Origin of the sequence: Azospirillum brasilense (assembly GCF_022023855.1) — a bacterium.
Classification (GTDB): domain Bacteria; phylum Pseudomonadota; class Alphaproteobacteria; order Azospirillales; family Azospirillaceae; genus Azospirillum; species Azospirillum brasilense_F.
The window spans coordinates 1-114,498 of the sequence record NZ_CP059453.1 but is presented as its reverse complement, the minus strand read 5'-3'; the positions used below and the strand labels follow the sequence as shown (position 1 = coordinate 114,498).

At 69.0% G+C, this 114,498-nt stretch carries 95 protein-coding genes, 2 tRNA genes, 2 pseudogenes and 1 riboswitch (1 of these 100 only partly in view); of the genes and pseudogenes, 42 read left to right on the top strand and 57 right to left on the bottom strand.

What is annotated here, in order from left to right; all coding sequences use genetic code 11:
• Window positions 1–446, top strand: partial view of a hypothetical protein gene (locus tag H1Q64_RS30260; RefSeq protein WP_237908039.1) — the final stretch only. 1,483 nt of this gene lie to the left of the window's left edge; only the last 446 of its 1,929 coding nucleotides appear in the window; its start codon lies beyond the left edge, outside the window; it ends in the stop codon at window positions 444–446.
• 267 nt (window positions 447–713) lie between these two features.
• On the top strand, window positions 714–1,805 hold the full coding sequence (locus tag H1Q64_RS30255) for a glutathionylspermidine synthase family protein (RefSeq protein ID WP_237908038.1): 1,092 nt from the start codon (window positions 714–716) through the stop codon (window positions 1,803–1,805).
• Between the two features lie 86 nt (window positions 1,806–1,891).
• Here H1Q64_RS30255 and H1Q64_RS30250 read toward each other — a convergent pair whose 3' ends face one another.
• Window positions 1,892–2,116, bottom strand: a complete 225-nt coding sequence (locus tag H1Q64_RS30250; protein WP_237908037.1) for a hypothetical protein — start codon at window positions 2,114–2,116, stop codon at window positions 1,892–1,894.
• Window positions 2,117–2,265: 149 nt separating this feature from the next.
• Window positions 2,266–2,931 (bottom strand): polyhydroxyalkanoate synthesis repressor PhaR, encoded by a 666-nt coding sequence (gene phaR / locus H1Q64_RS30245; protein WP_109139309.1) that lies wholly within the window; start codon window positions 2,929–2,931, stop codon window positions 2,266–2,268.
• Between the two features lie 485 nt (window positions 2,932–3,416).
• On the opposite strand from phaR, the gene H1Q64_RS30240 reads away from it, so the two are divergent.
• From H1Q64_RS30240 to H1Q64_RS30215, 6 genes are all read left to right on the top strand, one after another.
• Window positions 3,417–4,676, top strand: a complete 1,260-nt coding sequence (locus H1Q64_RS30240) for an alpha/beta fold hydrolase (RefSeq protein WP_237908036.1) — start codon at window positions 3,417–3,419, stop codon at window positions 4,674–4,676.
• Between the two features lie 112 nt (window positions 4,677–4,788).
• Window positions 4,789–5,964 (top strand): acetyl-CoA C-acetyltransferase, encoded by a 1,176-nt coding sequence (locus tag H1Q64_RS30235; protein WP_237908035.1) that lies wholly within the window; start codon window positions 4,789–4,791, stop codon window positions 5,962–5,964.
• 98 nt (window positions 5,965–6,062) lie between these two features.
• Window positions 6,063–6,785 (top strand): acetoacetyl-CoA reductase, encoded by a 723-nt coding sequence (gene phbB / locus H1Q64_RS30230; protein ID WP_119510469.1) that lies wholly within the window; start codon window positions 6,063–6,065, stop codon window positions 6,783–6,785.
• 376 nt (window positions 6,786–7,161) lie between these two features.
• Window positions 7,162–7,533, top strand: coding sequence for a hypothetical protein (locus H1Q64_RS30225; RefSeq protein ID WP_237908034.1), 372 nt, complete (start codon window positions 7,162–7,164; stop codon window positions 7,531–7,533).
• A gap of 14 nt (window positions 7,534–7,547) precedes the next feature.
• Entirely contained in the window at window positions 7,548–8,075 is a 528-nt protein-coding gene (locus H1Q64_RS30220) for a hypothetical protein (protein WP_237908033.1), read from the top strand.
• Window positions 8,076–8,080: 5 nt separating this feature from the next.
• On the top strand, window positions 8,081–8,506 hold the full coding sequence (locus H1Q64_RS30215; RefSeq protein ID WP_237908032.1) for a hypothetical protein: 426 nt from the start codon (window positions 8,081–8,083) through the stop codon (window positions 8,504–8,506).
• A gap of 392 nt (window positions 8,507–8,898) precedes the next feature.
• On the opposite strand, the gene H1Q64_RS30210 is transcribed toward H1Q64_RS30215, so the two are convergent.
• The 3 genes from H1Q64_RS30210 to H1Q64_RS30200 form a co-directional block, all read right to left on the bottom strand.
• A complete protein-coding gene (locus tag H1Q64_RS30210; protein WP_237908031.1) occupies window positions 8,899–9,306 on the bottom strand; it encodes a hypothetical protein in 408 nt (135 codons plus the stop codon).
• A 4-nt stretch (window positions 9,307–9,310) separates the two neighbouring features.
• Window positions 9,311–10,564 (bottom strand): MFS transporter, encoded by a 1,254-nt coding sequence (locus H1Q64_RS30205; protein WP_237908030.1) that lies wholly within the window; start codon window positions 10,562–10,564, stop codon window positions 9,311–9,313.
• Window positions 10,565–10,679: 115 nt separating this feature from the next.
• A complete protein-coding gene (locus H1Q64_RS30200; RefSeq protein ID WP_237908029.1) occupies window positions 10,680–11,615 on the bottom strand; it encodes a LysR family transcriptional regulator in 936 nt (311 codons plus the stop codon).
• A gap of 98 nt (window positions 11,616–11,713) precedes the next feature.
• Between H1Q64_RS30200 and H1Q64_RS30195 the strand changes: the two genes are divergently transcribed.
• Window positions 11,714–12,190 carry an NUDIX hydrolase gene (locus H1Q64_RS30195; RefSeq protein WP_237908028.1) on the top strand — a complete coding sequence of 159 codons (477 nt, stop codon included), beginning with the start codon at window positions 11,714–11,716 and terminating at the stop codon, window positions 12,188–12,190.
• Here the strand turns inward: H1Q64_RS30195 and H1Q64_RS30190 are convergent.
• The 6 genes from H1Q64_RS30190 to H1Q64_RS30165 all read right to left on the bottom strand — a co-directional run bounded on the left by H1Q64_RS30190 (window position 12,153) and on the right by H1Q64_RS30165 (window position 20,093).
• Window positions 12,153–12,974: a putative bifunctional diguanylate cyclase/phosphodiesterase gene (locus H1Q64_RS30190; RefSeq protein WP_237908027.1), complete on the bottom strand. Its 822-nt coding sequence runs from the start codon at window positions 12,972–12,974 to the stop codon at window positions 12,153–12,155. The genes H1Q64_RS30195 and H1Q64_RS30190 overlap by 38 nt on opposite strands.
• A 196-nt stretch (window positions 12,975–13,170) precedes the next feature.
• Entirely contained in the window at window positions 13,171–14,271 is a 1,101-nt protein-coding gene (gene ychF / locus H1Q64_RS30185; protein ID WP_014199815.1) for a redox-regulated ATPase YchF, read from the bottom strand.
• A gap of 118 nt (window positions 14,272–14,389) precedes the next feature.
• The gene (locus H1Q64_RS30180) at window positions 14,390–15,202 is read right to left on the bottom strand and encodes an energy transducer TonB family protein (protein ID WP_237908026.1); all 813 of its coding nucleotides are present in this window, start codon (window positions 15,200–15,202) and stop codon (window positions 14,390–14,392) included.
• 27 nt (window positions 15,203–15,229) lie between these two features.
• Window positions 15,230–17,473, bottom strand: coding sequence for a TonB-dependent receptor (locus H1Q64_RS30175; RefSeq protein WP_237908025.1), 2,244 nt, complete (start codon window positions 17,471–17,473; stop codon window positions 15,230–15,232).
• Between the two features lie 214 nt (window positions 17,474–17,687).
• Window positions 17,688–18,101 carry a DUF2946 family protein gene (locus tag H1Q64_RS30170; RefSeq protein ID WP_237908024.1) on the bottom strand — a complete coding sequence of 138 codons (414 nt, stop codon included), beginning with the start codon at window positions 18,099–18,101 and terminating at the stop codon, window positions 17,688–17,690.
• A gap of 114 nt (window positions 18,102–18,215) precedes the next feature.
• Window positions 18,216–20,093, bottom strand: a complete 1,878-nt coding sequence (locus H1Q64_RS30165; protein ID WP_237908023.1) for a hybrid sensor histidine kinase/response regulator — start codon at window positions 20,091–20,093, stop codon at window positions 18,216–18,218.
• 197 nt (window positions 20,094–20,290) lie between these two features.
• Between H1Q64_RS30165 and H1Q64_RS30160 the strand changes: the two genes are divergently transcribed.
• Window positions 20,291–21,310, top strand: a complete 1,020-nt coding sequence (locus tag H1Q64_RS30160) for a chemotaxis protein CheB (RefSeq protein ID WP_237908022.1) — start codon at window positions 20,291–20,293, stop codon at window positions 21,308–21,310.
• Window positions 21,311–21,356: 46 nt separating this feature from the next.
• Entirely contained in the window at window positions 21,357–22,367 is a 1,011-nt protein-coding gene (locus H1Q64_RS30155) for a chemotaxis protein CheB (RefSeq protein WP_237908021.1), read from the top strand.
• Between the two features lie 7 nt (window positions 22,368–22,374).
• Here H1Q64_RS30155 and H1Q64_RS30150 read toward each other — a convergent pair whose 3' ends face one another.
• The 3 genes and pseudogenes from H1Q64_RS30150 to H1Q64_RS30140 all read right to left on the bottom strand — a co-directional run bounded on the left by H1Q64_RS30150 (window position 22,375) and on the right by H1Q64_RS30140 (window position 28,324).
• Entirely contained in the window at window positions 22,375–24,651 is a 2,277-nt protein-coding gene (locus tag H1Q64_RS30150) for a CheR family methyltransferase (protein WP_237908020.1), read from the bottom strand.
• Between the two features lies 1 nt (window position 24,652).
• Entirely contained in the window at window positions 24,653–27,559 is a 2,907-nt protein-coding gene (gene polA / locus H1Q64_RS30145) for a DNA polymerase I (protein ID WP_237908019.1), read from the bottom strand.
• A 102-nt stretch (window positions 27,560–27,661) separates the two neighbouring features.
• Window positions 27,662–28,324, bottom strand: a pseudogene (locus tag H1Q64_RS30140) (DUF6766 family protein).
• A gap of 152 nt (window positions 28,325–28,476) precedes the next feature.
• Here H1Q64_RS30140 and H1Q64_RS30135 point away from each other — a divergent pair.
• Window positions 28,477–29,010, top strand: coding sequence for a DUF1440 domain-containing protein (locus tag H1Q64_RS30135; RefSeq protein ID WP_237908018.1), 534 nt, complete (start codon window positions 28,477–28,479; stop codon window positions 29,008–29,010).
• Between the two features lie 84 nt (window positions 29,011–29,094).
• On the opposite strand, the gene H1Q64_RS30130 is transcribed toward H1Q64_RS30135, so the two are convergent.
• The 3 genes from H1Q64_RS30130 to H1Q64_RS30120 form a co-directional block, all read right to left on the bottom strand.
• Window positions 29,095–29,171, bottom strand: a tRNA-Arg gene (locus tag H1Q64_RS30130).
• 96 nt (window positions 29,172–29,267) lie between these two features.
• Window positions 29,268–30,245: an alpha/beta hydrolase gene (locus tag H1Q64_RS30125; protein ID WP_237908017.1), complete on the bottom strand. Its 978-nt coding sequence runs from the start codon at window positions 30,243–30,245 to the stop codon at window positions 29,268–29,270.
• Window positions 30,246–30,258: 13 nt separating this feature from the next.
• Window positions 30,259–31,272, bottom strand: a complete 1,014-nt coding sequence (locus tag H1Q64_RS30120; protein WP_237908016.1) for an ABC transporter ATP-binding protein — start codon at window positions 31,270–31,272, stop codon at window positions 30,259–30,261.
• Window positions 31,273–31,453: 181 nt separating this feature from the next.
• Here H1Q64_RS30120 and H1Q64_RS30115 point away from each other — a divergent pair, with 181 nt between their 5' ends.
• Both H1Q64_RS30115 and H1Q64_RS30110 read left to right on the top strand, forming a co-directional pair.
• Window positions 31,454–31,636: a zinc-finger domain-containing protein gene (locus tag H1Q64_RS30115; RefSeq protein ID WP_014199832.1), complete on the top strand. Its 183-nt coding sequence runs from the start codon at window positions 31,454–31,456 to the stop codon at window positions 31,634–31,636.
• A gap of 339 nt (window positions 31,637–31,975) precedes the next feature.
• Window positions 31,976–34,039: a putative bifunctional diguanylate cyclase/phosphodiesterase gene (locus H1Q64_RS30110; protein ID WP_237908015.1), complete on the top strand. Its 2,064-nt coding sequence runs from the start codon at window positions 31,976–31,978 to the stop codon at window positions 34,037–34,039.
• Window positions 34,040–34,104: 65 nt separating this feature from the next.
• On the opposite strand, the gene H1Q64_RS30105 is transcribed toward H1Q64_RS30110, so the two are convergent.
• Together H1Q64_RS30105 and H1Q64_RS30100 are read right to left on the bottom strand one after the other, a co-directional pair.
• Window positions 34,105–34,701: a PDC sensor domain-containing protein gene (locus H1Q64_RS30105; protein WP_237908014.1), complete on the bottom strand. Its 597-nt coding sequence runs from the start codon at window positions 34,699–34,701 to the stop codon at window positions 34,105–34,107.
• Window positions 34,702–34,886: 185 nt separating this feature from the next.
• Entirely contained in the window at window positions 34,887–36,029 is a 1,143-nt protein-coding gene (locus H1Q64_RS30100) for a c-type cytochrome (RefSeq protein ID WP_237908013.1), read from the bottom strand.
• A gap of 150 nt (window positions 36,030–36,179) precedes the next feature.
• Between H1Q64_RS30100 and coxB the strand changes: the two genes are divergently transcribed.
• From coxB to H1Q64_RS30085, 3 genes and pseudogenes are all read left to right on the top strand, one after another.
• Window positions 36,180–37,202, top strand: coding sequence for a cytochrome c oxidase subunit II (gene coxB, locus H1Q64_RS30095; protein ID WP_237908012.1), 1,023 nt, complete (start codon window positions 36,180–36,182; stop codon window positions 37,200–37,202).
• A pseudogene (gene ctaD / locus H1Q64_RS30090) lies at window positions 37,199–39,732 on the top strand (cytochrome c oxidase subunit I). The gene coxB and the pseudogene ctaD overlap by 4 nt, the downstream one beginning before the upstream one ends.
• 9 nt (window positions 39,733–39,741) lie before the next feature.
• Window positions 39,742–40,101, top strand: coding sequence for a hypothetical protein (locus H1Q64_RS30085; protein WP_237908011.1), 360 nt, complete (start codon window positions 39,742–39,744; stop codon window positions 40,099–40,101).
• A 10-nt stretch (window positions 40,102–40,111) separates the two neighbouring features.
• On the opposite strand, the gene H1Q64_RS30080 is transcribed toward H1Q64_RS30085, so the two are convergent.
• Window positions 40,112–40,975 (bottom strand): DUF2189 domain-containing protein, encoded by an 864-nt coding sequence (locus tag H1Q64_RS30080; protein ID WP_237908010.1) that lies wholly within the window; start codon window positions 40,973–40,975, stop codon window positions 40,112–40,114.
• Between the two features lie 244 nt (window positions 40,976–41,219).
• Here H1Q64_RS30080 and H1Q64_RS30075 point away from each other — a divergent pair, with 244 nt between their 5' ends.
• A complete protein-coding gene (locus H1Q64_RS30075; protein ID WP_119510317.1) occupies window positions 41,220–41,513 on the top strand; it encodes an acylphosphatase in 294 nt (97 codons plus the stop codon).
• 62 nt (window positions 41,514–41,575) lie between these two features.
• Here H1Q64_RS30075 and H1Q64_RS30070 read toward each other — a convergent pair whose 3' ends face one another.
• The 8 genes from H1Q64_RS30070 to H1Q64_RS30035 form a co-directional block, all read right to left on the bottom strand.
• Entirely contained in the window at window positions 41,576–42,937 is a 1,362-nt protein-coding gene (locus H1Q64_RS30070; protein WP_237908009.1) for a nucleobase:cation symporter-2 family protein, read from the bottom strand.
• A gap of 295 nt (window positions 42,938–43,232) precedes the next feature.
• The gene (locus tag H1Q64_RS30065) at window positions 43,233–44,477 is read right to left on the bottom strand and encodes a threonine ammonia-lyase (RefSeq protein WP_237908008.1); all 1,245 of its coding nucleotides are present in this window, start codon (window positions 44,475–44,477) and stop codon (window positions 43,233–43,235) included.
• A 14-nt stretch (window positions 44,478–44,491) separates the two neighbouring features.
• The gene (locus tag H1Q64_RS30060; RefSeq protein ID WP_237908007.1) at window positions 44,492–45,298 is read right to left on the bottom strand and encodes a carbon-nitrogen hydrolase family protein; all 807 of its coding nucleotides are present in this window, start codon (window positions 45,296–45,298) and stop codon (window positions 44,492–44,494) included.
• A gap of 4 nt (window positions 45,299–45,302) precedes the next feature.
• Window positions 45,303–46,358, bottom strand: coding sequence for an agmatinase (gene speB, locus H1Q64_RS30055; protein WP_237908006.1), 1,056 nt, complete (start codon window positions 46,356–46,358; stop codon window positions 45,303–45,305).
• A gap of 31 nt (window positions 46,359–46,389) precedes the next feature.
• The gene (locus H1Q64_RS30050; RefSeq protein ID WP_237908005.1) at window positions 46,390–47,190 is read right to left on the bottom strand and encodes an ABC transporter permease; all 801 of its coding nucleotides are present in this window, start codon (window positions 47,188–47,190) and stop codon (window positions 46,390–46,392) included.
• Complete coding sequence (locus tag H1Q64_RS30045) at window positions 47,190–48,044, bottom strand: ABC transporter permease (protein WP_137107183.1); 855 nt, start codon at window positions 48,042–48,044, stop codon at window positions 47,190–47,192. The genes H1Q64_RS30050 and H1Q64_RS30045 overlap by 1 nt, the downstream gene beginning before the upstream one ends.
• On the bottom strand, window positions 48,041–49,102 hold the full coding sequence (locus tag H1Q64_RS30040; RefSeq protein WP_237908004.1) for an ABC transporter ATP-binding protein: 1,062 nt from the start codon (window positions 49,100–49,102) through the stop codon (window positions 48,041–48,043). Before H1Q64_RS30040 ends, H1Q64_RS30045 begins: the two co-directional genes overlap by 4 nt.
• Before the next feature lie 177 nt (window positions 49,103–49,279).
• Window positions 49,280–50,401, bottom strand: coding sequence for an ABC transporter substrate-binding protein (locus tag H1Q64_RS30035; protein WP_145677861.1), 1,122 nt, complete (start codon window positions 50,399–50,401; stop codon window positions 49,280–49,282).
• Window positions 50,402–50,585: 184 nt separating this feature from the next.
• On the opposite strand from H1Q64_RS30035, the gene H1Q64_RS30030 reads away from it, so the two are divergent.
• Complete coding sequence (locus tag H1Q64_RS30030; protein ID WP_237908173.1) at window positions 50,586–51,530, top strand: LysR family transcriptional regulator; 945 nt, start codon at window positions 50,586–50,588, stop codon at window positions 51,528–51,530.
• Here the strand turns inward: H1Q64_RS30030 and cysE are convergent.
• Window positions 51,521–52,405 carry a serine O-acetyltransferase gene (gene cysE / locus H1Q64_RS30025; RefSeq protein WP_237908003.1) on the bottom strand — a complete coding sequence of 295 codons (885 nt, stop codon included), beginning with the start codon at window positions 52,403–52,405 and terminating at the stop codon, window positions 51,521–51,523. The genes H1Q64_RS30030 and cysE overlap by 10 nt on opposite strands.
• A gap of 456 nt (window positions 52,406–52,861) precedes the next feature.
• Between cysE and H1Q64_RS30020 the strand changes: the two genes are divergently transcribed.
• Window positions 52,862–53,533: a transglycosylase domain-containing protein gene (locus H1Q64_RS30020; protein ID WP_237908002.1), complete on the top strand. Its 672-nt coding sequence runs from the start codon at window positions 52,862–52,864 to the stop codon at window positions 53,531–53,533.
• A gap of 190 nt (window positions 53,534–53,723) precedes the next feature.
• Here H1Q64_RS30020 and H1Q64_RS30015 read toward each other — a convergent pair whose 3' ends face one another.
• Entirely contained in the window at window positions 53,724–54,272 is a 549-nt protein-coding gene (locus tag H1Q64_RS30015; RefSeq protein ID WP_237908001.1) for an RNA polymerase sigma factor, read from the bottom strand.
• A 237-nt stretch (window positions 54,273–54,509) separates the two neighbouring features.
• On the opposite strand from H1Q64_RS30015, the gene H1Q64_RS30010 reads away from it, so the two are divergent.
• Both H1Q64_RS30010 and H1Q64_RS30005 read left to right on the top strand, forming a co-directional pair.
• A complete protein-coding gene (locus H1Q64_RS30010) occupies window positions 54,510–55,523 on the top strand; it encodes a FecR family protein (protein WP_237908000.1) in 1,014 nt (337 codons plus the stop codon).
• A 128-nt stretch (window positions 55,524–55,651) separates the two neighbouring features.
• Window positions 55,652–57,952: a TonB-dependent receptor gene (locus tag H1Q64_RS30005; RefSeq protein WP_237907999.1), complete on the top strand. Its 2,301-nt coding sequence runs from the start codon at window positions 55,652–55,654 to the stop codon at window positions 57,950–57,952.
• Here H1Q64_RS30005 and H1Q64_RS30000 read toward each other — a convergent pair.
• The 8 genes from H1Q64_RS30000 to H1Q64_RS29965 form a co-directional block, all read right to left on the bottom strand.
• The gene (locus H1Q64_RS30000) at window positions 57,904–59,454 is read right to left on the bottom strand and encodes a tetratricopeptide repeat protein (RefSeq protein ID WP_237907998.1); all 1,551 of its coding nucleotides are present in this window, start codon (window positions 59,452–59,454) and stop codon (window positions 57,904–57,906) included. The genes H1Q64_RS30005 and H1Q64_RS30000 overlap by 49 nt on opposite strands.
• Before the next feature lie 100 nt (window positions 59,455–59,554).
• Window positions 59,555–61,897, bottom strand: a complete 2,343-nt coding sequence (locus tag H1Q64_RS29995) for a sensor histidine kinase (RefSeq protein ID WP_237907997.1) — start codon at window positions 61,895–61,897, stop codon at window positions 59,555–59,557.
• A 169-nt stretch (window positions 61,898–62,066) separates the two neighbouring features.
• The gene (locus H1Q64_RS29990) at window positions 62,067–63,905 is read right to left on the bottom strand and encodes a PTS fructose-like transporter subunit IIB (protein WP_237907996.1); all 1,839 of its coding nucleotides are present in this window, start codon (window positions 63,903–63,905) and stop codon (window positions 62,067–62,069) included.
• A gap of 26 nt (window positions 63,906–63,931) precedes the next feature.
• Entirely contained in the window at window positions 63,932–64,903 is a 972-nt protein-coding gene (pfkB, locus tag H1Q64_RS29985) for a 1-phosphofructokinase (RefSeq protein ID WP_237907995.1), read from the bottom strand.
• On the bottom strand, window positions 64,900–67,407 hold the full coding sequence (gene ptsP / locus H1Q64_RS29980) for a phosphoenolpyruvate--protein phosphotransferase (RefSeq protein ID WP_237907994.1): 2,508 nt from the start codon (window positions 67,405–67,407) through the stop codon (window positions 64,900–64,902). The genes pfkB and ptsP overlap by 4 nt, the downstream gene beginning before the upstream one ends.
• A 66-nt stretch (window positions 67,408–67,473) precedes the next feature.
• Window positions 67,474–70,356, bottom strand: coding sequence for a PAS domain S-box protein (locus H1Q64_RS29975; protein WP_237907993.1), 2,883 nt, complete (start codon window positions 70,354–70,356; stop codon window positions 67,474–67,476).
• A 16-nt stretch (window positions 70,357–70,372) separates the two neighbouring features.
• Window positions 70,373–70,855, bottom strand: a complete 483-nt coding sequence (locus H1Q64_RS29970) for a response regulator (protein ID WP_237907992.1) — start codon at window positions 70,853–70,855, stop codon at window positions 70,373–70,375.
• Complete coding sequence (locus H1Q64_RS29965) at window positions 70,848–73,127, bottom strand: ATP-binding protein (RefSeq protein WP_237907991.1); 2,280 nt, start codon at window positions 73,125–73,127, stop codon at window positions 70,848–70,850. The genes H1Q64_RS29970 and H1Q64_RS29965 overlap by 8 nt, the downstream gene beginning before the upstream one ends.
• A gap of 371 nt (window positions 73,128–73,498) precedes the next feature.
• On the opposite strand from H1Q64_RS29965, the gene H1Q64_RS29960 reads away from it, so the two are divergent.
• From H1Q64_RS29960 to H1Q64_RS29945, 4 genes are all read left to right on the top strand, one after another.
• Entirely contained in the window at window positions 73,499–74,206 is a 708-nt protein-coding gene (locus H1Q64_RS29960) for a Crp/Fnr family transcriptional regulator (RefSeq protein WP_237907990.1), read from the top strand.
• Window positions 74,207–74,375: 169 nt separating this feature from the next.
• Entirely contained in the window at window positions 74,376–75,854 is a 1,479-nt protein-coding gene (gene ccoG / locus H1Q64_RS29955; protein ID WP_237907989.1) for a cytochrome c oxidase accessory protein CcoG, read from the top strand.
• A 281-nt stretch (window positions 75,855–76,135) separates the two neighbouring features.
• Entirely contained in the window at window positions 76,136–76,990 is an 855-nt protein-coding gene (locus H1Q64_RS29950) for a glycosyltransferase (RefSeq protein WP_237907988.1), read from the top strand.
• A gap of 77 nt (window positions 76,991–77,067) precedes the next feature.
• Entirely contained in the window at window positions 77,068–77,910 is an 843-nt protein-coding gene (locus H1Q64_RS29945; RefSeq protein ID WP_237907987.1) for a GH12 family glycosyl hydrolase domain-containing protein, read from the top strand.
• A 44-nt stretch (window positions 77,911–77,954) separates the two neighbouring features.
• On the opposite strand, the gene fbaA is transcribed toward H1Q64_RS29945, so the two are convergent.
• Window positions 77,955–79,034, bottom strand: a complete 1,080-nt coding sequence (gene fbaA, locus H1Q64_RS29940; RefSeq protein ID WP_035682507.1) for a class II fructose-bisphosphate aldolase — start codon at window positions 79,032–79,034, stop codon at window positions 77,955–77,957.
• Window positions 79,035–79,274: 240 nt separating this feature from the next.
• Here fbaA and H1Q64_RS29935 point away from each other — a divergent pair, with 240 nt between their 5' ends.
• From H1Q64_RS29935 to ccoG (H1Q64_RS29920), 4 genes are all read left to right on the top strand, one after another.
• On the top strand, window positions 79,275–80,147 hold the full coding sequence (locus H1Q64_RS29935; protein WP_237907986.1) for an SMP-30/gluconolactonase/LRE family protein: 873 nt from the start codon (window positions 79,275–79,277) through the stop codon (window positions 80,145–80,147).
• Between the two features lie 310 nt (window positions 80,148–80,457).
• Window positions 80,458–83,277 carry a phosphoenolpyruvate carboxylase gene (ppc, locus tag H1Q64_RS29930; RefSeq protein ID WP_237907985.1) on the top strand — a complete coding sequence of 940 codons (2,820 nt, stop codon included), beginning with the start codon at window positions 80,458–80,460 and terminating at the stop codon, window positions 83,275–83,277.
• A 411-nt stretch (window positions 83,278–83,688) separates the two neighbouring features.
• Window positions 83,689–85,149: a PLP-dependent aminotransferase family protein gene (locus H1Q64_RS29925; protein WP_237907984.1), complete on the top strand. Its 1,461-nt coding sequence runs from the start codon at window positions 83,689–83,691 to the stop codon at window positions 85,147–85,149.
• Window positions 85,150–85,338: 189 nt separating this feature from the next.
• Window positions 85,339–86,838, top strand: coding sequence for a cytochrome c oxidase accessory protein CcoG (gene ccoG, locus H1Q64_RS29920; RefSeq protein ID WP_237907983.1), 1,500 nt, complete (start codon window positions 85,339–85,341; stop codon window positions 86,836–86,838).
• 6 nt (window positions 86,839–86,844) lie between these two features.
• Here ccoG (H1Q64_RS29920) and H1Q64_RS29915 read toward each other — a convergent pair whose 3' ends face one another.
• The 3 genes from H1Q64_RS29915 to H1Q64_RS29905 all read right to left on the bottom strand — a co-directional run bounded on the left by H1Q64_RS29915 (window position 86,845) and on the right by H1Q64_RS29905 (window position 89,330).
• Window positions 86,845–87,831, bottom strand: coding sequence for a potassium channel family protein (locus H1Q64_RS29915; RefSeq protein WP_237907982.1), 987 nt, complete (start codon window positions 87,829–87,831; stop codon window positions 86,845–86,847).
• Window positions 87,832–87,930: 99 nt separating this feature from the next.
• A complete protein-coding gene (locus H1Q64_RS29910; protein ID WP_237907981.1) occupies window positions 87,931–88,533 on the bottom strand; it encodes a 2-hydroxychromene-2-carboxylate isomerase in 603 nt (200 codons plus the stop codon).
• Window positions 88,534–88,616: 83 nt separating this feature from the next.
• Complete coding sequence (locus H1Q64_RS29905) at window positions 88,617–89,330, bottom strand: response regulator (RefSeq protein ID WP_237907980.1); 714 nt, start codon at window positions 89,328–89,330, stop codon at window positions 88,617–88,619.
• A gap of 230 nt (window positions 89,331–89,560) precedes the next feature.
• Here H1Q64_RS29905 and H1Q64_RS29900 point away from each other — a divergent pair, with 230 nt between their 5' ends.
• On the top strand, window positions 89,561–89,746 hold the full coding sequence (locus H1Q64_RS29900) for a hypothetical protein (RefSeq protein WP_145705490.1): 186 nt from the start codon (window positions 89,561–89,563) through the stop codon (window positions 89,744–89,746).
• An 18-nt stretch (window positions 89,747–89,764) separates the two neighbouring features.
• Here the strand turns inward: H1Q64_RS29900 and H1Q64_RS29895 are convergent, their stop codons facing one another.
• A complete protein-coding gene (locus tag H1Q64_RS29895; RefSeq protein ID WP_269145441.1) occupies window positions 89,765–90,178 on the bottom strand; it encodes a Rid family hydrolase in 414 nt (137 codons plus the stop codon).
• Between the two features lie 257 nt (window positions 90,179–90,435).
• On the opposite strand from H1Q64_RS29895, the gene H1Q64_RS29890 reads away from it, so the two are divergent.
• Window positions 90,436–92,553, top strand: coding sequence for a hypothetical protein (locus H1Q64_RS29890; protein WP_237907978.1), 2,118 nt, complete (start codon window positions 90,436–90,438; stop codon window positions 92,551–92,553).
• Between the two features lie 30 nt (window positions 92,554–92,583).
• Here the strand turns inward: H1Q64_RS29890 and H1Q64_RS29885 are convergent, their stop codons facing one another.
• The 7 genes from H1Q64_RS29885 to mgtE form a co-directional block, all read right to left on the bottom strand.
• A complete protein-coding gene (locus H1Q64_RS29885) occupies window positions 92,584–93,282 on the bottom strand; it encodes an NnrU family protein (RefSeq protein WP_237907977.1) in 699 nt (232 codons plus the stop codon).
• Between the two features lie 33 nt (window positions 93,283–93,315).
• The gene (locus H1Q64_RS29880; protein ID WP_237907976.1) at window positions 93,316–93,789 is read right to left on the bottom strand and encodes a hypothetical protein; all 474 of its coding nucleotides are present in this window, start codon (window positions 93,787–93,789) and stop codon (window positions 93,316–93,318) included.
• Window positions 93,790–93,827: 38 nt separating this feature from the next.
• Complete coding sequence (locus tag H1Q64_RS29875) at window positions 93,828–94,271, bottom strand: PaaI family thioesterase (protein ID WP_237907975.1); 444 nt, start codon at window positions 94,269–94,271, stop codon at window positions 93,828–93,830.
• Window positions 94,272–94,321: 50 nt separating this feature from the next.
• Entirely contained in the window at window positions 94,322–95,092 is a 771-nt protein-coding gene (locus H1Q64_RS29870) for a thiazole synthase (RefSeq protein ID WP_237907974.1), read from the bottom strand.
• A gap of 60 nt (window positions 95,093–95,152) precedes the next feature.
• On the bottom strand, window positions 95,153–95,362 hold the full coding sequence (thiS, locus tag H1Q64_RS29865; protein ID WP_014199889.1) for a sulfur carrier protein ThiS: 210 nt from the start codon (window positions 95,360–95,362) through the stop codon (window positions 95,153–95,155).
• Entirely contained in the window at window positions 95,359–96,528 is a 1,170-nt protein-coding gene (gene thiO / locus H1Q64_RS29860) for a glycine oxidase ThiO (protein ID WP_237907973.1), read from the bottom strand. Before thiO ends, thiS begins: the two co-directional genes overlap by 4 nt.
• A riboswitch (TPP riboswitch) is annotated at window positions 96,520–96,623 on the bottom strand. (Overlaps the previous gene by 9 nt.)
• Window positions 96,624–96,669: 46 nt before the next feature.
• Window positions 96,670–98,109 carry a magnesium transporter gene (mgtE, locus tag H1Q64_RS29855; protein WP_237907972.1) on the bottom strand — a complete coding sequence of 480 codons (1,440 nt, stop codon included), beginning with the start codon at window positions 98,107–98,109 and terminating at the stop codon, window positions 96,670–96,672.
• Window positions 98,110–98,405: 296 nt separating this feature from the next.
• Here mgtE and H1Q64_RS29850 point away from each other — a divergent pair, with 296 nt between their 5' ends.
• A complete protein-coding gene (locus tag H1Q64_RS29850; RefSeq protein WP_237907971.1) occupies window positions 98,406–98,708 on the top strand; it encodes an STAS domain-containing protein in 303 nt (100 codons plus the stop codon).
• Window positions 98,709–98,842: 134 nt separating this feature from the next.
• Here H1Q64_RS29850 and H1Q64_RS29845 read toward each other — a convergent pair.
• Window positions 98,843–98,929: transfer RNA gene (locus tag H1Q64_RS29845), tRNA-Leu, on the bottom strand.
• 125 nt (window positions 98,930–99,054) lie between these two features.
• Here H1Q64_RS29845 and lipB point away from each other — a divergent pair.
• Entirely contained in the window at window positions 99,055–99,783 is a 729-nt protein-coding gene (gene lipB / locus H1Q64_RS29840; RefSeq protein WP_237907970.1) for a lipoyl(octanoyl) transferase LipB, read from the top strand.
• Window positions 99,784–99,786: 3 nt separating this feature from the next.
• Here the strand turns inward: lipB and H1Q64_RS29835 are convergent, their stop codons facing one another.
• On the bottom strand, window positions 99,787–100,233 hold the full coding sequence (locus H1Q64_RS29835; RefSeq protein WP_237907969.1) for a hypothetical protein: 447 nt from the start codon (window positions 100,231–100,233) through the stop codon (window positions 99,787–99,789).
• 146 nt (window positions 100,234–100,379) lie between these two features.
• Complete coding sequence (locus H1Q64_RS29830; protein ID WP_237907968.1) at window positions 100,380–101,819, bottom strand: aldehyde dehydrogenase family protein; 1,440 nt, start codon at window positions 101,817–101,819, stop codon at window positions 100,380–100,382.
• A 346-nt stretch (window positions 101,820–102,165) separates the two neighbouring features.
• Here H1Q64_RS29830 and H1Q64_RS29825 point away from each other — a divergent pair, with 346 nt between their 5' ends.
• The 6 genes from H1Q64_RS29825 to argE all read left to right on the top strand — a co-directional run bounded on the left by H1Q64_RS29825 (window position 102,166) and on the right by argE (window position 109,001).
• Window positions 102,166–103,764 (top strand): ABC transporter substrate-binding protein, encoded by a 1,599-nt coding sequence (locus H1Q64_RS29825; RefSeq protein ID WP_237907967.1) that lies wholly within the window; start codon window positions 102,166–102,168, stop codon window positions 103,762–103,764.
• A 160-nt stretch (window positions 103,765–103,924) separates the two neighbouring features.
• Entirely contained in the window at window positions 103,925–104,902 is a 978-nt protein-coding gene (locus H1Q64_RS29820) for an ABC transporter permease (protein ID WP_237907966.1), read from the top strand.
• Window positions 104,899–105,801 (top strand): ABC transporter permease, encoded by a 903-nt coding sequence (locus H1Q64_RS29815; RefSeq protein ID WP_237907965.1) that lies wholly within the window; start codon window positions 104,899–104,901, stop codon window positions 105,799–105,801. The genes H1Q64_RS29820 and H1Q64_RS29815 overlap by 4 nt, the downstream gene beginning before the upstream one ends.
• 13 nt (window positions 105,802–105,814) lie before the next feature.
• Entirely contained in the window at window positions 105,815–106,804 is a 990-nt protein-coding gene (locus H1Q64_RS29810) for an ABC transporter ATP-binding protein (protein ID WP_237907964.1), read from the top strand.
• A complete protein-coding gene (locus H1Q64_RS29805; protein WP_237907963.1) occupies window positions 106,801–107,808 on the top strand; it encodes an ABC transporter ATP-binding protein in 1,008 nt (335 codons plus the stop codon). Before H1Q64_RS29810 ends, H1Q64_RS29805 begins: the two co-directional genes overlap by 4 nt.
• Complete coding sequence (gene argE / locus H1Q64_RS29800; RefSeq protein ID WP_237907962.1) at window positions 107,805–109,001, top strand: acetylornithine deacetylase; 1,197 nt, start codon at window positions 107,805–107,807, stop codon at window positions 108,999–109,001. Before H1Q64_RS29805 ends, argE begins: the two co-directional genes overlap by 4 nt.
• Window positions 109,002–109,086: 85 nt before the next feature.
• Here argE and H1Q64_RS29795 read toward each other — a convergent pair whose 3' ends face one another.
• Window positions 109,087–109,344 (bottom strand): hypothetical protein, encoded by a 258-nt coding sequence (locus tag H1Q64_RS29795; RefSeq protein ID WP_109072703.1) that lies wholly within the window; start codon window positions 109,342–109,344, stop codon window positions 109,087–109,089.
• Window positions 109,345–109,692: 348 nt separating this feature from the next.
• On the bottom strand, window positions 109,693–110,520 hold the full coding sequence (locus H1Q64_RS29790) for an SDR family oxidoreductase (protein WP_237907961.1): 828 nt from the start codon (window positions 110,518–110,520) through the stop codon (window positions 109,693–109,695).
• Window positions 110,521–110,688: 168 nt separating this feature from the next.
• Between H1Q64_RS29790 and H1Q64_RS29785 the strand changes: the two genes are divergently transcribed.
• Window positions 110,689–111,435 (top strand): hypothetical protein, encoded by a 747-nt coding sequence (locus H1Q64_RS29785; RefSeq protein WP_237907960.1) that lies wholly within the window; start codon window positions 110,689–110,691, stop codon window positions 111,433–111,435.
• On the top strand, window positions 111,432–112,424 hold the full coding sequence (locus tag H1Q64_RS29780) for a BMP family lipoprotein (RefSeq protein ID WP_237907959.1): 993 nt from the start codon (window positions 111,432–111,434) through the stop codon (window positions 112,422–112,424). Before H1Q64_RS29785 ends, H1Q64_RS29780 begins: the two co-directional genes overlap by 4 nt.
• 7 nt (window positions 112,425–112,431) lie before the next feature.
• On the opposite strand, the gene H1Q64_RS29775 is transcribed toward H1Q64_RS29780, so the two are convergent.
• Window positions 112,432–113,616, bottom strand: a complete 1,185-nt coding sequence (locus tag H1Q64_RS29775) for a pentapeptide repeat-containing protein (RefSeq protein WP_014199906.1) — start codon at window positions 113,614–113,616, stop codon at window positions 112,432–112,434.
• A 129-nt stretch (window positions 113,617–113,745) separates the two neighbouring features.
• Window positions 113,746–114,498, bottom strand: coding sequence for an isochorismatase family protein (locus tag H1Q64_RS29770; RefSeq protein ID WP_237907958.1), 753 nt, complete (start codon window positions 114,496–114,498; stop codon window positions 113,746–113,748).

The following is a 114,498-nucleotide window of genomic DNA, read 5'->3' as shown; positions in this document are numbered from 1 at the left end:
CCGCCACGGAGGTCTGGACCTCCCCTGCCGGCGAGCGGACCGCCGTCGCGCTTCTGGCCGAGGGCGTTCCGGTGCGCTGGCGCTGCGCGGTCGGCCTGTCCGCGTCCGTCGGCACCGGTGGCCTGTCGGAGCTGTGCCGCCGCCTTGCCGCGCGCGGGGACACCGCCATGATCCTGGTCGGCGAGGAGGCCGCCCGGGGAGCCGCTGCGCGCATCGCCGGGGAGGCGGGGGGCGCCTGCGTGAACGCGGTCGGGCGGCTGGGTTTCGACGGGCTGTGCGCCCTGCTGCGGCGCTGCGACCTGTTCGTCGGGACCGCCGCCCCGGCGGAGGACATCGCCGTCGCGGCCGGGCTTCCCATGGTGGGAAGCGGCCCGGAGCACGGCGATCCGACCGCCGGGGCGATGGAGAGCGCCATTACGGCTTGGCTGGCCAGCCGCACGTACTGACAAGCGTTCCCACCCGGCCTGTGAGATCCGAGAGGGGAAGCGTGGAAAAACGGAGGGACGGGCGCGCAAGGCGCTTGTGTTGGCGCGTTTGCGCCGCAATGATCCGCCCCCACCGAATCCCGGACGGCCGCAAGCGGCGCGCCGCAGCGGGGCAAAACCATGGATTGAATCCGGCGGCCCGGTAAGCACACGATGCGCAGAGCAGTCATGAAACCCCGTGCGGATTGGCGTCCGGGGCTCCGTAAATACCCCTACGGTGTCCGCGCCATGAGCGCCGGCGCCTTCTGGCGCGAGGATGTGCGGTACGAGTTCTCCGCCCATCAGATCGACCTGATCGAAAGCGTCGCCGACGAGCTGCACACCATGCTGCGCGAGGCGCTGCGCGCGACGGTGGACGGGCGGGCGCTGGCCCGGCTGGGGGTCCGCGGCGGCGTGGCGCGGCTGCTCGAAGCCTCTTGGAACGACTATTGGGCCGCGGGGCGCCTGAACGAGCGGGCCGGCGCGCTGATCGGGCGGCTGACGCTGGCCTATGACGGGCGCGATTCGGTCAAGCTGCTGGCCTGCAACTACGACACGCCGGAGGGGCTGTTCGCCGCCTCGATCATCCAGCGCAACTGGCGCGAGGCCCTGATGGGCGATGCCAACCAGTTCAACGGCCTGCACGAGGGGCTGGTGGAGCGCTGGGAGGAGCTGGCGGCGGGCATGCCGGGCCGTGGGCTCGTCCATCTGGCCTGCGCCACCCCCGACCCGATGCGCGAGAGCGAGCTGGTCTATCTGGCCGCCACCGCGGCGGAGGCCGGGATCGCCACGCATCTGCTGCCGCTGCAAAGCCTGGGCTGGGACGGCCAGCGCTTCATCGACGACGAGGGGCAGACGGCCTCCTGGCTGGCGAAGATCTATCCCTGGCAGGGGCTGGCCGACGACGCCTTCCTGCAGAAGCTGCGGATGGGCGGCATGAGCATGCTGTCGCCGCTGTGGTGCTGGCCGATGTCGAACCACGGGCTGCTGGCGACGCTGTGGTCGCTCTACCCGCGCCACCCGAACCTGTGCCGCGCTGCGCTCGACCCTGAGGAGCTGGCCGGCTGTGACGCGGTGACCGAGCGCAGCCTGTTCGGGCTGGACGACGCGGCCCAGCGCATGACGGCGCACGGCCGCACCATCTCGGACACCGGCAGCGCCGAGCATCCGGGAGGGCGGGTCTGGCTGGAAACCCCGCCGATCTTCGAGGAGGAGGGCGTCCACGCGCTCCTGCACTGTTGGATCATCGGGGACAAGTGTCTGGGCATGTCGGTCCGTGAATCGACGGACCCGCGGGTCGGCTCCGACGCGGCGATGGTGCCGCACATCTTCCGCGGCTGACGCGCTTTCACGGGGTGGAAGGAACCCGCCCTGTTCCAACGGGGCGCAGGGCGGGCGCTTCGGCGGCGGCGATCAAGCGGCGGGGCTCAGCGGCTGCGGCCCGGCGCGAAGGGATTGGGCAGCGGCGAGCCGAACGTCGCCCGGCGGGCGTCCCGCCACGCGACATCGTTGCCGACGCCGCTGTGGGTGGCGGACACCGACACGACCTGACTCTGGTGGCGCAGCCAGCCGCGCAGCTTTTCCTCGAATCGGTGGGCGTCCTGGGCGTCCGCAACCTCCAGTTCCATCGACATCTGCAGCTCGGTCTTCATGGCGTTCCTCCTCTGGACCGTTCCGTTGGACAAACAGCCGGGCAGGCCACTGGTGCCGAAAAAAACAGAAAAGGGCGGGGAACTTTCCCCACCCTGCGCTGCAACGCCGTGAACGCGATGGCCGTCGATGCGATTGGCGGCGGCGCCGCTCACTTGCCTTCGGGCTTCGCCGGGCGGGCCGGCTTGGCGATGCTGGCGATCTGCTTCTGCAGGTCGTCGATCTGCTTCTGAAGCTCTTCATAGGTGTGGCTGGCCGCTGCGGCCGCGCCGTTGGGCGGAACGGCGGACGGACCGGGGGCCGCCGGGCGGGGCGGGGCGGCGGGGTGTTCGCCGGGCTGCCCGTCCTCGGCGCCGCCGAAGGGCGAGAACATGCGCATGGCCCGTTCGAACATCGCCATGTTCTGCTTGCCGACCTCTTCCAGCCGGCCGAAGGGGAACATGCCCCCCAGCGTGTTCTGGAAATAGTCGCGCATCTGCTCCTGGTTGCGCGAGAAGGACTGCATCGAATATTCGAGGTAGCGCGGCACCATCCACTGCATGTTGTCGCCGTAGAAGCCGATGAGCTGGCGCAGGAAGCTGATCGGCAGCAGGTTCTGGCCCTTGCTCTCCTCCTCCACGATGATCTGCGTCAGGACGGAGCGGGTAATGTCCTCCCCGGTCTTCGCGTCATAGACCACAAAGTCGAGCCCGTCCTTGACCATCTGACAGAGATGGTCGAGCGTCACGTAGCTGCTGGTCGCCGTGTTGTAGAGCCGCCGGTTGGCGTACTTCTTGATCGTGATCGTCGCGGACTTCTGGTCTTCCTTGTCGGCCATCGCTGTTTCTTTCAAGAAGGGTCGTGCGGCGAGAATGTTCCAGATATAAGGACTACTCGAAGGAATGCACCCTGTCCAGTGCTGTGCCGCAGCGCTGCGACCCCAGATGGGCGTCCCCCCGATAATTCGGGATTTGCGGCATTTTCGATCGGTCCTTCGCGGCTCTGGTCAAGGGCACCGCCTCCCTCATATACTCCCCGCCATGGCCGAATCGTCCGAATCCGACATCCCGTCCCTGGAAACGCTCGCGCAACGGTACCTCGACCTGTGGCAGGAACAATGGGCGGCCTGCGCCGCCGATCCCGAGATGGCCGATGCCGCCGCCCGCCTGTTCCAGATGATGGCGCAGGGCGCCGCGGCGATGGCGCCCTTCGTCCTGGGGCCGGGCGGTTTCGCCTACACCAGCCCGCCGGGCACCGGCTGGAATCCGACGCCGGCCCCATCCCAGCCTGCCGGGTCCCAGCCGTCCTGCGAGGGAGAGCCGCGTGACCGGGGACAACGCCACGATCCCCCCGCAACCCGCTCTGCGGCCCACCCCAAGGCTGGGGCCGCGGCCGCTGGCGCTGCATCTGGCGACGGCGGCGGCGACACTGCTCAGCTCCTCCGCCGCATTGCCACACTTGAAGAACGGCTCGCTGCCATGGAAGCCGCATCTGCGGGAGCGGGCGGAGGACCTGCGCCGGCGGATCGCCGCAACCGACGCGGACGCGTTCGCCCAGGCGGTTGACCGGGAGGTCCGCTGCCAGCTCGACCTCGCCTTGACGGGGATCGAGCGCTACCGCCGCCACCCCTACCGCCGCGACCTTCCCGACCCGCCCGTGCTGTGGACGGAAGGGGCGTCCCGCCTGCTCGACTACGGCGCCCTCGGCCCGGCGACGGGCGCGCCGGTCCTGTTCGTGCCGTCGCTGGTCAATCGCCATTACATCCTCGACCTGTCGGCGCGCAAAAGCCTGATGCGCTGGCTGGCCGCGCAGGGGCTGCGCCCCTTCCTGATCGACTGGGGCACGCCCGGCCCGCTGGAGCGGCGCTACAGCCTGACCGACTACATCGCCGGGCGGCTGGAGCGGGCGCTCGCCGTGGTGGTGGAGGCGGTGGGCCGGCCGGTTCCGGTGGTCGGCTATTGCATGGGCGGGCTGCTCGCCACCGCGCTGGCGCAGCGCCGCCCCAAGGAGGTCGCGGCGCTCGGCCTGCTCGCCACGCCCTGGGACTTCCACGCCGAGGACGCGGGCATGGCCCGCCGCGCCGCGAGCTTTTTCCAGCCCTTCGGCCCGCTGCTCGACGCCTGGGGGGAACTGCCGGTGGACATGCTGCAGGCGCTGTTCGCCCAACTCGACCCGCTGTTGGCGCTGAAGAAGTTCGCGCAGTTCGCCCGCATGGAGCCGGACAGCCGCGCCGCGCTCGCCTTCGTGTCGCTGGAGGACTGGCTGAACGACGGGGTGCCGCTGGTCGCCGGGGTGGCGCGCGACACACTGGCCGGCTGGTACGGGCGCAACGACACGGCGCGCGGCGAGTGGCTGGTCGCCGGCCAGCCGGTGGAGCCGGCGCGGTTGCGCATGCCGGTCCTGGCGCTGATCCCGGAGCGCGACCGCATCGTTCCGCCGTCTTCCGCGGTGGCATTGGCAAGATCAATCGACCGCGCGCAAATGATCAGGCCGCCGCTCGGTCATATTGGCATGGTGGTCAGCGCCGGAGCTGAAACAGGCGTTTGGCGCCCCCTGGCCGAATGGCTTAGTGCGGCAGGATAACCGCAGCCAGTCAGGTGTCTTGCATTGCGGGAAATCCGCGCATAAGGTTTTTCCCACTCCGTGCGGCCCACTGACACGATAATAAAACTGACAAAATCTGAGGAGCGTCAACATGACCGAGGTTGTGATCGCCAGCGCAGCGCGTACTCCCATCGGCAGCTTCAACGGGGCGCTCAGCGCCGTACCGGCCCATTATCTGGGTGAGATCGCCATCCGCGAAGCGCTGAGCCGCGCCAAGACCGACGCCGCGGAGGTGACCGAGGTCATCCTGGGCCAGATCCTGACCGCCGGTCAGGGCCAGAACCCGGCCCGCCAGGCCGCCGTCAACGCCGGCATCCCGGCTTCCGCCACCGCCTTCGGCATCAACCAGCTCTGCGGCTCGGGCCTGCGCTCGGTGGCGCTCGGCTACCAGGCGATCCGCAACGGCGACGCCGAGGTCATGGTCGTCGGCGGCCAGGAGAGCATGAGCCAGGCCCCGCACGTCATGCATCTGCGCAACGGCGTGAAGATGGGCGCCGCCGAGATGCTCGACACCATGCTGAAGGACGGCCTGATGGACGCCTTCAAGGGCTACCACATGGGCACGACGGCCGAGAACGTCGCCCAGAAGTGGCAGCTGACCCGCGACGAGCAGGACGCCTTCGCCGCCGCCTCGCAGCAGAAGGCCGAGGCCGCCCAGAAGTCGGGCCGCTTCAAGGACGAGATCATCCCGGTCACCATCAAGGGCCGCAAGGGCGACATCATCGTCGCCGACGACGAGTATCCGAAGCACGGCACCACCGCGGAATCGCTGGCGAAGCTGCGCCCGGCCTTCTCCAAGGACGGCACGGTGACCGCCGGCAACGCCTCGGGCATCAACGACGGCGCCGCCGCGCTGGTCCTGATGACCGCCGAGAACGCGGCCAAGCGCGGCCTGACCCCGCTGGCCCGCATCGTCTCCTGGGCGACCGCCGGCGTCGATCCGGCGATCATGGGCACCGGCCCGATCCCGGCTTCCCGCCTCGCGCTGGAGAAGGCCGGCTGGAAGCACGAGGACCTGGACCTGATCGAGGCGAACGAGGCCTTCGCCGCGCAGGCCCTGGCCGTCAACAAGGACCTTGGCTGGGACACCTCCAAGGTCAACGTCAACGGCGGCGCCATCGCGCTCGGCCACCCGGTCGGCGCTTCCGGCGCCCGCGTCCTGACCACCCTGCTCTATGAGATGCAGAAGCGCGACGCCAAGAAGGGCCTCGCCACCTTGTGCATCGGTGGCGGCATGGGCATCGCCCTCACCGTCGAGCGGGGCTGATGAAAAGCGGGCCGTTCCCTCCGGGGTGCGGCCCGCTTCGTATGTGTGCCTACAGAAACCGATAAAGAATCCAACATCAAGCTTTGGGGGAGGAGCCAATGGCTCGAGTTGCAGTCGTCACGGGCGGAACGCGCGGTATCGGCGAAGCCATCTCCGTCGCGTTGAAGAACGCCGGCTATGTCGTTGCCGCCAACTACGCCGGCAACGATGAGAAGGCGAAGGAATTCTCGGCCCGCACGGGCATCGCGGTCTACAAGTTCGACGTGTCGGACTTCGACGCCGTGAAGGATGGCATCGCGAAGATCACCGCCGAACTCGGGCCGGTGGATGTGGTGGTGAACAACGCGGGTATCACCCGCGACGGCGTGATCCACCGCATGACCCCGCAGCAGTGGAACGACGTCATCGCGACGAACCTCACCTCCTGCTTCAACCTCTGCCGCAACGTCATCGACGGCATGCGCGAGCGCGGCTTCGGCCGCATCGTCAACATCGGCTCGGTGAACGGCCAAGCCGGCCAGTACGGTCAGGTGAACTACGCCGCCGCCAAGTCGGGCATCCACGGCTTCACCAAGGCGCTGGCCCAGGAGGGCGCGGCCAAGGGCGTCACCGTCAACGCCATCGCGCCGGGCTACATCGACACCGACATGGTGCGCGCGGTGCCGCCCAACGTGCTGGAGAAGATCGTCGCCCGCATCCCGGTCGGCCGTCTCGGCAAGGCCGAGGAGATCGCCCGCGGCGTGCTGTTCCTGGTCGGCGACGACGCCGGCTTCATCACCGGCTCGACCCTGTCGATCAACGGCGGTCAGCACATGTACTGATCGGCTGATGCCTTGACTCCCAGGCCCTCGGGCCTGTTTGAAGCGACACGAAGCCTTCGCCCCTCTCCCGCCACCGCGGGGGAGGGGTTTTTCTTTTCCTCACGCCCAAACGGCCGGCTGGCCCGGCACCGCTATTCATTTTGAGTTGCATCGAAAAAATAGAGAACTCTTATAAACTATATACATACTCCTATATGCACGCTTTAGGTGTGGACTCAAGCGACCGAAAAAATTAAAACTGAATTCGAGAAATCTTCGAGTTCATACAGGCCAAGAAATGAAAAAACGAACTGCGGGAATTGCGACCCTTCGTGTTGCCGTCTTGACGCTGGCGTTGGCTGGTTGCGCGACGGCGGACCAGCACAGGGCGGCTGTGATGAACAATTCAAATGATCGGGTGACGGTCGGTACGGTCCAGCGCGAAATTCGCGTCGGCATGTCTTCCGCGGACGTCGTTCAGGTTCTGGGTTCGCCGAACATGGTGACCACGGACGAGCAGCGGCGTGAAAGCTGGGTCTACGACAAAATCTCGACGGAAACGGCCTACTCCACGTCCCAGGGAGGCGTTTCCGCTCTGGTCCTTGGCGGCGTTCTGGGGCCGGCCGGACTCCTGGGGGCGGGGGTTTCGCCGGGCTATGGTGAGGCCAGCGGTGCGAAGTCCGTAACGCAGCGCACCCTGACGATCATCATAAAGTTCGACAACGCTCAGCGCGTTCGGGACTTTGCCTATCGCACGTCGAGCTTCTGAGCGGGGTCCTTGTGATGAAGAAGACGATTGCGGCAACTTTGGCTGCCGCCTTTCTTATGTCCGGTTGCCAGCAGACCATTCCCAAGGAAGCCCTTCAGCTTTCCCATGAGAGCCTGCAGCAGCGGCAAATGCAGACGCGTCGCTTCGACACCAGTGAAGAAGCCAAATTGCTTCAGGCGAGCGCTGCGGTCATCCAGGACCTTGGCTTCACCATTGACGAGAGCACGGTTCCCGCCGGTCTGATCGTCGGTTCCAAAGACCGCGACGCGACCGAGGCCGGGCAGGTTGCCGGCGCGGTCGTCATGGCCGTCCTGTTCGGTACAAACGCGATGCAGTTCGACACCAAGCAGAAAATCCGTGTCAGCCTCGTGACTCGACCGATTGACGACCAGAAGACGGCGGTCCGCGTTACCTTCCAGCGAATTGTCTGGAACAACCACAATGTCGTGTCGAAGATCGAAGGGTTGACGGACCCGACGATGTACCAGCAGTTCTTCGACAAGCTTTCCCAATCCGTGTTCCTGACGGCCAACGAGATTTGATGATCATGAAGAAGTTTCTCGCTTTTCCAATGATCGCCCTTGCGATGACCGTCAGCGCTTGTCAGACGGACTCGCGCAGCCAAGTCCTCGAGACGTCCAAATCGCAGGTTCAGGTGCGGTCCTATCAGACGCGGGCCTACGACACCACCGACCAGCAGAAGATGCTGCGCACCATCATCGCGACGCTTCAGGACTTGGGCTTCGTGGTGGACAAGGCGGACGCGACGCTCGGTACGGTCAGCGCCACGAAGCTGGACGGCTATCTCCTGCGGATCACAGTAACCACCCGGGCCCGCGGCACCACCCAGACGCTCGTCCGGGCCAACGCCCAGTACAACATCACGCCCGTCGAAGATCCGGCGCCCTACCAGAGCTTTTTTGACGCTCTGTCCAAGGCGATGTTCCTGGAGGGTCATCAGGTCGACGCCTGAATGCCTTCCACGGCAGCCTTCATCACAGTGGAGGCTGCCGCTCCAGAGAACGATTGCCCAAAAGCGAAACCCCCGCGCGGGGGGCGGGGGTTTCAGCGGTTGTGCCAGGACATCCGCAATGGTTGAGCCGTCTCAACGGCAATGTTCAGAAATGTGTGGCCGAACAGGTCGGCTTCCTCAAGTAAGCGCAGGTGGACTCATGACAATCACACCCTCCTGGCTACGGGAACATTTGCTGTGATGAGAAGCTGGCTTTTTTGCCAACTTGATGCGGTGTCCACCGCGTCTTCACCTCAACCAGTGTTGCTCTGAGGGATAGCCTGCTCTTCCTTGCGGGGGTTGTCAATACCCGAACTGCGGTCCCGTTACCGCTTGATGACGGGTTTGTGACGTCACTTGAACTGGAAGCTGACCGGACGCTTGTCGTCCAGCGAGACCACCGCGCAGCCGCCCAGCGCCGGGCCGACCGACAGCTCGCCGTAGGCGGTGACCGCCCCCTCCTCCTTCAGGCGCCCGACGAAGCCGCTGCCGTCGCTGCGGGCGACCCAGGCGAAGGGGATCCAGGTCTGGCGCACCGGCTGGCCGCCGGCGCGGACCACCGCGGTGAAGGCCTCGGCGGTCGGGGTGCCCGGCGGGAAGACGGCGAGCACCGTGCCGCCGTCCTCCTCGTTCAGCGCCGCCTGGGTCAGCGCCACCCCCGTCACCACCGCCCAGACGACCAGCGCCAGCGCGCCGAGCGCCAGCGCGAAGCCGTGACCGAAGCCGGGGCTAGAAGAGGAGGAGGTCGCCGGTTCCGTCATGGCCTCAGGCCTTCGCTTCCGCGGCCAGGGCAGGGGCGGGCTTCTCGGCGATCGGCCAGTTGACCACCGCAGCGGCCAGCGCCAGGGCCACGCTGGCCCACCACACCACGTCGTAGGAGCCGACGCGCTCATACAGCACGCCGCCCAGCCACACGCCGAGGAAGCCGCCCACCTGATGGCTGAGGAAGGCGAAGCCGTAGAGCATGCCGAGATAGCGCGTGCCGAACATCAGAACGACGAGGCCGGAGGTCGGCGGCACTGTGGACAGCCAGAGCAGGCCCATCGCCGCGGCGTAGAGGATCACCGAAACCGGGGTGACCGGCAGCAGGATGAAGATTGCCGTGCACAGGCCGCGCAGCGTGTAGTTGGCGCAGAGCAGCAGGCGCTTGCTCATCTTGCCGCCCAGCACGCCCGACATGTAGGAGCCGACCACGTTGAACAGCCCGATCAGCGCCATCGCCCAGGAGGCGAGGCCGGGGCTGATCCCGGCGGCGGTCAGATAGGGCGGCAGGTGCGTGGTTATGAAGGCGAGCTGGAAGCCGCAGACGAAGAAGCCGGTGACCAGCAGCACGTAGCTGCGGTGCTTGAAGGCCTGCCGGATCGTCGCGGCGAAGCCGATGTCGGCCCCGGTGACGGCCTGCGCGCTCTTCGACCCGCCCGCCCCGGCGAAGGAGGAGGCGAGCACCGGGATCATCAGCATCGACGCGCCGAACAGGATCAGCGCCGTCTGCCAGCCATAGGCGGCGATGAAGGCCTGGCCGGTGGGGGCGAACAGGAACTGGCCCATCGAACCGGCGGCGGTGGCCACGCCCATCGACCAGCTCCGCTTCTCCGGCGGGACGATGCGGCTGAAGCCGGCGATGACGATGCCGAAGGACGCCCCGGCCAGACCCAGCCCGATCAGCAGGCCGGAGCTGAGATGCAGCATCAGCGGCGTGTCGGCGTAGGGCATCAGCGCCAGCCCCAGCGCGTAGAGAACGCCACTGATCCCCAGCACCAGCGCCGGGCCGTAGCGGTCGCACAGCGCCCCGGCGAAGGGGGTGCCGATGCCCCAGACCAGATTCTGGATGGCGATCGACAGGGCGAAGACGTCGCGGCCCCAGCCGTGCGCCTCCGATAGGGGTGCGGTGAACAGGCCCATGCTGGACCGCGGGCCGAACGCCAGCATGGCGATCAGGCAGCCGCAGGCGATGACGAATCCCGGCGTCCGCCAGGAGCGGGGCGAAGGCGCCCCGCCCGCCCGGTTGCTGGTGTCCAAGTTATCCTCCCTCGGCGCGGGCTGTGGCCGGTGCGGCAACGCTGGCCCGCGTCTCATCAGGGTCACACGATAAGCGTGCGCCGGGCGTGCATCAAATTCACAATGGGAAAGAAGGTTATTCGGCTGCGGAATGGCAGGGCAGGGACAGGGGCGACTCTGCCGCCGGGGGCAGCAGGTCCAGCAGGCTGTCCTCCAGCACGTCGAAGACGGGGCCGATGCGCCCGGTGAAGCGGCCGCGCAGCAGCCACACCGCGACGGTCAGCGCGAAGTCGGGGGTCTCCAGCGGCCGCACCTGGGCGGCGTGCAGGGTCGGGGCGATCAGCCGCAGCGGGGCCAACCCGAATCCGACGCCGCGGGCGACCAGCGACAGCAGAAGCGACTGGTCGAATCCCTCCACCGTGACGTTCAGCGCCGGGCCGTGCTGCGCCATCGCCCGGCCCATGGCGGTCCGGTACTGGCAGCCGTCGGGCTGAAGCACCCAGCCCACGGCGTTCATCGCCGGCAGCGTCCAGTCCCGCTGCCCGGCCAGCTCGGCCGACGCGACGACCCGCACGGGCTCGCGCGAGATGCAGACGGCGTCCAGGTCGTCCGGTGGCGTCTGGGCGTCGTGGGTCAGCACCAGCGCGCCGTCCAGAGTGCCGTTGCGGACCTGCTCGACCAGCGGCGTGCTCCAGTCCGAATGCAGGCGGACGGTCAGGCCGGGGAAGGCGGCGCGCAGCCGGTCCAGCGGATGGTGCGCGGCGATGGCGGTCAGCACATGGGCCACCCCCAGCCGCAGCAACCCCTGGGGCTGGGCGGCCCCGGCGAAGGCGTCCGACAGCTCGTCCGTCGCCGTCAGCACCCGGTGCGCGTGGGCCAGCGCCATCTCGCCGTCGCGGGTCAGGGCCAGCGGCTTGGTCTGACGGTCGAACAGGGACACGCCAAGCTCCGCCTCCAGCCGCTGGATCAGGCGCGAGACGGCGGACTGGGTCAGCCCCAGACGGTGCGCGGCCTCCTGCACGGACTGGGCTTCGGCCACGGCGACGAAGGTACGGATCTCGTTGAGCTTCATGGCGGCGTCCGGAGCGGCGGTTCGTTCGGCCTCTTGGCCACTGGTATCCGACTGTCCGCCTGGGTTAGCGTCGGGTCAAGCGCAACGAGGGAGTTTCCATGTCCGCCTCGCCCGAGTCCACCACGCCCCCCGCCGACCGTTCCGGCCGTGAATACCCCGACCGTCCCTGGGTGGGGGTGGGCGCCGTGGTGTGGCGCGGCGACCGGGTCCTGCTGATCCGCCGGGGCCGCCCGCCGCGGATGGGGCAGTGGAGCCTGCCCGGCGGCGCCCAGTCGGTGGGCGAGACGGTGTTCGAGACGGCGGTCCGCGAGGTGTTGGAGGAAACCGGTCTGCACGTCGTGCCGACGGAGGTGGTCACGGTGGTGGACGCCATGACGCTCGACGACGCTGGGGCCGTCCAGTACCACTACACCATCGTCGAGGTGGCGGCGGAGAGCCCGGAGGGCGAGGCGGTCTGCGCCGACGACGCGCTGGAAGCGCGCTGGGCCACCGTCGACGAGGCCGCGGAACTGACCGAATGGGACGAGACGGAGCGGGTCATCCGCCTGTCGGCGTCGCGGCGAGCCGTCGGATGAAGTCCGGAACCTGCTCCGTGTCCAGGGGCTTGGCCAGCAGATAGCCCTGGATGCGGTCGCAGCGGTAGGCGCGCAGGTACAGAAGCTCGTCCTTGGTCTCCACCCCCTCGGCGATCGCCTGCATCCCCAGAGCGTGGGCGAGGTCGATGATGGCGCGCACGATGGCGGCGGCGTCGCGGTCCTGCACCATCGCCTGGGTGAAGTGCTTGTCGATCTTCAGCGCCTCGACCGGCACGCGGCGCAGCAGGGACAACGAGGAATAGCCCGTCCCGAAATCGTCCAGCACCAGCCGTACCCCGGCGCCGCGCAGCTGGGTCAGCACCTCGCGCGAGGACTCGCTGTGCTCGAACAGGGCGGTTTCGGTCAGCTCCAGTTTCAGATTGGCGGCGGGCAGGCCGGTTTCGGCGAGGATGCCCAGAACGGTGCGGGCGAAGCCGGGGTCCTGCAACTGCCGCGCCGACAGGTTCACCGCCACCGGCACGTCGGCGATGCCGTCCTGCATCCAGCCCGCGGCGGTCTCGCAGGCGCGGCGCACCGTCCATTCGCCGAGGATGTGGATGGCGTCGCTGGTCTCCGCCATTGGGATGAAGACGTCGGGCGGGATTACCGTGCCGTCGTCGAGGCGCCAGCGCGACAGCGCCTCGAACCCGGTCAGCCGCCCGCTCTGGGCGTCGGCCTGCGGCTGGAAGGCGAGGCGCAGTTCGCCGTGCCGGATGGCGTCGCGCACGCGGTCGGAGAAGGTGCCGGCGCCTGGCGCGATGGTCGCGTTCTGGTTCACCGCCATATCCCCTCCGGTCCAGCCCTCGGTTGTCGCCCATAGGGGCTTAACAGTCGACGCGAGGCTTGTTAACCATATCTCAGGGGTATTTAAGCGGTTTTTCCAGTTTTACGAAAGGGTTAACGGATTTCTCAACGGTGATAAGATTGGGAGGCGTTAACCCTTCTCCCCAGAAGAGGAGAAGGGTTGCGCAGTCGTCCAATCAAACGTTGAAGCGGAAATGGAAGATATCGCCGTCGTTGACGACGTACTCCTTGCCTTCCTGGCGCATCTTGCCGTTGTCCTTGGCGCCCTGCTCGCCGCCCAGCGTGACGTAGCTGTCGAAGTCGATCGTCTCGGCCCGGATGAAGCCGCGCTCGAAATCGGTGTGGATGACGCCCGCCGCTTCCGGGGCCTTGGCGCCGCGGCGCACGGTCCAGGCGCGGGCTTCCTTCGGGCCGACGGTGAAGAAGGTGATGAGGTCGAGAAGCTGGAAGCCGGCGCGGATCAGCTTGTTGAGGCCGGTTTCCTCAAGGCCGAGGGATTCCAGGAACTCCTGCTTCTCCGCGGCGTCGGAGAGCTGGGCGACCTCCGCCTCGATGGCGGCGGAGATGACGACCATGCCGGCGTTCTCGGCCTTGGCCTTCTCGGCGACCTTGGCGGTCAGGCTGTTGCCGGTGGCCGCTGAGGCCTCCTCGACGTTGCAGACGTAGAGGACGGGCTTGGCGGTCAGCAGCATGAACTGCTTGAAGACCGGCTTCTCCTCCTCGCTGACCTCGACGACGCGGGCCGGCTTGCCGTCCTGGAGGACCTTCAGCGCGCGCTCCATCAGATCGGCCTTGATCTTGGAGTCCTTGTCGCCGCCCTTGGCCTTCTTCTGGAGGCTGGTGAGCTGGCGCTCCAGGCTCTCCATGTCGGCGAGCATCAGCTCCGTCTCGACCACCTCGGCGTCGCGCAGGGGATCGACGTTGCCTTCCACATGGGTGACGTCGTCGTCTTCGAAGCAGCGCAGGACGTGGACGATGGCGTCCACCTCGCGGATGTTGGCGAGGAACTGGTTGCCCAGCCCTTCACCCTTCGAGGCGCCGCGGATCAGGCCGGCGATGTCGACGAATTCGAGCTGGGTTGGGATGATCTTCTGCGACTTGGCGATGGCCGCCAGCTTGTCCAGCCGCGGGTCGGGCACGCCGACGCGGCCGACGTTCGGCTCCTTGGTGCAGAAGGGGAAGTTCGCCGCCTCGGCCGCCTGGGTGGCGGTCAGCGCGTTGAACAGGGTCGACTTGCCGACGTTCGGCAGGCCGACGATGCCGCAATTGAAGCCCATGGGGGTGCTCGCCGTCGGAAATCTCGGGAATTGGGGCGCTTTATCCTACGTGGAGCCGCAAAGCGCAAACGGGAAGTGGGGGTGGGCAGGGTTGAGCGCTGCTTCCGGCGCGCCGGATTCACCGCGGGCGGAACAGGAAGGGCACGGAGAAGACGCGGTCTTCCGCCGCCAGGCCGGGCGGCGGGAGGGGGAAGGGGGACGCCTTGCGCACCGCGGCCAGGGCTGCCCGGTCCAACGCCTCGTCGCCGCTCGACGTCAGGATGGAGGCGTCGAGCACCTCGCCCGCCGTGCCGAGGGTCAGCTTGACGGTGGCCTGCCCGCCGCCGACCACCTTTTCCGGCTTGTGCCGTCCGATCCAGGCCCAGACCCGCGCCCCGTAATCCACCATTGCGCCCCGGCTCGCCGAGACCGCCTCGACCGCCGCCGCCGCGTCGCGCCCCGTACCGGTTCCGGCGATCGGAGACGGGGAGGGCGGCGCGGTTGGGGCCGCCTGCGGTTTCGGCGCCGCCTTGACGGGCGGCTTCGATGCCGGCTTCGGCAGCGGCTTGGGTGGCGGGGGAGGGGGCGGTTCCGGTGTGGGTTCGGGGATCGGCTCCACCACCGGGGGCACCGGTTCCGGCGCCACCTCCGGTTCGGGTTCCGTGTCCGGTTCCGGCACGGGGTCCTGCTGCGGTTCGCTTTCGGGTTCGGCGGCCGCTGCCGGCGGCGGGCCGCTGTCCGCCTCGGAGGCCACCAGCATCACCTCGATCACTGGGGTGATGGCTTCGTTCAGGCTGACGGCGCCGGTCTCTTCCGTGACCGTGCCGGGGGCCGCTCCGGCGGCGGACAGGAGGACGGCCAGGACGCCGGCGTGCAGTGTCCCGGACAGGGCGAGCGCCCCCAGCGGCCGGCGGGCCGGCTGGGGGCGTTCATGCAGGCGGATCGCGCGCAAGGCGGGGGCCTCGTCAGCCGGCCTCCATCAGAAGGCTATGGTCAGGCCGAGGTTGAAGGAACGCCCCATGCCGGCCAGCGCGCCGATCGGCTGGCGGTTGCCGCTGGCGCGGAAATCGCCGTAATCGACGCCGCCCAGCGGCAGGTCATACTGGGCGTCGAACAGGTTCTCGATCCCGACGTCGGCGCGCAGGTTGCCCCAGACGTAGCTGGTGCGCAGGTTGACCAGGGCGTAGCTGGAGGTTTCCGGCTCGTTCCGCCCGGAATCGATCAGGAACTTGTGCCCGACCATCTGGAACTCCAGGACGCTGCTCCAGTCGCCCAGCCGGTGGCCGAGGTCGATCGTCCCGTTCAGCGGCATGATGTGATAGAGGGCGCGCCCGGTGTCGAGGTTGCGGCCGCGGACGTAGCTGACCACGGCGCCCACCGTGAACTCGCCCAGCCGCTCGTCCTGGTGGACGATGCTGCGGCCTTCGGCGTTGATGCCGTACAGCTCGGCGGTGTGGTTGGCGAAGCGCAGCTGGACGAAGCCGTTCGACAGGGTGCCGATGCGGTCGGCGTCGATGAAGTTCTCGACGTGCGAATAATAGGGCGTGACCTTGACCGACCAGCGCTTGGCCTCGGCGCCCTGCCAAGCGGCGGTGGCGCCGACCGTGTAGGCGGTTTCCGGCTTCAGGTCCGGGTTGCCGACATAGCCGTTGGCGTCGCCGTACCAGCCGATCATGGTGGAGGACATGCCCCCGGTGCCCCAGGCGAACCGTTCGTACAGGTTGGGCGAGCGGGTCTTGCGGGCGAAGCCCAGCTCGTAGCGTTCTGACGCGGACGGCGCGAAACGGAGCAGTACCGTGGCGTCGACGTTCACGTCCGTCTTGGAGCGGTCACCCCGGTTGAAGGCCGTGGCTGCCGCGGCGTCCGGGTTCGCCATGCCCATACCCATCATGCCCATGCTGATCGGGTTGGCCCAGGAATAGGGCTGGACCGGCCCGTTCTCCATCCACACCACGTCGTTGCGCACGCCGAGCAGCGAGGTCCAGGCCGGGGTCCAGCGCTTCTCCCACTCGGCAAAGGTGCCCAGCCGGTCGCGCCGCGCGTCGTTCAGGTTCACGAAGGTCAGCGGCGACATCATCGCCGCCCCGGCGACCGGCGGCCACCAGTCGTCGATGCGGTAGCGGACCAGCTCGTTGCCGACGCGCAGCGTGTCCTGCGCCGACAGCGGCACCTCCGCCGAGACGGCGTAGCCCATCTCGTGCGAGTCCGTGTTCATCGGCATGCCGCCGCGGTCGGCGCCGCCCTTGTCGTGCAGGAAGTTCATGGCGTGGGCGGTGCGCTGCCAGAAGGCCCGGACGTCCAGCGTGCCCCAGTCGAATTCACCTTTGTAATGGCCGTTCAGGGTGGTGCCGCGGTTCAGCGTCATGTCCATGCGCTGGTTCGCGAAGCCGGAATAGGGCGAATACTGGTAGCCGCCGGACAGGGTGATCTCGTGCCCGTCCTTGCGCGCGCTGGCCGACAGCGCGTGGTTCTGCACGTTGTAGAGGGTGGAGCGGACCTTGTCCCCGTTGCCGTCCTCGTAGTCGTCCGCCCGGCTCCAGGCGCCGGTGTAGCGCAGGCTGAACCGCTCGGTCGCCGCGGTGGCGTTGCCGGACAGGGTGGTGCCGTTGCCGTTCGACCGGTAGACGGTGGACAGGCTGCCCTCGCCGTGGATCGGCTCGCCGGGTTGGGCGTAGACGGGGGGCTTGCTGGTCACCGAGACCGTGCCGGCGATGCTGTCGCCGCCCTTGCTGACCGGGGTGACGCCGGCGATGGCCTCGATCGCGCCGATGACGGCAGGGTCGGCGTAGGAGAGCGGCGCGTTCATGTGGTTGGCGCAGGCGGCGGTCATCGGCATGCCGTCGACCTGGACGCGCACGCGGTCGTCGGCCAGACCGTTCAGCGCCGGCAGGCTGGAGAAGCCGCCCGCGCTGTAGAGCGACACGCCCGGCAGGCTGCGCAGCATCGCCGCGGCGTCCGCGCTGGCGATGTGGCGGCTGGCGATCTCGGCAGCGTCGAGCGTGCCGGCGTCGAGCGGTTGCGACAGACCTCTGTACGGCGCCATCGCGGCGGGTGCCGTCTCCGTCTCGACCGGGACGGCGGGCAGGGCCTGCGGGGTCTGCGCCTGGGCCGGCACTGCGCTCAGCCCGGCGAGGACCGCCGTCAGAAGGGTGGTGGAGGCGAGCAGGCGGTTGGACAAGCGGGGGGCGTTCGCCGCGGAGGCGGCGGTGGACAGGCGAATCATCGGGCGCTCGTTCTCGAATCGGACGAGTGGAGATCGGCGCAGCCTTGCCGTCCCGCCCGGTCATCGATCCGCGCGACAATCGGCGCAAGGGATCGGGACCGGCGGGTCGCGGTGCGAAGGCTGGCGTGAGGGATGAGGTGGGCATGGCCGGAAGGGCCGCGCCGCCGGGCTCAACAGCCGGGCGCGGCGATCACAGGGCGCGTGCCGAGGGTGGTCAGACGAGGGCCGGGGGCGCTCGGGCCTTCAGCCGCGACAGGAACCAGCCGGCGGCGATGTGCTGGCCGGGCAGCCCGATGGAGCTGTGGGCGACGACGGAGACCGGCAGCACCAGGGTCAGAAGCGGCGGCGGCGCGGTGAGGCCGGCAACCAGCCCGCAGACCGGGCAGTCCTCGCCCATGGACAGCGTGGGCTTGCCGTCCGGAAGCAGGGACTCAGGAGGAGGGCCGTCGGGGAGAGTGATGGAGGCCATGCCCTGCGGCGTGCAGATCATGACCGTTTCGCCGGTCGCGGCGTTGACCATCGGAACCAGGAAGGCCCAGCCGAGAAGCTGCAGAAGCAAAGCCACCCCGCCCGCCATCACGGCGGCGCGGCCCAGCCTGCGTCCGATGCTTCCAGACAAAGCCGCCATGTTCCGGGCGAACCCCTTATCCGAGTAAGGGGATAGGCTAATCGGGCTAAGCCGAAGGAACAAGGGACTATTGGTCGCACCCTCGCGTCGGCACGCAACCTCAGGAGGGCAGAGTCACGAAGGCAGAACCTCGCCCAGCGCTCCGGCCAGATCCGCGGGCAGCACCGGCTTGTGCAGCAGGCGGCAGCCGAGCGACATGGCCTCGCGCAACCGCTCCGGGGCGGTGTCGCCGGTGATGATGATGCCCGGCACCGGCCAGCGCTGGCGCACCAGCTCGACCACCGAGCGTCCGGAGTCGCCGCCCGGCAGACGGTAGTCGGTCAGCACCACATGGGGGCGCCGCAGGCCGGGCAGCGCCGCGGCCAGCTCCCCCGCCGAGGACACGGCGACCACGCGCAGGCCCCAGCGTTTCAGCATCATGGTCATGCTGCGGCGAACCTGCTCGTCGTCCTCCACCAGCAGCACCGTGCGCCCTTTCAGCCGCGGTTCCCGGTTGGCGACCGGAACCACCTCGGCGTTGGCCTCCGGCTTGCGGGCGTAGGGCACCGTCACCGAAAAGACCGAACCCGAGCCGACCCGCGAGCGCAGGGCCACCTCCGTCCCCAGCAGGCGGGCGAGGCGCGACACGATGGACAGGCCTAGCCCGAAGCCCTGGGTGGCGTTGCGCTCCGGGTTGTTGAGCTGGCGGAACTCCTCGAAGATGGCCTCGCGGGCGTCCTCGGGAATGCCCGGCCCGTTGTCCCACACCTGGAACTCCACCCCGTCCGCCCGGCGGCGGCAGCCCACCAGCACGCGCCCCTTGGCGCCCGTTTCCTTGGAGTGGCCGTGCGCGATGGCGTTGGACAGCAGGTTGCGCAGCAGCCGTTCCAGCAGATGGGGATCGGTGGACACCGCCAAGCGGCTGGGCCGGCAGCGCAGTTCGATGGACGACGCCTCCGCCACGCCACGGAACTCCTCGGCCAGGCGGGTCATCAGCGCCGCGGGCGAGAAGTCGGTTACCGACACCTCGATGACACCGGCCTCCAGCCGCGACAGGTCGAGCAGCCCGCTCAGCATGCCGTTCAGGCTGTCGATGGACGCCTTCAGCCGGGTGAGCGATTCCTGGGCGATCGGGTCGGCGCCGACCGACCCGAGCAGGACATGGGCGTAGAGAGCCGCCGCCTGGATCGGCTGGCGCAGGTCGTGGCTGGCCGCGGCGAGGAACTTGGTCTTGGCCCGGTTCGCCGCCTCCGCCGTTTCCTTCGCTTGCTTGAGCTGCTCCTGCGTCCGCTTCCGCTCGGTCACGTCGCGGAAGATCACGGCGATGCGGCGCTGTTCGGGGGCGCCGACCTTGAAGACGTAGAAGCTGATCCATTTGTCGAGCGGTGCGGCGTAAAGCTCCGTCCGCGTCGGTTCCCCGTCCCTCGCCGCGCGGCCGAACACCTCGTACCAGTAATCCTCGAAGGCCGGGCTGATCTCGCGCAGCCGCCGCCCAACGTAATCCTCCCCGGCCATGCGCCGCGCCGCAGGATTCATCTCCAGATAGAGGACATCCACCGGCCGGTCGCCGTCGAACAGGACGTCGGCGAGCAGGAACCCCTCGTCCATCGCCTCGAACAGGGTGCGGAACCGCCGCTCGCTCTCGGTGAGCTGGGCCGTGCGCTCCTCGACCCGCTGCTCCAGATCGGCGTTGGCCTCCTCCAACTCCTCGGTGAGGACCTGAAGCTCCTCGTAGGAGGTCTGGAGTTCTTCCGACAAATGGTTTTCGTCCCGGCGGAGCGTGTTCAAGCGCTGGTCGGAATCCGCCAGGGCGTCGAGCAGTTCCGCCCGGCGCGTTTCCGACGCGGTGAGGCGTTCGCGCAACGCGGCGATCTCATGCCGCTGCGCGGTCATCTCCTCTTCGAGCTGAATCCGGTCGACCGCGAGAAGGCGGGCTTCCTCCTGCGCGTCCTCCGCCGTCACCAGGGCCTGTTCCAGGCTCCGGTCCAGCTCTGCGACGCGCTGGAGCAACACTTCACGCTCGGACTCGCGAGTCTCGTTCCCCGCACGGATGGATGCCGATCTTCCCAAGCCCTCCCCCCTCGCTGGGAACGAATGATTGCACAGACCGCACAACACTGCGCGCGTGGAAAAGTTATAGGACCAAAGCCGGAATTTCCTGGTCAACGCGCTGTTGTCACAACGCATGCTAAAACTGTTGTTCCCTAATCATGGATAAGAGGGACATCCTGGCCATCGGGGCCTCTGCCGGCGGTATCACCGCCTTGCGGAGGCTGTTCGCGGCGATGCCGCGCGACGTGACGGCCACGGTCTTCGTCGTTCAGCACATCGGCGCCACCCACAGCGTGCTGCCGGTTCTGCTGTCGCGCGCCGGCTGGCTTCCCGCCTTCCATCCCGAGGATGGGGAGCCGGTGCGGGAGGGCTGGATCCACGTCGCCCCGCCCGATCACCATCTGCTTGTCAAGGACGGTTGCGCGCTGGTGCGCCGCGGTGCACGGGAGAACCGTTGCCGCCCGGCCATCGACCCGCTGTTCCGGTCGGTGGCGGTCGCCTATGGGGTGCGGGCGGTTGGGCTGATCCTGACCGGCACGCTGGACGACGGGACCGCCGGGCTGCGCGCCGTGAAGCGCTGCGGCGGGCTGGCGATGGTCCAGGACCCGGACGACGCCGAATGGCCCGACATGCCGCGCAACGCCATGCGGCATGTCTCCGTGGACGCCTGCGCCCCGCTGTCCGACCTGCCGGTGCTGCTGGCCCGACGGCTGACCGAAGCGTCCGGCCCCCCGGTGCCGGTTCCCGACGACATCGCGATGGAGGCGCGCATCCCGGAGAACGAGTTCGACGCGGTGCCGGAACTCACCGCCGCCGTCGGCAAGCCAAGCACGCTGAGCTGCCCCGATTGCGGCGGCAATCTGGTGGAGATCGAGGACGGGCCGGTGCTGCGCTTCCGCTGCAAGGTCGGCCACGCCTATGGTCCCGCGGCGCTGGCCGAGTCCCATCGGGAGTCGATCGAGCAGGCCATCTGGGTCGCCCTGCGCACCCATCAGGACCGCGCCATCATGTTCCGGCGCTTGGCCGAACGGGCCCGCGAACATGGACACCCCACCGTCGAGGCCAACTGGACCCGGTCGGCGCAGGAGGCCGAGCGGACCGTGGCGATGCTGAAGGAGGTGCTGTCGAAACAAGGGCAGGAATTGGCGGGCAGCTTGGCCGACGAAGGAGAGGACTGATGGGACGAACTCCAGCCGGTGCCGAACGGGCAAAGGCTGGGACCCCATGACGGATGGCCCCCTGATCGTGATCGGCGCATCGGCGGGCGGGCTGGAGGCGCTGGAAGCCCTGGTCCGGGACCTGCCGCCCGGCCTGCCAGCGGCGGTGTGCGTCGTCCTGCACATCGGCGATCGGCCGAGCACGGCACCGTCGATCCTCGACCGGGCCGGGTCGCTTCCGGCCAGCCACGCCACCGATCGGGAGCCGCTCCGCCCTGGCCGCATCCATGTGGCGCCGCCGGGGTGCCATCTGGTGGTTGAACCGCCCCGGTGCCTTCGCCTGTTGCGCGGGCCGCGCGAGCACAGCACCCGGCCCGCCGTCGATCCGCTGTTCCGGTCCGCCGCGCGGGCTTGCGGACCGGCGGTCATCGGCGTGGTGCTGTCGGGGGCGTTGAACGACGGCACGGCGGGCCTTGCCGAGATCAAGCGGAGGGGCGGCGTTGCCGTGGTGCAGGACCCCGCGGATGCGCGGCATCCCGGCATGCCGCGCAGCGCGCTCGACCACGTCGCGGTCGATCACTGCGTGCCAGCGGCGGCCATGGGTGCGCTGCTCGCCCGGCTGGCCGTGGAACGCGTTCCGGCTGCAACGCGGCCTGTGGCATCCAAGGTGGCATCCATGGAGGCGCCTATGGAAGGCATGTACAAACTGGAAACGCCGTCCGCCCTGACCTGCCCGGATTGCGGAGGGGCGCTCCGGGAAACCAAGGTGGACACGCTGCCCTATTTCACCTGCCACATCGGCCATCGCTACGGTGCCGACAGCATGGAGGAGGCGCAGCTCCACATGGTTGAGCAGGCGTTCGAAGTGGCGTTGCGGGCTTTGAACGAACGCGCCGACCTGTGCCGGCGCCTTGCCGAGACGGCGCAGGGCATGGGGCAGGCGCTGTCCGCCAAGCGGTGGGACGAGGCCGGGCGCGAAGCGCGCGAGCGCGCGGAGGTGCTGATCCGCTTCCTGGGCGAGGAATGGATTCGCCCCTCCATCCACCTCGGAAGCGGCGGCGCGCCCGACCGGTTCTGACCGCTCCTTACTCCACCTCCGCCTTTTCGCCGCCGTCCGCGCCGAGATGCTGGCGTTCGGTGGTGTCGTGCACGATGGCGACGAGGATCGGCGGCTGTTCCCCGCCGAAATGCTGAAGGCAGACCTCGACCGGGTAGGGGCCGCGGTGGCTGCCCTCCATCACCGTTTCGAAGACCACCTCCTGCTTATTGCCCGAAAGAAGAGGCGCCACGAGCGCCCGGAACCGTTCCGCCGACACCTCGGGCATCAGGTCGTGGACGGCCAGTTGCTTCAGATGCTCCAGCTTGTACCCCAGCTTGGTCTCGGCGCCGCGGTTCACCAGCAGGAAATGGAAGCTGGACGGGTCCAGGAAATAGACCTCGTTCAGGGATTCGCCGATGATTCGCCCAAGATAGCCGGCAAAGGCTTCGGTCCGGGTCTGTTCGGTCACGTCCTCGATGATCAGGACGACGCCGCGGGCCTCCCGCGCCTCGTACAGCAGCGGGGAGAGCCGGATCCGGCAGGTCACCGCGCGGCCGCGCCGGTCCACGGCGTTGAGCATGACGGGCGGCTGTGGCGCCTCGCTGTGCAGGACCCTTTCCAGGTCGAGGCGGAGCCGGTGCACCGGCAAGCCAATGTCGAGGTCGGGGAAATGTTCGCCCTGCACCTCCTCGGCGCGCAGTCCCCACATGTTCTCGCCCCAGCGGTTCCAGGAGCGCACGCGCAAATCCTGGTCCAGAACGATGATGCCCACGTCCATGCTGCGCAGGATCGATTCCGAGTAGCGGCGGAATTCCCCGGACTCCTCGCCCTGGCGGCGCAGCTCCTCGTTGGCGACCTCCAACTCCTCGTTCGCGGAGCGTAGCTCCTCGTTCATGGTCTCCAGCTCCTCGTTGGTGGACTGGAGTTCCTCGTTGGTGGTTTCCAACTCCTCGTTGGTGGACTGGAGCTCCTCGTTGGTCGTCTCCAGCTCCTCGTTGGAGCTTTGCAGCTCCTCGATCGTCGTCTCCAGGCTCTCCTGCGCCGCCTCCAGCTCCTGCTGCACCTGGAAATGCCGGCTGGTGTCGGTGAAGCCGAGCAGCGTGGCGAAGGGCTTGCCGTCACGCCCGTAGAGCAGGGAGATTTCGATGCTCAGGCGCATCGGCTCGCCCGGCGGGCGGGCGAATTCCTGATGCTCGATGCGCACCACGCGCCCGGTCTTCTGCACCTCCTCGATGCGCGAGCGCAGCTCCGCCGGGCGATAGGAGATCGACAGGTCCTGGAACGGACGGCCGATGTCGATCTCTCCCACATCGAGAAGGCGCCGGGCCGTGGCGTTGGCGAAGACGAGAATGCCGTCGCCGTTGACCGACAGATAGGCGGTGGCGCTGCTGTCCACGATGCCTTCCATCAGCCGGGTCTGAAAGCTCTGCCGGTGGTTGTTGTGCTCCGGCGCGATGGTCAGGCTGCCGCCCAGGCTGCGCCGCCATTCCTGCGGCACCTTGCGGAAGATGCGGCTCTTCAGGTTCACCGGCTCGAACATCTTCGAGCGGGCGAGCTGGGTCTCCGCCTTGCCGAGGAACAGGACGCCGTCGTTGGTCAGCGCGTAGTGCAGACGCGGCAGGACGATGTTCTGGGTCTCGCTTTCCAGATAGATCAGCAGGTTGCGGCAGACCAGCAGGTCGATGCGCGAGATCGGGGCGTCGGTCACCAGATTGTGGCGCCCGAAGATCACGCATTTGCGCAGCTCGCGCTGGAAGACATAGTGGTTGTTGGTGCGTTCGAAATACCGTTCCAGCAACGGCGACGGCACGCTTTCCACGTCGCGCGGGGAATAGATGGCGTGCCGCGCGGTGTTCAGCGCCGCATCGTCCAGATCGGTGGCGTAGATCTTCACCCGGTTGATGAAGGCCTCCTTGCCCAGCGCCTCCGCGAACAGCATGGCGAGGGAATACGGCTCCTCCCCCGACGCGCAGCCGGCGCTCCAGATGCGGATGGGGTCGCGGTCGGAACGCTGCGCCAGGATCTGCGGGACCACGTCCTTCCGCAGCACGTCCCACGACTCGGTGTCGCGGAAGAAGGAGGTCACGTTGATCAGCACGGTGTTCAGAAGATGGATGAATTCCTGCGGGTCGGCTTCCAGAAGGCCATGGTAGGTGGCGAAATCCTCGCAGCTGGCCTCCTCCATCCGGCGGCGGATGCGCCGTTGCAGGCTGGTGCGCTTGTAGCCGCGGAAATCGAGGCCGCGGCTTTCCTGGATGTAACGGATCAGCGCCTCGAATTCGGGTTCGGCGGGGTCCTTGGCGCTGGAATCCGGGCCGGACATCTCAGTGTGCCTCGTCCCAGTTGCCGCCGATGCCGGCCTCCGCCACCAGCGGCACGCCGAGCGTGGCGGCACCCTCCATGACCTGCCGCACCAGGGCGGCGGCGCGTTCGGCCTGATCCTCCGGCGCCTCGAACAGCAGTTCGTCGTGCACCTGAAGCAGCATGCGGACCTCGTCGAAGCCGGCCTCCTTCAGGGCGCCGGGCACGCGCGCCATGGCGCGCTTCATGATGTCGGCGGCGGTGCCCTGGATCGGCGCGTTGATCGCCTGCCGTTCCGCGAAGGCGCGGCGGGCGGCGTTCTTGTCGTGGATGCCGGGGATATAACAGCGCCGCCCGAACAGAGTCACCACATGGCCGTTCTGGCGGGCGAAGGCCTTGGTCGCCTCCATCCACACCTTCAGCTCGTGGAAGCGCTCGAAATAGGCCTTGATGAAGGCGTTGGCCTCGCCCGGCGCGATGCCGAGCTGGCGGCCCAGCCCGAAGCCGGAAATGCCGTAGATGATGCCGAAGTTGATCGCCTTGGCCTTGCGCCGGATCTCCGAGGTCATCTGGTCCAGCGGCACGCCGAAGACTTGGCTGGCGGTGGCCGCGTGAATGTCGATGCCGTCCTGGAAGGCCTGTTTCAGCGCGGCGATGTCGGCCATCTCGGCGACCAGCCGCAGCTCGATCTGCGAATAGTCGACAGAGATCAGCTTGTGGCCCGGTGCCGCCACGAAGGCGCGGCGGATCTTGCGGCCCTCCTCGGTGCGGACCGGGATGTTCTGCAGGTTCGGGTCGGTCGAGGACAGGCGGCCGGTGTTGGTCGCCGCCATGGCGAAGGCGGTGTGCACCCGCTCCGACCCCTCGACGATCTGGGCCTGGAGCGCGTCGGTGTAGGTGTTCTTCAGCTTGGCGAGCTGGCGCCAGTCGAGCACGCGCTGGGCGATGACGTGGCCCTGCTCCGCCAGCTCCTCCAGCACGCTGGAATCGGTGGAGTAGGCGCCGGTCTTGCCCTTCTTGCCGGTGCCGAGCTTCATCTCGTCGAACAGGATCTCGCCGAGCTGCTTGGGCGAGCCGATGTTGAAGCTGCGCCCGGCGTGCCCGTGCACCTCCTTCTCGATCTCCGCCATGCGGACGGCGAGGTCCTGGGACAGGCGGGCGAGTGCTGCCCGGTCCACGCGGATGCCGCAGGATTCCATGTCGGCGATCACCGGGACCAGCGGGCGTTCCAGCGTCTCGTAGACGGTGACCATCCGCTCATCGACCAGCCGCGGCTTCAGCACCCTCCACAGGCGCAGCGTGATGTCGGCGTCCTCCGCGGCGTAGGCAAGCGCCTTGTCGAGCGGCACGCGGTCGAAGGTGATCTGGTTCTTCCCGGTGCCGCAGACCTCCTTGTAGGGGATGGTCGTGTGGCCGAGGTGCAGCTCCGCCAGCTCGTCCATGCCGTGGCCGTGGGCGCCGCCCTCCAGCACGTAGGAGATCAGCATGCTGTCGTCGACGGGCGACACGCGCACGCCGTGGCGGGCGAACAGCTGGTGGTCGAACTTGAAATTGTGCCCGATCTTCAGGATGGCCGGGTCCTCCAGAACCTCCTTCAGGGCCTTCAGCGCGTCCTCCGCCGGGATCTGCTTCGGCGCTTCCGGCGTCTCGAAGGACAGCTCCCCGCTGGCCGCGGCGTTGGGGGCCTGATGGGCCAGGGGGATGTAGCAGGCCAGCCCCGGCTCGGTTGCCAGCGAGATGCCGACCAGAGTCGCCGTGGCGGGGGTCAGCGAGTTGGTCTCGGTGTCCACGGCCAGGATGCCGGTGGTCCGGGCGCGCTCCAGCCAGATGGCCAAGGCGTCGAGGTCCTGCACCAGCTCGTAGCGCTGCTCGACGCCGGTCGGCGGGGCCGGGCGGCTGCGCGGGGTGCCGGCCTCCGTCGCCGGGGCGGGAGAGGGGGTGGCCGTCCTGGCCGGGCCGGCGGGCGGCGTGGCGGAGGGAACCGCGCCGTCGGCGATGGTGCCGTCCTTGCGCATCTCCGCCTCGACGCGGCTGACGATGGTGCGGAAGCCCTGGGCGCGCAGGAAGTCGATCAGCTTCTGGTGGTCGGGCTCGCGGACGCGCAGCTCCTCCAGCGGCTTCGGCGGCGGGGCATGGTCGTCCAGCAGGACGAGGCGGCGGGAGATCCGCGCCTGCTCCGCGAAGTCGATCAGCTTCTGGCGGCGGGCCGGCTGCTTGATCTCGCCGGCGCGGGCCAGCAGCGATTCCAGGTCGCCGTACTCGGTGATGAGCTGGGCGGCGGTCTTCACGCCGATGCCCGGCACGCCCGGCACGTTGTCCACGCTGTCGCCGGCCAGCGCCTGCACGTCCACGACCCGGTCGGGGGCCACGCCGAACTTCTCGAACACCTCGTCGGGGCCGATGGGCTTGTTCTTCAGCGGGTCGAGCATGCGCACGCCGGGGCGGACGAGCTGCATCATGTCCTTGTCGGACGACACGATGGTGACCTCGCGTCCGGCCTCGTTGGCCAGCCGCGCGTAGGTGGCGATCAGGTCGTCGGCCTCGTAGCCCTCCAGCTCCAGGCAGGGCAGGCAGAAGGCCTCCGTCGCCTCGCGGATCAGGGCGAACTGGGGCTTCAGCTCCTCCGGTGGCTCGGGGCGGTGGGCCTTGTACTCGGGATAGAACTCGTTGCGGAAGTTCAGCCGCTTCGAATCGAAGACCACCGCCACGGCGGAGGCCTTCAGGTCGGCCAGCAGCTTCAGCAGCATGTTGGAGAAGCCCAGCACCGCGTTCACCGGCGTGCCGTCCGGACGGTTCAGCATCGGCAGGGCGTGGAAGGCCCGGAAGATGAAGCCCGACCCGTCCACCAGATACAGGCCGCTGCCGTCCCCAACGGGCGCGGGGGCTTCGGTGGCGGTCTGGAGCGTGTCGGTGGTCTTTTCGTCGGACATGATGCGGCCTCTTCCCTTTGGGGCGTTACCATGGCCGAAGGCGGCCCGAGAGTCGAGCGCGCCCGACGCCCCCGAAAAGGCCGGTCGTGAAGGGCCGGGCGGTCAGTCGCCGGTTTGGCGGTTGGGGGCGGCGACAGGCTTGGATTCGGGGGAGCCGCGCTCGCGCAGATAGATGCCGAGCACGACCAGAACCCCCATGGACAGGAACTCGCTCTGCCAGTTCTGGAAGCTCTCGTACCAGAATTCCGGATCGGCGAGGGTTTCGCCCATGGTCCGGATGGGCTGGTGATGCCACGCCGCCTCCTCGTTCGAGCGCTGCGTGCTGCCCGCCAGATGCAGGACGAAGGACATCACGAACAGCGTTACCAGCGCGACGCTGAGCGAGTGGGAGTAGAGCCGCAGCAGCAGGCCGCCCCGGTGCACCGGCTAGGGCGCGACGGGAACGCCGCGCCGCCGCTCGGGCGCCTCGTCCTCCGGGTTGGCCTCCCCCGGCTTCTTGGATTCCGAGGAGCCTTTCTGGACCAGGATGGCGGTCAGCAGCACATAGACCGACATCTGGAGGAACTCGCTCTCCCAGTTCTCGAAGGTCGCCGACAGGAAATGGCCGGTGGTCAGGTAGTCGAGGAAGCCGACGGGCGGCTGGGCGTGCAGGCGAAGCTCCTCCGCCAGGGCCCGCCACCCGGCCAGCACCTGCCCAATGATCGAGACGAGGAACAGCCAGAACAAGGCGACCGACAGCCCGTTGTCCCGCAGGAAGCGACGCATGTGCTGCACCTTGATTCTGATGCCATGCCCTGGTCCCTCAACGCTTGGACAAGCAAGAGGTTTCCCCGCCGCTCCCATGGCTCACCAGGAACCTTGAAAGGCGGGGTCCTGTTGATTGGAGGCTCCACACAACAACCTTCGGTCCATTTCCCATGAACCACTCTGTCGCCGGAGCCATCGCCGGGCTGGCCGGCACCGTCGCCATGACGGCGGCCATGCGCGCGATGTTACGCGCCTTGCCGGAGAAGGACCGTTACCCCTTGCCGCCGCGCCTGATCACGGACCGCGTCGTCGGCCCGACCGGCGTGATGGACGCGATGGACGAGCCGGAGCGCCGCGACCTGACGCTTGCCCTGCATTACGGCTACGGCGCCGCCGCCGGGGCGCTGTATCCGGTGGTCGCGCGTCGGATCGGCGGACCGGCGGTGGCGACGGGAATCGGCTACGGCCTCGCGGTCTGGGGCGCCAGCTATCTCGGCTGGATTCCGGCGATGCGCATCCTGACCCCCGCGACCCGCCATCCGCCCGCCCGCAACAGCCTGATGCTGGCCGCCCATGTGGTGTGGGGAGGGGTAACGGGGATCACTGCCGCGTATTTGATGGGAGGGGGCAACCAGAGCCGAGCCGGTGCGGAGCCGATGGCGGGCGCTCGCGAGCATGCCCCTGCTGTCCGGGAGCTGGCATAGCGCTCCCAAAGCGATACGGAGATGAAAACGGGGATATGAATAAAAAAGGCCTAGCCCGCATTGCGGCTAAGCCTTTGAAATCGCTGGCGGACCCGAATGGATTCGAACCATCGGCCTCTGCCTTCGGAGGGCAGCGCTCTATCCAGCTGAGCTACGGGTCCATCATCAGCGGAGGCGCACCATAGCGAAAAGCCTCGGCCAGTGCAAACACTCCTTTCGACATTTTTTCATACCCCACCGGGGCCGCCCATCCGTGCTTATTTTGCGGCCAGGAGGCTGCGGTTGCGGTCGGCGCCGCTCGCCAGGGGCTGCTTGGGGTTCTCGATCCAGGCGGCGATGTCGTTGACCACCACCTGACCCTTCAGGTCGCGCAGCAGCATGTGCCAGCCGTCGGGATAGACCGCCACCACATGCCGCCCACCGGATTCGAACTCCTCGACCGCGCGGTTGACGGGGGTTTTCGGCAGCACCTCCTCGTGGGCTCCGTAGAGCACCAGGGAGGGCACCGACAAATGCCCGCAGGCGGCCAGGGCCGTGCCCATCAGGTCGGTCAGCCCCTCCAGCGCATCGACGCGGGAGCCCTTGATGACCAGCGGGTCGCGGCCCAGCGCCCGCAGCATCTCGATGTTGTCCGACGCCTGGATCTTCAGGTCCTTCGGCGGGTGCACCACCATCCCCGGAACCGTGTTGTAGCTGAGCCAGAGCAGCGCCCTTGGGAAGAAGCCCATCGCGTCGCGGCCCCAGACGGCGGGGGCGACCAGGATCGTGCCGTTCACATTGGGTGGATTCGGGCCGGTCATCGCGGTCAGAACCACGGCACCGCCCATGCTCTCGCCCATCAGATAGACCGGCAGGCCGGGGTGGCGGGCGTGGATCTGCGAGACGGCCGCCTTCAGGTCGGCCACCAGCGTGTCGGTGCCCGGCCAGATACCGATGTTCCGCGTGGCGCCGAAACCGCGCTGGTCGTAGGCATAGACGGCGATTCCCCGCGCGGCGAGGCTGCGCCCGGCTCCGTCGAAGGCGTTGGAGTAGTCGTTGTAGCCGTGCAGGGCCAGCACCACCGCGCGCGGCGCCCCGTCCTCGGGCAGCCAGCGGCGCAGCGGCAGTTCGAAGCCGTCGGCGGCGATCAGAGCGCTGCCGGTCAGGGACGGCTGGGTCACGGGAAGGCCCATCGGCTGATAGGCCGCGGTGCAGCCGGACAGCAGAAGGGCGATCCCGACGATCAGTTTCGCCATCCGGCCGGCCGCCCTACGCCGCATCGTGCGCGATCTCCTTGCGGGCGTGCGCGCCGCTGGTCAGCTGCAGGAAGATGTCCTCCAGATCCGATTCCTCGGTGCTCAGATCGACCACCCCCAGCCCGGCGCTTGCCAGGGCGGCGAGAATGCCGTCCACCCGCTGGCGGCTCGGCTGGTAGCGGACGATCAGGCGCCGCGGCTCGGCCAGTTCGGCGGTGAAGGCGGACAGTTCCGCCGGCACAGCGTCCAGGTCGCGGTCCACCAGAACGGTCAGCGCCTTGGCGTCCACCCGGCGGAGCAGCGAAGCGGTCGGCTCGCAGGCCACCACCGTGCCGTGGTTGATGATGGCGATGGAGTCGCACAGTTCCTGCGCCTCCTCCAGGTAATGGGTGGTCAGCAGCACCGTCGAGCCCTCGCGGTTCAGCTTGCGCACATGCTCCCACAACTGGATGCGCAGTTCCACGTCCACGCCGGCGGTCGGCTCGTCCAGCACCAGGACGGGCGGGGTGTGGACCATCGCCTTCGCCACCATCAGCCGCCGCTTCATGCCGCCCGACAGCGACCGGGCGTAGGCGTCGGCCTTGTCGCGCAGCCCCACGGCTTCCAGCAGTTCCTCGGTCCGCCGCTCGGCCTTGGGCACGCCGTAAAGGCCGGCCTGGAGCTCCAGCATTTCCCGAGGGGTGAAAAAAGGGTCCATGTTCAATTCCTGGGGGACCACGCCGATCGACGCCCGCGCCTGGCGCGGATGGGCGTCGATGTCGGTTCCCCAGATCGACACCGTGCCGCCGGTCTTGTTGACCAGCCCGGCCATGATGTTGATGAGCGTCGACTTGCCCGCCCCGTTCGGCCCCAGCAGCCCGAACACCGCCCCGCGGGGAATCGCCAGGTCGATGCCCTTAAGAGCTTGTTTCGGGCCGGCCTTGCCGGCGGCCCGATAGGTCTTGGTGAGGCCGCGCACCTCCACGGCGTAGGCGGGGACGGCGTGGGCGGGCAGGGCGGCGGCGTTGAGCGGGGCGTGCGCAACCATGGAGTCGAAGGGGCCTTTCCGGTCGTGCCTCCGAGTCCGAACCCCCGGGGGCGATCACTGTCCAATCACTTGATCCGTCCGGCGCGTTGGGTATGATCCGACCCCGCGCGCGTGCCTCATTCGGTGGGCATCTTAACGATGGCGTTAACGCGCGCGTGTGTCAAAGCGGAGGATGTCTGCCATGCAGCCAGTTGAAACGATTGAAGTCGAGACCCTGACCGTCGGGTGTGACGGCGGCGGTGGCGCGCTCGGCCACCCGCTGGTCTATCTGACGCTGAGCGCCGAGGGGAAGGTCGAATGCCCCTATTGCTCGCGTCACTTCGTCCTGAAGGAAGGCGCCAAGACGGGCACGCACGGGCACTGAGCCCGGCGGCGCCTCTTACAGGGCGGAAATCCCGCACGCAGCAAGGGCCGGAGCGATCCGGCCCTTTTTGTTTGTCGGCGGACCGAACCGGTGATTCAGGGCGATTCTGTGGCTATTCCGTCACCCGGCGCTGTGGCGATGCAACGTCCGGGCGGGATGGGTCATATGCCTCTTTTATTGCAATTGTGAAAAATATAAAACGAACCGCCTTGACGCGCGTCGCGATCCGCCTTCTACTTTTTTGCGGCGCAAAAGAGGCGTCCATCGCAATTGCCCGCTCAGGTCCTTCGCATGCTTTTTCCTGAGGCCAACGCTCTCGCGCCAGATGAGGCCCGGTCCATGAGCCAAGAGACGGAAGAGCAATACAGAAGTATTTTCGAGAACGCGGTCGAAGGTATTTACCAGACCACGGTGGACGGGCGTTATCTGCGGGTCAATCCGGCGCTGTCGCGGATCTACGGCTACCGGTCGCCGGCCGACCTGATCGACAACCTGACGGACATCGCCGGCCAGCTCTACGTCGATCCCGGCAAGCGCGAGGCCTTCGCCCGCCTGATGGCCGAGCGCGACGTGGTGCAGAGCTTCGAGGCGCGGGTCTTCCGCAACGACGGTTCGATCATCTGGATTTCGGAGAACGCGCGCTGCGTGCGCGATCCGCAGGGCCGCATCCGCTATTACGAAGGCACCGTCCAGGACATCACCGAGCGCAAGCAGCACGAGGAGAAGATCCGGCTGCTCGCCACCGTCTTCGACAGCGTGGCCGACGGCATCCTGATCGTGGACCCCGATCTGTCGGTGCAGGCGGTCAACCCGGCCTACGAGGTGATGACCGACTTCCAGCGGGAGGCGCTTCTCAACCGCCCGCTGGTGATCTTCGCCCCCGGTTCGCACGAGCGCGCCTTCATCGACGACATCTGGCGCACCGCGCGCACGGAGGGGCGCTGGCAGGGCGAGGTGACCAGCTTCCGCCATTCCGGCGACGCCTTCGCGGCCTCGCTGTCGGTCACGGCGGTGCGTGCGCCGGGCGGGGCGCTGGAGCATTACGTGCTGACGCTCGCCGACATCAGCCAGCGCAAGTACCAGGAACACCAGATCCGCTATCAGGCCAGCTTCGACCGGCTGACCGACCTGCCCAACCGCTGGCTGGTCTGCGAGCGGCTGGAGGAGGCCATCGTGCGCGCCCAGCGCATGCGCACCAAGGTCGCCGTGGCCTTCCTCGACCTCAACCGCTTCAAGCAGGTGAACGACACGCTGGGCCACCACGCCGGTGACGACCTGCTGAAGCTGGTGGCCAAGCGGCTGCGCAACTGCACCCGCGTGTCCGACACGGTGGGCCGGCTGGGCGGCGACGAGTTCCTGATCGTGGCGCCCGACGCGGTGGACCGCGCCGCCGGCGCCCGGCTGGTCGAGAAGGTGCTCTATTCGATGGGCGAGCCCTTCGCCGTCCACAATCAGGAACTGTTCTGCGGCGCCTCGATCGGCGTCGCCTTCTTTCCCGACGACGGCGAGACGGCGGACCAGCTCCTGCGCAACGCCGACCTCGCCATGTACCACGCCAAGCGCAACCCGGAATGCAAGTTCGTCTTCTATGAGGCGGGCATGCGGGAGCGCACCGGCTTCACGCTGGGGCTGGAAAGCGACCTGCGCCGCGCCGCCGCGACCGGCGAGGAGTTCGAGCTGCATTTCCAGCCCAAGGTGGACATGCCGCAGCGCGGCTTCCACCGGGTGATCGGGGCGGAGGCGCTGATCCGCTGGCACCACCCGGTGCGCGGCCTCGTCAGCCCGGCGGAGTTCATCCCGCTGGCCGAGGAGACCGGCCTGATCTGGGAAATCGGCGCCTGGACCCTGAGGGAGGCCTGCGGCCGGCTGGCCGGCTGGCTGGCCGCCGGGCTGGACATCGCGTCGGTGTCGGTCAACCTGTCGCCACGCCAGTTCCAGGACGCGCGTCTGGTGAACTTCGTGCGCGACGTGGTGGAGCGCAGCGGCGTTCCGCCGGAGCGGCTGGAACTGGAGCTGACCGAGGGCGCCATGATCGGCGACATCGAGAAGGCGGTGACCATCCTGCACGGGCTGAAGGGGATCGGCATCCGCCTGTCCATCGACGATTTCGGGACCGGCTATTCCTCCCTGGCCTATCTGAAGCGGTTCCCGATCAACACGCTGAAGATCGACCGCAGCTTCGTCCGCGACATCGTGCAGTCCTCCACCGACCCGGCCATCGTCAACACCATCGTGAACCTCGCCGACAGCCTGGGCTTCGACACCATCGCCGAAGGGGTGGAGACGGAGGAGCAGGCGGACATGCTGCGCCGCCAGCGCTGCACGCGCATCCAGGGCTTCCTGATCAGCCGCCCGCTGGACGTGGACGCTTTCCAGCGCTTCCTGGTGGAGAACGCCGGGTAGGGCGGCTTCCCGGCGGCTTCCCGTTGGCGGCCCGGCGGGATGGGCCGGCGGGAAGCCGCGCCCCGTCAGTTGCCGAGCTTGTTGGTGTCGAGCACGATCATCGCCACCCCGATCTTCTCCTTGCTGGCCGGATCGAGCACGGGAACACTGACCTCGGTCAGCATGGCGTTCGTCCCGGCGTCCTTCTCCGGGTCGGTCATGTAGAGGTCGGAGCCGCCGCTGTAGACCTTCTGCCACTTCGGCTCGTCGCCCTGCCAATAGTCGGAGGTGCCGCCGGTCTGGGCCACGTTCAGGCCGCGGTTGTCCATCAGCAGGATTTCCACGATCCGGCCGTTGCTCTTGTCCGTCACCTCCTTCAGACGCTTGGTCACGGCGTTCGCGGCGATCTTGTCGTAGGTGGGGTTGGCGGACTTGGCCTTGGCCGCCGCCTTCCAGTCGTTGTCCATGGCGTCGATCTTGGCCTGGTCGAGGCCCTTGTTCTGAGCGTTCTGGGCCTTGACGGCGTCGACGACCGCCGGGTCGGCGAGCCAGGTCTGGGTCTGCGGGCTCACCGTCTTGCGGACGTTGGCTTCCAGGGCGGGATCGGCGGCGTAGGCCGGCAGGGTGCCGAGCACCGTCAGGACCGCCGCGGTGGACAGGAGCAGGGAAAAGCGTTTGGACATCGATTCCTCCCATGATTGATCCGCCCACGGGCTGCCTTCGTGGCCTGTGCTCCGTGGGCGCAGAACCATAGGTCCCGCTTCATCCCGCCCGTCAGAGGAATGCGCGAATTATTCCGTGAGACGGAAAATCAGCAAGCCTAACTACTATTGTTCTTGAACGGGTGGCGCTTGGTCGGGGGCAAGGTTCAGCGCTCTCCCTCCGTCTCCGCCGTCTGCCGCGGGCGGCTCTGCGCGTAGTGCAGGGATAGGGCGCGGATCTGCTCCTCCGTCAGGTTGCGGACAGCGGCGCCCATGATCCTGGACAGCGGCGTGTCGCCGTGCGCGTCCTTCTGCCAGAGGCGGAGCTGGTCGGCGATGTAGCTCGCGTGCTGGCCGTCGAGGCGGGGGTAGCGCGGGTCGCGGTCCTCGCCATGGCAGCCGGAACAGGCCGGAACCCCGGTGGCGCGGTCGCCGGACTCGGCCAGCCGGGCGCCCAGTTCCAGAAGGGCCGGATCGGCGTCGGCGGGCGGGGGCGGGTAGGGGGCCGCCGTCTGCCCCGCATAATGGTCGGCCAGGATGCGCAGGATCGAATCGTCCAACCCGGCGGCCACCGGCTGCATGATGCCGCTGTGCCGCCCGCCCTCGGCGTAGGCCTTCAGCGCGTGGAAGAGATAGTCGGCGTTCTGGCCGGACAGGCGGGGGAAGGCGGCGGTGCTGTCCCCGGGGCCGCCCCCGGCACCGTCATAGCCGTGGCAGCGGGCGCAATTGTCCAGCACCTCGCGGGCGGAGCCGTCCAGCATCGCCAAGTCACTCAGGGCCGAGCGGTCGCCGTCCGGCGGCGTTTCCCCGAAGGCGAGGCGGCGGTATTCCTCGGCGCTCATGCCGTCGAGCCGGCGCAGGAAGGCGGCCACCGCCCAGGGCTCGTCGTCGCGCGCCTGCGCCGGCCAAGCGGGCATGCCGGCGTATTTGATGCCGTTGTAGGTGATCCAATAGAGCTGCTTGTCCGTCCAATCCCCGGCATGACCCGGCAGGAAGGGCGGGGTGGGCAGCATGTGGCGCGAGATCGGGTTGCGCCCGACGTCCGGCGCGCCGTGGCAGGGAGCGCAGCCGTCCTCGTAGTGTCCTGCGCCGCGCCGGATCAGCGCCGGGTCGTCCAGGTCGGGCGGATCGCTCACGAAGGCGGCGTGCGTCTCGATGGAGCTGCGCATCGCCATGCTGAAGAACCAGTAGACCGGCGGCCAGTGCTCCTTGCTGGCGGCGACGCTGTAGAGCCCCGACCAGGCGAACAGGAAGCCCCCCACCGCTTGGGCGCCCAGAACCAGCCCGATGATCGTCAGAACTCTGCGCATGGATGGGACGCTCCGGCGGTTGTGAGTGTTCGTCCCCGAATGAATGCTCCCCCGATGACCGAAGTTCCGGCGGAACCTGCGGCCTTGCCGTGAGTTTAGCCGTGCAACGACGATGCCCGCCGCCGCGGGCCAACGCCGCGAGGGGGGTGCATGGACCGCAGGTCTGGCCGCAGCGAGGGACGCAGACGGAGTTGGCGGGGAGCGGCCCTGGCCGGCGGAATGGGGCTCCTGGCGGCCTGCGAGCGGGGTCCGCAATCCGCGCTCCACCCCGCCGGACGCAACGCCGAGGCGATCCTCGACCTGACGCTGATCCTGGTCGCCGGGGGTGGGGTCATCTTCCTTTTCGTCATGGCGCTGGCGGGTTACGCCGTCATCGCCCGGCCGGAACGTTTCCCCGGAAGCCGCGCCTGGATCATCGGCGGCGGCATCGTCTTTCCCATCGTCACTCTGACGGCGCTTCAGGTCTACGAGTTCGCCGTGGCCCGGCAGTTGTCGGACACCGGCGGTGTGGAGCCGCTGCGCATCGAGGTCACCGGCTACATGTGGTGGTGGGAGATCCGCTATCCCGGCGCCGGGGAGGGGGGTGAGGTGCTGCGCACCGCCAACCGCCTCGTCATCCCGGCCGGGCGGCCGGTGGAGGTGGTGGTGACCGCGGCGGATGTCATCCACAGCTTCTGGGTGCCCAGCCTGGGTGGCAAGATGGACATGATCCCCGGCCACGAGAACCGGCTGATCCTGGTCGGGGAGCAGCCCGGCACCTACCGCGGTCAATGCGCTGAATATTGCGGCGCCCAGCACGCGCTGATGGCCTTCGACGTGGTGGTGGAGCCGCCCGACCGTTTCGATGAGTGGCTGGCCTCCGAGCGCCGCCCCGCCGCGGAGCCCGACGGGCCGCAGCAGGCTGCCGGGCGCGACGCCTTCCTGCACTCCGGCTGCGGGTCCTGCCACACGGTGCGCGGGACGCCGGCCAACGGGGCGGCCGGGCCGGACCTGACCCATGTCGGCGGGCGCGGCGCGCTGGCCGCCGGGACGCTGCCCAACACGCCGGAGGCTCTGGCCGGCTGGATCGCCGGGGCGCAGCACATCAAGCCGGAGAACCGCATGCCGTCCTTCCCGATCCTGGGCGGCGACGATCTGCACGCCATCGCCGTGTGGCTGGAGAGCCTGAAATGACCCCGCCGCTCGACGATGCCGCCCTGCCCAACCGCCTGCCGCGTCCGAAGGAGGAACTGGAGGCGCTGAAGCGCGCCTGGAAACCGACCTCCGGCCTCGGCCTGCTGAAGGAGGTGAACAACAACATCATCGGGGTGCTGTACATCGGCACGGCGCTGCTGTTCTTCGTCATCTCGGGCACGCTGGCGCTGGTCATGCGGACGCAGCTCGCCGTGCCGGAAAACGACGTGCTGGGGCACAGCCTCTACAACCAGTTCTTCACCGTGCACGGCACGGGCATGATGTTCCTGTTCGCCGTGCCCATCGTCGAGGCCATCGGTGTCTTCCTGCTGCCCTCCATGCTGGCGGCGCGCGATCTGCCCTTTCCGCGGCTGTCGGCCTTCGCCTTCTGGGCCTATCTGTTCGGCGGGCTGGCCTTCTTCTGCTCGCTGATCTTCGAGGTGGCGCCGGACGGCGGCTGGTTCATGTACCCGCCGCTGACCAGCATGAAGTTCTCACCCGGCATCAACGCCGATTTCTGGCTGCTCGGGATCGGCTTTATCGAGATTTCGGCCATCGCCGGGGCCATCGAGATCATCGTCGGCATCCTGCGCACCCGTCCGCCCGGCATGACGCTGGACAAGATCCCGGTCTATTGCTGGTCGATGCTGGTCATGGCCGGGATGATCGTCTTCGCCTTTCCGGCGGTGATCATCGCGACCGCGCTGCTGGAGATCGAGCGCGCCTTCGACTGGCCCTTCTTCATCGCGGAGCGGGGCGGCGACCCGCTGCTCTGGCAGCACCTGTTCTGGTTCTTCGGCCATCCGGAGGTCTACATCATCTTCCTGCCGGCGGCGGGGCTGGTGTCGATGATGGTGCCGACGCTGGCGCAAAGGCCGCTGGTCGGTCACGACTGGGTGGTGGTGGCGCTGGTCGGCACCGGCTTCTTCAGCTTCGGCCTGTGGGTGCACCACATGTTCGCCACAGGCATCCCGCCGCTGAGCCTCAGCTTCTTCTCCGCCGCCAGCATGGCCGTTTCGGTGCCCGCCGGAATCCAGGTCTTCGCCTGGATCGCCACGCTGGGCAAGGGGCGGCTGCAATGGACGGTGGCGACGTGGTTTCTGCTGGGCTTCCTGTTCATCTTCGTGGCCGGCGGCCTGACCGGCGTGATGGTGGCGGTCATCCCCTTCGACTGGCAGGCCCATGACAGCTACTTCGTGGTGGCGCATCTGCATTACGTGCTGATCGGCGGCATGGTCTTCCCGGTCTTCGCCGGGCTGTATCACTGGTGGCCGACGCTGAAGGGCACGATGCTGTCGGAGCGGCTGGGGCGCTGGGCCTTCTGGATGATGTTCATCGGTTTCAACGTCGCCTTCTTCCCCATGCATGTCAGCGGCCTGATGGGCATGCCGCGGCGCGTCTACACTTATCCGGGGGATCTGGGGTGGAACGTCCTGAACATGGTCTCGACCGTCGGGGCCTTCGTGATGGCCTTCGGCGTCCTGCTGGTGCTGATCGACATGGCGCGCGACGCCTTCGGCCGGGGGACGCCCGGCGCCGGAGAATCCGTGGAAGGCGGGGACGCTGGAGTGGATTCCGAACGACGACTACGCGACGCGCAGCATCCCGCACGTCCGCTCGCTCTACCCGCTGTGGGACAACCCGAACCTGTCGCGTGAGGTGCAGGAGGGCGCCCATTACCTGCCCGGCGCCCCGACGCGCCGGCGCGAGACCCATTGTGACCAGCCCGATCGAGGCCCGGCCGCAGTATCTGATGCCGATGCCTGGACCGCACTGGAGCCATTTCCTGGCCGGGCTATTCACCGCCGCCCATTTCATCTGTCTGGCGGTGCAGCTCTACTGGGTGTCGCTGGTGCCGGGGGTGTTGGCCATCGCCTCGGTCTTCTCGTGGGTGTGGAGCCTCGACAAGGGGGCCGACCATCCACCGCAGGACGTCGGCGGCGGCTGGCGGGTGCCAGTCTATCTCCAGGGATCGGAGAACCATTCCTGGTGGGGGACGGCGGTCCTGCTGCTGGTGGACGGGACTGCCTTCGCCTGCCTGTGCTTCACCTACGTCTTCCTGTGGACGGTCAGCCCGGATGTCTGGCCGGTGGGCACCGACGCCCTGCCGGGGCTGGGGTGGCTGTTCGGCGAGGCGGGGCTCTGGGTCGTGGCGGCGGGAGCGATGCTGCTGGCGAGCCGCGCCGTGGCCCATAACCGCTCCTGGACGATGCGGGGCGCCCTGCTTGTTGGTCTCCTGCTGATGCTGGGCGCCGCGGTGGCCGAGCCCTACAACCACATCGGCAGCGGCCTCGTGGCGTCGGAGAGCGCCTACGGCGCCATCGTCTACATGCTGGCCTCCTGGCAGGTCTTCCACGTCGTGATCCTGGTCCTGATGACCGGATTCACGCTGGCGCGCTCCTTTGCCGGGCGGCTGCACGCGCAGCGCCGGGTCACCTTCGACAATGTGATGCTGGTGTGGCTCTACACCTGCGGGCAGGGCGTGGTGTCGCTCCTGCTGGTGCATCTGTTCCCGCGTCTGGCCGTGTGAGGTTGGGGCATGGAGAAGACGGCGTTCACCGCGACCTTCACCGGAATGATGTCGGCCTTCCTGATCTGGGCGGCCCATTTCGCGGCGATCTACGGCATCAACGGCCTGATCTGCGCCCGCGCATGGGACGGGGTGGAACTGTACGGCCACCCCGTCGCGGTGGTGCTGATCCTCGGCGCCACGGCGGTCGCCCTGCTGCTGGCTGCGGGCGTGCTGGCGGCGGCGCTGTGGGGCGCCGCTCCGGGCCGGCGGACCAGCGAGGACCCGCGCCGCTTCATCCGTCTGTTCACCGGGCTTGCCGCCGCGGGGGCGCTGGTCGCCATCCTGTGGAACGGGCTTCCTGCCCTGCAGGTGCCGGCCTGCGGTTAGCCCAACCGCCTCATTCCGGGATCAGGCGCCGGTAGAGGTGCCATGTGGCGTGGCCGAGCACCGGCATGACGATCACCAGCCCGACAAAGGCCGGCAGCGAACCGAGCAGCAGACCGCCGGCCACGATCATTCCCCAGAGCGCCATGGGCTCGGGATTCCTCAGGGTGGCGCGGACGGAGGTGCGGATGGCCGTCGCCACGCCGACCCGGCGGTCCATGAGGAGCGGGAAGCTGACCACGCTGATCGCCAGCGCCAGAACGGCGAACAGGAAGCCGACCCCGATCCCCAGCACGATCATCGCCCAGCCGGCGCGGGTGGTGAACAGGGCCTGGGTGAAGGCGCTCCAGCCCTCCGGTGCCAGCGGGGCGAGGGTCGCCATGTAGATGAGCTGCGCCGCCACCAGCCACAGCAGGAACACCGCCGTCAGGATCGCCCCCATCGCCAGGATCGCCCCGAAGGCCGGGGAGCGCGCCACCGCGAAGGCGTCGGCCCAGGACACGCGGTCGCCCCGCTCGCGCCGGCGGCTCATCTCATAGAGGCCGACCGCGGCGAAGGGGCCGATCAGCACGAAGCCGGAGGCCAGAGGAAACAGCAGGTGCAGCGCGTTCCCGTGGAGCAGCAGTTCCGCCAGCAGCAGCCCGACGAGCGGGTAGATCAGGGCGATGAAGAGGACATCGGTCCGGCAGGCCATGAAGTCATGGAGCCCTTTCCTCAGCGCGTCGCGCAGGTCGTCGCTGCGGATGCGCCGCACGGTCGGCTCCAGCGCCGCCCGTTCCCGCGCCGACGGAGCGATGGCGTGGCCCGCTTCGGCCAGACCGTGGGACCAGGATTTGAAATGGGCCGCTCCCCACTCCGCAGGGTTTCGGATGGTCATGTCCGTTCCTCCCGAACCGTTCGTTCAGGGGGTGCGAGCCCGCCCGTGCCCGGTCGCGGCCTTCGCTGTCGCGGCCCGGCGGTCACAGGAGATCCCGCGCCCCGCCATGCACGGATGATACGCCGACGAATGGTTGGCGGCACTGTTCATTGGGGGAGGGGAAGGCGCCGGGGCGCGCCGGGTTTTCCGGAACCGGCTCTTGTCCTATTGTCCTGACCGTACGGAAACGATACCGGGGATAAGAATGGCGGATGAGGAAAACCGCAAGGCCGTGCTGGCCCGCGTTCATGGCAAGGTGCAGGGCGTCTGGTACCGCGGCTGGACGGTGGACACGGCGAGCCGGCTGGGGCTGGCCGGCTGGGTGCGCAACCGCGGCGACGGGACGGTGGAGGCGCTGTTCGCCGGCCCCGCGGACGCCGTGGATCGGATGCTGGAGGCCTGCCGCCGCGGCCCCTCCGCCGCCGTGGTCAACGACATCGCCGTGGAGCCGGCCCGCGATCCCGGTCCGGGCCTCTTCGAGCAACGCCCGACGCAGTGACGTCCGGTCGGGATCAATCCCCCCGATCCCGACCGGCCCCCGTTCCCAACCGGACGTCGCCCTCACGCCTCCGCGGTTTTGGCGGCGGCGACGAACTCCTCGCTGCTGGCCTTGCCCAACCCGTTGAAGAACAGGTTGAGCAGGACCGCGGCGATGGTGCCGAGAAGGATGCCGCTGTGCAGGAGCGGCGACAGGAAGGGCGGCATCTTCTGGAAGATCTTGTCGGCGACCAGCGGCACCATGCCTAGGCTGATGCTGATGGCGACGACGTAGATGTTGCCGCGGTTGGTCGTGTAGTCGACCTTCGCCAGGATCTTGATGCCGGTCGCCGCGACCATGCCGAACATCACCAGACCGGCCCCGCCCAGCACATAGGTGGGGACGGAGGCGACGACGTGCGCCAGCTTCGGGAACAGGCCGAAGGCGACCAGGATGACGCCGCCGGCCACGCAGACCCAGCGGCTGCGCACCCCGGTGATCCCGACCAGCCCGACATTCTGCGAGAAGGAGGTGTAGGGGAAGGTGTTGAGGACGCCGCCGATCAGCGTGCCCAGCCCATCCGTGCGCAGGCCGCGGGTCAGCTGCTCCGGCGTCACCGGGCGGCCGACCATCTCGCCGACCGCCAGGAACATGCCGGTGGATTCGATCATCACGACGATCATCACCAGCGACATGGTCAGGATCGACCAGAACTCGAACACCGGCATGCCGAACTGGAACGGGCGGATCACGTCCACCCACTTGGCCTGCCCCACCCCGTCGAAGCTGACCAGCCCCAGCACCATGGTCAGGGCGAAGCCCGCGACGATGCCCAGAAGGACCGAGATGTTGCCCCAGAAGCCCTTGGCGTATTTGGTCACCAGCAGGATCACCGCCAGCACGAACAGCGCGATGCCGAGATAGAGTGGATCGCCGAAATTCGGGTTTCCGGCCCCGCCGCCCGCCCAGGTGATGCCCACCCGCATCAGCGAAATGCCGATGATGGCGATCACGGTCCCCGTCACCACCGGCGGGAACAGCGGCAGCAGGCGGCCGACCAGCGGGGCGGCCAGCGTGGCGAAGACGCCGGCCCCAATCACCGCGCCGTAGATGCCCAGCAACCCCAGCGACGGGTTCCCCGCCATGGCGACCATCGGGCCGACCGCGGCGAAGGTGACGCCCATCATCACCGGCAGGCGGATGCCGAATTTCCAGAAGCCGAGCGTCTGGATCAGCGTGACGATGCCGCAGGCGAACAGGTCGGCATTGATGAGCAGCGCGATCTGGTCCTTGGGCAGCTTCAGCGCGCCGCCGATGATGAGCGGCACGGCGATGGCCCCCGCGTACATCACCATCACATGTTGCATCCCCAGCGCCAGCAGGCGCAGCAACGGAAGCTTCTCGTCAACCGGATGGGTTGGCTGTGATGACTCCACCGATGACATGATCCATGACCTCCGCGAATGAACAGGTGCGAAGTGCATGGCCCGTGCCACAACCGGTGGGGCGGGGATCAGGGAGCGCCCCACCCGAATGTGCCGCGAAAGGCGGCGGCACGTGGCCAAGCTGCGCATTCTGTGGGCAGGTATGTCCCCTCTCCCCTGAGGGGAGAGGGTTAGGGTGAGGGGGTTGCGCTTGTGCCGGACTTTCCGCCATGCGCATCCCCCTCACCGGCCCTTACGGGCCACCCTCTCCCCGGAGGGGAGAGGGCTACTTCGCCGATATGTTTCGGGCGTTCGCTCAGGGCCGCGCGCTGGACAGCGGCTGCGCCGCTTCCGCCACCACCGCCTTGCGGACGGGCAGGCCGGCGCCGCGCAGGGCTTCGGTGATGCGGTCGCCGTGGCCCTCGTCCTCAACTTCGATCAGCAAAGCGACCTCGGCGGACTTGACGGAGAAGGCGCCGAACAGGCGCTGGTGCTGCACGTCGATGATGTTTCCGCCACACTCCGCCACGATGCGGGCCACCTGGGCGAGCGCGCCGGGCTGGTCGGCCACGTCGATGTCCAGGTTGATCAGGCGCCCGTCGCGGGCGAAGCCGCGCATCAGCACGTTCGCGAGCGTGCGCGTGTCGATGTTGCCCCCCGACACGATCAGGCCGACCCGCTTGCCGCGGAAGCGCTCGGGGTGGAAGAGCAGGGCGGCCAGACCGGCGGCCCCGGCGCCCTCCGCCACGGTCTTCTCCACCTCGATCAGCATGGCGATGGCGCGTTCGATCACCGCCTCGGGCACCAGAACCACGTCGCAGCCGTTCTGCTTCAGGATGTCCATGGGCCGGTCGCCGACGTCGCGCACGGCGATGCCCTCGGCCACGGTCGGGCCGCCGACCTTGACCGGCTGCCCGGCGAGGCGCTGCGCCGCGGCGGGGTAGGTCTCCACCTCCACCCCGACGACCTCCAGGCCGGGCCGCAGCGCGCGGGCGGCGACCGCGGCCCCGGCGGCCAGCCCGCCGCCGCCCACCGGGATGGCCAGCGCGTCGAGGTCCGGCACCTCCGCCAGCATCTCCAGCACGACGGTGCCCTGGCCGGCGATCACCGCGTCGTCGTCGTAGGGATGGACGAAGACCAGCCCGTCCCGCTTGGCGAGGTCGTGGGCGAAGGCGGCGGCCTCGGCCAGGGTGTCGCCCTCCAGGATGACGGTGGCGCCGTGGTAGCGCGTGCGCTTGACCTTCACAAAGGGGGTGAAGCGCGGCATAACGATGGTCGCCGCGATGCCCAGCCGCTTCGCGTGGTAGGCCACGGCCTGGGCGTGGTTGCCGGCCGACATGGCGATCACCCCGACCTGCCGCTCCTCCGGCGTCAGGTGCAGCAGCCGGTTGGCCGCCCCGCGCTCCTTGAAGGAGGCGGTGAACTGGAGGTTCTCCAGCTTGACCCAGACCTCGGCGCCGGTGATCTGCGACAGGGTTTCCGAGCGCAGGAAGGGCGTGCGGCTGATGCGTCCGGCCAGCCGTTCGGCGGCGGCGTGAATGTCGTCGATGGTGACCGGCATGTCCTGTGCTTCCTCTACGAACCGCCCTTCCCAGGCGCGCTGGAGACCGCACCGTACAGGTCCGGGCGGCGGTCCGCCAGATGCGTGCCGACCCGGCGCAGGGCGGGGTCGAGATCGACGGTCAGCAGCGCCTCGCCGTCGCCCGCCCGCGCCAGCACGCTCCCGTCCGGCGCCGCCACGCTGCTGAGGCCGCAATAACGCAACGCCCCCTCCGTCCCGCAGCGGTTGGCGTAGGCGACGAAGATGCCGTTCTCGAAGGCGCGGGCTGGGACGATGGCGGTGGCGACGATCTCGTAGGGCGCCATCAGCGCGGTCGGCACCAGCAAGACGTCCACCCCGGCCAGCGCGTGGCGGCGCACCAGTTCTGGGAACTCCACGTCGTAGCAGATGACCACGCCGACCCGCGCCCCGCCGACATCGGCGGTCGGGAAGGCGTCGCCGCCCAGCGCGAAGGTCCTGCGGTCGAGGTCGCCGTAGAGATGCGTCTTGCGCTGGTTCAGCAGGGGCCGCCCGTCCGCCCCGATCAGTTGCGCGGCGTTGTAAACGGCGCCGTCCACCGCGCGCTCCGGATAGCCGTAGAGGATGGCGATGCCGTAGCGCCGGGCGATGGCGGCGACCCGCGCGGCCATCGGCCCGTCCGCCGGTTCGGCCAGGGTGCGCACCGTCTCCGCACCGATGTCGTAGCCGGTCAGACCCATTTCCGGCCCGATCAGCAGGTCGGAGCTGCGCCCCGCCGCTTCCGCCGCCGCCCGCTTCAGACGGTCGAGGTTGCGGTGCGGCGCACCGGGCTCCGCGTCCGCCTGGAACAGGGTCAGCCGCATGCGATCAGCCTCGGCCCTGGCGGTTGGCGAGGGCGCGCACCGACAGGCAGAGGATTTCGAACAGCATCTGGGCGCCGGCGTGGGCGGTGTTGGTCGTCGCGTCGTACTGCGGCGCCACCTCCACCACGTCGCCGCCGATGATGTCCAGCCCGTCGAGCCCGCGCAGGATCGCCAGCGCCTCCCGCGTGGTCAGGCCGCCGACCTCCGGGGTGCCGGTGCCGGGAGCGAAGACCGGGTCCAGGCAATCCACGTCGAAGGAGATGTAGACCGGCCCGTCGCCCACCACCTTGCGCGCCGTCTCGATGACGCTGGCGATGCCGCGCTCCGGGATGTCCTCCGCGTGGATCACGGTCATCCCGCTGTCGTAGGAGAACTCCCACAAATACTCGGTGCTGCCGCGGATGCCGATCTGCACCGTGCGCTCCGGGTCCAGCACGCCGTCCAGGACCGCCTGCCGGAAGGGGCCGCCATGGTGGAACTTGGCGCCCTCGTAGGGGCCGCCGGTGTCGCAATGGGCGTCGAAATGGATCATGCCCACCGGACGCTCGCGGCCCAGAGCCTTGAGGATCGAATAGGTGATGGAATGGTCGCCGCCCACCGAAAGCGGCACGACGCCCGCGTCCATCACGCGGTTGTAGAAGGCCAGGATGTCGCCGTGGCACGCCTCCAGGCTGAAGCGGCTGGACAGCGGCACGTCGCCGACGTCGGCCAGTTTGCAGGAGGCCGCCGGGACCATGCGCAGGGCGTGCTCGTAGGGGCCGATGCGCTCCATCCCGCGCACCGCGCGCGGGCCGAGGCGGGCGCCGGCCCGGTTGGTGACTCCCAGATCCATAGGCACGCCGATCAGCGCGATGTCCAGCCCGCCGAAGTCCGCCGCCTCCGCCGCGTCGGGGCGGTAGGGGGCGTCGAGCAGGGTGGACACCCCGGCGAAGGGCTGCACCCGCTTGCCGCCGGAGAACTGGAGGGCGGCCACCCGCTGGAACTCCGGATCGTGGAAGTCGTTGCCGCCGGAGCCGCTGTACTTCGTACGCAAACGATCAAGCTTCTGAGGGTCGATCATCGTCCGGATCTCTTTGAAAAAGGAAAGAAGGTTAGTCGTTCTTGGCCCAGGCGCCGAGAAGGCGGGGCAGGTCGCCGAACCACGCGATCAGCCCGAAGACCACCGCGGTCAGCGTCACGAACAGCACCGTCACGGCGGCCATGGTCGGCGTGTAGCCGTAGCGGAGCGCGTTGAAGATCTTGATGGGCAGCGTCTCCAGCGTGAAGCCGACCACCATGTAGGCCACGATGTACTCGTTCAGCGACAGCACGAAGGCGAAGGCGAAGCCGGAGATCACGTAGGGCCGCACCAGCGGCATCACCACCGTGCGCAGCACCGTCCGGTCGTCCGCCCCCATGGTCGCCGCGGCCTCCACGTAGGAACGGTCGACGGCGCCGAAGCCCAGCGACAGCGTGACCAGCGGCAGCGTCACGAAGAACACCGCGTGGCTGACCACCACCGTCCAGGGTGACCCGTATTCCCCCACCGCCGCCCAGAAGCTGAGGAAGCCCAGCGCCGTGATGACTGGCGGCAGGATGAAGGGCGTCATGCCCAGCACCTCGAACGCCCGCGCCCAGGGCGCCCGCCAGCGCCACAGGAACCAGGCCAGCGGAAAGGCGATCAGCACCGCCAGCGCCGCCGACAGGGTGGCGACGACGAGGCTGGTGATCAGCGCGCCGCGCCAGCCGGGATCGGTGAAGACCTCCGCGTACCAGGCGAGCGAGAAGCCCTGCGGCGGAAAGGTCAGCGACTTCTTCTCGTTCACTGAGACTCCGGCCACCACCAGGATGGGGGCGGCCAGGACCAGGGCGATCAGGCCGGCGATCAGGGAATTCAGCGTGCGCATCAGCATCAGGCCGTCTCCTCCCGCCGCCCGGCGAGCAGCGCCAGCCCGACGAGGGCGAGGCTGACCAGCACCAGGAAGACGGCCATGGCCGCCGCGAAGGGCATGTTGGACTGGTAGATCGCCTGATCGGTGATGAGCACCGACAGCGTCCAATGCTGGGGCCGTCCCAGAAGCTGCGGCAGCAGGTAGGAGCCGAGCGCGAAGACGAACACCATGATCGTGGTCGCCACGATGGTGTTGCGCAGCCCCGGCACCACCACCGTGAAGAAGGCGCGCAGCGGCGAGGAACCGAGCGTTCGCGCCGCCTCCTCCAGATAGGGATCGAGGCGGGCGAGCGCCGGGTAGAGCACCAGCACCGTGTAGGGGAAAGCCTGATAGACCAGCCCGGCCAGCAGCGCGCCGAAGCTGGGGCTGAGCGATTGCGGTTCGGCCATCAGGCCCAGCGCCACGAACAGGTTGGTGATGCCCGCGGTGCGCGACAGCAGGGTGGACCAGGCGAAGCCGATGATGACTTCCGACAGCGACAGGATCGACAGCAGGAAGACCAGCCAGCGGATCTGCGCGCCGCGCGGCAGTTTGACCAGCCGGTAGGTGAAGGGGAAGGCGATGCCCACCGACAACACCGCGACCAGCGCCGCCAGCCCCAGCGAGAAGGACATCACCCCGCCGAAGAAGGCGGTTAGGAAGCGCTCGTAGTTGGCGAAGACGAGGTCCGGCTCGTAGAAGCCGCCGGGAACCCGCCGGAAGACGCTGACCGCGATCATCAGGCTGAAGGGGATGACGAAGAAGACGACCAGCATCAGCGCCGGGAAAAGGATCGGCGCGTGCTCGGCCAGACCACGGGGCGCGCGGCGGATCATTGCGGGCGCTCCGCCATTGGCGGCAGCACGACGCAAGCCGCCGGGGGGAACTCCACCGCCAGGGCGCCGCCGGGGGCGACCGGCGGGCGGTCCTGCGGACGCGACAGCGCGACGATCTCCCGCCCGGCAACATCGATGCGGAACTCCACACTGGCGCCGAGGTCGCGCATGAAGGACAGCGTGCCGGTCAGCCGGTTCGGCCCGTCCGTCCCGGCGGGATGGACGACCACGTCCTCCGGGCGGACGGACAGCAGGACGCGGCCCGTCGGCGGCAGGTCTGGGAGATGGAGGGTGCCGCCGGGCACGATGGCGGTGCCGGGGGCGGTGACCTCGCCCTCCAGCAGGTTGGTCATGCCGATGAAGTCGGCGACGAAGGCGTCGGCGGGCTGGCGGTAGACCTCCATCGGCGGGGCGGCCTGATGGATGCGCCCCTGCGACATCACCACCACGAGGTCGGCCATGGTCATAGCCTCCCGCTGGTCGTGGGTGACGACGATGGTGGTGATGCCCAGCCGCTGCTGAAGCTGCTTCAGCTCGATCTGCATGGCCTCGCGCAGCTTGGCGTCGAGCGCCGACAGCGGCTCGTCCAGCAGGAACAGCTTGGGCGACAGGGCCAGCGCGCGGGCGATCGCGACGCGCTGCCGCTGCCCGCCCGAGAGCTTGGAGACGGGCCGGTCAGCGACGCCGGGCAGGCGCACCAGCTCCAGCAGCTCGTCGGCGCGCTTGCGCTGCTCGGCCTTCGAGGCACCGCGGATGCGCAGGGGGTAGGCGATGTTCTCGCCCGCCGTCAGGTGCGGGAAGAGGGCCAGCGACTGGAACACCATGCCGAATTCCCGCGTGTGGGCGGGGGCCGTGGTGATGTCGCGTCCGTCGATGACCAGCCGTCCGCCGGAGGGGTCCTCCAGCCCGGCGATCATGCGCAGGAGCGTCGTCTTCCCGCAGCCGGACGGGCCGAGCAGACAGACGAATTGCCCGTGCGGGATGCGCAGCGACGCGCCGTGCACCGCGGTTACGGGACCGTATCGTTTGGTGAGACCGTCGAGGACAAGGGCTGACATGGGATGGCTTTTTGACTGTCGTTCACAACGGGCTTTGTCCCCTCGTCCCTCTGGGGAGAGGGTTAGGGTGAGGGGGCGCCCATAGGGCGTCAACGCAGCCTCATTGCAGTGCGTGTCCGGCCTGCGACCGCCCCCTCATCCCATACCCTTCTCCCCAGAGGGGAGAAGGGCTCACACTCACCCGACGATCATTTCCGTCCACTTCTGGTTCAGCCAGTCGGACTTGCTCGTGTAGAGGTCATAGCGCGGGATGATCGGCGCGATGTCGGAGGACACGGCGGCGAACTCCTGGTCAGTCAGGTCGGTCATCTTGCGGTCGATGGTCGGGGCGGTGCCGACCTTGCGCGACAGCAGGGCCTGGATCGACGGCTGGCACATATAGTCCACGAAGACATGAGCGAGGTCGCCGGCCTTGGAGGCGCGGGTGACCGCCCAGCTTCCCGAATCGAGGATGCCGCCCTCCTTCGGGAAGGTCGAGCGCACCGGTTGCCCGTCCGCGGCGGCGAGGCCGGTCACGTCGTGGTAATACTGGCCCATCGGAATCTCGCCGGACTTCAGCGAGGCCTCGAACTGCGCCTCGTCGCGGTACCAGAGCTTCACATTGGACTTCAGCTCCGCCAGCTTCTTGAAGCAATCGAGCTGCCCCTGCTCGCTGTCCAGATGCTTGGTGCCGCCGAAGAAAGTGGCCGCCGTGACCTCCAGCAGGAAGCTGTTGCTGACCAGCGCCAGCAGGCCCAGCTTGTCCTTGTTCGCCGGGTCCCACAGCGCCGCCCAGCTGTCCGGGGCCTGCGGGTAGCTCTTGGTGTTGGTGACCAGCGTGATGTACCAGGACACCGCGCCGATGCCGCTGACCTTGCCGTCCGGATACTTGTTGACGAGGTGCGGGACGACCTTGGCGGCGTTGGGGATCTTCGACAGGTCGAAGGGCGCCCACAGTTCCGCCGAGGCCCCCTTCAGCATCGCCACCTGCGACATCATCGAGACGTCGGCGGGCGCCTGACGGGCGCGGGCCGCCTGTTCGAGCTGGACCAGCCACGCCTCGCCGGTCGGCTCGGCGATGGCCTCCACCGTGATGCCGGTGGCCTTGGAGAATTCCGGGAAGATGTGCTTTTCGAAGGATTCCTTGAAGTAGCCGCCGTAGACGCCGACCTTCAGCGTCTTCGACTGGGCGCGGACGATGTTCGGAAAGCCGATGGCGGCCACCGTGGCCAGCGTGCCCGCTCCGGCCAGAACCGCGCGCCGGCTGATGCCGCCGGTCAAAGCGGCGTGAAGTCCCTGCTTACCCGTCGTCTCGTTCATGGATGCGACCTTTCCTTGCGGACGAGCTTATCTGTTCGTGAGGCCAGCATTGCGGCCTGCGGTCATTAGACGCCCGGCGCCGTTGCCCGAAAATCAGAAAGTTTTGTATCTTACTTCGATCCGGGCCGAAGTATCGGGCGTCCCGGAACCGGCGGGCGGGGCAGGGGAGGGCGGCGTCGTGGCGATGATTCAGCTGGAAACCGTGGATCTGCGCCTGTTGCGGTTGTTCATGACCATCGTCGAGGCCGGCGGATTCAGTGCGGCGCAGAGCGAACTGAACCTGTCGCTGTCCACCATCTCCACCCATTTCGCCGATCTGGAGACCCGGCTGGGCCTGCGGCTGTGCCGGCGTGGGCGCTCGGGATTCCAGCTCACCCCGGAAGGGCAGGCGGTCTATGACGAGGCGCGGCGCGTGTTCGACTCGCTGGATCGCTTCCGCGGCCGGGTGCGCGGCCTGCGCGAGCGGCTGACCGGCACGCTGGCGGTCGGGCTGGTCGACAACACCCTGACCGACCCGCGCGCCCCGCTGGAGCGCGTCTTCGCCCGCTTCACCGAGGCGGCGCCGGAGGTCTCGCTGATCATCAACGTCCGCCCGCCGAACGAGCTTCTGCGCGACGTCATCGGTGGGCAGCTCCAACTTGCCATCGCCAGCTTCCCGCGCATCGTGCCCAGCCTGTCCTACCAGGACCTCTACAACGAGACGATCCACTTCTGCGTGGCGGACGGGCACCCGCTGTTCACCCTGCCGGACGAGGCCATCGACCTGGACGAAATCCGCCGCTACCGGCTGGTCGCGCGGAGCTATTGGGGATCGCGCGACCTGAAGATCTTTGCGATTTCGACGCCCAAGGCAACGGTCAGCGACATGGAGGGGGCGGCGCGGCTGATCCTGTCCGGTGCCTACGCCGGCTATCTGCCGGACCATTACGCGGCACCCTACGTCAAGGCCGGGCGGCTGCGGGTGCTGCTGCCCAAGGTCCTGTCCTATCAGGCGCCCTTCCAGGTGGCCTTCGACGCCAACCGCTCCAAGAGCCCGGTGGTGGAGCTGTTCATCGCCCTGACCCGCGAGGAGATGACCGCGCCGGAGTTCCGGAGCGGCCAGAGCCATCACCCGGCCCGTCAGATGTGATATTCCGGCTCCGGCACCGTCTGGTCCATGGCGAGCGCCGGCACCGTGTCGCGGCACCAGCCGACGATCCGCGCCGGGACGCCGACCACGGTGGCGCAGGGCGGCACGTCCTTCAGCACCACGCTGCCGGCTCCGACCTTGGCGCGGCTGCCGATCTCGATGTTGCCGAGGATCTTGGCCCCGGCGGACAGCAGGACGCCGTCGCGCACCTTCGGATGGCGGTCGCCATGCTCCTTGCCGGTACCGCCGAGCGTGACCTCCTGAAGGATCGACACGTCGTTGCCGACCACGGCGGTTTCGCCGATCACCACGCCGGTGCCGTGGTCGATGAAGACGCCTCGCCCGACCGGGACCGCCGGGTGGATGTCCACGGCGAAGACCTCCGACACCCGGCTTTGCAGGAAGTGGGCGAGGTCGCGCCGCTCGCGCCGCCACAGCCAATGGCCGATGCGATGCCATTCCAGCGCGTGGAAGCCCTTGTAGTAGAGGAAGGGCGTCAGGCAGTTGTCCGCTGCCGGATCGCGCGTGCAGATGGCCTGAAGGTCGGAGCAGGCCTCCTCCACGATGCAGGGCGCGTCGGCGACCGCCGAGCGTACGAGCATCGCGAGCTGGTCGGCGGAGATGTAGGAATCACCCAGCTTGCGCGCCAGCAGGCTGCCCAGCGCCGACGGGAAGTCATGGTGCAGCAGAATGGCGGTGTCGATGAAGGGGCGCAGCCAAGGCTCCTTGACGACGACGTTCTCCGCCTCGGCGCGCAGCATCGCCCACATGCCGTCGACGCCCTCCAGAAGGGGCGATTCCGGGCGCTCCAACTCCTTGAGGTTCTGGTCCTCAAGGCCCTGATCCTTAAAGCAGGGGGCGACGATGTGATTCATGGTACGCGTGTCCTGATGTTCCCGACCGGTCCGGCCGTCGGTCCGGTCATGGGGCCTTCAACAGGCCGAACGAAAGCCTAGCACGCCGCTTGCCGGAAGGGGAGCCATGTCGTGGGAAATGAAGGGCCACCACCAATTTTTGCACATTTTTACACTGTGAAAATTGCCTGTCTACTCAGACAGCCTCATCCGCGCAGCGGGCGGATTTACCAAGTGATCACCCAGTCTCCGGTGTTGGGGGTGACCCGACCTGCCTGCTCCTGATGCCGGCCCATGGTTTTCGGCGCGCCGTCTAGAGCCCCTGGAGCGCGCGCTGCATGACGCTGGAAACCATCGCCCCGCTCGGCAATAATGCGGCAATCATGCTGTCCGCCTTGTCCGAATGACCAGCTCGGACAGACCAGCGGGGACCATCTGGATGCTTCGGCTCATACATCACGCCTTGGAAAACGACCCATGAGACGAATTTTCAAGCTCGCAGGTCTTCTTGTTGTTTCGCTTGTCGTCGCGGCCGTTGCTTACGGCGGGAATGGATACTGGGACGCTCTGTCGGATGCCCCGCAATTACGTCAGCGCGCAGACAATCTGATAGCTCAGGGTCTAGGAGGAGATTCGCTTGGCGAGGACCATCTGGCGATATTGCTGAAAGTTGAAGACCCAAATTTCGTTGATCACGCCGGAGTGGATTTTTCGACTCCTGGCGCTGGAGCGACGACAATCACGCAATCGGCTTCCAAGCGCCTTGCTTTCAAGAAATTCCAACCGGGCGTAGGAAAGGTACGACAAACCGGGTACGCGATGGGCCTGGAAAGCCGACTCTCCAAGGGCCAGATCCTTGCCCTTTGGCTCGATACACTGGAAATGGGTGAAGGTCCGGAAGGCTGGGTGACCGGCTTTCATAAGGCCAGCTCAGCAATCTATGGGCGGCCGCCGGCTGAACTGAGCAGTACGGAATTCACTCGATTGGTCGCCGTTCTCATCTCGCCGGCATCCTTCAGGCTTCGTGAGAATGATCCTGCGCTCAATGAGCGTGTCAGGCGGATTGAACGTTTGGTGGCAGGAGCGTGCGTTCCCGAAGGTCATGATGACGTTTGGCTTGAAGGGTGCCGAAAGCTTTCCGGCAGCTGACCTACGGGCAACGGCAGGCAGCGCAAAGTCTCAATCAATTAATTTTCCATAAGATGGCTTATGGGATTTTTGTGCCGCTTCGGACAGGACGTCATCACACATACACCCAGCACCGAATCCGTGCATCTGCTTCCCGTGATCCGGGGGTCGGACCGCCCCTCCCGGTTTCAATCGGGAGCGTGTTCCACGGCTAGGGCGTCCCGCCGGACCGGGTCGCGGTGGGTTCGGGGCGGTCGCGGCGCGCCATGGTGTCCACGAAATGGCCCATCGCCAGTTTCATGTCGTTGAAGACCGTGCCCTGCGACACACCCAGATGGGCGGCGATCTGGGGATAGGACAGGCCTTCGACCCGGTTCAGAAGCCACACCTGCCGGGCCCGCGCCGGCAGACGGTCCAGGGCGTCCATGAAGCACGACAGCCGCTCGCGGTGCAGCAGACGCTCTTCCGCCGAAGGAATTTCCGATGCGATGCCCAGCGCCTCGACGGTGTCCGCCGGGCCGGCCTCGAACCGCTCCTGGGTCCGGCAGCGCCGGAGATGGTCCAGCGCGAGGTTGTGGACCGTCCGGTGGAGGAAGGCCCCGATGTTGTCGATGGGTCCCCTTTCCACGGCCTTGCAGGCGCGCAGGTAGCTTTCCTGCAGCAGATCCTCGGCAACCTGAAGATCACGCACGATCTTCATCGCGCACCCGAACAACGAGCGGCGGTGATCGAGATAGATCGCAATCAGGCTTGCGGACATGATAGCCCTGTCGGTACGGCGGCGAAAAGGACACCACCGCGGTCGGTGCGACATCGGCGGCCTTGCAACATCGCGATTGATAATGATTCTCAATTTCAGATGTCAAGCCGGTTGGACGGGCGCGGGAACGATCACCATCTGCGGGCTATGGGCTGCGGTTTGCGAATTGTGACCCGCCGAGCGATGAAACGTCTCAACTGTACGTGAGTCCGGTCAAGGAAGAGTGGAAGACCAAGCGTGGAGCAGGACAAGGCAGACGGCGGACAGGATGCCGGGGCCTACCGGCATGCGGACCCGATCACGGACGAGGCGCTCACTTGGTTCGTGACGCTTCTCGACGCGCCCGTGCACCCGGACACCCGAGCCGCCTATCAGGCATGGCGGACCCGCGATCCGCGCCACGCCGCGGCGTTCGACCGCCTGTCGTCGCTTGGGAGCATGCCCGAATTGCAGGCGGCGACGCTCGCCCATCACCCGCAGACCGCCTCTTCGCCGTCGGCCACCCGCTCCGCGACGCGGCGGCGGTCCGGGCGGTTCGGCGGGTGGCGGGCCTCGCTGGCCGCCGCCGCACTGCTGCTGGCCATCGGCGTCCATCTCCAGCCCACATTGGCGCTCCGCCTGACCGCCGACCACCGCACCGCCGCCGGGGAGCGGCAGGAGATCGCCCTGCCCGACCGGTCCCTGCTGATCCTCGACACCGACTCCGCGGTCGCGCTCGATTTCGCCGAGGGCCGGCGCCACGTCCGGCTGCTGCGCGGGCAGGCTTACTTCGACGTGGTCAGCGACCCCGCCCACCCCTTCCGCGTCACCGCCGGCTTCAGCGAGGTGGAGGTGACCGGCACCGCCTTCACCGTGCGGTCGGACGGCGGGCAGGACGCCGTCTTCCTGGAGCGCGGGCGGGTGTCGGTCAGCCGGCGGGAGCCGCCGGGCCAAGCGGTGTTCCTCGTTCCGGGTGACCGGGTGACAGCCACGGTGGACGGCCTGTCGGCGCCCGCCCGCCCGGACCCGGCGGTTGCGCTGGCCTGGAAGGACGGGCGCTGCGTGTTCCACGACCAGCCCTTCGCCGCGATCGTCGACACCATCCGGCGCTACCATGGCGCACCGGTCATCCTGATCGGCGACCGGCTGGCCGGCGCGCGGGTCAGCGGAAACTACCGGCTGGACGATCCCGTCACGGCGATCCGCTCGCTGGCCGACGTCGTGGGCGCCCGCGTGACCGAGCTTCCTGGCGGAGTCATCCTGCTTCGATAGATTTTGACCTTCTTTCAGGATTTTTTTGTGAGACGCCACGCCCCCGTGCGTCTGCCGAAAAGAGGGGGGCACGGTTCATACACCGGTAATCACGCCCCCGCCACCAGCGCAGACGGGAGTTGTGAGGAATGGAAGGCCGGACGGTTTCGACAGGCAAGTTCTTGGTGCGCGCGCGGGGAACCGCCGCCCGGCATCTGATCCTGGCACTGATGGCGACCACCGCGCTCGGCGGCGTCCTGGCCCTCCCCTCCCCGTCCCTGGCCCAGCAGGCCGCTCCCGCCCCTGGCGCCGCGCAGACGATGGCCTTCGCGCTGCCAGCGCAGGCCCTGCCCGCGGCGCTCGACGCCTTCGCGCGCCAGACCGGCTGGCAGATCGGCTATTCCGCCGATCTGGCCGCCGGGCGCAGCTCCCGCCCGGTGTCGGGCAGCATGACGCCCGCCCAGGCGCTCGACACGCTGCTGTCCGGGACGGGCGTCGGCTACCGCACGACCGGCACCGGCTCCGCGACGCTGGTTCCGGCTCCGACCGGCGACATCACGATGCTGGGGCCGGTGTCGGTCACCGCCTCGACCGGCGCCGGCAGCGGAAGCGGCAACATCACCATCACCAAGGAGGACCTGGATCGCAAGAATCCCCGCGACCTCCGCGACGTCTTCTCCGGCGAGCCGACGATCCGCGTGGGCAGTTCCGTGCCGATGTCGCAGAAGGTCTATGTGAACGGCGTCGAGGAAACCAATCTGGCCGTCACCATCGACGGCAGCCGCCAGAACAACAAGGTCTTCCACCACAACGGCACCACACTGATTGACCCGGCGCTGCTGAAGGTGGCGCGCGTGGACGCCGGCGTCGCCCCCGCCGACGCCGGTCCGGGCGCGCTCGCCGGCTCCATCGCCTACGAGACGAAGGACGCCAGCGACTTCCTGGCGAGCGACGGCATCGGCGCCTTCGGCAAGACCACCTTCAACACCAACGGCTCCGGCCTGACCACCAACCTCGCCGGCTTCGGGCGCCACCAGGGGCTGGAGGCGCTGGGCACCGTGACCTACGGCAAGGGCGGCAAATACACCGCGGGCAACGGGCGCAAGGTGGACGGCACCGAGACGGACATGGTCAGCGGCCTCGGCAAGGCGGCGGTGCAGACGGAGAGCGGCCACCGCTTCCAGGCCAGCTACGAGCGGGTCTACGACGACGCGCCGCGCCCCTTCCGCGCGAACATCGGCTCGCTCGCCGGGCGCCCGGCCTGGGAGCCGCGCGTGCGCGACTACACGCTCGACCGCCAGAACATGGTCTTCACCTACACCGACGCCCTGCCGACGGAGCTGTGGAACCCCAAGCTGGTGCTCGCCTACGGCCGCACCGACGTGGAAACGCCGATCTTCACCCGCCCGGTCGGCAGCAGCACCGTGCCGGGGAGCTACCCGGGCAACGGCGCGACCAGCTCCTTCAACGGCAAGCTGGAAAACACCTTCGGCTTCCGGATCGGCACTTTCACGACAGGCACCGACTTCTATGTGGACCGCGCCAACTACCGGGACCGGACGATGACCGCGACCGAGCGGGCGCGCAACAACGGCCTGTACGGTCAGGCCCGGCTGGAGCCGATGGAGCGTCTGCGCCTGTCCTTCGGCCTGCGCGGCGACCGCCAGACCTTCGAGGGGACGACCGGACGGGAATGGACCAACCACGGCCTCAGCCACAACATCTCGGGCGAGTTCGACCTGCTGCCCCGCTACCTGACCGCCAAGGCCGGCGTGTCGCGCGGCTGGGGCGGCGTCCAGATGGCCGAGAACTACATCATGAACCCAGCCTGGAACTACGGCGCCGGTCCGCGCCCGGTGACGGCCACCAACAGCACCGCCGGTCTGGAGGCCCGCTACGAGGGCTTCACCGCGGAAGGCCGGATCTTCCGCACCAAGCTGGACGACGCCCGCGCCGCGCGCTTCGCCGCCACGAGCGCCACCCTCGCCCGCGATGTGCGGTCGGAAGGCTATGAGCTGGGTCTCGGCTATGCCTGGACGAACGGCTTCATCCGCGCCAAATATGCCGACATCGACGTCAAGATCGACGGTCTGCCCGCGGACTCCGACACCGGCACCTACCTCGCCACGCCGATCGGGCAGGTCTTCACCGTCGGCGGCGCCCACACCGTGCAGTCCTGGAACCTGACCTTCGGCGCCGACGTGGAGTTCGTGCTCGACTACGACAAGGTCCAGGCCGGGCAGCGGCCACTGAAGGGCTATCAGACGGCCAACCTGTTCGTGGAGCACCGGCTGCCGGAGCACGCCAACCTGGCGCTGCGCCTCGACGTCCGCAATCTCTTCGACGAGACCTACGCCGACCGCGCCACCTACGGCCAGGAGTTCGGCACCGTCACCCCGCTCTACCAGCCGGGCCGCGCCTTCCTGCTGAGCGCCTCGGCACAGTTCTGATCCCGCGCCGCGGCGGCTGCGGCAAGGTCATGGCCCAGGCGGGCCATGACCGGCCCCCAGTCGCCGGGCGAGTCCTGCCGGTAGAGGCGCATGGTCGGGTACCAGGGGCTGTCGTCGCGCCCGCGGAACCAGCGCCAGCAGGCGTCGGAGCGCGACAGCATCCACACCGGGCGCCCGATCGCGGCCGCGAGGTGGGCGACCGACGTGTCCACAGTGATGACGAGGTCGAGATGCGCCGCGATGGCCGCGGTGTCGGCGAAGTCGGTCGCGCCCGCCATGGGGTCGGTCAGCAGACCCGCCGCGACGGCCGCCCGCGCCCGCTCTGCCGCGTCCCCAACCTGGAGGCTGACCGCCTCGATCCCCGGCACCGACAGCAACGGTTCCATCAGCGCGAAGGGCACACTGCGGCGTCGGTCCATCGCGTGGGATGTGGGGTCGTGGCGCCGCGGGTTGCCCGACCAGACGAATCCCACGCGCAGCGGGCGCTTCCCGGCGGAGTCTCCGGTCTGGTTCCAGCCGAGCCGCTCCGCCCAGGCCGCCACCAGATCGGGGTGCGGCGTGATGTAGGGGGCGCCGGAGGGTATCCCGTCGATGCGCGTGCCGAAGGCGAAGGGCAGGCTCATCAACGGGCAGCACAGGTCGAAACGCGGCAGCGCCGCCGCGTCGTCGTAGGTGGCCAGACGGTCGATGCCCCGCACCGAGGCCAGCAGACGGCGCAGCTCCGGCTGGACGATCAGCAGCACCCGAGCGCCGCGGTCGGCCAGCAGCGGCGCATAGCGGACGAATTGCAGGGTGTCGCCCAGGCCCTGCTCGTAATAGAGGAGGATGGTCTTGCCGGCGATGTCCTCGCCCCGCCACACCGGCTTGCCGGACACCGCCGCGGATTGGCCGGTGTAGTCCCAGCGCCGTTCGTAAAGGGCCAGCCCCTCTTCGAAATCGCCGAGCGCCAGCTTCAGCACCGCCAGCTCGCAGACCGGGTGCGGATGGTCCGGGCGCATAGACTTGGCGGTTTCCAGCGCCGTTTCCGCCTCGTCGAACCGGCCCGCGTCGCGCAGCGCGATCCCCAGATTCAGGAGCGTCTCAAAATGCGCCGGGTCGAGGGCGGCGGCACGACTCAGCCAGGGCACGGCCTCGCCGATCCGGCCATCGGCGGCCAGGGCAGAGCCGAGATTGCCCGGAACGCCGCGCACCGCCGGCTCCAGCGCCAGGGCGCGGGCGAAATGACGGATGGCCCCGTCGCAGCGGCCGGCGGCCTTCAGCGCCGCGCCCAGATTCCCGAGGAAGTCGGTGTTCAGCCCGTCCCGCGCCACCGCGGCGCCGATCAGCGCGACGGCTTCGTCATGACGGCCCTGTTGGCCGGCGACGATGCCCAGCAGGTGCGCGGCGTGGGCCTGCTCCGGATCGGCGTCCAGGATGCGCTGGTAGATGATCGCCGCCTCGTCCAGCCGCCCGGCCTGATGATGGTCGATGGCGACCGCGTAGGCTTCCTCGATCGTCGCCATGCCCCCGCACCCCGCGCTCAGATCATCAAACGGGAAATCGTCGAACGGACCCGCCTTGCAGTAAACCGGAACCGGCGCGGCGCGCAAGCGTCCGCCGGCGTCACGCGCCCTCCTTCTCCGGCGTGGCGGGAGGCAGGCGGATGACGAAGCGCGCACCGCCTGTCCCCTCCCCTCCCTCTTCCAAGGTGATGGTGCCGCCGAGCTGGCTGACCGCGTTGTGGACGATGTGCAGGCCGAGCCCGGCGTGCCCACGGTCGCGGCGCGTGGTGAAGAAGGGATCGAAGATCCGCGTCCGCAGCTCCACCGCGATGCCCCGCCCGTCGTCGTCGACGGTCAGCTCCACGACATCGGCCACGGCCTTGCGGGCGCGGACCGTCACGGTGCCGCACTGCCCATTCCCATCCGCTCCTTCCCTGTCCGCGAACCCATGATTCACCGCGTTCAGCAGCAGGTGCGAGACGATCTGCGCGATCGCCTGCGGGTAACCGTCCATCATCACTCCCGGCGGGCAGTCCACGACGACCCGGTGTTCCGCCGGTTCCCAGAAGGGACCCAGCGCCTCCACCGCCTGCATCAGGCAAAGGCGAAGGTCGAAGCGCCGGCGCTTCTCGCCCGCCGGGTCCACCGCCAGCTCCTTGAAGCGCTGAACCAGTTCCGCCGCGCGGACGGTGTTGTTGACCAGCAGCTCGGACACGTCGCCCATGTCGGTCAGGAAACGTTCCAGCTCGCGGCGGCGCAACTGGCCAGAATCGAGAAGGTGCTTCATCTTCGGCACCTTCTCGCGGATCAGGGTGGAGGTGGTGAGCGTAATGCCGAGCGGCGTGTTGATCTCGTGTGCCACGCCGGCCACCACCTGCCCCAGCGCGGCCAGCTTCTCCGCCTGCACCAGATGGGCCTGGGTCCGCCGCAGCTCCGCCAGGGTCGAATCCGCCTGCTCCTTGGCGCGGCGCAGTTCTTCCTCGCGGCGGTTGATCTCGGCGGCGAAGTGATGGACGGCGCGGGCCATGTCGCCCAGCTCGTCCCGCCGCTCCAAGTCGGTCACCAACCCATCGCGCGGGTCGCGGGCCAGCCGCCGGGTAGCGCCCTGAAGACGGCGCAGGGGCCGGGTGATGCCGCCGGCCACCAGGAGCGCCGCCCCGGCGGCGAACAGCAGGCCGATGGTCGCCCCGATCACCAGCGTGGAGCGCAGCAGGCTGGCGCTGCGCACCGCGCTGTCCTGGAACAGGTCGTTCAGGCGGCGGGCGGTGTTCATCACCGCGGCGGCGTCCATGTCCATCGCGGCGATGGCCCCGTTCTGGCGGGCCAGCCCGTCGGTGGCGCGCTCTAGCCCGTCGCGCCAAGCGGTGATGGCGGCCAGCATCCCGTCCTGGATCAGAGGAGAGATGGGCAGCCCGGCTACCTGGTCGCGCAGCCGCCCGCTGTCGGTGACGACGTCGCGCAGGCTGCGGGGGTCGCGCCGCTCCAGCGCCCTCAGAGTCCGCCCGCTGAGGGTCAGGGCGGTCATGGCGAGCGTCTGGGTCTCCTGCTCCATGGCGTGGGCCGACACGGTGTGGTGCAGAAGCTCTGCCACCTCGTCCTGGACGGCGCTGTAGCCGGTGTCGGCGGCTTTCAGGACCCGTTCGGCGAGCGCGTCGTAGCGGGGCGCCAGTTCCGGAAGCGTCGTCCGGTCCAGCCGTTCGGCCCGCAATCGGGTCAACTCGTCCAGCGCCGTCCCATGGACGGTGTTGGCGGGAAGCGACGCGGCAAGACCCTCGGCGGCTCGCTCCACCCGGTCCAGCCAGAGGGTCAGGGCATCGGGCCGCGCCGCCGCGTTGGGTGTCGACTCGGCTGGCGAGTCGGATGGCTCGGCAATGGCCGCCTCGTCCTTCGCGGCCAGCCGGGCGTTCAGAATCGCTTCCCGCAGCCTGTGCAGGCCGTCCACAAGATCGCGGCTGTCGCGCATCTGCCGGTCGGCCTCGGCCAGGGAGGCGACGAGCGCCGCGTTGGTGACGTGCTGCCGCTGACGCGCCTGTTCGGCCAGAGCGAGCAGCCGCGCTTCCTGCTCCGCCATGCCGCGGGCGCGGGCATCGCTGAAGGTGATCGCGTCGACCAGCTCCTCCAGCCGGGCGGCGTGACGGTCGGACGCGCGGCGGGCGGTCTCCACGGCGTCGGCCTGGATGCCCCGGTCCGCCAGCCCACCCAGCGCGTCCAGCGCCGACCGCGCGCCGTGGGTGGCGCGGCGGAAGGTGACCTCATGGGGAAGCCGGCTTTCCGGGGGGGAATGGATGAAGTCGTTGCGGGCCGCGGTGGCGGCGATCATCTCGCGGTAGACGGTGCCGGCCAGGACCGCGGCCTCGCGCGAACGGCCGGCGCGCTCCAGCAGAATCCAGGCGGTCACCGCGATCAGCGCCGCGATGACCACCGGGATTCCACCCACCGTCGCTATGCGATACGAGATCCTCATCAGGCTCCGCCGGCTGCCGTTCCTCCGAGGGCCGTGAAAGAGGCCGGCGACGGAACATCGCAAAGCTAGCGATAGCACTCTGGAGTTGTCGAGTTCTTTCAATTTTGGCGAAAATTAAAACTAATTTGCGGTAGAGCCGACAATCAGCGGGTGCGGTCGTCCCGGCGTCTCAGTGTCCAGCCCCGCTGGGTGCGGGGCTGGACGAGGTCGGAGCCGCCGTGTCGAGGGCCTGCGCCGCGGCCGGATCGGCCTCGACACGGCGCTTCAGGATCATCAGGCCGAGTGTCGTGACGATGGTCCCGGCGACGATGGCCAGGACATAGGGGCCGAGCGGCGCCACCGCGTTGGGGATCGCCAGCACGAAGACGCCGCCGTGCGGCGCCCGCAACCCGCAGCCGAACCACATCGACAGGGCGCCGGCCACCGCCGACCCGGCCATGGCCGCGGGGATGACGCGCAACGGGTCCTTGGCGGCGAAGGGAATCGCCCCTTCCGTGATGAAGGCGAGGCCGAGCACACCGGCCGCCTTGCCCGCCTCGCGCTCCTGCAGGGTGAAGCGGCTGGGCACGACCATGGTGGCGAGCGCCAGCCCGAGCGGCGGCGTCATGCCCGCAGCCATCACCGCGGCCATCGGCGTGTAGGTGCTGGAGGCCAGAAGCCCGACCGCGAAGGTGTAGGCCGCCTTGTTGACCGGCCCTCCCATGTCCAGCGCCATCATGGCGCCGAGCAGCGCGCCCAGCGCTACCGCGTTGGCCCCGGTCATGCTCTGCAGGAAGGCGGTCAGCCCGTTCATGATCGCGGCGACCGGCGTGCCGATGACGTAGACCATCAGCAGGCCGACCGCCAGGGTGCCCAGAAGCGGGATGATCAGCACCGGCTTCAGCCCCTCCAGATTCTGCGGCAGCCGGATGGTGTCGCGCAGCCAGCGGGCGATGTAGCCGGCCAGGAATCCCGCCACGATGCCGCCCAGGAAGCCGGCCCCGATCTTGGCCGCCAGCATCCCGCCGATGAAGCCTGGGGCGAGGCCGGGCCGGTCGGCGATGGAATAGGCGATGTAGCCCGCCAGCACCGGCACCATCAGCCCGAAGGCGGCCTCCCCGCCGATCTGCATCAGCGCCGCCGGCAGGGTTCCCGGCTCCTTGAAGGCCTCGATGCCGAAGACGAAGGACAGGGCGATGAGCAGACCGCCGGCCACCACGAAGGGCAGCATGAAGGACACGCCGGTCAGCAGATGCTTGTAGGGGCCGGACTGCGTCTCCTTCTGCCGCGTCTTGGCCCCCGACACCGCGTTGGCGTAGGCGGGCGCGGCGACAGCCCCGGCCGCGGCCGGAGCCGGCAGGGCGAGCGCCTCGTCGATCACGCGGGCGGGCTGTTTCAGCGCCTCCCCCACCGAGGTCTTCAGCAGGCGCTTGCCGGCGAAGCGGTCGGTGGCGACGTGCGTGTCGGCGCCGATGATGACGGCCTCGGCTTCGGCGATCTCCTCCTCGGTCAGCGCGTTCTTCGCACCGACCGAGCCCTGGGTCTCGACCTTGATACGGTAGCCCTTGGCCTGGGCGGCCTGCTTCAGTGCCTCCGCCGCCATGAAGGTGTGGGCGATGCCGGTCGGGCAGGCGGTGATGGCGACCAGCAGGCCGGGGCTGCGCACCACGGTGGGAGCCGGTTTCGGGGCGGACTGCGGACGGGCGGCTTCGGGCCGCGCGCCGGGGACATCGGCCAGGGCGTTGCCGATCACCGACTTGGTGTCGCGGATGGCGGCGGCGGTGGAGGTGCGCAGGATCGGCTTGCCGGCGAAGCGGGAATCGTCCACGGCGATGTCGGTGGCCAGGATCACCGCGTCGGCCGCCGCGATGTCGGCGGCGGAGAGCGGCGTCTGCACACCGTTCGACCCCTGGGTCTCCACCGCGATGGCGTGGCCCATCAGCGCGGCGGTGCGGCGCAACGCCTCGGCCGCCATGACGGTGTGGGCGATCCCCGTCGGGCAGGCGGTCACAGCCACGAGCTTTGCCATCGCGATCCCTCCGGCGCTGAAATGCCTTACAATTCCTCCACCCGAACGGCCCGCATCAGCTCGGCGAGGCGCTCCGGCGGCGGCAGTTCGGGGCCGAGGCGGGACAGCGTGCCGGCGGCGAAGGCGGTGCCGCGCCGCGCGCAGTCTTCCAACCCCATGCCCTCCAGCCGGGCGGCAACGACCCCGGCCACCATGGCATCCCCGGCGCCGACCGTGCTGGCGACCTCCACGGGCGGCGGCACGGCGAGCAGCGCGCGGCCGCCCTCCACGAAGACGGCGCCCTCGGCGCCCAGCGACACGACGACGAGCGCGATGCCGGACTCCGACAGCTCGCGCGCCGCGCGCACCACCTCGGCCCGATCCTTCAGCGGGCGGCCCAGCAGCTCGGCCAGCTCCGCCGCGTTCGGCTTCACCATGTCGGGGCGGGCGGCGACGGCGTGGCGCAGCGGCGGGCCGCTGGCGTCCACCACCACGAAGGCGCCGCGCCGGTGCAGGGCGGTGACCATCTCGGCATAGGCGGTGTCCGGCACGCCCGCCGGGACGCTGCCCGACAGAACGAAGGTCCGGTTGGTGACGGCGAGGTCGTCCACCACGGTCAGCAGCCCCCGCCAGCTTTCCGCCGGGACATGCAGGCCCGGCAGGTTGATGTCGGTGACGGAGCGGCCTTCGCGGTCCACCAGCTTGATGTTCACCCGGCTGCGGCCCGGCAGACGCAGGCAGCGGTCGCGGATGCCGCGGCGGCGGAACAGCGCGTCGAACACGGCGGTGTTCTCCTCGCCGAGGAAGCCGGTGACGGTGACGGGTGTGGCGCTGCTGGCCGCGAACGCTCCGGCCAGGAAGGCGGCGACGTTGATGCCCTTGCCGCCGGCGGTCCGCGTCTCGGCGACCGCCCGGTTGACCGCTCCGGCAGCGAAACCCGGCACGTCGAGCGTCTGGTCGATGGCGGCGTTCAGCGTCACGGTGACGACGCCGGGGCGTGGGGTGGACGGTGCGCTCATGACACGCCTCCGGCGTCGGCGAAACGTTGACGGACCAACGCCCGAACCTCGGCCGCGTCGGCGCAGTCCAGCGCCTCGCGGGCGGTGCGCTCGGCGTCGGCCATGGCGATGGCGCGCAGCCGCGCCTTGACGGAGGGAACGGCGGGAATGGCCACGCTCAGCTCCGTGACGCCCAGCCCGGACAGCAGCACCGCCCCCGCCGGGTCGCCGGCCACGCCGCCGCAGGCGCCAACCCAGATTCCGGCGCGGCGGGCGGCGTCCACCGTGCGCTCCACCATGCGCAGGACGGCGGGGTGCAGCCCGTCCGCCTGCGGGGCCAACACCGGATGCAGCCGGTCCATCGCCAGCACATACTGGGTCAGGTCGTTGGTGCCGATGGAGAAGAAGGACACCTCCCGCGCCAGCCGGTCGGCCATCATCACGGCGGACGGCACCTCGATCATGATGCCGAGTTCGACCGGCGGCACATTCAGCTCCCGCCGCACCGCCTCGGTGATCGCCTTGGCGCGCTCCAGCTCCGCCGGGGCGGCGATCATCGGGTACATGATGCGCACCGGCCCTTCCACCGAGGCGCGCAGCATGGCGCGGAGCTGGGTGCGGAACAGGTCCTCCCGCTCGAAGCACAGGCGGATGCCGCGCACGCCCAGGAAGGGGTTGCCCTCCGCCGGCATGCGCAGATAGGGGACGTTCTTGTCGCCGCCGATGTCCAGCGTGCGCAGGATGATCGGCAGCCCGTTCATCGCCCGCACCATGGTCTGGTAGGCGACGAACTGCTCCTCCTCGTCCGGCGGCAGGTCGCGCTGAAGGAACAGGAACTCGGTGCGCATCAGCCCGACGCCCTCGCCGCCCGCCTCCACGGCCTGCACCGCCTCCGCCGGGTCGGAGATGTTGGCGGCGACCTCGACGCGCCGGCCGTCCGTGGTGATGGCCGGCTTGTAGCGGTCGAGCCGCTCGGCCTCCCGCCGCTCGCCCACCTTGATCCGGGCCTCGGCGGCGCGGCCGCGGTCGCGGTCGCTGGGGTCGGCGACCAGCACGCCGCCGTCGCCGTCGAGGATCGCCGCGCGCCCGTTCTCCAGGTCCAGCACCGACGGTCCGGCGGCGACCACCGCGGGAATGTCCAGCGAACGCGCGATGATCGCCGTGTGGGAGGTGGCGCCGCCGCCCGCCGTGCACAGCCCCAGCACCTTGGCCGGATCGAGCTTCGCCGTATCGGACGGCTCCAGATCCTCGGCGAGCAGGATGACGGGATGGTCGGGCAGGGCCGCCACGCTCTCCGTCACCACGGCGAGCAGGCGCAGCACGCGGCGCCCCACGTCGCTGAGGTCGGCGGCCCGTCCGGCCAGCAGCGGGTCGGCGAGCTGGGCGAGCGTGCCGGCGCGCTCCTCATAGACCGCACGCCACGCCCAGCCGGCGCTCTTGCCCTGGTCGATCAGGGCGTGGGCCTCCACGACCATCTCCGGATCGTCGAGAAGCTCCTGATGCGCCTTGAAGATGGCGGCTTTGGCCGCGCCGGCCTTCTTCCAGAACGCCTCGTGCAGGTTGCGCAGGTCGGCGGCGGCGGCGGCGAGCGCCTGATCGAGCCGGCGGTGCTGGGCCTCGGGATCGGGGGCGGTCTCGGCGACCGTCAGCTCCTCGCGCTGAAACTTCCAGACCGGCCCGGTGGAGACGCCGGGGGAGGCGGAGATGCCGGCGATCACCCGCCCGTCGTAATCGAGATCGGCCGGGACGGCCCGCGGGGACGGCTCCTCCGCGGGCGTCGCCACGGGAACAGGCTCGTCCAACCCCGCCTCGAAGGCGGCGCGAATGGCCTGGAGCGCCGCTGCCGCGTCCTCGCCCGAGGCGGTGACGGTCAGCGGCTGACCACCCGACGCGCCGAGGCGCAGCAGGGAAATCAGGCTCTTGGCGTTGGCCGTAGTGCCGCCGTGCCGGACGGCGATTTCGGCGCGGAAGCGCTTGGCGACCTCGACCAGCGCCGTCGCCGGGCGGGCGTGCAGCCCGTGGGGCGAGGGGGCGGTGACCGCTATGGAGTCCCCATCGATGGGAACCGCGACCGGTTCACTCACGGGCGCGGCGGTTGCCTCGCCGTTCAGAACGGCCATGATGGCGCGCGGGTCGCCCGTGCCGCCCAGCCGCGCGGCCTCCGCGGGATCGCCTAAAACGCCGGTCAGCCGTTGCAGCACGGCGATGTGCTCGTCCGACTTGGCGGCAATGCCGACGACCAGCCGCGCCGGTTCCCCGCCGCCCCAATCCACGCCCTGGGGGAACTGCACGACGACCACGCCGGTCCGCCGCACCAGATCGCGCGCGTCGGGAAGCCCGTGGGGGATGGCGATGCCGCTGCCGAGATAGGTGCCGGACACCGCCTCGCGGCCCAGCATGCTGTCGATGTAACCGGGGTCAATCAAGCCGCTGTCGACCATCGCCCTTCCGGCGATGCGGATGGCCTCCGTCTTATCCGGCGCGGAGAGCCCAAGGCACACCTGCGATTCGGAGACCTGAAGCATCGCCCGTCCTCCCCCACGCGGAGTCCGTGCGCGGGGCCGGACTCGTCCTTGGAGGAGAGTAACGCATCAGTCGCAGCGACGTTCCGGGACAGATTCGCGCAGGGCGCCGCCGCGCCCATGGGCCAGCATGGCGGTGACGCGGGCGACCAGCGCCGTGGTCTCGAAGGGCTTCTGGAGCACCTCGCAGCCCGGCTCCAGGATGCCGGTGCCAAGTGTGGCGTCGTAGGCGTAGCCAGTCATGAACAGCACGCCCAACTCGGGCCGCCGCTCATGCACCGCCTCGGCCAGTTGCCGCCCGTTCATGCCGGGCAGTCCCACGTCGGTCACCACCAGATCGGCGCGCAGACCACCGTCCAGCAGTTCCAGCGCCTCCGTCCCGTCCGACGCCTCGATCACGTCCAGCCCGGCGTCCTCCAGCGCCTGCACTGCGACCATGCGGACCAGCGCCTCATCCTCCACCAGCAGCACGGTTCCGGCGGTGTTGTCCATCGCGGCGGCGTCGGCAGGCTCCGCGGCGATCCCCGGTGGAAGGCCAACGCTCTCCTCCCCGTCGCAGCGCGGCAGGTAGAGTCGCACGGCGGTGCCCCGTCCGGCCTCGCTGTCGATGCGCACCAGCCCGTGCGACTGGCTGACGAAGCCATAGACCTGCGAGAGACCCAGCCCTGTCCCCTGCCCGATCGGTTTGGTGGTGAAGAAGGGATCGAAGGCGCGCTTGATGATGTCGGGCGGCATGCCCATGCCGGTGTCGGTGACGGTCAGGACCACATAATCGCCGGGCGCCGCGCCGGAGGCGTCGCCCGCCACGTCGGCCGCCGTCAGATGGGCGTTGGCGGCGGTGATCGTGATGCGCCCGCCGTCCGGCATGGCGTCGCGGGCGTTCACCACCAGATTCAGCAGGGCGATCTCCAACTGGTTGGAATCGCACCAAGCCGCCCAAGCGTCCGGTGGGCAATCGGTCGCGATGGACACCTGTTCGCCGACCGTGCGGCGCAGCAGGTCCTCCATCCCCTGGACCAGCACGCAGGGCTCCGTCGCGTCGGGGCGCAGCGGCTGCCGCCGGGCGAAGGCGAGAAGGCGCTGCGTCAGCCCGGCGGCGCGGGTCGCCCCGACCTTCGCGTGGGAGGCATAGTCGCGCAGGTCCGCCCGCTCCGCCGTGTCCAATCGGGAGAGCAGCAGTTCCAGATTGCCAGAGATCGCCGTCAGCAGGTTGTTGAAGTCGTGGGCGATGCCGCCGGTGAGCTGGCCCAGCGCGTCCATCTTCTGAGAATGGCGCAGGGCCTCCTCCGCACGCTCGCGCTCCGCCTCGGCGCGCAGGCGGGCGGAGACGTCGACCACGGCGGCCATGGTGCGCAGGAAACCCCCCCGCCCGTCCCGCTCGATCCGGGCGGAGACCAGCACGTCGGCGACCTCCCCCGACCGCTTGACCAGCCGATAGGGCATGTCCTGGAAAGCCCCGAGCCGCAGCAGCTCCGGCCAGCGGTGCTCCCGGTGCTCCCGCGCGACGTCCGGCGGCATGAACTCGGCGATGTTGCGGCCGAGCACCTGGCCCCGGCTCTCGTAGCCCATGAACTCCAGCCAGCGGTCGCTGACGCTCAGCAGCCGGCCCTCGGCATCCAGGGAGTGCAGCGGCACCGGCGTCTTGGCGTAGAGCGCGCTGAGGTCGGCCTGGGCGCGCTGCCGCTCCGCCACCTCGCCCAGCAGCCGGCGATTGGCGGCCACCAGCTCCGCCGTGCGCTCGGCCACCTGCCGCTCCAGATCCTCGCGGGCGTCGGCCTGGGCGGCGCGGGCCTTCACCGCGTCGTCGATGTCGGTGCAGGTGCCGAACCAGCGGGTGATCCGCCCGTCCCCGTCGCGCAGCGGCACCGCCCGCCCCAGGAACCAGCGGTACCGCCCCCCGGCCTCGCGCAGCCGGTACTCGACCTCGTAGAAATCGCCCGACCGCACCGCGGCGGTCCACAGGGCGGCGGTCCGCGCCCGGTCGTCCGGATGGACCACCTCCATCCAGGCGGTGCCGGTCATCGCCTCCGGCCGGGTGCCGGTGTAGGCGAACCAATGCAGGTTGTAATAATCGGGAAGCCCGTCCGGCGGGGCCGACCAGACGAGCTGCGGCATGCTTTCCGCGATGGCGCGGAACTTGGCCTCACTGTCGCGCAGCGCGATTTCCGAGGCGCGGCGGTCGGTGATGTCGCGCACCACCACCGAATAGGCGGCCGGCGCACCCGTGGCATCGCGCGCCACGGTCAGCACCGTGGAGCCGAAGAAGCGCCGCCCGTCCCGCGCCGCGTGGATCCATTCGACCTCGCAGCGCTCCTTCTCCGCCACCCCGGCCAGCAGGCCGCGGATGTTCTCCGCGCAACGCTCCTCCGGCGCGAAGAGCAGCGACAGCGGGTGGCCCAGCGCCTCCTCCTCCGTGTGGCCGAAAAGGCGGCGGCTGCCCTCGTTCCACGAGGTGATGCGGCCTTCCAGATCCAGCGTGACGATGGCGTAGTCGCGGATGTCGTCGATGGCCTGCCGCAGCCGGCGCAGATTCTCCTCGGCCTGCCGCCGCTCGGCCAGGGTGCGGGCCTCCAGGATCGCCCGCTCCACCGCGGCGGGCAGATGGGCCAGCCGCTGCTTCAGCACATAGTCGCGAGCCCCCATCTTCAGGGCCGACACCGCCGTCTCCTCCCCCATGCGCCCGGACAGGAACAGGAAGGGGATTTCCGGGGCGTGGGCCCTGGCAATGCCCAGCGCCTCCAGCCCGTCGAAATCGGGCAGGGAGAAATCGGCCAGAATCAGGTCGAAGTGCCGCCCGTCCACCGCCGCCTTGACCAGCGCGGCCTCGAAAGCCGCGCGGGTGTCCACGCGGGTCACCTCGCAGGAGATTCCCGCCTTCCGCAGGCGCGCGCAGGCCAGCTCGCAGTCCAGCGGGCTGTCTTCCAGATGCAGGATGGTCACCGCGGAGGGCATTCCGGAGGGCATTCCTTCAGGCGCCTTTTCCCGCAGGTGGGGTTCCCGCCGGACGGCGGGCGCAGCCGACCGGGGGTTCATTCAGGATCGCCCAGAAGGCGCCCAGGTCGCGGATCGCCTGGAAGAAGGCCTTGAAGTCCACCGGCTTCACCACGAAGGCGTTCACGCCCAGCTTGTAGCTGCGCACGAGGTCGCTCTCCTCGCGCGACGCGGTGAGCATCACGATGGGGACGTGCCGGGTCTCGGGGTCGCTCTTCACCCGCTCCAGCACCTCCAGCCCGTCGATCTTCGGCAGCTTGAGGTCGAGCAGGACGACGGCGGGAAGCTGGGTCGGCTTCCCGGTTTCAGGATCGCGGCGGGTCAGCATCCGCAGCGCCTCCTCGCCGTCGCGGGCGACGATGACGTCGTTGGCGAGCTGGCATTTCTCCAGCGCCGCCAAGGTCAGCTCCAGGTCCCGCGGATTGTCCTCAACCAGCAGGATGGGTTTCAGGTCACTCATCAAGATCTCGCAGATCCGGTTTCGCCGTCCCGGCCTTCGGCAGCGTGAAGTAGAAGATGGCCCCCTTGTCGAGCCGCCCGTCGGCCCAGGTCCGCCCGCCATGGCGGTCCACGGCGCGGCGCACGTTGGCCAGACCGATGCCGATGCCTTCGAATTCCTCGTTGCGGTGCAGCCGTTGGAAGACCCCGAACAGCTTCTTCTCGTAAGCCTGATTGAAGCCGACCCCGTTGTCCCTGACGAAGAAGAGGGTTTCGGTGGGCCGGTCCTCGCAACCCACGGCGATGCGCGCCGGTTCCCGGCCACGGGAGTATTTGATGGCGTTCGACAGAAGATTTTGCAGAACCAGCCGCATCATCACGGGATCGCCGCGCACCGTGGGCAGCGGGGCGATGTCCCAGTCGATGGCCCGCCCGGCGGTGTCGGGGGCCAACGTCTCCCGCACCTCCGCCACCAGGGCGTTCATGTCCACCGAGACGGGGGCCAGCTCGCTGCGCCCCATCTGCGAGAAGTGCAGCAGATTGTCCACCAGAGTCCCGGCGCTGTTGGCCGCGTCCACGATAACGTCCAGATAACGCTTCCCGGTGGCGCTCAACTGCTCCGACTCCAGCTCCTGCAACAGTTCGGCGTAACCGACGATGTGGCGGAATGGCGCGCGCAGGTCATGGGAGACGGAGTAGGAGAAGGACTCCAGCTCCTTGTTGGAGCGTGCCAACTCCCGCGACAGGGCGGCCAGTTCCTCCGCCTTGCGCAGGACGATGCCGATGACGGCGTGGCGCAACGCCGCGGCGGTGTCGCGCTCCGCCGCGGTCCAGGGCAGCGCGCGGTGGCGCACCGTCTCCTTCCAGGTTTCGAAGGAGGCGCGCGGGGTCAGCCCCCGGCCATCGTGGTCGAGCGGCTTGCGCGGATCGCCGCCCCAGCGGACGGTGCGCACCACCTCGGACCGGAACCACAGCACGTAGCTGGCGTGCAGCTTCGACACGGCGATGGCCAGCAACCCCGCCGCCTTGCCTCCGAAATCGGCCGCAGCCGGGTAGAGGGCGGGCAGGCTGTCGGTCTCGAACTGCTCCGGCTCGCCCTGGCCGGCCAGCCAATCCACGAGGCCGCGCACCTGCTCTTCCGTCGGGGTGTCGCCGACCAGCGTGCAGCGCCGTTCGAAGACGACGGCGGCCCCGCTGGCGTTGGCGAAGCGCAGCAGGTCGTCGGGATGCTCGGTCAGGCCCGCGATGAAGGGATCGGCCTGGGCCATGGCAGCCAGCAGCCGCGCCTGGATGGCCTGCAGGGCGATGCGGTGCTCCGCGTCGCGCCGGTCCTCCACCGCGGCGATGCGCACCGACAGGACCTGCGCGATCAGGTCGCAGGCCGAGCGCACGGCGTAGGACACCGCCTTCGGCTCGTGGTGGTGGCAGGAGACCAGCCCCCAGAGGGCTCCGTGCAGCAGGATCGACACCGACATGGAGGAGGCGGTTTCCATGTTCCGCATGTATTGCACATGCACCGGCGACACGCTGCGCAGGACGGAGAAGCTGAGGTCCAGCGGCGGCGCCCCTTGGGGGACCGGCGGCAGCGCGACCAGCGGCACCGGGGCGTAGCCGGCGTCGGGGATCAGCCGCTGGCGGTTCAGCCGGTACAGCTCGCGCGCCTGGGTGGGGATGTCGGAGGCGGGAAAGCGCAGGTCCATGTAGGAGGGCAGCCGCCCGTTCCCGTCCTCCGCCACCACCGTGCCGTGCCAGTCGGCGTCGAAGCGGTAGATCAGCACGCGGTCGAAGCCGGTCAGCGCGCGGACCTCCTGCGCGGCGCAGCTCAGAAGGTCGGTCGGCGCGTTCAGCGCGTCCAGCCGCTCCAGCGCCTCGCGCATGCGCGGGTAGACGTGGTCGAGGAGGTCGGTCTCCAGCCCGTCCAGCCGCTCCAGTTCCAGGATCACCACGCGGTTGCCCGCCGCGTCATCGACGGCGTGGGCGAGAAGCTGATGACGGCCGGCACCGGGCAGTTCGGTCAAGGCGACCGGCACCGGGCGGGAGGGAACCGGACCGGCGGCGAGGAAGGAGCGGACTGCGGCGGCGATCTGCGGGTGCAGCGCCCGTTCCAACGGCTGACCCAACGCCTGCACCAGCGGCAGCGACAGCGCCGGCGCGGCGTTGGCGCTGGCTTGGATCAGGGTGTCGCCGACGTCGCTTCCGGAGAAGGCCAACAGCATGCCGTGAGGCTGGATGCTGCCGGGGCGATGAATCGGTTCCCGGCTGCAGGCGTCGAGGTCCAAATCACCAACAGTCATGGCGCTGATCCTCGCGGCAGCGTTCATTCCGAAAACAAAGACAATCCAATAGGTCGCTCCTTAATGCCCTGCTCGCCGTCCGGTCTATTCGATGATTCCAGATAATGTCGAATGTTTGACGTGGCGGGCATCTCTTTGGTTATCAACGGCGGGGGACTGAGACAATACCACTTCAGAACAAGGTCATAAGCGATTGGTCATATAGATTGCCTTTCGCTGCCCGCAACGTGGGAAGAGGGGGTAGGACAGGATACGGGACATCGCGCGAGGCGGATCCATGCGGTTGGAACTTTTAGACCGGATCGCGTAAAATTCGCTCCGAAGCTTCGGGCGGAACCGGAACGGGTCCGGCGGACGGAAGGCGGGCAGGAGTGCATCGGAACGGAATCGACGCCGCGCGGCTGGGCACCGCGCGCTGCAGCAGCTGCGCCATCCGGGACCTCGTCCTGTTCGGCGACCTGCGCGACCAGGATTTCGACCTGATCCACATTCCCATCGACGAGTTGCGCTTCCAGCCCGGCGCCACGCTCTACAGCACGGGGGACGAGGGCGGCTCCCTCTACACGATCCGCAGCGGGCTGGTGAAGCTGGTCCAGTTCCTCCCCGACGGGACGCAGCGCATCGTCCGGCTACTCCGCCGGGGCGCCGTGGCCGGGCTGGAGGTGCTGGTCGGCAAGCCCTACGAGCACACCGCCGTCGTGCTTCAGGAGGCCGAGACCTGCCGCCTGCCGCGGGCCGTGGTCGAGAGGCTGAGCAAGGAGACGCCGCGCCTGCACGCCCGCTTGATGGAGCGCTGGTACCAATCCCTGCACCAGGCCGACGAGTGGCTGACCGAGCTGTCCACCGGCAGCGCCCGGCGGCGGCTGGCCCGGCTGTTCCTGAAGCTTGCCGCCGATGCTCCGAGCAAGCCGGTCCTGCTGTCGGGCCGCGAGGATCTGGGCGCCATGCTCGGCGTCGGGATGGAGACGGCCAGCCGCACCATCGCCGAGTTCAAGCGCGCGGGCTTGGTGGTCGAGCAGGCGCCGAACGTCTTCGTCTGCGACCTGTCCGCGCTGGAGGCGGTGGTGCTGGACGGGTAGAGGAGCTTGCCCCCACCCCAGCCCTCCTCCGACAAAAATCGCCACCCAACCCCCGTCCGTTTGCGGATTCGCAAAGGCGGCGCCGCGCCGTCTCCCTAGCCTCGGGGATGGCCCGCCCCCTGCCCCGCCCCTGCCCATTTGTCCGCGGGCCGAACCACGGACGAGCATGATGAGCGTTTCCACCACCGAACCGCAAACCGCCTCCCGCACCGCTGAATCCGCGCGCAAGAGCAACCTCTACGCCAAGCACGACAAGATCTACCCGAAGTCGGTCGCCGGCACCTTCCGCCGGCTGAAATGGCTGACGCTGATCCTTCTGCTCGGCCTCTACTACGTCACCCCCTGGATTCGCTGGGACCGCGGCCCCAACGCGCCGGATCAGGCGGTGTTGGTGGATATGCCGGGCCGCCGCCTGTACTTCTTCTTTATCGAGCTGTGGCCGCAGCAGGTCTATTACCTGACCGGCGCGCTGATCCTGGGGGCCATCGGCCTGTTCCTGGCGACCGCGCTCGCCGGCCGCGTCTGGTGCGGCTACGCCTGTCCGCAGACGGTATGGTGCGACCTGTTCCTGTGGGTGGAGCGCCGGATCGAGGGCGACCGCGGCGACCGCATCCGCCTCGACCACGCCCCCTGGTCGCCGGCCAAGCTGGGCAAGAAGGCGGCCAAGCACGCCGCGTGGCTGCTGATCGCTCTGCTGACCGGCGGGGCCTGGGTGTTCTACTTCAACGACGCCCCGATCCTGGCGCTGGAGATGCTGCGGTTCGAGGCGTCCTCGTCCGTGCTGCTGTTCATCGGGCTGTTTACCGCGACCACCTATCTGCTGGCCGGTCACGCGCGCGAGCAGGTGTGCATCTACATGTGCCCCTGGCCGCGCTTCCAAGCGGCGATGCAGGACGAGGACAGCCTGACGGTCACCTATGAGGACTGGCGCGGCGAGGGCCGCGGCCACCTGAAGCGCTCGCAAAGCTGGGAGGAGCGCAAGGCGGCGGGGCTGGGCGACTGCATCGATTGCGGGGCCTGCGTCCATGTCTGCCCGACCGGGGTGGACATCCGCAACGGCCCGCAGCTCGCCTGCATCGGTTGCGGCCTGTGCGTGGACGCCTGCAACGACGTGATGGCGAGGATCGGGCGGCCCGGCGATCTGGTCCGCTTCGATTCCCTGAACGCCCAGATCGCGCGGGCCAACGGCGCCAAGCCGGCGTTCAAGCCGGTCCGCCCGCGGACGATCATCTACACGCTGCTGCTGACCGTCGTCGGCGGGATGATGGCCGCCGGGCTGGTTCTGAAGCCGAAGGTCGACGTGAACATCCTGCGCGACCGCGCGCCGCTGTTCGTCACCCTGTCCAACGGCGACATCCAGAACGCCTATACGGTCAAGATCCTGAACATGACGCGGGCGGCCCAGAGCTACCGCCTGTCCGTCACCGGGCTTTCCGGCGCCGCCCTGTCGGTGGCCGGCGGCGAGGGCGAGGCGGCGGACGGCTCCGTCCCGGTCCAGGCCGATCCCGACAGCGTGGCGACCCACCGCGTGCTGGTCCGCGTGCCGAGGGAAGCGCTGCGCCAGCCCTCGACTCCCATTGCCTTCGTCGTCACCCGCCAGCCGGACGGGCTGACCGTCCAGCACGAGACCGTCTTCCTCGGTCCCTGATCCTGCCTGTCTCTTCAACCGATGGAGGTTTCGCCATGAACTTCGACTCCACCACCTACATCGCCCTGGTCGGCGCCGTCAGCGTGTTCGTCGTGACCATCGGCGTCTTCGCCTTCCTGCTGACCCGCAAGGGCAAGTGAAGGCGTCCGTCTCGAAAGCGGGCGTCCGATCCTCGGGCGCCCGCTTTCCATCGGAGGTGAGGTTGCCTGCCGCGCCGGACCTGTTGCATAACGGCGTTCGGCGGGAGATCCCCCAAGAACGGCGTCGTGAAGGGTTCATCGATGGAAGTGCTGAAGTTCTCGCCGGAGGATTTCTCCCATGAGCTTCTGGCGCTGGAGGTCGCCAAGCTCATCAAGGACGAAACGCCCCTGCCCGAGCCGCTCACCTTCCACGCCTATTGGGACGGCCCGCTGAACGAGAAGCACCTCATTTCGGTGAAAAGCTGCCATCTGTTCAACGCGCGCGGCAACGGGAACAGGATCATCGTCTGGACCCAGAACGGCGTCGACAACGAATATTTGAGTGAAATCGGAAAATACGCCGAGATACGCACCTTTTCCGAGCGCGCCGAGTGCCGCGGCACCTTTCTTGAGGGAAACGATTTCGGGCGGTCGATCGACGCGTCCTTCTATTCCGACATCGTCCGCTACATCCTTCTCTACAAATACGGCGGCGTCTGGTTCGACCTCGACTGCCTGTTCCTGAGAAGCGTCACACCACTCCTGAACCAGTTTCCCGGCAAGATCCTGGCCTATCGATGGGAGCGGCAGAACTATCCCAACGGCGCCGTCTACATCTCCCCCACGCCGCGATCCGAAGCGATGAAGGGCAACATCGAGTTCATCCGGGACCGCAACCGCGGCTGGGGTTTCCAGCAGGCCGGCCTGGTCTACGACACGCCGATGGACATCCTCGTGCTGCCGTGCCCCTGGTTCGACGCCGGGTGGATCGACAATCCCGTGCTTCACTTCAACGACTTCATGACGGCGTCGCCGGTCGCGTTCGACCTCGACAGCTTCTTCCCCGGCGCCTTCTGCTTCCACTGGCACAACAAATGGTTCGACGCCATCGAGCCGGAGAGTCCGATGAATCGGCTCGCCCGCGACATCGACCGCCGGCTGTCCATGGGGGGCTGAGCGCCACCGCGATCATCGCCGCCCGCCCTTGTTGAAGCCCCGACGCCGGACAGAACAGGACGGAGCGGGGACCAACCATGACCACGAAGCTGACGGGAAGCGCCGACCGCCTGGAGGCGGGCGGCTGGGCGGCCAGCAGCAACGTCTGGAATCCGGGCGGCTACCGCAACGGCAAGGACTTCACCCAGTCCATCGCCCTCGACGAGGCGGCCTTTCCCAACGGCACGGTGATCAGCTGGAACTGGCCCTACGACAGCCGGCGCGCCCTGACCTACGAGAATTACCCGGTGCGCGCCTATCCGGAGCTGACCCACGGCGTCAACCCGTGGAACGGCGCGCCGTCCACCAGCGCGGTCCTGCCGGCGCGGACCGCCGACCTGCCGAACTTCGACGTGACCTACAAGGTCGGCCTGACCGGTGCCACGAACCTCTACAACGTCGCGGTCAGCCTGTGGATCGGCGACGACCCGAAAAAGGGGATCGAAGGGGTGACCGACGAGGTGATGGTGTGGCTGCACAGCGGCTACTTCACCCCCGCCGGGGAGCCGGTCGCCACGCTGACCGACGCTCAGGGGGACGCCACGCTGTGGAACAAGCCGCTGTTCAGCGGCGGGGTGGACGGCAATCCGATCGACTGGGAATACACGGTCCTGCAATACGGCGACGACCGACTGGCCGGGACGCTGGACCTGGACGGGTTGCTGGACGAGCTTCAGACCCGCGGGGTCGTCAACGAGACCGACTGGATCCTGGGCTTCCAGTTCGGCGCGGAGGTGGCGGCGGGCGCCGGGTCGATGACAATCGAGCAACTGTCCATGGATTTCACGGCGCCCCCGGCGCCGGTCCTGACCCCAACCCCGGCTCCGGCGGTGGTTGCGACGCCGCCGGAGCCGGTGATCGGGGTGGTGCCGTCGGTGTAGGGGCGAGCGGCCATGCCGGCCCCCCACCCCCACGTTCCGACGGATCAGCCAGCCAGCGACTTGCCGGCGGCGCCCAGATCGGCGAAGGCCTCGTCGAGACGACGGACCATGCCCTGCTCGCCCAGACGCAGCCACTTGCGCGGGTCGTACAGCTTCTTCAGCGGCTTGCCCGACTGCGGGTCGATCTGATGGCGGAAGGCCGCCTCGTTCTCCAGCACGAAGCCGCCGATGGACTCGGCGAAGGCGAACTGGGTGTCGGTGTCGATGTTCATCTTGAACACGCCGAAGCCGACCGCCTGGGCGATCTTCTCCTTCTCCGACCCCGAACCGCCGTGGAACACCAGGGCCAGCGGCTTGGCGCCGCCGCCGTGACGCTCGGCCACCAGCGACTGCGAGGCGCCGAGGATCTCCGGGCGGAGCTTGACGTTGCCCGGGGCGTAGACGCCGTGCACGTTGCCGAAGGAGGCCGCGACCGAGAAGTGGCCGATGGGCGACAGCTCCTCATAGGCGCGCAGAACGTCTTCCGGCTGGGTGTAGAGGTGGGCGTTGTTGGCGGCGTCCAGGTCCTCCGACCCGATGCCGTCCTCCTCGCCGCCGGTCACGCCCAGCTCAATCTCCAGGCTCATGCCCAGCGGGGCGAGGCGCTTGAGGACGCGGGCGCATTCCGACAGGTTGAAGTCCAGCGACTCTTCCGACAGGTCGAGCATGTGCGAGCTGAACAGCGGACGGCCGGTACGGCGGAAATGCTCCTCGCCGTGGCCGATCATGCCCTCGACCCAGGGGATCAGGCCCTTGTTCGCGTGGTCGGTGTGCAGGACGACACAGACGCCGTACTGCTCGGCCAGCAGATGGACATGCTGGGCCGCCGACACGGCACCGAGGATACGCGCCTGGAGCGCGTCCTTCATGCCCTCGCCGGCGTAGAAGCGGGCGCCGCCGTTCGACAGCTGCACGATCACGTCGGAGCGGTTCTTCGCCGCCGCCTCGAGGACGGCGTTGATGCCGTTGGTGCCGACCACGTTGACCGCCGGCAGAGCGTAACCGCCGTCCTGGCAGGCGGCGATCAGCGCGCGGTAGTCCTCTCCGGTCACGACGCCGGGCTTCAGTCGGGTCGGGGCAGACATGGGTGAATTCCTCCCTCGGAAAAATACTGCCTTGAAACGTCGGCTCAAAGGTTGGTTCAAACGTCGGTTCGATCGTTCGGTCAAGCCCCATATGGGCATGGGACCGGCGAACGCCACGCGCTCTTTTTGCCACTTCCCGCGCCGGAACGCTGCAAAAGACTTGCCGCGAAAGCCACCTTGAGCCTGTGACGAAAAGCCCCGCGGTATCCGGCAGGACAGCCAGGAAGGGAGACCGGGACCATGGACGCTCACTGTGTCTGGGAGGCGGGCGCGCAACTCGGCGAGGGGCCGGTCTGGTCGCCGTCGCGCAACGCCCTGTTCGCCGTGGACATCCACGGCTCGCGCCTGCTGCGCTATACCCCCGCCGACGGCCGGGGCCGCGCCTGGCCGCTGGAGGAGGCCGCCTGCTGGCTGGTCGAGCGGGCGGACGGCGCCGGCTTCGTCGCCGGGCTGCGCTCGCGCCGGCTGGTCGGCCTGACGCTCGACGGCAACCGGCTCTCGGTGGGACCCGAGATGCTGCGGTTGGAGGATGGCGCGCCCGGCAACCGGCTGAACGACGCCATGGCCGACGCGGCAGGCCGGCTGTGGGTGGGCAGCATGGACGACGCGGAACAGGAGGCCTCCGGCGCGCTCTACCGCCTCGGGCCGGACGGTTCCGTGGCGCGGGTGGACGAGGGCTACACGGTCAGCAACGGCCCCGCCCTGGCTCCGGACGGGCGGACGCTCTACCACACCGACAGCCCGTCCCGGACCATCTACGCCTTCGCCCTGACCGCTGACGGGGCCCTTTCCGACAAGCGCATCCACATCCGCTTCGGCGAGGAGGACGGCTATCCCGACGGTATGACCTGCGACGCCGAGGGGCATCTCTGGGTCGCCCACTGGAGTGGCGGGCGGGTCAGCCGCTTCCGGCCGGACGGGACGCTGGACCGGGTGGTGCGGCTGCCGGTGTCCAACGTCACTTCCTGCGCCTTCGGCGGGCCGGGGCTGGACCGGCTGTTCATCACCACCGCCGCCCAGGACGTGCCGGCCGGGGAACCGCTCGCCGGTGGGCTGTTCGCCTGCACCCCCGGCGTCGCCGGGCTGCCGGCGGGTCGGTTCGGCGCGCCCTGAACACGCCGCGGGTCCCAGCCTCAAGCCTTGCCAGTGGATTTAATATACTAGTATAAATGCGACGCTGAACAGCAGCCGTCACCGCATGGCGGAAGGATCGCGCGCTGCCGTGGCGGGCCCTTCCGCCAAGTGATAGATCTGTGCGGACACCGCAGCGCAACCGGCGCAACCGGGGCGGCGGCGTCCGCAACCGTGCCGAAGCCGTTCTCCCACAAGGGAAAAAGGGCTTTAGCAGGTGCAGCAAACTGCTTTACAGTTGCACGCCGATCCTTTCGACGGTTCCACCTTCGCACAGCCGGAGCGACCCACGATGACCACCGACGCCGCCCTCCGCCCCGACGCTCCGGCCAACACCATCGACACCGGCACCGACACCGGCATCGACGACAAGGATTTCCCGCTGCGCGAGGACATCCGCCTGCTCGGCCGTCTGCTCGGCGACACGGTGCGCGAGCAGGAGGGCGACGGCGTCTACGGCGTCATCGAGAGCGTGCGCCAGGCCTCGGTCCGCTTCAACCGCGACGACGACGACTCCGCCCGCCGCGAGATGGCCGAAATCCTGAACGGCCTGCCGCGCGACACGATGATGTCGGTGGTGCGCGCCTTCTCCTATTTCCTGCACCTCGCCAACATCGCCGAGGACCAGCACCACATCCGCCGCACCCGCGACCATGCCATCGCCGGCTCGCCGGCGCGTGAAGGCACCCTGCCCTACGCGTTGGAGCGGCTGGAGGCCGCCGGCGTCGGGCCGGACCGGCTGGCCGACGTGCTGGACATCGCCCAGGTCAGCCCGGTGCTGACCGCCCACCCGACCGAGGTCCAGCGCAAGAGCATCCTGGCGCTGGAGCACAAGGTGGCGTCCCTGCTCGACACCCGCGACCGCTCCCGCCTGACGCCGGAGGAGGCGGAGGCCAACATGGACGCGCTCCAGGAGGCCATCCTGACCCTGTGGCGCACCCGCATGCTGCGGCCGCAGCGCCTCGCCGTGATCGACGAGGTGAAGAACGGCATCTCCTACTACACCGACACCTTCTTCTCCGAGCTGCCGAAGCTGTTCTGCCGCTTCGAAGATCTGCTGGCCAAGCGCTTCCCCGACCGGGAGTGGTCGCTGCCGCCCTATTTCCGCATCGGCTCCTGGATCGGCGGCGACCGCGACGGCAACCCCTTCGTCACGGCACCAATCCTGCGCGAGGCGATGCGCCTGCAATCGACCGCCGCGCTCGACCACTATCTGACCGAGATCCACGAGCTGGGCGGCGAGCTGCCGCTGTCCGAACTGCTGCTCGGCACCTCGCCGGAGCTGGAGGAACTGGCCAAGCGCTCGCCCGACCATTCGCCGCACCGCGCCGACGAGCCGTTCCGCCGCGCCCTGACCGGCATCTACGCCCGTCTGGCGGCGACCTCGCGCACGCTCGACCAGCATGAGGCGCTGCGCAACGCGGTCGGCAAGGGCGATCCCTACGCCACCAGCGCCGAGCTGCTGGCCGATCTGGAGGTGCTGGCCGCCTCGCTGAAGGCCCACGGAGCAGGCCGTCTGGCCGCCGGGCGGCTGCGCCGCCTGATCATCGCGGTGAAGACCTTCGGCTTCCATCTCGCCCCGATCGACCTGCGCCAGAACTCCGACGTGCACCAGCGCACGGTGGCGGAGCTGCTGGCGGTCGCCGGCCGCTGCGCCGACTACGCCGCCCTGTCGGAGGACGAGCGCATCGCCCTGCTGGCCGAGGAAATCCAGAGCCCGCGCCCGCTCCACTCGCCCTACCACGCCTATTCGGAGGAGACGGCGGGCGAGCTGGCGATCTTCTTCGCCGCCCGCCAGCTGCGCGAGACCTACGGACCCGCCGCCCTGCCGAACAGCATCATCTCCAAGACGGACGGCGCGTCCGATCTGCTGGAGGTGGCGCTGCTGCTCAAGGAATCCGGCCTGCTGCGCCCGGGGGCAGGTGACGAGCCGGCGCTCGGCCTCAACATCGTCCCGCTGTTCGAGACCATCGAGGACTTGCGACAGGCACCGGCGACGATGGAACGGCTGTTCACCCTGCCCGCCTACCGCGCCCTGGTCACCTCGCGCGGGGACGAGCAGGAGGTCATGCTCGGCTATTCCGACAGCAACAAGGACGGCGGTTTCCTAACCTCCGGCTGGGAGCTGTACAAGGCGGAGATCGAGCTGGCGAAGCTGTTCGACCGGCACGGCGTGCGCATGCGGCTGTTCCACGGCCGCGGCGGCTCGGTCGGCCGCGGCGGCGGTCCCAGCTATCAGGCCATCCTGGCCCAGCCGACCGGCGCGGTGTCCGGCCAGATCCGCATCACCGAGCAGGGCGAGGTCATCGCCTCGAAGTACGGACGGCCCGAGGTCGGGCAGCGCAACCTGGAGGTCCTGACCGCGGCGACGCTTGAGGCCACCCTGCTCGACCTGGAGAACCGCGTCGAGCCGGCGGAGTCCTTCTACGCGGCGATGGAGCGGCTGTCGGAGCTGGCTTTCGGCGCCTACCGCGGGCTGGTCTACGAGACGCCGGGCTTCACCCAGTATTTCCGCACGGCCACGCCGATCTCGGAAATCGCCACGCTGAACATCGGCAGCCGCCCGGCCTCGCGCACCAAGTCGGACCGCATCGAGGACCTGCGCGCCATTCCCTGGGTCTTCTCCTGGGCGCAGTGCCGCCTGATGCTGCCGGGCTGGTACGGCTTCGGCAGCGCCGTGGAGGCCTGGCTGAAGGAGGAGCCGGACGGGCTCGCCCTGCTCCAGCGCATGAACCGCGCCTGGCCCTTCTTCAAGTCGCTGCTGTCCAACATGGACATGGTGCTGGCCAAGAGCGACCTCGCCATCGCCTCGCGCTACGCGGAGCTGGTGGAGGATGTCGAGCTGCGCGAGCGCATCTTCGGCCGCATCCGCGAGGAGTGGCAGCGCACCCGCCGCCATCTGCTGGCCATCGCCGGCCATGACGAGCTGCTGGGCGAGAATCCGCTGCTGGCGCGGTCGATCCGCAACCGCTTCCCCTACATGGACCCGCTGAACCACGTCCAGGTCGAGCTTCTGCGGCGTCACCGCGCCGGCAGCAGCGACGAGCGGGTGCGGCGCGGCATCCTGATGTCGATCAACGGCGTCGCCGCCGGCCTGCGCAACAGCGGCTGACTCTGCGGGCGCCGCTTCCGTCCCGTCGCTCCGGCGGGACGGAAGCGGGAGCGGCGAAACCGTGGGGCGGCATCAAAAATGGAGTGCCACCCCCGATTTCCCGCTTGCTTTCATATTAATATATTAGTATGCTTCCTTTTGTGTTCAAGCGTTGTGGGCCGCCGTTGCGGCGGCCGGTGCGACGTCCTGGACGTTTCCTCCCTAGACTCGAAGGCCATCGGGGCCCACCCCGGTGGCCTTTTTTCTGCGCACGCTTTGGCTGTGGAGCCTGTTGTCCCCGGTGGGAGGAAAGGAGCGAGCCGCTGCGGTGATGGGCCAGCCGGCCGAACTTTCCCGACACGCACATTGACAATCCATACAATCCCAGGCCTTATGTCTGGAAGGGAGCGCTCCGCCCCCGTAAGGACCGCCATGCCGCCGTTTCCCGCCCCCCAATCCGCCTCACAGGCCCCCACCCAGGCCATTGACTGGGCTCCGTCCCTGGAGGACCGCAGCCGGCCCGTCTACATCGCCATCGCGGACGCCATCGCGGCGGACATCGGGGCGGGGCGGCTGAGGCCCGGTGACCGGTTGCCGCCGCAGCGGATTCTGGCGGACCGGCTGGGCATCGACTTCACCACCGTCAGCCGCGCCTACGGGGAGGCGCGCCACCGCGGGCTGGTCGACGCGCGCGTTGGACAAGGCACCTTCGTGCGCAAGACGGACCATGTTCCCCCGCCCTTCGCCGCGGAGCCACATACCGCCGTTGCGACGGTGCCTCTGGCCGTCAGCATGGCGATGAACCAGCCGCCACAGCCGGAGGATTCCACCGCCCTGGCTGCCCGCATGAACCGCGGGGTCGCCGCGGCCACCGCGGCTCTGGGATTGCCGGACCTGCTGCGCTACCCGGACGGGGCAGACAGCCCGGACGACCGCGAGGCGGCGGTCCATTGGCTGCGCCATCGCCTGCCCGGCCTGACGGCGGAGCGGGTGCTGGTGGCACCCGGCACGCAGGCCGCCCTGCTCGCGCTGCTGTCCGCCTTGGCCCGCCCCGGCGACACGGTCTGCGCGGAGGCGCTGACCTATCCCGGCTTCCGCGCCGCCGCGGCCCAACTCGGGCTGCGGGTGGTCGGCGTCCCCATGGACGCGGACGGCATCGACCCCGACGCGTTGCGTGCCGCGCTCGCCGAGCACCGGCCCAAGGCGCTCTATTGCATCCCGACCTTCCACAACCCGACCACCGCGACCATGCCGGAGGAGCGGCGGCGGGCGGTCGCCGCGGCGGTGCGCGAGCACAACGTGCCGATCATCGAGGACGACATCTACGGCCCGCTGCCGGAAACGGCGCCGCCGCCGCTGGCTGCCTTCGCGCCGGAACTGACCTACCACGTCGCCGGGCTTGCCAAATGCGTGTCCCCGGCGCTGCGGATCGCCTATGTGGCGGCGCCCGACGCCCGGCAGGCCCGCCGGGTGGCGGTGGCGCAGCGGGCGACCACGCTGATCGCCGCCCCGCTGTCCGCCGCCATCGCCCGGCTGTGGATCGCCGATGGCACCGCGGAGGCCGTGCGCGACGCCATCCGGGCGGAGGCCATGGCCCGCCGGGCGCTCGCCGAATCGCTCCTGCCGGCGGAGCGGATCGTCACCAAGCGGGAGGCCTTCCATCTCTGGCTCACTCTCCCGGACGGCTGGACCGGCGGGGAGTTCACCGCACACCTGCGCAGCCGGGGCATTTCCGCGGTGGCCGCGGAGGCCTTCGCCACCACCCCGGACGTGCCCGCGGCCCTGCGCTTCTGCCTGGGCGCCCCGCTGGACCGCGACGAGACCCGCCGCGCGCTGGAGATCCTGGCCGACGCCCTGGTCCTGCCCCCCGCCACCGCGGGCGTCATCATCTGAGGCCCATCAAAGCCTGCTTCAGAGTGTCGCATTGCTGGGATCGACCCCCGAAGAATCAGGATTTTCCATACACAACCTCCATTGAATGCATTCAATCACGCTTGCGAAGTCGGCGATTGAAGGCATACAGTCGGCGCCATGCCGCAGGCCACCGCTCGGGTGGTGCGGATGTTTGCGCAGAGGCACGCCATGCAGAATCTCGCCCGCTCGTCCAGCCTTCCCCCGCCGCCCTCCGCTCCGGCCCCGTCCAGCCCGGCTTCCTCGACCCCGGCTCCGTTCTACGCTTCGCATCAGAAGATCTACCCGAAGGCGGCGCGCGGACGGTTCCGCCGCATCAAGTCGGCGCTGATGGTGGGCCTGCTGGCGCTGTTCATGCTGCTGCCCTGGCTGCGCTGGGACCGCGGGGCTGGCCTGCCCAACCAGGCGATCCTGTTCGATCTGGACAGCCAGCGCTTCTACCTGTTCGCCCTCGAACTCTGGCCGCAGCACATCTACTACCTGACGGGTGCGATGATCCTGGCGGCGGTCGGCCTGTTCCTGGCGACCGCGCTCGCCGGCCGCGTCTGGTGCGGCTACACCTGCCCGCAGACGGTGTGGACCGACCTCTATGTGAAGGTGGAGGAGTGGATCGAGGGCGACCGCGGCGCCCGCATCCGGCTGGACAACGGTCCGCGCAACGCCGGCTGGCTGGCCAAGAAGACCGCCAAGCACGCGGCCTGGCTGCTGATCGCCCTGGTGACCGGGGCCTCGGCCCTCTTCTACTTCGTGGACGCGCCGGGCTACGTCGCGGATCTGCTGCGCTTTCAGCCGGGGCCGGTGGCGACCGGCTGGATCCTGTTCATGACCGCCTGCACCTACGCCATGGCCGGCTTCATGCGCGAGCAGATGTGCGTCTATGTCTGCCCTTGGCCGCGCATCCAGGCCGCGCTGCTGGACGATGAAAGCCTCACCGTCACCTATCAGGACTGGCGCGGCGACGGCCGCGCGCCGCTGCGCAAGGAGCAGAGCTGGACGGAACGCTCCGCCGAAGGGCTCGGCGACTGCATTGACTGCAAGGCCTGCGTCCAGGTCTGCCCGACCGGCATCGACATCCGCGACGGCCTTCAGATGGACTGCATCAGCTGCGGCCTGTGCATCGACGCCTGCGACGACGTGATGGGCCGCATCGGACGCCCCGGCGGGCTGATCCGCTACGACACCCAGTCCGCCCAGGAGGCCAAGGCGGTGGCCCGCAAGCCGGAGCCCTACCGGCTGGTCCGCCCGCGCACCATCATCTATTCGCTGGTGATGCTGGTGGTCGGCGGGATGATGACGCTCGGCGTGCTGCTGGAGCCGACGGTGGACGTCTCCGTCCTGCGTGACCGGGCGCCACTTTACGTCACCCTCTCCGACGGCGCGATCCAGAACAGCTACACGGTCAAGATCTCCAACATGACCCGCGCCCCGCAGGGCTACCGCCTGACGGTCTCCGGCCCCCGCGGCGCAACGGTGACGGCGGCCGGTGGCGGGGGTGCCGATGGCGCGGCGCCGGTGCTGGGCGCCGAACCCGACACGGTGCAAACCCACCGCGTCCATGTCCGCGCCCCGGCGGGCGCCGCAGTGGCCGGCTCCATGCCGCTGACCCTCACCCTGACCCGCCTCTCGGACGGGGTGGTCCATCAGGCCGAGACGGTGTTCCTCGCCCCCTGATGCGGTTCAAAGGGGACCATCGCGGTCGCGGCGGTCCCGCGGGGCGGTGTGGCCGATGATGGCGCTGAAGCCGAACAGCAGAAGCAGGACGCCCATCACGATCTCGACCCCGCAGATCAGCCGCACCGCGCCCGTCACCGGGTGGATGTCGCCGTAGCCGACCGTGGCGAAGGTGACCAGCGAGAAGTACAGCCCCTCCGGAAAGGTCAGGTCGCGGCGCACGCCGTCGACGATGAAGTTCGGCTCCACCATGAAGCGGTCGAGGATGGTGTAGAAGGCGCCGAACATGATGATGCACAGCGAATAGAAGGTCAGGAAGGCGAAGGCCGGCAGCACCAGCCGGGCCGCCTGCTGGAAGAAACCCTCGAACAGCAGCCCGGCGTCGAGCAGGAAGACGGCGATGTCGCGGGCGACGAGGGCGACGACGACTCCGATGGCCGACATCGACAGCAGGAAGATCGCCGTCAGCATCTCCGGCGACACCTCCCGTCCCGGCAGCAGGAAAGTCAGCGCGCCAATTCCCCAGACCGGGGCCATCCACAGGAAAATGCGGTCGAAATGCCCGCCGTCGCGCAACCGCCGCGACATCACGATGCTGCGGATCGTGTTGGCCCGCCACCACGCCCCCCCCAGGAAGGCGATCAGCGGGATCGCGAAGGCGGCGGCCTGGATGTGCGACGGGATGCTGTGGAAGTTGCTTTCCAGGAAGAAGACGAACACACAGGCGTAGACGCCGATGAAGTTCGCCAGGGCAAGGCTGAAGAACTGGCTTCCCGGAAACAGATAGTGGAAGGCCCCGACGACGAGGCCGACCGACCCCAGCAGGGCGAAAGCGAGATCGCCCGACACCGAGCGGATGGACAGGGCGATCATCCCCTGCATCAGCGCGGTCAGCACCGCGCCGGTCAGCCAGGACCGGCGGGCGCGCGGCCGGGACGTATGGGCGGGGCCGGCGGCCTTGCTGGAGCGGCGGTCGGGGAGGATCTGGTCCATGCGCGAACCGGTTGTCGGTGGTGCCCACCTTATAGCGCCATGGCCGGTCGCGATGGCAGGACTTTCAACCGCCCTCCCCCAACGGGCTTTACGGTAAACCTACCAGCCGCCCGTGCTCAGCCAGCGCTCCACCATGTCCAGCCGGTCCCAGCCCCAGAAGGGTTCGTCATCGACGATCACGAAGGGGGAGCCGAAGACGCCGCGGTCCACCGCCGCGTCGTTCTCGGCGCGCAGGCGGTCCTTGACGGTCTGGTCCTGGAGGGCCGCGGCCACCGCCGCCCGGTCGTGGCCGAGCGTGCCGGCGATCTCCACCACCGTTTCGGCGGGGCCGATGTCGCGCCCCTCCCCCCAATGGGCGTGGTAGAGGGTGCGAGCCAGCAGCTTCGCCTGTTCGGGATGCTCGTCGGTCAGCCAGTAGAAGGCGCGCGACGCGGCGACGCTGTTGGCGGGGGCCGAGTCGGGGTAGGTGAAGGGCGCGTTGGTCAGCCGGGCGATCCGGCCCACGTCATGGACCAGATACTCGCCGCGCAACGGCTGCTGGAGGTTCGGCTTCATCCCCGTCACCTTGAAGATGGCGCCGAGCAGGATCGGGTGCCACGTGACGGTGCGGCCATGCGCCGCAGCCAGTTCCTCGATGCGGCGGCTGGCGAAATAGCCGTAGGGCGAGGCGAAGTCGAAGTAGAAATCGATGGGGTCGGCCATCCGCGCATCCTCCCGGTTCTGCTTTTCCGGAAAGGCTAACGCGCGCCGAAGGTTCCGTCCAGCCGCCGGCGGCCAGACGGGATTCAGACCGTCTTCACCTTGGCGTCGAAGACATAGCCGGCGCCGCGCTCGGTCTTGATGATCCGCGGTTCCTTCGGGTTCGCCTCGATCTTGCGGCGCAGGCGCAGGATCAGCACGTCGATGGAGCGGTCGAACACCTCCGCCCCGTCGGCGCGGGTCAGGTCCAGCAGCTGGTCGCGGGTCAGCACGCGCTGCGGGCGCTTCACGAAAGCGGCGAGCAGGCCGAACTCCGCCTTGGTCAGTTCCACCTCGCGCCCTTCCTGGCTGCGCAGGCGCTGGGCGGTCAGGTCCAGTTCCCAATTGGCGAACTGCACCACGGCGCGCAGGTCGTCGGGGCTGCGCGGAGGACGGCCCTCGCCGGAGACGCGGCGCAGCACGGCCTTGATGCGGGCCAATAATTCGCGCGGGTTGAACGGCTTGGTCAGATAATCGTCGGCGCCCAGTTCCAGCCCGACGATGCGGTCCACATCCTGGTCCTTCGACGACAGGATGATGACGGGAATGTGCGATTCGGTGCGGATCTGGCGGACCAGCCCCAGCCCGTCGCCGTCGGGAAGCCGTAGGTCGCAGACCACCAGATCGACGGGATCGCCCTCCAACGCCTTCTTCGCCGCGGCCGTGTCCGGTGCGGTGGTCACGCGGTAGCCTTCCGAAGCCAGATAGGACTCCAGAAGTTCGCGCACCGGCTCATCATCATCGACCGCGAGAATGTGCATGGCCGTTACCTCCCGTCCTCTTCATAGCTCACCGCCATGGGTGCACGCAATCGGTTACAAGCCCGTAACAGGCTCCCGTTGCACGACCGATGGGTGAATCGGCTGAAACATCCTGCCGTGCGATCGAAACGAAAAAGCCGGTTTCCTGAAATCACGCGGTCATCACAGGTTGGTTTATTCCTCTCAGCCGCGAGGCGAAAGGCAAAAGCCCGCACCGAAGGGGAATGACCATGCTCGTGCTCGACCAATGCCTGGAACGGATGGCTCATCTCGACCGCGCCGACCGCCTGCTGAACGAGGTGCGCGTCTACAACAACCGCCTGCCCATCCGCGAGGCGTTGGCCCAGCACCGCGCGCTGCTGACCGAGGCCCGCCGCCACATCGAATCGGCGCGCACGCTGGTCGGCGAGCCATGAGCCGGAGACGCGGAACGCTCAACAGCGCGCGGTGACCTCGATCTCGATCTTCATGCGCGGGTCGGCCAGCGGGCAGACCATGGTCGTGCCGACGGGCGGACGATCGCGGAATTCCTCCGCCAGGATCGGCTGAACCCGAGGGAAGTCGGCGGCGTCGGCCAGATAGACCCGCATCCGCACCACGTCCGACAAATCCGCCTCCGACCGCCGCAGGGTCCGGCGGATGTTGCGCAGGGTCTGGCGCGCCTGCTCCTCCACATCGCCGGCCATCGTCCGGCGCTCCGCATCGAAGCCGGAGGTGCCGGACACGAACACCCACCGCCGTTCCGGAGCATCCGCGGCCCCCGTCACACGGCCTGCCACGAGGGCCCGCGGGGCGTCCCCGCGCCAGCAGCCGGCCCCATGTCCGGCCCCGCTCCCGCCAAGATCCATGGCGTTTCCATCCCTTATTGTTTGTGTTCCTTATAGTCGGCGGAACCGACCTGGCGCCTTTATGTCACAGAGGGTCGAAGCCGCACAAACCCTGACCGGCGGCGGTTCCGCGGCATGTCGGCGCGGTTCGCGTCTTTCCGCCTGCCCAATTCTTTCCCAAATCAAAGCGTAAGCCGGGCAAGGAAGCCGGGCCCAGCCTGTCAGGCGCAATCTGTCAGGCCAAGAACGCCCAATCGTCCATAACGGGAGAAACCCGCATGTCCGGGATCACGAAAGCCGCCCTCTTCACCCTTGCCGTGCCGCTGCTGGCCGCGCCCGCCCTGGCGGCGGACCAGCCGCCGGGAGCGCTGGCGCTGAAGCGGGTGCTGCTGTCCACCGGCGGCGTCGGCTATTTCGAGCATGAGGCGCGCGTGTCCGGCGACGCGGCGCTGACCCTGGAGGTGCGCCGCGACCAGGTGGACGACGTCCTGAAGAGCATCGTGGTCTACGACGACCGCGGCGGCATCGGCACGGTGGACCTGCCCGGGCAGGAGCCGCTGGAGACCGCCTTCCGCGAGCTGCCCTTCACGCCGGAGGATCTCGCCTCCCCCAGCGCCCTGCTGAACGCCATGAAGGGGGCGGAGGTGCAGACCAGCGGCTCCCGAGCGGTGTCGGGCCGGCTGCTTTCGGTGACGGAGGAATACACCCAGCTTCCCAACGGCGGCGGCACCGTCACCCGCAACCGCGTCAGCCTGATGACCGCGGAAGGGCTGCGCCAGCTCGTCCTGGAGGAAACCGATTCCCTGCGCTTCGCCGACCCGCGGGTGCAGGCGCAGCTCGACTCCGCGCTGGCCGCCGTCGCCGGTGCGGCGGGCAAGGAGCGGCGGCGCCTGACCATCCGCACCACCGCCCCACAGGCGGACGCGGGCGCCGAGCGCACCGTGCGCGTCGCCTATGTGGTGGCCGCTCCGCTGTGGAAGGCGACCTACCGCCTGACCCTGCCCGAATCGGCGCCCGGATCGGCGAAGGGGGCCGAGGGCGGCACGGGCGACCTGCAGGGCTGGGCCGTGCTGGAGAATCTCAGCGGCGACGATTGGAAGGGGGTCGAACTGTCGGTGGCGTCGGGCAACCCGGTCACCTTCCGGCAGGCGCTCTACTCCGCCTATTTCGTCAACCGTCCGGAGGTACCTGTGGAGGTTCTGGGCCGCGTCCTGCCGCCCCCCGACGAGGGCGCCGTGGCCGCCGACGTGATGGCGAAGGCCATCGAACCAGGCGTCCGCTCCCGCGCCGCCGCCGAGTCCGGCGCCCCGACCGCCATGGCCGCCCCACCCCCGCCGTCCCCCGCGCCCGCCATGAGCGCGCCCTTTGCCGGGGCGATGCCCCAGCGCGCGGCGGAGACCACCCCCGCCGAAAGCACGGAGGCGACGGCGCAGGTGCTGTTCCGCTACCCGCAGCCGGTCACCCTGGCGAACGGCGGCACGATGATGATGCCGATCACCGCCCGCGCCATCCCGGCGGAGCGGCTATCGCTCTACCAGCCCAACACCCAGCCGCGCCACCCGCTGGCCGCGCTGCGCCTCAGCAACGGCGACTCGGGCGAGACCGGCCTGCCGCCGGGCGTGCTGACGCTCTATGAGCGGATTGGCGGGGCCGCCGCCTATGTGGGCGACGCGCGGCTGGCCACCCTTCCGGCGGGCGAGAGTCGAATCCTCAGCTTCGCGGTGGATCAGGCGGTGACGGTGGACCGCTCCGAGCAGCCGAGCCGCACCCTGTCCCGTGCCACCCTGGCCGATGGGGTGCTGCAGCTGACCGTGACCGACCGCCAGACCACCACCTACCGGATCGCCGGCGCGGCGGGCGAGGACCGGACGGTCATCGTCGAGCATCCGCGGCGGTCCGGCTGGGAGATGGTGCAGCCCACCGGTGGGGCGGCTCCCGACCTGACGGCCGACGCCTACCGCCTGCCGGTGGCGGTGCCCGCTGGCCAGACGGTGACCCTGGCCGTCGCGTTGGAGCGGCCGCGGATCGAACGGTTCGGCATCTCGGAAATGTCGCCGGAGCAGGTGCGGGCCTACGCCTCCTCCACGGAACTGCCGCCCGCGGCGCGCGAGGCCCTGGGCAAGGTCGCGACCCTGCGCGGCGCCGTCGCCGACAAGGAGCGCCGCGTCGCCGACCTGGAACGCGAACAGGGGGAGATCGGCAAGGAGCAGGAGCGGCTGCGCCAGAACCTCGCCACGCTGCCGCGCGACAGCGACCTGTTCAAGCGGACCATCGCCAAGATGGGCGAGCAGGAAACCCGCCTGGACGGTCTATCCCGCGAACTGGCCACCGCCCGCAAGGAGGCCGACACCGCCCGCAACACGCTGCGCGATCAGGTGCGCGGCATGACGTTCTGAGCGTGGCGGGCTGAGCATGAAGGCGGAGCGTCACCAGGGCAGCGGCGACACGCCGAACAGCATCCGGTGCAGGTGCAGCAGCCCGCCGTAAAGCAGCAAAGCCACCGCCGGGCGCCACCAGCCGATCTCCCGCCAGACGAGGCTTTGGCGCCCGGCCAGGATCGCCGCGAAGGGCAGGTTGGAGGTGCGGGCGGCGTAGTGCTCCCACGCCGCCCCCAGCCGCCGCGCCAGCTTCATGTCGATCAAAACGCTGCCGCCCAGCGCCAACAGGGCGAGCGTACCGAACAGAATCAGGGAAGCGAGATCGCCGTTCGGCACCATATGGGCGACCGCCCACAGCCCGACGCCCCAGAGGAACGGGTTCCGCGTCACCCGCAGGATGCCGCGGACCGGCTCCCGTTCGCCGGTCAGCAGCTTCTCCTGCCCGACCGAGGTCGGGTTCGGGGTGGAGAGGCCGGCGACGAGCAGGAAAAGCGCCACCGGCACCAGCAGGACCGGCACCCAGGCCAGCCCGCCGGCGGGCGGCCACACCGGCACATGGGGCGCCGCGTTGTAGGCCGCCACCAGCCACCAGAAGGCCAGCGCCGAGACCAGCGAATAGAGGCCGAGATAGGGCTTCTCGCCCAGCCGTCCGACCAGCGCCGCGCGCAGCGGCGTGCTGGAAATCCCGAAATGCGTCAGCAGCAGGAACAGCCCCGCGGCGGACAGATGGGCGATGGTCCCGGTCATGAGCGGTCTCCCGGTCGCGTCCTACAGCCCTCGTCAGGCGCCCTTGTCCAGCGTGGTGCCACTGCAATAGGCCCAATCGTCGCCGTGCAGACCGAAGAACAGGGCCACCGGCTGCTTGCCGGAGCGGTCGATGACCACGCGGAAGCGGTTGCCGGTGCAGGCCCCCGCCGCCTGCTTCTGGTAGGGCAGCTTGACGCTCTTGGATTTCAGGCAGGAATCGGCGGCCTTGGGCGGGTTGGCCGAGGCGTCGATGCGCTTGCCGTTCAGCACCATGTAATAGTTGGTGGCCTGCCCGCCCTTCACCTCGGCCTTCACCTCGATCTTGCCGAATCGGGACTTGTAGAGGCCGGCGTCGGTTTCGCCGTCCGGCGCGCCGGGGGCGATGGCGCGGAAGGACACGGCGCCGCAGGCCGGCGGCTCTTTCTTCTGGGCGAAGGCCGGCTGGGCCAGGGCGACGGTGGCGGCGCCCGCGATCAACGCGGCACCGAAAAGACGCGACAGCGGCATGCGAACCTCCTGGATCGGATGGAAAAAGTTGGGACGGGTCAGGCGGGGGCCTGGCAGAACAGGGTCTGCTGCATGATGGCGCAGTCCTTCTCCACCCCGCGGTCGAGCATCGAAATCTCGACGCTGGTGACGGTCAGGGTGCGGCCCGGTTTCAGCACGCGGGCGCGGGCGATCATCACCTCGCCCTTGGCCGGCGACATCAGGTTGACCTTGAACTCCACCGCCAGGACCTCGCTGCCCGCCGGCATCAGCGTGTAGCCGGCGTAACCCCCGGCGTTGTCGGCCAGCGTGCTGACCATGCCCGCGTGGAAGAAGCCGTGCTGCTGCGTCAGGTCGGCGCGGAACGGCAGGCGCATCTCGCAAAAGCCAGGCTCCAGCCGCGCCAGCTCGATTCCCAGCGTCTTGCAGATCGGCTGGCGTTCGAAGCCGGCGCGGCAGCGCGCCTCCCAGTCGGGATCGCGCGGTTCGAAGGTCTTGGCCACGTCTCGGGTCTTTCTGATCGTTTTCGGGCGGCCCCTACCCTGCGCCAGCCTTACGTTCCGATCAAGCCGAGCTGCGGGCTCGACGCTTCCGCGAAGGCGCGTTTCGGCATGCGCCCGGCCAGACGGGCCGCCCGCCCCGCCGCCACCGCATCGCGCATCGCCGCCGCCATGCGCACCGGATCGCGCGCCTTCGACACCGCAGTGTTCAGCAGGACGGCGGCGCAGCCCAGCTCCATCGCCAGGGCGGCGTCCGACGCCGTGCCGATCCCGGCGTCCAGCACCACCGGCACCGGGCTGCGCGCGCAGATCGTCTCGATGGCGTGCGGGTTGCGGATGCCCAGCCCCGAGCCGATGAAGGCGCCCAGCGGCATCACCGCCGCAGCACCCAGGTCGGCGAGCTTGCGGCAGGTCACCGGATCGTCGTTGCAGTAGGGCAGAACGGTGAAGCCGTCGGCCACCAGCTCCTCGGTCGCGCGCAGCAGCTCCTCGACGTCCGGGTAAAGCAGTTCGCGGTCGCCGATGACCTCCAGCTTGATCCAGTCCACGCCCAGCGCTTCGCGGGCGAGCTGCGCGGTCAGCACCGCCTCCTTGGCGGTCAAACAGCCGGCTGTGTTGGGCAGCAGCCCGGCGCGATCGCCGATGACGTCGACGAGGCTTTCCGAATAGCCGTCCAGGCTGATGCGCCGGATGGCGAGGGTGACCAGCTCGCTGCTGCTGGCCTCCAGGGCGTCGAGCATGACCTGCTGGTTCGGGTAGCCGGCAGTGCCGAGAAACAGGCGCGAGCGGAACTCACGGCCCGCTATGGTGAGCGTGTCGTTCATGAATGTTTCCTTGGATGTCGGACCCGCCTTCGGGCGGGTGGGAGGCTCAGCGCCCTGCGCTCAACCGCCCTGCACGGGACGGATGATTTCCAGGGCGTCGCCCGCGGACAGGGGCGTCTCGTCCCAGCGGCGGGACGGCAGGACGGCTCCGTTCAGGGCGACGGCGACGCCGCGCGTGCCCGCGGCGATTCCCCGCCCGGCCAGCAGGGCGGCGACGGTGGGGGCGGCGAGATCCTCCTCCCGTCCGTTCACGCGGATGCGGGCACTCATGCCGCGGCTCCCTTCGGCTGGGCAAAACGGTCGAGCGCGAAGGGACGGATCACCGGATCGGCCTCCCCGGTCAGGACCAGCCGTGCCACCGAATCCGCGGTGACCGGGGTCAGCAGGATGCCGTTGCGGTGGTGCCCGGTGGCGTAGACCAGCCCCTCCACCTCCGAGAGGCCGAGGATCGGGGCGTCGTCGCGGGTCCCCGGACGGAAACCGGCCCACGCCTCCTCGATGGGCAACTCGGCGATGCCCGGCAGGGCGCGCCACGCCCCTTCCAGCAGGGCGAACTGGCCCCCGGCGGTCAGCCGGTCGTCGAACCCGCGCTCCTCCGTGGTGGCGCCGACGAGCAGCCGCCCGTCCAGCCGCGGGATCAGGTAGGTGCCGGGAGTCCACACCACATGGCGCAGCAGCGGCAGGCGGGCGTCCATGCGCAGGCAGAGCATCTGCCCCTTCACCGGACGCACGGGCGGACGCACCGCCGGGGACAGCCCGTCGATCCAGCCCGACCACGCCCCGGCGGCCAGAATCACCCGGTCCGCCTCGACCAGACGGTCGCCGACCTGGACGCCGACGGCGCGGCCGCCGCGGACCTCGATGCGGCTGACCTCGGCATATTCATGGATCGCGGCACCGGCCCGCAAAGCGGCGGTGTGCAGGGCGGCGGCAACCTTGCGGTTGTCCACCTGATGGTCGCCGGCGCAGAACAGGGCGCCGGCCACACCCGGCTGGAGATAGGGCTCGCGCCGCCGCACCTCCGCCCCGTTCAGCCATTCCACCGGCAGGCCGAGCCTGGTCTGGAAATCGTGCAGGAAGCGCACCTTGGCCGCGTCGTCGGCGTTCAGCGCGATGACCATCGTGCCTTCGTCGCGCAGGTCCACCGCGATGCCGGAGGAGGCCTCCAGCTCCGCCGCGAAGGCGGGCCACAGGTCCTGGGAGGCGCGGGTCAGCGGCAGAAGGCTCTCTTCGCCGGGTTCGGTCTCCACACAGGCGGCGAGCATGCCGCCCGCGGCGTGGCTGGCGCCCCGGCCGGCGGCGCCACGGTCGAAGACTTCGACCCGGCAGCCGGCGGCGGCCAGCCTCCAGGCGATGGACAGGCCGATCACCCCGGCGCCGATCACGGCGACGGTGGGTTTTGCGGAATCGGAATGAAATAAGGGCGCGGATACCATGCGGCGGCTCCCTTCGCTGGCATTATCCAGACAGGTTCGATGGGTGTGATCTCAGCCGCGCGGGCTCATCCCGCACGGCACCCCAGCCAATGCCCGGATCATCCGGAAGAGGGCCCCCTTTGGCAAGCCCCTTTTCGTTGGTCACAACAACAAAAGCGACGCCAGCCCCAGGAAGGACAAAAACCCGATGACGTCGGTCATGGTGGTCAGGAAGACCGAACTCGCCACCGCCGGATCGACTCCCAGCCGGTCCAGCCCGATGGGAATCAGGACCCCGCACAGCCCGGCGACGAACAGGTTGATGACCATGGCGCAGCCGATCACCAGGCCGATCATCGGCTCGAACCACGTCGCGGCGATGGCCCCGACCAGCGTGGCGAAGACGGCGCCGTTGAGCAGCCCAACGAGCACCTCCTTACCCACCACGCGGGGGGCGTTGGAGGACGACAGCTCGCGCGTCGCCAGGGCGCGCACCGCCACGGTCAGGGTCTGGGTTCCGGCGTTGCCGCCCATCGAGGCGGTGATCGGCATCAGCACGGCCAGCGCCACGATCTGTTCGATGGTCGCCTCGAACAGCGAGATGACGCCCGCCGCCGCGAAGGCGGTAAACAGATTCACGCCCAGCCAGGAAATGCGCGAGCGCGAGGTTTCCAGAACCGAGCGGTAGATGGAGGTGTCGCCGACGCCGCCCAGCTTGCCGATGTCGTCCTCGGCCTCCTCGTCGATGATGTGGACCACGTCATCGACGGTGATGACGCCGATCAGCCGCCCGCCGGCGTCCACCACGGGGGCGGAGACCAGGGCGTACTGGCGGAACAGGTTCGCCACCTCCTCCTGGTCCATGGTGGCGGGGATGGTGTCCACCTCCTCCGTCACCAGATCGGCGATGCGGACCGACCGCTTCTGGCGCAGCAGGCGCGACAGGGGCACCGCACCGACCACCCGGTGCATCGGATCGACGACGAAGATGTCGTAGAAGTCCTCCGGCAGCTCGTCGGTGGCGGCGCGGACGTAATCGATGGTCTTGCCCACCGTCCAGAACTGCGGCACCGCCACCAGATCGCGCTGCATCAGGCGGCCGGCGGTGTACTCGTCGTAGGTCAGGTTCTCCTGGACCAGCGCCCGGTCGGCGGCCGGCAGATTCTCCAGAACCTCGCGCCGGGTGTCCTCGTCCAGGTCCTCGATGACGTCGACAGCGTCGTCGGTGTCCAGCTCCGCGACGGCGGCGGCCAGTTCCTTCGGCTCGAACAGCTCGACGATCTCCTCGCGGAGATCGGGGTTGAGGTAGCTCAGCACCTCGCCGTCGAAGTCGGGGCGCAGGACGCCGATCAGCGCCTCCCGGTCGTCGTGGCCGAGTTGCTCGATCAGGTCGGCGATGTCGGCGGGGTGAAGCTTGTCCACCTCCGCGCGCAGATCGTCGCGCCGTCCGGCGTGCAGCCGCTCGACAATCTCCTCCACGAACTCCGGCTCAACACCATAGGCGCGCTCCTCCTCGCCGTCCTCGCGGGGCGGGTCGGGGCGTTCGGCCGGGTGCGGCACATCGTCCTGGATACGTTCCGGTTCCTGGCGGTCGGTGTGCATGGCGGCACCCTCCCTGTACGATGGCAATGCGGCGTGACGGCATGGTCCTGCGATCGGCCGACCATGGCGCACCGGCGTTTGCGGGTTGGTGGGGAGCCCTTGCGGGTTCCCGCCGGGGCGCCCACCGAATATAGGTGTGACACCGCTTTGTCCAGCGCGGCGGGCCATTCCCGGGCCTCCGGCCTCTCGCGCAATGCTTGCGTGGGCTGCGCAATTCGTGCACCCATAATGCCAACGGGGCTTTTCGCCCCGCGCAGGCAGCGAAAAACAGACACCACCGGCCAACGGATGTGACGATGGAGTACGCCTACACCGACATCGACGGTCAGGAAGGGATCATGCTGTCGGGGCGTTTCACCTACGATGACAGCCGCAAATTCCACGATCTGCTGGCGGACTGGGACATCGGCGCGCGGCCCGAGGTGCGGCTGGACCTGCGTTACATGACTTTCCTGGACTCCGCGGCGATCGGCATGCTGTTCGTCCTGGCCAACCGCTGCCGCGATGCGAAAGGGATGGTGACGGTGCACAATGCACAACCCTACATTGTTCAGACCATGCGCCGCGTGGCGCTCGACCAGTATGTGGAGTTCCGCTGAGGACAAGGGCGCCGAGAGGACAGTCCCGATCGCGGCGGTCTGAAAATGGAAGTCTGAAAACGAAAAAGCCCGCTGTGGTCCGATGGACCGGCGGGCTTTTCGTTTGTTTGCCTGAACCCCCCGTTTCCGGGGGATGGTGCGGTCGAGAAGACTCGAACTTCCACGGCATCTCTGCCACAGCGACCTCAACGCTGCGCGTCTACCAATTCCGCCACGACCGCACAAGGCTGGTAGAACCGAGGAGGGAACTGCTCCCCTCATCGGGTGGAGCGGGGGAATAGCAGATCCCCATCGCCCGATCAAGCGGTGTCTCGCGTTTTTGCCAAAGAAAGTTCATAACATCGGCATGACCGATCTCATCGCCCCCGTTCCGCCCGCCGCCGATGCCGCTCCCGCCGCCGATGCCCTCCCGGCGCGGGCGGTGGAGTGGCGCATCAGCGACACGCCCGTCCCCTACCCCGACGCGCTGGCCGAGATGGAAGCGCGCGTGGAGGCCATCCGCGCCGGCACCGCGCCGGAGCTGGTCTGGCTGCTCGAACATCCCCCCCTCTACACCGCCGGCACCAGCGCGCGGGAGGAGGACCTGCTGGAGCCGGGCCGCTTCCCCGTCTATCAGGCCGGGCGCGGCGGGCAGTTCACCTATCACGGGCCGGGACAGCGCGTGGCCTATGTCATGCTGGACCTGAAGACGCGCGGGGCCGACATCCGCGCCTTCGTCCACGACCTTGAGGAATGGCTGATCCGCACGCTGGCCGCCTTCAACATCCGCGGCGAACGGCGGGAGGGCCGCGTTGGCATCTGGGTGGACAAGCAGCCCTACGGCGGCGCGCCCGGCCAGGAGGACAAGATCGCCGCGATCGGCGTGCGCGTGCGCCGCTGGGTCAGTTTCCACGGCGTCGCCCTGAACGTCGAGCCGGACCTGTCGCACTTCGCCGGCATCGTCCCCTGCGGCATCAGCGAGCACGGGGTGACCTCCATCGTGGCGCTCGGCCACCTCGTCACCATGGAGGATGTGGACGCCGCCATGATCGCCAGCTTCGCGGAGGTCTTCGGCGGCGGGCCGGAAGGGGAATGAGCCCTACCGCTTCGTCGCTGCGGCGGGCTGCGCGTCGTTCAGGACGCGCACATCCTCGTTGGTGATCGACACGATGGTGCAGCCGGTGCTGTCGCCGTTGCGGAAGAGATAGATCAGCCGGCGGTTCGCCTGCTTCTTCGGGTCGTGCAGGTTCAGGCCGTGGCCGAAGGCGACGCCCAGAACCTCGCCCTTGAAGATGGCGCGGTAGCGCAGGGGCATCTGCTCCCGGAACTGGCGGGCGGCGCAGGCCTTGCTCAGCTCCTTCTCGAAGGTCCCGGCGTGCCGCCAGTCCTGGGAGGAGCGGATCATCACCCATTGCGGCGGCAGCGGGAACTGGACCACCGGCGGCGAGAGCGGCAGGTCATAGCCGCCGGGCGGCACCGGCGGCATGTGTCCCGGCTCCGTCCGGTCGAGCGGCCCCTTGGCCCAGGCCGCCCCGGCGCCCAGCACGCCGAGAATCAATAGGCTTCGGGCTGCACCGCACAGGCGCCGTGGCACTGATTTTGGCCTTTTGCCGCTCATCCCAACCTGTTTGCCCCCTCCCGAAACCCTCTCCCGGAGATCGGAAGAGGGAGCATCGAGCACCAGGCGGCTCCCTACGCCGCCGGGTCGCTGCCGTAGACGGACTTGGTCTCCAGGAACTCCTCGAAACCGACCTCGCCCCACTCGCGCCCGATGCCGGACTGCTTGTAGCCGCCGAAGGGAGCGGCAAGGTCGATGGAGGCGCCGTTCAGGTGCACCATGCCGGTGCGAAGCCGCTTCGCCACCGCCCGCGCCTCGTCCACCGTGCCGGCGTAGACGTAGCCGGACAGACCGTAGAGCGAGTCGTTGGCACTGCGGATCGCCTCCTCGATATCCTCGTAGGGGCGGATGGTGAGGACCGGGCCGAAGATCTCCTCGCGCATGATGGTCATGCCGTCGGTGGCGCGGCTGAAGACGGTGGGTTTGGCGAAGAAGCCACGCTCCAGCCCCTCCGGACGGCCCGGACCGCCGCACAGCAGGGACGCCCCCTCTTCGATGCCGGCCTGGATCAGCCGCTGCACCCGCTCGTACTGGCGCTGGTTGGCGATCGGGCCGACACCGGTGCGGTCGCCGCGCGGGTCGCCGACCACCAGACGGGCGCAGACCTGGGCGGCGATCTTTTCCGCCTCGTCCAGGCGGGAGGCCGGGACATACATGCGCGACGGCGCGTTGCAGCTCTGCCCGGTGTTGGACATCATCGACCGCACGCCGTGGGTCACCGCCTTGGTCAGGTCGGCGCTCTCGCAGATGATGTTCGCGGACTTGCCGCCCAGCTCCAGCGACACGCGCTTGATGCTGTCGGCGGCGTTGTGGGAGACCGATGCCCCGGCGCGGGTGGAGCCGGTCAGCGACACCATGTCGACCAGCGGGTGCGAGGCCAGGACCGGACCAACCACCGCGCCGTCGCCGTAGAACATGTTGAAGACGCCCGCCGGAACCCCGGCCTCGTGCAGGATCTCGGTGAAGATCCAGGCCGAATAGGGAGCGAACTCGCTGGGCTTCAGCACCATCGTGCAGCCGGTGGCGAGCGCCGGGGCGACCTTGCAAGCGATCTGGTTGATCGGCCAGTTCCACGGCGTGATCATGGCGCAGACACCGACCGGCTCGCGCAGGATGCGGGTGGTGCCGCGCGTCCGCTCGAACGGGTACTCGCGGGCGGCATCCAGGGCCGTCTTGAAATGGGCCAGCCCCATGAAGGCCTGCGCCGGCTTGGACAGCGCCGCCAGCGGCGCGCCCATCTCCTCGGTGATGGCGTCGGCCACCTCGTCCATGCGCTTCTCGAAGAGCGCGCAGACGGCGGCCAGCAGGTCCAGCCGCTCGTTCAGGGGGGTGCGGGAAAAGCCGTCGAAGGCGGCATGGGCCGCCACCACCGCGCGCTGCGCGTCCTCCGGCCCGCCGAGCGCCACGGTGCCCGACACCTGCTCCGTCGCCGGGTTCAACACCTCCATCACGGTGGCGCCCGCCGCGGGTTTGGTCCAGGCGCCGCCGATGTAGAAGGATTGGCAGGTCTTCATCTCTAATCCCCTTGCTCTCTTCGTTGGCATTTTCGGGTGAAACGATCCTGCCCCGTCCGGCGCCGTTTGCCAAAGCATTCCATCGGGAAAAACCGGATAGGTCAGAAGACCGGACCCTGTTGACAGATCAATGGTTTCAAGCTCTGATCGTTGAACACCTACGTGCCGCCGCCCCGCTTGCGGCGAACCGAACGACAAGAATCGGGCCGCAACAACCGTGGTCCAAAGGGCTGGGAGCCTGCTTCACGGGTACAAATCAAACGTACAATCAGGGGGACGAGGGATGGCCTTACGTGATCGGCATGGGCGTGATCGGCGCCTTGCGGGTGTGCTGCGTTCCGGAACCTTGAAACAAGTCCTGCCGGCGGTCGCCGCCCTGGCCCTACTGGCCGCGGCCCCGACGCCGTCGCAGGCCGCAACCCTGACGGTGGGCACCTCGGCGGAGCCGAGCGCGCTGGACCCACACTACCACAACCTCGGCCCCAACACGCGCGCCCGCAAGCATGTGTTCGAATCGCTGGTCAGCATGGACGCCAAGATGCGGCTCCAACCCGAGCTGGCGGAAAGCTGGCGCGCCATCGACGAGACGACCTGGGAATTCAAGCTGCGCAAGGGCGTGAAGTTCCACGACGGCACCGAGTTCACGGCGCAGGACTTCGTCTACTCGGTCTGCCGCATCCCGAACGTCGCCAACAGCCCCTCCTCCTTCACGGTCTACACCAAGGGCATCGCGGGGATCGAGGCGCCGGACCCGCACACCCTGATCATCAAGACCGGCAAGCCCTACCCGCTTCTGCCGGTGGAACTGTCGACCTTCGGCATCATCTCCGCCAAGGCGGCGGGCGGCGAGGCCGTCACCTTCGACAAGGCGGGCTGCAAGGCCGACTCCTGGCCGACGACGCAGGCTTTCAACGACGGCTCGCTGATGATCGGCACCGGGCCGTTCAAGCACAAGTCCTACACCAAGGGCGACCGGCAGGTGCTGGAGCGCAACCCCGACTATTGGGGGCCGCAACCGGCCTGGGACACGGTTGTCTTCCGTCCGATCACCAGCGACGGGCCGCGCGTCGCCGCCCTGCTGGCAGGCGACGTGGACATGATCGAATCGCCCCCGGTTCAGGACATCGAGCGGCTGAAGTCCGCCCCCAACGTTTCCCTGGCCCAGGCCCAGTCGAACCGCGTGATCTATCTGGCGCTGGGTGTCCAGGACACCCCGCCGACCATCACCGGGACCGACGGCAAGAATCCGCTGAAGGACCCGAAGGTGCGCAAGGCGCTGTCGCTGGCGGTGGACCGCGACGCCATCGTGAAGCGCATCATGATGGGCGTTGCGGAGCCGGCGAACCAGTACCTCCCCGCTGGCTTCTACGGCAACAACCCGGAGGTCACCGTCGCCACCGACGCCAACAAGGCCAAGCAGCTCCTCGCCGAGGCCGGCTACCCGAAGGGCTTCCAGCTCACCCTCGGCACGCCGAACGACCGCTACATCAACGACGACAAGGTGGCCCAGGCGGTCGCCCAGATGTTCACCCGCATCGGCGTTCAGACCCAGGTCGACGCGACCACCGCCAACGTCTTCTTCTCCAAGCGCAACAAACAGGAATACAGTGTCTTCCTGGCCGGCTGGGGCGCCGATTCGGGCGAGATGTCGTCGCCGCTGAAGGCGCTGATCGCCACGCCGATCAAGGAGAAGGGCTACGGCACGACCAATTACACCAGCTATTCCGATCCGGAGCTGGACGGCATGCTGGACACGGCGCTGGCGACCGTGGACGACGCGAAGCGGGAAAAGCTGCTCCAGGCCGCGGTGAAGCGGGCGGTGGACGCCGACATCATCATCCCCCTGCATTACGAGGTGACGGTCTGGGCGATGAAGAAGGGGGTGAGCTACGAACCGCGCGCCGACCAGTACACGCTGGCGCAGAAGGTGACCCCCGCGAAGTGAGTGGAGCGAGCGCCGCCCTCTTTCCCTCTCCCCTCTGGGGAGAGGGTTAGGGTGAGGGGGTTGCGCTTCTGCCGAACGCTCCGCAACGCGCATCCCCCTCACCGGCCCTCCGGGCCACCCTCTCCCCGGAGGGGAGAGGGTTAGATATTAGCGGAGCGCCATGCTTGTCTTCATCCTCCGGCGGCTGGCGCAGAGCGCGGTCGTCGTGGTGGCGATGTCGGTGCTGGTCTTCGCCGGCATCTTCGCCATCGGCAATCCCATCGACGTGCTCATCAGCCCCGAGGCCGACGAATTCGAACGCGCCGCCGCCATCGCCCGGCTGGGGCTCGACAAGCCCATGCATGAGCAGTTCATCCGCTTCGTGGACAGCGCGCTCGGCGGCGACCTCGGCACCAGCTTCGTGCATGGGGTGCCGGCGCTCGGCCTCGTGCTGCAGCGCTTTCCGGCGACGCTGGAGCTGGCGCTCTGCGCCATGCTGGTGGCGGTGGTGCTGGGCATCCCGCTGGGGCTGTGGGCCGGGCTGAAACCCGACAGCATGGCCGGGCGCGTCATCATGACCGGCTCGATCCTCGGCTTCTCGCTGCCCACCTTCTGGGTGGGCATGATGCTCATCATGGCCTTCGCGGTGACTCTGGGCTGGCTGCCGGCGGGCGGACGCGGCGAGACGGCCGGCCTGTTCGGCGTGCAATGGAGTTTCCTGACCGCCGATGGGCTGGCCCATCTGATCCTGCCGGCCGTCAATCTGGCCCTGTTCAAGCTGTCGCTGGTCATCCGTCTGGCCCGCGCCGGCACGCGGGAGGTCGCCTTGCAGGACTATGTGAAGTTCGCCCGCGCCAAGGGGCTGGCACCCGCGCGGGTGGTCGGGGTGCACATCCTGAAGAACATCATGATCCCGGTGGTCACCGTCCTCGGGCTGGAGCTGGGCAGCGTCATCGCCTTCTCGGTGGTCACGGAATCGGTCTTCGCCTGGCCGGGCATGGGCAAGCTGCTGATCGACAGCATCCTCCAGCTCGACCGGCCCGTGGTGATCGCCTACCTGCTGGTCACGGTGCTGCTGTTCGTCGTCATCAATCTGATCGTCGATCTGGTCTATTCGCTGCTCGACCCGCGAATCCGGCTGGGCGGAGGACAGGCATGAGCAGCGTCGCGGCCAAGGCCCCGCCGGTCGAGACGCCGTTCCTGCGGCTGGCGCGGGACTTCGCGCGGTCGCGCACGGCGCTGGCCGGGCTGGCGGTGCTGGTGCTGATCGTGCTCGCCGCCCTCCTCGCCCGCTGGGTGGTGCCGCAGGACCCCTACGACCTCGCGCAGCTGGACATCCTCGACGGCATGATGGCGCCGGGATCGCTGGGCGGCGGCGGCTGGACCTATTGGCTGGGCACCGACGACCAGGGACGCGACATGCTGTCGGCCATCGTCTTCGGCCTGCGCACCAGCCTGCTGGTCGGGGTGGTCGCCACGCTGATCGCGCTCGCCGTCGGGGTAGCGGTCGGGCTGCTCGCCGCCTACGCGGGGGATAGGGTCGACGGGCTGGTGATGCGGCTGGTCGACATCCAGCTCTCCTTCCCGGCCATCCTGATCGCGCTGATCCTGCTGGCCCTGCTGGGCAAGGGGGTCGACAAGGTGATCGTCGCCCTGGCCGCCGTGCAATGGGCCTATTACGCGCGCACCATCCGCGGCTCCGCCCTGGTGGAACGGCGCAAGGAATACATCGAGGCCGCGCAATGCCTGGCATTGCCCCACCGGCGGATCATGATGCGCCACCTGCTGCCCAACTGCCTGCCACCGCTGATCGTGGTGGCGACGGTCCAGGTCGCCCACGCCATCGCGCTGGAGGCGACGCTGAGCTTCCTCGGCGTCGGCGTGCCGGTGACCCAGCCGTCGCTGGGGATGCTGATCGCGTCGGGCTACCAGTACATGCTCTCAGGCGATTACTGGGTCAGCCTGTTCCCGGGCCTCGCCCTGCTGGTCACCATCGTGGCGATCAATCTGGTGGGGGACCGGCTGCGCGACGTCCTCAACCCGCGGCTCAACCATTGAGAAGGGGCCCGCGATGACCGAACCCCTGCTGCGCGTCGACGGGCTGAAGACCCATTTCCTCACCCGCGCCGGCACCGTGAAGGCGGTGGACGGGGTCGACCTGCGCCTCGACCGCGGCGAGATCCTCGGGCTGGTCGGCGAGTCCGGCTCCGGCAAGTCGGTGACCGGACAATCCATCCTCGGCCTCGTCGATCCGCCGGGGCGGGTGGTCGGCGGGCGGGTGCTGTTCCAGGGCGAGGATCTGGTGGGCGCCGGGGAGAAGCGGCTGCGCGCCATCCGCGGGCGGCGCATCGCCATGATCTTCCAGGACCCGATGATGACCCTGAATCCGGTGCTGAGCATCGGCACCCAGATGGTCGAGGCCGTGCGGGCTCATGACAAGGTCAGTCGGGCCGAAGCGTGGGAGCGCTCGCGCCGGGCGCTGGCCCGCGTCGGCATCGCCTCGCCCGACGAACGGCTGGCCTCCTACCCGCACCAGTTCTCGGGCGGGATGCGCCAGCGCGTCGCCATCGCCATCGCGCTGCTGCACTCCCCGGACCTCATCATCGCCGACGAGCCGACCACCGCGCTCGACGTCACCATCCAGGCACAGATCCTGTTCGAGGTGCAGAAGCTCTGCCGCGAGACGGGAACGGCGCTGATCTGGGTGACCCACGACCTCGCCGTCGTGTCGGCGCTGGCCGACCGGGTGACGGTGATGTACGCGGGCCGGGTGGTGGAGACCGGGACGGTGGCGGAGATCATCGGCAGCCCGCGCCACCCCTACACCCGCGGCCTTCTGGAGTCGGTGCCCAGCCGCAACCGGCGCGGCGTGCCGCTGCGCTCCATCCCCGGCATGACGCCCTCCGTCCTCGACCTGCCGGAGGGCTGCGCCTTCCGCCCGCGCTGCGACCGGTCCAGCGGAGCCTGCACCGTGATGCCGGAGTTGGCGGGAGAGCGGGAGGACCGCGCCTGGCGCTGCTGGAACCCTGTCGCGGCCGAAGCGCGGGGAGACGCCGCATGACCGCTTCTCCGATCATCGAGCTGAATGGGCTGACCAAGCGCTTCGCGCGCAAGCTGGACGTGGTGGAGCGCTTCGCCCGCCGGCTGGGGGCGGCCATCGATGACCGGGCGGTGCAGGCGGTCAGCAGCGTGGATCTGTCCATCGCCGAGGGCGAGGTGGTCGGGCTGGTCGGCGAATCCGGCTGCGGCAAGAGCACGCTGGGCCGCATGGTCGCCGGCATCCTGCCACCCAGCGCCGGCACCCTGCGCTGGCGCGGCCGCGACCTGCGGGAGCTGCCCCCGGACGACCGCCACCACGCCAACCTGAAGATCCAGATGGTCTTCCAGGACCCCATGGCCTCGCTCAACCCGCGCCTGCGCGTGGCCGACATCGTCGGGGAGGCGCCGGTGGTCCACGGGCTGGTCCCGCGGCGCGAGGCGGAGGAATATGTGGCCGCGACCCTGCGGCAGGTCGGGCTGGACCCCGCCTATCTGCGGCGCTACCCGCACCAGTTCTCCGGCGGGCAGAGGCAGCGCATCGGCATCGCCCGCGCGCTGGCGGTGAAGCCGGACATGCTAGTCTGCGACGAGTCCGTCGCGGCGCTCGACGTGTCGATCCAGGCGCAGATCATCAATCTGTTCATGCGCCTGCGCGAAGAGCTGTCGCTGACCTATCTCTTCATCAGCCACGACCTGGGCGTTGTGGAACACATTTCCGACCGCACCGCGATCATGTATCTTGGACGGATCGTGGAGTTGGCCCCGACACCGGAGCTGTTCGACAAACCCAATCATCCCTATGCCAAGGCGCTGTTGGACGAGGCGCCACGCGTGTCCGTGGAGAAGCGGCGGTTCGCGCCGATCCGCGGAGAGATTCCATCGCCCCTCGACCCGCCGTCGGGCTGCGCCTTTCACCCGCGCTGCCCGCACGCGATGCCACGTTGTTCGGCGGAACGCCCGGCCCTGCGCGAGATCGCGCCCCGGCGCTGGTCCGCCTGCCATCTGAACGAAACCACAGGTCCATGATGCCCGCACCCGATCCCGCCGGCCCTTCCGCGTGCAGCCCGCGCACGCTGGAGCTGCTGCGCGACCTGATCGCCTTCGACACGACCAGCCGCAACTCCAACCTCGACCTGATCCACTACATCCGCGACCATCTGTCGGCGCTGGGCGTGTCCAGCACGCTGGTGTTCAACGAGGAGCGGACCAAGGCCAACCTCTACGCCACCATCGGCCCGATGGACCGCGGCGGCGTCTGCCTGTCCGGCCACACCGACGTGGTGCCGGTGGACGACCAGGACTGGTCGAGCGATCCCTTCACCCTGACGGAGCGCGACGGCAAGCTGTTCGGGCGCGGCACCGCGGACATGAAGGGCTTCATCGCGGCGGCGCTGGCCATGGCGCCGGACTTCCTGGCCGCCAATCTCACGACTCCGGTCCATTACGCCTTCTCCTACGACGAGGAGCTGGGCTGCCTCGGCGTGCCCGGCCTGCTGACCCAGCTTGCCGGAATGGCGGTGAAGCCGCGCCTGTGCATCGTCGGGGAGCCAACGCGGATGCGGGTGATCGTCGGTCACAAGGGCAAGGTGGCGCTGCGCTGCCGCGTCCACGGCCACGCCTGCCACTCCTCGCTCGCGCCGCAGGGGGTGAACGCCGTGGAATACGCGGCGGAGCTGGTGTCCTTCCTGCGCGGCATGGGCCGCCGCTTCGCCGAGCAGGGGCCGTTCGATTACGATTACGACGTGCCTTTCACCACGGTGCACACCGGGGTGATGGAGGGCGGCACGGCCCGCAACATCGTCCCCTCCGACGCCTCCTTCGAGTTCGAGATCCGGCATCTCGCCGACCATCCCGTGGCGCCGATGCTGAAGGAGCTGCGGGACTTTGCGAAGACCCTGGAACCGGAGATGCGCGCCGTCCGCCGTGACGCCGGTTTCTCCTGGGAAACCCTGTCGGACAGCCCGGCGCTCGACACCCCGCCGGAGTCGGAGGAGGTGACGCTGGTCAAGAACCTCGCGGAGCAGAACGGGCACGGCAAGGTGGCCTTCGGCACGGAGGGGGCGCTGTTCACCAGCATCGCCAACATTCCCGCCGTGGTCTGCGGCCCCGGCGACATCGAGCAGGCCCACAAGCCCGACGAGTATGTGGAGCTGAGCGAACTCGCCCGCGCCGAGCGCTTCCTGCACCGGCTGAAGGACGCCGCGCAGAAGGGCCTGTAACAAGAGGGCCTGGAACGCAGAAGGGCCGGAGCGTTGCCGCTCCGGCCCCTTTTAAAACTGTCCGTAGACCGTTGCGCTTCGCCGGTCAGTGGACCTCCACGCTGACGATGGCCGGCAGGGTGCGCAGGAAGTTCGCACCCGTGTCGGTCGCCTCGACGACGAGGTGACCGCAGCGGTCGTGCCCGCGCAGGCGGGCCTCCGCGCCCATGCCGGCGGTGCGCAGCACCTCCGACAGGTCGGACACCGCGGTGCGGACCCAGGCCCGATGCTCGGCCAGACTCTTGTACGCCGTTGCTTCCGAGTGATTCAGGGTAACGGTAAAGGTGTGCAGCTCGATGGTCATAAGAGCTCCGGAATGAACCGATTGTTCTGGGACAAGCTCAGTGTTTGACGCTGTTCGAGCATCCGCTCCGCCCCAACCGGACGGTGTATGCAAACAAGACTGGAAAGGGACGTGCGGACACTTGCCGGTTGGCGGATTGAATCCGGGGATCAGCCGATCGGCGAAAAGGGTCCCTTTCGATTTGGGGAGCAAACAAACCGTAGTGTAACCGAAACCCGTGGCCGATGCTTGTGATATCGTGGGAACGCTGCCCTGCACAAAGCGCGCTCACAGGCGCGAAAGACGGGCGCAAAAGGGTAGGCCCGGCACGGCCGCCCCCCTGCGCTTCGCGGTTCCTTCAGAGCGCCCTCAATCCAGGAAGATGTCCGGCGCCAGCGGGGCGCCCGGCCTGACCGCGTAGGGCTCCAGGTCGGTCACGCCTTCCTCCGCCAGCACTTCGTCGTCGATGAAGAAGTGGCCGGTGCAGGTCCTGGCGTCGCGGGTCAGGATGGCGTGGGCGGCGTCGGCCAGGATCTCCGGCTTGCGGCAATTGTCGAACTCGGCGGCGCCCTTCAGCATGGCGATGGCCGCCGTGCCGATGATCGTGCGCGGCCACAGGGAATTCACCCCGACCTTGCCGCGGAACTCGGCGCTCATGCCCAGCGTGCACAGGCTCATCGCATACTTGGCGATGGTGTAGGCGGTGTGGTGCTGGAACCAGCGCGGATTGAGGTTCAGCGGCGGCGACAGGGTGAGGATGTGCGGGTTCTCCGCCTTCAGCAGATGCGGCAGGCAGGCCTGGGAGCAGGCGAAGGTCCCCCGCCCGTTGACCCCCATCATCAGGTCCCAACGCTTCAGCGGCGTGTCCAGCGTGCCGGTCAGGCTGATCGCGCTGGCGTTGTTGACCAGGATGTCGATGCCGCCGAACGCCTCCACCGTGCGGGCCACCGCCTCGGCCACCTGGGCGTCGTCGCGGATGTCGCAGAGGATCGGCAAAGCCTTCCCACCGGCGGCCTCGACCTCCTCCGCGGCGGAGAAGATGGTGCCGGGCAGCTTGGGGTGCGGCTCCGACGTCTTGGCGGCGATGACGACATTGGCGCCGTCGCGGGCGGCGCGCAGCGCGATCGCCTTGCCGATGCCGCGGCTGGCGCCGGTGATGAACAGGGTCTTGCCCTTCAGCGTGCGCGTGTCCGTCATGTCGCTTCCCTCCCCATGGTTCTTCCGCCGCTGCCGGCCGGTTGTCGGCGATGCTACCACACATTCCCGGGGCGCCGTCCAGACGCAAGCGTCATGCAATTGACCTATGCGTCAATGCATCCATCCCGTCTAGACTATGCTCGCCCTCTCGTTCGGGAGTTCCGGCCGGTGCGCCGTCACATCCTCGCCCTCGCGCTGATCCTCGGTTCCGCGCCCGCCTTCGCGCAGGCGGTGGCGCAGCACCTGTTCTTCGAGGCCGTGCCCATGGGCGCCCCGCCCAATGTGTCCTACGAGGCGCGGCAGCGCCTGACCGAGCGCGCCCGGACCGAACTGCTGCCCGCCATCCTCAACGCCGCCGGCCTGGATGGAGTGGGCACGGCCGCCGACCTGCGGATGGGCGGTTTCCGGCTCCAGACCAACCCGTCGCTCCACATGACCCTGCGGCTGGAGGACGCACCCGCCGACCGGCTGGCCGGGGCAATCGCCTGGAGCTTCTCGCAGGAGAGCGTCCTGGTGGCGGACTTCGACAGCGCGGACGGCGCCACCGGCTACGCCCTGGTCCGCTTTCCCGCCGGCAGCCTGACGCCGGAGCGCGCCCAGCGCTTCTTCCTCGCCGCCGCGACGGAGCATGAGGGGCTGGGCGGCGGCTACACCGCCTTCGGCGACACGCTGCTGTTCCTGAATCTGCGCGGCGACGACGGGACGCCCTACAGCGGCCTCCCCGACGAGGCCTTCGCGGAGTTTTTGCGCCGTGCCGCCGACGCCTTCCCCGGTGCGGTCCTGACCGCGACCGGGCGCGCCGACGCGCGGCTCGTCCTCCAGCCGCCCCAGCCCGACAGCCCTGCCCTCGCCCCGCTGCGGGCGCGGCACGCGGCGCTGGTATCCGAATCCCTGACCGCCGAGCCCGCCCAATGACGAGCCATCCCTCCCGCCGTTCCGTCCTGGCGCTGGGCGCCGCCGGCCTCGCCACGCTCGCCGCTCCGGCGCGGTCGCAGGAGTTCACGCCCGGGCTGCTGTACGCGGTCGGGCAGAAGTTCGACAAGAGCTTCAACGAGGGCGCCTTCACCGGGGCGGAGCGGTTCAAGGAGGCCACCGGGGTCGCCTACCGCGACTATCTGCCGGCCAGCACGGCGCAGTTCGGTCAGGCGGTGGCCGCCCTGCTGCGCCGCGGCGTGACCGACCTCGCGCTGATCGGCTTCTACTACGCCGCCCCGCTGGCCAGCCTCGCGCCGAGGCACCCCGCCGTCCGCTTCACCCTGGTCGATGCGGTGGTGGAGGCGCCGAACGTCCAGTCCGTGACCTTCAAGGAGCAGGAGGGGTCCTTTCTCGTCGGCATGCTGGCGGCCATGGCCTCGCGGACCGGGACCATCGGCTTCATCGGGGCGCTGGACATCCCGCTGATCCGCAAATTCATCGCCGGCTTCCAGCAGGGCGCCCGCCACGCCCGGCCGGACATCGGCCTGCTGGTCAATTTCGTCGGCACCACCCCCGCCGCCTTCAACGATCCGACCACCGGGGCGGAGGTGGCGAAGGCCCAGTTCCAGCGCGGCGCCGACGTGGTGTTCGCCGGAGCCGGCGTGTCCAACTTCGGCATCTTCGCGGCGGCCAAGGACGACGGGCGCCTCGCCATCGGGGTGGACAGCAACCAGAACCACCTCTACCCCGGCACCATCCTGACCTCGATGCTGAAGCGGGTGGATCTGGCGGTGGAGCGCGCCTTCGGGGAGGGCCGCAGCGGCGCCTGGACCCCCGGCCCGCGCGCCCTGGGGCTGGCCGAGCGCGGAGTCGATTACGCGCTGGACGACAACAACCGCGCGCTGGTCACCCCCGCCATGAAGGACCGGCTGGAGGAAGCGCGCGAGGCCATCATCCAGGGCCGCATCCGGGTGGCGGACGCCGTGTAGCGCCCACTCAGGCGTATTGCGGCTCGACCCCGACGGCGAAGCTCAGGTCGGCGCCGCGCAGCGTTTCCGCCGTGGCGCGGACGCGCGTCAGGTCGGTGCCGTGCAGGATCGCGCGGGCGAGGCTGGTGTCGCGCAGATCGGCCCCGGTCAGGCTGGCCTCGGCAAGGTTGGTCGGCCACAGGCGGCTGCCGTCCCCGGCAAGGTCCACCGGGCGCAGCCGCGCCCGCCACAGCTTGGCCCCCGCCAGATTGGCCCCGCGCAGGTTGCAGCCGGACAGGTCGGCGCTGGTGAAGTCCGCCTCGCGCAGGTCGCAGTAGGACAGGTCCGCCATGACCAGCTTCGCCCCGGAGAAATCCGCCCCGCGCAGCCCGCAGAAGCGCATCACGCTGCCGGCCAGGAGTTGGTTGGCAAAGTTGTAGCCGCGCAGGTCGACGCGCTGCATCTCCAGCCGCAGGCCGGCGGCGGCGTTGCGCTCGACCCAGAGCTGGTGCGCGGAAATGCTGTCGGCCATCCGCCCGGCGAGGCTGACCAGCCCGGTACCGTCCACATCGATGCCGCGCCGCTCCAGCGTCTGGCGCAGTTCGTCGTCCAGCCGGGCGCCGCACAGCAGGGCGCCCTGCATTTCCACCCGCTCCATCACCGCGCCGATCAGATTGGCGCCGATCAGGATGGTTCCGGTCATGTCGCTTCCGGAAAAGGTCGCGCCGCAGAGATCGCAGCCGGAAAAGTCGCACTGCGCCAGACGCGCGTCGGACAGGATGGCGCGGGCCATCTTGGAGCCGATGAAGGTGGTGCTGCCGTCGGCGTTGCCCGCCGGCTTGCGTTCGTCCGCCCCCAGCATCATACCCTTGCGCAGGTCGGCGCCGCGCAGGTTGGCCTCCTCCATCAAGGCGCCCTCCACCCGCGCGCCGCGCAGGTCGGCACCCTCCAGCGACGCACCGGTGAGGTCGGCTTTGGATAGGTCGGCGCCGAACAGGTCGGTGCGCGACAGAACGGCCCCCGACAGCCGGGCGCTGTTCAGGTTCGCCCCGCTGAGCTTGGCGCCGCTGAGATTGATGCGGCGTAGCCCCAGGCCCGACAGGTTGTGGAAGCTGAGGTCGGCGCAGCGCCCCTTCATGCTGGGGTCGCGCGTCAGCCATTGCTGATGCTTGACCAGCGCGTTGCGGATCGCCCTCAGATATCGCTCTTCCACGTGCGACGCCTCCGCGACGTCCAGCCGTTTCCGCCGGCATCGCACACCGGTTGAACGATTGGGACCCTTGCCACGCTGGGATGTTACCAGAGCCGCCTGGAAAAAGCGAAAGCCCTGATTTGTCTGGCCTCAGCGCAGCGTGTCGGCCAGCAGCGCGCCGCGCGACGCCATCATGTAGAGCCCCATGTGATGCGCCGGCTCCTGCGGGTGCGCCGCCGTCTCGGGCAGGCCGAGGTCCCGCGCCGTCTCCGCCGGCAGGTCGTAGGTGGCGCAGCCCGGCTCGTAGACCACAACGTCCTTCAGCGTCGGCATCATGCCGTGGTTGCGCGCGGACAGCAGGGTCAGGACGAAATCCATCACGCACACGTCGGTGCAGATGCCCACCGTGACGACCGACACCAGCCGGTTGCCGTTGACCCAGTCCACCAGCCGGTTGCGCCCGGCCTTGCCATCCGCGCCCAGTTCGGTCGCGCCGATGAAGAAATTGATGCAGTCCTTGGCGATGAGGGTCGCCGAGGGCTCCGACTCGAGCCAGGCCAGTTCGGACACCAGCTCGTCATGGCCGGTGCCGATCAGGCAGTGCGGGGGATAGGGCGGCTCCGGCTTGTCCGGGGCATGGCGGTCCAGCGAGACGCAGATCGGCCAGCCGGCCCCGGCGAAGCGGCGGGCCAGACGGTCCGTCTCGGCGATCATGCGGTCGACATGGGCGTTCGGCGCCGCCGGGGCGAGCGGACCGCAACCGACGGCGGCAAACCCCTTCACCTCGTCGATGATCACCAGACCGGTGCCTCCGGCCGGCATCGCGTAGTCGCCGAGCGCCACCGGAAAGGTGCGGCGGATGGTCTCCAGCGCCTCGTCGCTGCGAGTCATCAGGTCCAGCAT

Bases quoted from the DNA above. Each gene is read 5' to 3' on its own strand.
- fbaA (WP_035682507.1), bottom strand. From the start codon at position 79,034: ATGTCTGCCCCGACCCGACTGAAGCCCGGCGTCGTGACCGGAGAGGAC.
- H1Q64_RS29965 (WP_237907991.1), bottom strand. From the start codon at position 73,127: ATGACTGTTGGTGATTTGGACCTCGACGCCTGCAGCCGGGAACCGATT.
- thiO (WP_237907973.1), bottom strand. From the start codon at position 96,528: ATGGTATCCGCGCCCTTATTTCATTCCGATTCCGCAAAACCCACCGTC.
- H1Q64_RS29880 (WP_237907976.1), bottom strand. From the start codon at position 93,789: ATGCCGCTGTCGCGTCTTTTCGGTGCCGCGTTGATCGCGGGCGCCGCC.
- H1Q64_RS30060 (WP_237908007.1), bottom strand. From the start codon at position 45,298: ATGCGGCTGACCCTGTTCCAGGCGGACGCGGAGCCCGGTGCGCCGCAC.
- H1Q64_RS29945 (WP_237907987.1), top strand. From the start codon at position 77,068: ATGACCACGAAGCTGACGGGAAGCGCCGACCGCCTGGAGGCGGGCGGC.
- H1Q64_RS30160 (WP_237908022.1), top strand. From the start codon at position 20,291: ATGGATAAGAGGGACATCCTGGCCATCGGGGCCTCTGCCGGCGGTATC.
- H1Q64_RS29780 (WP_237907959.1), top strand. From the start codon at position 111,432: ATGACGAGCCATCCCTCCCGCCGTTCCGTCCTGGCGCTGGGCGCCGCC.
- H1Q64_RS29870 (WP_237907974.1), bottom strand. From the start codon at position 95,092: ATGAACGACACGCTCACCATAGCGGGCCGTGAGTTCCGCTCGCGCCTG.
- H1Q64_RS30220 (WP_237908033.1), top strand. From the start codon at position 7,548: ATGAAGAAGACGATTGCGGCAACTTTGGCTGCCGCCTTTCTTATGTCC.
- H1Q64_RS30225 (WP_237908034.1), top strand. From the start codon at position 7,162: ATGAACAATTCAAATGATCGGGTGACGGTCGGTACGGTCCAGCGCGAA.
- H1Q64_RS30065 (WP_237908008.1), bottom strand. From the start codon at position 44,477: ATGCCGGTCACCATCGACGACATTCACGCCGCCGCCGAACGGCTGGCC.
- H1Q64_RS30035 (WP_145677861.1), bottom strand. From the start codon at position 50,401: ATGAACGAGACGACGGGTAAGCAGGGACTTCACGCCGCTTTGACCGGC.
- ccoG (WP_237907983.1), top strand. From the start codon at position 85,339: ATGCAGAATCTCGCCCGCTCGTCCAGCCTTCCCCCGCCGCCCTCCGCT.
- H1Q64_RS29770 (WP_237907958.1), bottom strand. From the start codon at position 114,498: ATGCTGGACCTGATGACTCGCAGCGACGAGGCGCTGGAGACCATCCGC.
- H1Q64_RS29905 (WP_237907980.1), bottom strand. From the start codon at position 89,330: ATGCACATTCTCGCGGTCGATGATGATGAGCCGGTGCGCGAACTTCTG.
- H1Q64_RS29895 (WP_269145441.1), bottom strand. From the start codon at position 90,178: ATGGATCTTGGCGGGAGCGGGGCCGGACATGGGGCCGGCTGCTGGCGC.
- H1Q64_RS29885 (WP_237907977.1), bottom strand. From the start codon at position 93,282: ATGACCGGGACCATCGCCCATCTGTCCGCCGCGGGGCTGTTCCTGCTG.
- H1Q64_RS30150 (WP_237908020.1), bottom strand. From the start codon at position 24,651: ATGTCCGGCCCGGATTCCAGCGCCAAGGACCCCGCCGAACCCGAATTC.
- H1Q64_RS29810 (WP_237907964.1), top strand. From the start codon at position 105,815: ATGACCGAACCCCTGCTGCGCGTCGACGGGCTGAAGACCCATTTCCTC.
- H1Q64_RS30085 (WP_237908011.1), top strand. From the start codon at position 39,742: ATGGAGAAGACGGCGTTCACCGCGACCTTCACCGGAATGATGTCGGCC.
- H1Q64_RS30195 (WP_237908028.1), top strand. From the start codon at position 11,714: ATGTCCGCCTCGCCCGAGTCCACCACGCCCCCCGCCGACCGTTCCGGC.
- H1Q64_RS30045 (WP_137107183.1), bottom strand. From the start codon at position 48,044: ATGATCCGCCGCGCGCCCCGTGGTCTGGCCGAGCACGCGCCGATCCTT.
- H1Q64_RS30155 (WP_237908021.1), top strand. From the start codon at position 21,357: ATGACGGATGGCCCCCTGATCGTGATCGGCGCATCGGCGGGCGGGCTG.
- mgtE (WP_237907972.1), bottom strand. From the start codon at position 98,109: ATGCACACCGACCGCCAGGAACCGGAACGTATCCAGGACGATGTGCCG.
- phaR (WP_109139309.1), bottom strand. From the start codon at position 2,931: ATGGCCGACAAGGAAGACCAGAAGTCCGCGACGATCACGATCAAGAAG.
- H1Q64_RS29815 (WP_237907965.1), top strand. From the start codon at position 104,899: ATGAGCAGCGTCGCGGCCAAGGCCCCGCCGGTCGAGACGCCGTTCCTG.
- H1Q64_RS30235 (WP_237908035.1), top strand. From the start codon at position 4,789: ATGACCGAGGTTGTGATCGCCAGCGCAGCGCGTACTCCCATCGGCAGC.
- H1Q64_RS30075 (WP_119510317.1), top strand. From the start codon at position 41,220: ATGGCGGATGAGGAAAACCGCAAGGCCGTGCTGGCCCGCGTTCATGGC.
- H1Q64_RS30190 (WP_237908027.1), bottom strand. From the start codon at position 12,974: ATGGCGGTGAACCAGAACGCGACCATCGCGCCAGGCGCCGGCACCTTC.
- H1Q64_RS29805 (WP_237907963.1), top strand. From the start codon at position 106,801: ATGACCGCTTCTCCGATCATCGAGCTGAATGGGCTGACCAAGCGCTTC.
- pfkB (WP_237907995.1), bottom strand. From the start codon at position 64,903: ATGAGCGCACCGTCCACCCCACGCCCCGGCGTCGTCACCGTGACGCTG.
- ppc (WP_237907985.1), top strand. From the start codon at position 80,458: ATGACCACCGACGCCGCCCTCCGCCCCGACGCTCCGGCCAACACCATC.
- H1Q64_RS29915 (WP_237907982.1), bottom strand. From the start codon at position 87,831: ATGGACCAGATCCTCCCCGACCGCCGCTCCAGCAAGGCCGCCGGCCCC.
- H1Q64_RS30105 (WP_237908014.1), bottom strand. From the start codon at position 34,701: ATGTCCAAACGCTTTTCCCTGCTCCTGTCCACCGCGGCGGTCCTGACG.
- H1Q64_RS29925 (WP_237907984.1), top strand. From the start codon at position 83,689: ATGCCGCCGTTTCCCGCCCCCCAATCCGCCTCACAGGCCCCCACCCAG.
- ychF (WP_014199815.1), bottom strand. From the start codon at position 14,271: ATGGGCTTCAATTGCGGCATCGTCGGCCTGCCGAACGTCGGCAAGTCG.
- thiS (WP_014199889.1), bottom strand. From the start codon at position 95,362: ATGAGTGCCCGCATCCGCGTGAACGGACGGGAGGAGGATCTCGCCGCC.
- lipB (WP_237907970.1), top strand. From the start codon at position 99,055: ATGACCGATCTCATCGCCCCCGTTCCGCCCGCCGCCGATGCCGCTCCC.
- H1Q64_RS29975 (WP_237907993.1), bottom strand. From the start codon at position 70,356: ATGCCCTCCGCGGTGACCATCCTGCATCTGGAAGACAGCCCGCTGGAC.
- H1Q64_RS30080 (WP_237908010.1), bottom strand. From the start codon at position 40,975: ATGACCATCCGAAACCCTGCGGAGTGGGGAGCGGCCCATTTCAAATCC.
- cysE (WP_237908003.1), bottom strand. From the start codon at position 52,405: ATGAATCACATCGTCGCCCCCTGCTTTAAGGATCAGGGCCTTGAGGAC.
- H1Q64_RS30175 (WP_237908025.1), bottom strand. From the start codon at position 17,473: ATGATTCGCCTGTCCACCGCCGCCTCCGCGGCGAACGCCCCCCGCTTG.
- H1Q64_RS29910 (WP_237907981.1), bottom strand. From the start codon at position 88,533: ATGGCCGACCCCATCGATTTCTACTTCGACTTCGCCTCGCCCTACGGC.
- H1Q64_RS30255 (WP_237908038.1), top strand. From the start codon at position 714: ATGAGCGCCGGCGCCTTCTGGCGCGAGGATGTGCGGTACGAGTTCTCC.
- coxB (WP_237908012.1), top strand. From the start codon at position 36,180: ATGGACCGCAGGTCTGGCCGCAGCGAGGGACGCAGACGGAGTTGGCGG.
- speB (WP_237908006.1), bottom strand. From the start codon at position 46,358: ATGATCGACCCTCAGAAGCTTGATCGTTTGCGTACGAAGTACAGCGGC.
- H1Q64_RS29900 (WP_145705490.1), top strand. From the start codon at position 89,561: ATGCTCGTGCTCGACCAATGCCTGGAACGGATGGCTCATCTCGACCGC.
- H1Q64_RS30110 (WP_237908015.1), top strand. From the start codon at position 31,976: ATGAGCCAAGAGACGGAAGAGCAATACAGAAGTATTTTCGAGAACGCG.
- H1Q64_RS30135 (WP_237908018.1), top strand. From the start codon at position 28,477: ATGAACCACTCTGTCGCCGGAGCCATCGCCGGGCTGGCCGGCACCGTC.
- H1Q64_RS30100 (WP_237908013.1), bottom strand. From the start codon at position 36,029: ATGCGCAGAGTTCTGACGATCATCGGGCTGGTTCTGGGCGCCCAAGCG.
- H1Q64_RS29995 (WP_237907997.1), bottom strand. From the start codon at position 61,897: ATGAGGATCTCGTATCGCATAGCGACGGTGGGTGGAATCCCGGTGGTC.
- H1Q64_RS30070 (WP_237908009.1), bottom strand. From the start codon at position 42,937: ATGTCATCGGTGGAGTCATCACAGCCAACCCATCCGGTTGACGAGAAG.
- ccoG (WP_237907989.1), top strand. From the start codon at position 74,376: ATGAGCGTTTCCACCACCGAACCGCAAACCGCCTCCCGCACCGCTGAA.
- H1Q64_RS30215 (WP_237908032.1), top strand. From the start codon at position 8,081: ATGAAGAAGTTTCTCGCTTTTCCAATGATCGCCCTTGCGATGACCGTC.
- H1Q64_RS29795 (WP_109072703.1), bottom strand. From the start codon at position 109,344: ATGACCATCGAGCTGCACACCTTTACCGTTACCCTGAATCACTCGGAA.
- H1Q64_RS29790 (WP_237907961.1), bottom strand. From the start codon at position 110,520: ATGACGGACACGCGCACGCTGAAGGGCAAGACCCTGTTCATCACCGGC.
- H1Q64_RS30030 (WP_237908173.1), top strand. From the start codon at position 50,586: ATGATTCAGCTGGAAACCGTGGATCTGCGCCTGTTGCGGTTGTTCATG.
- H1Q64_RS30170 (WP_237908024.1), bottom strand. From the start codon at position 18,101: ATGGCGGCTTTGTCTGGAAGCATCGGACGCAGGCTGGGCCGCGCCGCC.
- H1Q64_RS29890 (WP_237907978.1), top strand. From the start codon at position 90,436: ATGTCCGGGATCACGAAAGCCGCCCTCTTCACCCTTGCCGTGCCGCTG.
- H1Q64_RS29950 (WP_237907988.1), top strand. From the start codon at position 76,136: ATGGAAGTGCTGAAGTTCTCGCCGGAGGATTTCTCCCATGAGCTTCTG.
- H1Q64_RS30000 (WP_237907998.1), bottom strand. From the start codon at position 59,454: ATGGCGACGATCGAGGAAGCCTACGCGGTCGCCATCGACCATCATCAG.
- H1Q64_RS30005 (WP_237907999.1), top strand. From the start codon at position 55,652: ATGGAAGGCCGGACGGTTTCGACAGGCAAGTTCTTGGTGCGCGCGCGG.
- H1Q64_RS29970 (WP_237907992.1), bottom strand. From the start codon at position 70,855: ATGAGTGACCTGAAACCCATCCTGCTGGTTGAGGACAATCCGCGGGAC.
- H1Q64_RS29820 (WP_237907966.1), top strand. From the start codon at position 103,925: ATGCTTGTCTTCATCCTCCGGCGGCTGGCGCAGAGCGCGGTCGTCGTG.
- H1Q64_RS29990 (WP_237907996.1), bottom strand. From the start codon at position 63,905: ATGGCAAAGCTCGTGGCTGTGACCGCCTGCCCGACGGGGATCGCCCAC.
- H1Q64_RS30125 (WP_237908017.1), bottom strand. From the start codon at position 30,245: ATGGCGAAACTGATCGTCGGGATCGCCCTTCTGCTGTCCGGCTGCACC.
- ptsP (WP_237907994.1), bottom strand. From the start codon at position 67,407: ATGCTTCAGGTCTCCGAATCGCAGGTGTGCCTTGGGCTCTCCGCGCCG.
- H1Q64_RS29935 (WP_237907986.1), top strand. From the start codon at position 79,275: ATGGACGCTCACTGTGTCTGGGAGGCGGGCGCGCAACTCGGCGAGGGG.
- H1Q64_RS30020 (WP_237908002.1), top strand. From the start codon at position 52,862: ATGAGACGAATTTTCAAGCTCGCAGGTCTTCTTGTTGTTTCGCTTGTC.
- phbB (WP_119510469.1), top strand. From the start codon at position 6,063: ATGGCTCGAGTTGCAGTCGTCACGGGCGGAACGCGCGGTATCGGCGAA.
- H1Q64_RS30210 (WP_237908031.1), bottom strand. From the start codon at position 9,306: ATGACGGAACCGGCGACCTCCTCCTCTTCTAGCCCCGGCTTCGGTCAC.
- H1Q64_RS29830 (WP_237907968.1), bottom strand. From the start codon at position 101,819: ATGAAGACCTGCCAATCCTTCTACATCGGCGGCGCCTGGACCAAACCC.
- H1Q64_RS30040 (WP_237908004.1), bottom strand. From the start codon at position 49,102: ATGTCAGCCCTTGTCCTCGACGGTCTCACCAAACGATACGGTCCCGTA.
- H1Q64_RS30050 (WP_237908005.1), bottom strand. From the start codon at position 47,190: ATGCTGATGCGCACGCTGAATTCCCTGATCGCCGGCCTGATCGCCCTG.
- H1Q64_RS30200 (WP_237908029.1), bottom strand. From the start codon at position 11,615: ATGAAGCTCAACGAGATCCGTACCTTCGTCGCCGTGGCCGAAGCCCAG.
- H1Q64_RS30115 (WP_014199832.1), top strand. From the start codon at position 31,454: ATGCAGCCAGTTGAAACGATTGAAGTCGAGACCCTGACCGTCGGGTGT.
- H1Q64_RS30015 (WP_237908001.1), bottom strand. From the start codon at position 54,272: ATGTCCGCAAGCCTGATTGCGATCTATCTCGATCACCGCCGCTCGTTG.
- argE (WP_237907962.1), top strand. From the start codon at position 107,805: ATGATGCCCGCACCCGATCCCGCCGGCCCTTCCGCGTGCAGCCCGCGC.
- H1Q64_RS30250 (WP_237908037.1), bottom strand. From the start codon at position 2,116: ATGAAGACCGAGCTGCAGATGTCGATGGAACTGGAGGTTGCGGACGCC.
- H1Q64_RS29850 (WP_237907971.1), top strand. From the start codon at position 98,406: ATGGAGTACGCCTACACCGACATCGACGGTCAGGAAGGGATCATGCTG.
- H1Q64_RS30120 (WP_237908016.1), bottom strand. From the start codon at position 31,272: ATGGTTGCGCACGCCCCGCTCAACGCCGCCGCCCTGCCCGCCCACGCC.
- polA (WP_237908019.1), bottom strand. From the start codon at position 27,559: ATGTCCGACGAAAAGACCACCGACACGCTCCAGACCGCCACCGAAGCC.